The organism is Olsenella porci (assembly GCF_009695875.1).
Taxonomy (GTDB): domain Bacteria; phylum Actinomycetota; class Coriobacteriia; order Coriobacteriales; family Atopobiaceae; genus Olsenella_H; species Olsenella_H porci.
Genome location: NZ_VUNC01000007.1, coordinates 1 through 114,986 on the forward strand (window position 1 = coordinate 1; position 114,986 = coordinate 114,986).

Sequence of the window (114,986 nt, forward strand, 5' to 3'; positions counted from 1 at the left end):
GGACAGGGCCTCGCCGGCAGTGGTCGCCGATTCCGGCGCCCCGCGGTGACGGGACTGGCGAATGTACGTTGGTGCGGATGGGGGCGGTTCGCTGTCTAGTCTGGTGAAATCTATCTTGACTTCAACAACGCCCTGCGCCACGCCGACTCCGGGGCGGGCACCGCCTGCCTGCACGTGGCGGTCGACGACAGGAGCAGGGTGGCCTACGCCGAGCTGCTCGGCGACGAGCGCAAGGAGACCTGCGTCGCGTTCATGGGGCGCGCCCGGGACTTCTACCGGGGCCTCGGCGTCGAGGTCGAGCGCGTGATGACCGACAACGGGCCGGGGTACCGCTCTCGGCTGTTCAACGAGTGGCTCGCGGCGTCCGGCATCGCGCACAGGTACACCAGGCCCTACAGCCCCTGGCAGAACGGGAAGGTGGAGCGAATGAACAGGACGCTCGCGCAGGAGTGGCAGTACGCGCGCGCCTACGCGAGCGAGGGGGAGAGGGCTGCCGCCCTCTCCCCCTTCATCGACCGCTACAATTGGGAGAGGCCCCACAGCGCCTGCGGCGGCCTCCCGCCGATGTCACGCATCGTCGGTGTAAACAACGTCATGGCACACAACACTTAGCGCCCCTAGGCCTCGTGCGCATTTTCGCCGCGCACTTCACATGAGGACTAGGAGGATTAAGCATTTGGCGCTGAAATCCCCACGGGGGCTAGCGACGCTAAGCATCAGGTTCCAAAAACCGCATGAGGGCTAGCGGGGTTAAGCATTGCACCGCGGAATCCATGCGAGAAAGAGTGCTCGCCCTCGTCTCATGTTGATGGGGTGCCCCTCGGTAGTCGAAACCTTGCCCCGTGGGATCTCTTCTTGGCTTCAGAAAGACTAGAAACTTAAGAAGAAGTGGAAGCGATGGAGCACAGGACAATCGATCGTCTCGGCTGGCTGCCCCGACGTGCATACGCGAAGACGGGGGAGAGGCACCTCTGCATGAGGGCTCCATACCGAAGCGTCTGGCGTAAGGTGCGTCTTCCAAGATGAAAAACGCACCCCCGAATCATCGGGAGTGCGCATCAAATTTGGTAGCCCGTAGCAGATTCGAACTGCTGATCTCCGCCTTGAGAGGGCGGCGTCCTAAACCGCTAGACGAACGGGCCAGTATGTGAAGGGCACCTTGGCTGGGACGGAGAGAGTCGAACTCCCGCTGACGGAACCAGAATCCGTTGTCCTACCACTAGACGACGTCCCAAGAGGTGTCTTCGCGTGCCTGAGCACGGGGCATGACTTTATCGGAAAAGTGCCGCCCATGCAACGAGAATTGGAAAAGCGCCCTAATTCACATTTCCTTCGCTTCTTGTCCCCGGTTCGTCCCCGCTCGTCTGCGCCTCCGCGCCGTCTTCCTCAACTGTCCCCTCGGACTGAGCGTGCGTTATATCCCAGGTGTCGAGCAGGAGGTCCCGGGGCACTGCTCCCACCTCCCAGATTTGCGCGATCGAGTCGAGGCAGTCCCTCTCACTCCCGTCCAGTCCATCGCGTGCGATGCGCACCAACTGAGAGACCAGGTCGGTGGCGTCCCTGCCGTACACCTCTGCATCCCAGCCGTCGCGGGCCAGGGCGCTCCGTGCCGACTCGACCGCCTCCGGCGTTGCGGCGCTCACGAGCACGCTTGCGAGCTCAAAAGCCTTGTCGTCGCAGAACAGCCCCTTTGCAAGCGCGGCGTACCCGAGGGCGAGACGCGCCGGCAGGGAGTCGGCACACCGAAGGACGAGCCTCCCGTCCAGGCCCACCTCGGGGCACAGAGCCTTGAGGAGCTGATCGACCTGCTCCTGGGAGAGCTCGTGGCGCATCATTACGGCGCTCAGGGGCTGTTCGCCGCTGGGGAGGTCGTGCCCGTCCGGCCCCATGTACCACGCGGGTGCCTGGCGCTCCAGCCAGGCGACGTACGCGCGGTACCCAAAGGAAGGGCCAAACGCCTCGGGCAGGGGAGAGGTGAGGGCGGGTGCCGCCTGGGACCAGAGCGACCGCCTGAGCATGCGTCCGCAGTCGTGCGGGTCCTCACCGCGGAAGTGGAGGACGTTGTCCGTGAGGAACGAGAGGACAGGGGAGAGGGCCGTGGCCACGCGGTAGGACTCCGCCGCCTCGCGCTGACCGCCATAGTCGACGCAAATGACGGTCTCGGCGGTGGCTCGCATGGCGTCGCGTACCTTTTCGCCGTGACGGGACAGGTGGGCCTCGGTGAGGGTATTGCGCGCAAGCGGGACGAGCGGCAGGTCGGAGGGGGCCTCCACCGTGGGGTTGTAGCCCTGTGCGACGAGGTCGATGTCGCGTCCGACCTCCCGAGACGCCAGGTGTACCCTCCGCTCGAGTACTGCGAGCGCCTCACCCAGCGTGCCTACGTCGTGAGCCGGGCCAACGGTGGTGACGAGCTGGCCGGCCGGGCCGACCCCAACCGCCGCGTTCACGAACGTCTCGCCGATGGGAACCTCCCCCGATGTCGACGTCAGGCCCTTCGCGCCGTCGGCCCCCTCGTCACCCAGGAGTCTCCCCGTCGCGGCGACCAGGGCACCCACGCCCCTCTCGCCCCCAAACGGCACGGTCGTGCCCTCCTGCCGGTCGACCACGAAGCGCCCTAGGGAGAGAAGCAGGCAGCGGCTCTCGTCGCCTCTTCCACCGGCATGCTCTCCTCCCGTCAGGATGGCAAGGAGCCGGTCGTGGTTCCTCCGCTGCCTCGCGAGGTCCGCCGCGGAGGGAAGGCTCGTGGAATCCTGCATGGTGCGCACTCCTTCGACGAGATGCGGCGGGTGACCCCGCCGCCGACAACGTCCTTTTGTGATGTAGGTTAGTATGCCCCTTTGGACCCTTGAGAAATTTTGGGCATACTCCATAGATGCTAATCAACGCCTGGCCGCGTCACCCTCGGCCTCGCAGGTGCGAACGGAGACTGATGTCAGCGGATTCCACGGGACGGGAGGGGGACTCCCCCAAGGTCAGGGCCAAGGTCTCTGCCCCCCGTCCGAAGGTTACGGGGGGCGGCAGCCCAGAGTCTGAGGACAGCAAGGCGGATGCCAGGAAGGGTGCCCTCTTCCTGGCGGTGGTGGTCGGCATCTACGTAGCCTACCTCCTGGTCACCGGCCAGATGGGGCAGTTTCTGGACGCGCTCTCCAAGGTCGACCGAGGCTGGGTCGGCGGAGCCTGCGTCATGTTCCTGCTCTACTTCGTGTTCGGCGTCCTCGCCTACGTTATCGCCGTCTACCTTGACCCCGAGTCCCCCGTGGGTGTGCGCGATCTCATGAGCGTCGAGGCGTCTGGCGTCTTCTTTGGCAACCTCACGCCCATGATGGCGGGGGCGGTGCCAGCGCAGATCTACCGCCTGACCCGCACGGGGCAGGACGTGGGCGAGGCGTCGGCGACCCAGTTCACGCGCTTCATCATGTTCCAGTTTGGCGTGGTGCTCTTCGCTGCGATCATGCTGGCGTCCAAGCTGTCGTACTTCTTCCAGGCGTACGGTGACATCATCATCCTCAACCTGATCGTCTTTGCCGTCCACTTCCTCGAGCTTGCCGGGCTCTTCGTGATCTGCCTGTGCCCTAAGCTCGTGATGCGTGTGGGCAACTGGGCGATCCGCTTTGCAACCCGCCACCACTGGCTCAAGGACCCCAGCAAGTACGACGACCTGGTCAACCGCCAGGTCATGGAGTTCTCCCGCGCCTTCAAGCGGGCTGCGAGGGACCTGCCCTCCATGGGGCTCACGCTGCTCGTGACCATGGCGCAGCTGTTCTGCCTGTATGCAATCCCCTGGTTCGTCCTCAACGCCTTTGGCATCAGGGCCGACTTCGTGGAGTGCCTGGCAGCAGGGTCGATGGTGCAAATGGTCTCGTCCGCAGTTCCCCTCCCCGGCGGAACTGGCGGCGCCGAGGGTGGCTTCTACCTGTTCTACGGCCACATGTTTGGCGGCAGCATCAGTGCGGGCTTCCTGGTGTGGCGAATCATCACGTTCTTTGGCCCCACGCTCCTGGCCGCCCCGCTCCTTGGCCTGCGCTCCAACTCGTCGCAGAGCATCTACTACCGCGTCCAACGTCTTCGCAATCGCATGGCGGGCGCGCTGCCGGGGAAGCGCGGCAAGAGTCACCGTGGCATCACGGTCAGGGTCAAGGGCAAGGTGCCCGCGTACAAGCCAAAGGCAAAGCCCAATGGCAAGGACGGCAACAAGGACTAGGGGAGAGAAGGGGCGAGCGGTTGTTGCCGTCGCCCCTCCCACTGGTCTTTGCTGACTACAGGCAGCGCCTGCACGCCGTGCAGGCAGAGGGTGTCGCAGCGAGGCCACCCAGGGCCGTCTCGCGCAGGCTCGCGGGCAGCGCCTGGCCCACCTGCTTCATGGCGGCGACCACCTCGTCAAAGGGAAGCGGGTCCAGAACGCCCGAAAGGGCGAGCTGGGACGAGACAAGCGCGTTTGCCACGCCGATGGCGTTCCTGTCCTGGCAGGGGTACTCCACGAGCCCCCGCACGGGGTCGCACACCAGCCCCAGCAGGTTGGCGATGGCAGTCGACGCGGCGGAGAGGCACTGCTCCGGGCTCCCACCCAACAGCTCCGTGACGGCGCTCGCTGCCATCGCCGACGCCGTCCCCACCTCGGCCTGGCAGCCGCCCTCAGCGCCTGCGACCGAGGCGTTTCCTGCTACGATGAGCCCCACCGCGCACGCGTTCCACAGCGCCTCGCACAGGGAGTCGTCGTCCGCCCCCGCGGACTCGCCTACCGACAGCACCGCCCCGGGGATGACGCCCGCAGAGCCTGCCGTCGGCGCCGCGACGATCACTCCCATGGTGGCGGAGCGCTCCAGGGTCGCCATCGCGTAGGCGACGGCGTGGGAGAGGGTCTCTCCCATCAGGCTTGCGCTTAGGCTCCTCGCCGATGACCACACCGATGCCGCCTGTCCTCCGATGAGGCCCCCGAGCGAGGGCTGCGGGTCGTGGATGGGGCTGGTCGCCTCGTCCCGCATTACGGAGAGCACGCGCGCCATCTGGGCATCCACGTCCTCCCCGTCGCACAGCTCGCACTCGCGCAGGCGCGTGACCCTGCCGATGCCAAGGCCTTCCCGGTCGCAGGCGTCAAGGAGCTCGGCGCCCGTGGAGAAGGACATGCGCAGGGTCGCGTCGGGCGAGACGCGCGAGGCGCCGGGGATGGCGACCGAGCAGGCGCCCTGGATGTTGGGGGCATGCGAGAGGAACTCGACGAGCTTGTGGTCGATGGGCTCGTCGAGCTCGAACACCGTGTAGGCGCGCCCGCCGGGAGCCTCGCGGAAGGTCCGCATCGTGGCGATGTTGGCCGAGGAGGCGGAGATCCCGCTAGTGAGCGCGGCAAGGACGCCCGGCTTGTCCTGGTGCGTCACGAACAGCGTGGGGTAGTCGCCCGTGATCTCCACGTGGACCCCGTCGATCGAGACGATCCTCACGCGGCCGCCGCCCAGCGACTCTCCTGCAACGCTGACCCTGCCCGTCTCGCCTTCCATCGTCACCGCCACGGTGTTGGGGTGCAGGGCGGGATCGTCTCCCATCTCCTCGAACGAGAACTCAAGGCCGCGCTCCCGTGCCAGGTCAAAGGAGTCGCGCACGCGCGTGTCGTCGGGGGCAAGCCCCAGGATGCCCGCCACGAGGGCGCGATCCGACCCATGGCCGCGGTAGGTGTGGCTGAACGAGTTGTAGAGGGAGAAGGTCACGCGCCTGAGGTCGCGGGGCCCAAGCGAGCGCGCAACGAGTGCGATTCTCAGCGCCCCCGCGGTATGGGAGGACGAGGGGCCAACCATGATGGGGCCAAGGATCTCGAAGGCGGATGTCTGCATGTGCTCTCCTCGCATGTGATGTGAGCTTGTGTTACAAACGTGTTTCCGACACACGATGATAGCCGTGACGGGGGAGCGCTCGCAGCGTATCGGCGAACGGGCGAGAACAGAGGCACCCCTCCGGGGCGTGGATGGCTCCGGAGGGGGTGCCTGGCAACGTCGAGCGGTGTTTGCGGGACTACGCCGTGAGGCTGGCGTCGACGAGGTGCGTGCGGTCGCCGGCGTCGTAGAACAGGCTCGCGACGCGATCGGACCCAACGTGACCGTGCGAGTAGTGCATGATCGGGATGATGGGGAGGTCCTTGCCGACCGTCTTGTTGATCTTGCGGTACTTGGCCTTGCGCTCGTCCTCGTCGGTCGTTGCGCGTGCCTCCGGTCGTCCCGGCACCGCTGTCGCTTGCGGAAGAGGAGCTCGTCTTCTTTCCGCACGCGGCGAGCGTCGCGAGCGCACCCGCGCGAGCCCTCCCTTGATGAACGAACGTCTGGTGACTCCGTTTGCCAAATGATGCCTCTCTGATGCTTCTCGCTTGTGGTGATTTCCCGTCTTGCTGGGTCGTCTTGCCGGTCCGCGTTGCAGTAAATATAGGTAACGTGAAAGCGAGCTGATTGATGTATTCATCACTTGGAAGTAGTCGTGCGAGAACATGCGTCACGACGCCCGCTTTGCGACGGTCCCGGTCAGGTGCATGGTCGCTCGCATTTGCGAGGGCGGCATTCCGGCGTCGGTCTCGTACACCGCGGGGACTTACGTGTGCAACGACATGCTCTACGAGGTCCTGGGTCACCTTGGCACGGGGGAGGGCCGGGCGCTGGGAGGCTTCGTCCATCTCCCCTACCTTCCCTCCCAGGTCATCGGCAAGGGACCATCAACACCCTCGATGTCGCTCGATGACATGGTCCGAGGTGTGACCCTTGGCCTCGAAGAGGTCGTGCGAGCGGTCGAAACACGCTGAGGACGCTGGTCGAGGCAGTGCCTCCTAGGGAATGTCGAGCTGGCCTTTGGCAGAACGTGTTTGTGCACTTGGTGACCGATTAAGTCTCGAATCACGGAAGAACCGCTCTCGCGTGAATGCGCACGGCGTGCCCTCTCGCAATGAGTGAGCCATCGGCATCCAGTTCTCCGGTCGCCCCGGCGACGACAACCACGGCAGGCCATTAGAGATCTGGGAATGAGACGGTTGGTTGCTCGACTGGAATAGCCGACTCATCTGTGTGAGCAGGGTTATTGCAACCCCCTTGCCCCATTTCACGCCGGGAAGAAACGTCACCGCCGCGGGTCGGTCCATTGCTACTCCCACGGGGTCATCCGATGCAAGATAATCCCGAAGTGAGTGCATACGTCGGGTTTTCACTGCCACGATAGGCCAGCGGCGCCACGTTTTCCAGCTGGGTCCCTCTGGCTTCGTGGCTCATGGCAGCGATAGCCGGATATGAGTGCTCACATCGGGAGTTTGCTGCCATCCGGACCCGATGTCTGGAGCGTTTGGATTACTAGTGCTCACCGTTTGCTGCCGGCAGGGGGGCGATGCGCTCGTGCGGACTGCCCGTCCGTGAGGGAGCGGGCGACGGTTGGTGCTGCGGTAGTGTGCCACCCGACAGAGCACCCGTGTGCTCCGCTCTCAGTCGTGGCCTGCCCCTGTCGCCAAAGTGCTCGGCAATGAGGGGGTCAAGTTGTGGACGGATGCCTTTCCCGAAGGCTTGTCCCTCTCCCTCCTTGACTCTTGAGTGCTTTTCTCTCATGTTGGCGCAGCGACCTTGTGCATGCCTGCTGATGGAAGACCCAAGAGGCTGCATGAGGGGTGACATGGATGCGTGCTTAGGAATCTGGGGCCTTGTGAGGGTTATTGCTGACACGCGCTTAAGGAATCTGGTGGGTGCACGGATTCTGGGGCGTATAACACGTCCGTGCCCCGTGGAGGCTAAGAATCTGGCATCGAAATCCGTGCGAACGCCGGCGGGGCTAAGCAGCGGATGGCGCCCAAGCACGCACGCGCCGGGATGGCTAAGCATGCCTTCCTGAATCCGCGCGGGTGGGGGGCGATGCTTAGCCTTCCTAGCTCCCATGCTGATTGTGGGGCGGGATGCTTAGCGTTGCTCGGACTCTTGCGGATTTTTGGGTCCAATGCTTAGGCGTGCTAGCGCTCGTGCGGGTTGGGAGGCGGAAATCGCGCATGAGGGCTAGGGATGTTAAGCAAACTGGGGCCCAATCCGAATGAGGGCTAGGGCGGTTAAGCACGTCGTGGCAGTAACACGCACATGCGCCGACTTATCGCACCTGGTCCCACCGCCCGTCGTATGTCAGAGCCAGGCGGAGCACCCCATCGGGCGAAGAGCGCGCCGTCCCTCTCCCCAGATCCCTTTGCAAGAAAGCCGGGGCGCCCCACCCGTTGGGGATGCCCCGGCACATTACGACCGCATGCCTCGGCGAGAGGCCCGCCTGCCTCCTATGCCTCCGCGGGAACCGCGAGCGGGGCAGCCGCCCTCAGGCGCGCGAGGGTCGTCTGCTTGCCCAGGAGCTGGAGCGACTCGCCCAGGGGAGGCGAGACCTGGTTGCCGCACTCCGCCACGCGCACGGCACCGTAGAATTTGCGCTTGTTGATGCCAAGTCCCTCAGGGAGAGGGTCGAGCGCGGCGTTGATCGAGTCGGCATCCCACTGCTCCTCGCCCAGGGCGGAGAGCGCGTCGGTCGCGGCGTCGAGAGCACCCGCCGCGTAGTCCTTGGCGAGGTTCTTCTTTACGGACTTCTCGTCGAAGGTCACGGAGTCGCCCTCATACAGGAAGCGGGCCTTGTCCACGACCTCGCGCGCGAAGGTGACGCGCGGCTTGAGGATGGAGCTCAGGAGGTCGAACCACTGTGGCCTGCGCTCGTAGGCGGCGTCGGCGGGACCCTCCTCGAGGCCGGCGGAGACAAGCTCGGGAACGAGCATGGTCCGGGAGAAGTCTGCGTCGGTCATCGCCTTGACGTACTCGCCCTGGATCCAGTCGAGCTTCTTGAAGTCGAAGGTCGCGGGGTTCTTGCTCACGTGGTCGAGCGAGAAGCGGCTCGCCAGGACGTCGCGCGGGATGATCGTGGTGTCGCCGTCGAGCGCCCAGCCCAGGAGTGCGAGGTAGTTGACGAAGGCGTCCGGGAGGTAACCCTGGTCGCGATACTCCTCCACGCTCGTGGCGCCGTGACGCTTGCTCAGCTTCTTGCCGTCGGGCCCAAGAATCATCGAGATGTGGGCGAAGGTGGGCACGGGTGCGCCCATGGCCTCGTACACCATGATCTGGCGCGGGGTGTTGGAGAGGTGGTCGTCTCCGCGGATCACGTGCGTGATGCCCATCAGGGCGTCGTCCACCACGGTGGCGAAGTTGTAGGTGGGGGTGCCGTCGGAGCGGAAGATGATGAAGTCGTCCAGCTCCTTGGCGTCAAAGGTCACGTCGCCATGAACCGCGTCGTGCACCACCACGTCGCCGCGGTCCAGGGGGACTTTGATGCGCAACGTGTAGGGTTCCCCGGCGGCGATGCGCGCCTTGGCCTCCTCGGGGTCGATGTCGCGGCACGTGCGCTGGTAGCCCTGGAAGGGGTCGTTGCGCTCCTGCGCCGCCTTCTTGTCTGCGGCGAGCTTCTCGGGCGTGCAGAAACAGGGGTAGGCACGGCCCTCGTCCCACAGGCGCTGGGCGACCTTCTTGTAAATGTCCATGCGGTCGGTCTGGCGGTATGGGCCATATGAGCCACCCACGTCGGGACCCTCGTCCCAGTCGAGTCCAAGCCACCTCATCGCGCGGAGGATCACCTGCGTGTTCTCCTCGGTGGAACGGGTGGGGTCCGTGTCGTCGATGCGCAGGATGAACGTGCCGTGGTTGGCGCGCGCGAACGCCCAGTTGTAGATTGCGGTCCTCGCGCCGCCCACGTGGAGCTTGCCGGTGGGGGAGGGCGCGAAGCGAACGCGCACGGGTCTGCTGTCAGTCAAAGCCATGTCTCCTTGTCCCTCGGTGCGCCTTGCCCCGCACCGCTTGCAAACAACCAAAAGAGTATAGACTCCCTTGCCATCCAGAGCCCGCCTACATGAGCTTGGTGGACTCCAGCTTCTCCTCGATCCAGTGGTTCAGGCGCACGACCGGCTTCCTGAGGAGCAGTCCCAGCAGTAGGGCGGGAAGGAGGAAGCAGGCGAGCTTGGCCATCTCGATGGCGTAGTCGTTGCCATAGATGCCAAACATCGCCGCGCGCATGGCGTTCTCGGAGTGGACGAACGGCAGCCAGGGGTACACGGACTGGAAGGCGTTGGGGAGCATCTGCATGGGGAAGGTGCCGCCCGAGCCCGCCACCTGGATCACCATCAGCACGACCGCGATGGCCTTGCCCACGTCCCCAAACGAGTAGGTGAGGGCATAGATAATGTTGATGAACACGGTCGAGGCGAGCGTCCCCGTGAGCAGGAACAGGATGGGGTGCTCGCACTGGATTCCCAGGAAGAAGAGGTCGCCGAGAAGGGCCACGAGCGTCTGCATGAAGCCGATGGCCAGGAAGAACACCAGCCGGCCAAAGTAGGCGTGGCGCGGCTTGGCCCCCGTCTCCCACATGGCGCGCTCGGAGGGCTCGCATCTCACGAGGGCAGCGAGGACGACCCCGCCCACCCAGAGGCAGAGCGTTGTGTAGAAGGGAGCCATGGCGGAGCCGTTGTTCTCGACCGGAAAGACCGCGGTGCGTTCGACCTGCACGGGAGACGAGATGAACGCCGCGAGCGCGGAGGGGTCGGCGGAGAGGATCGCGCGCAGCGTGTCGAGGTTGCCCGACGCCAGGGCGGCAGAGATCCTCGCCCTGAGGTCGTCGAGCTTGTCGGCGCCCTCCCTGAGCTTGGCGGAGGCGGAGTCGAGTGAGTCCTGTGCCCCCTGGAGGCTCTTGTCGGCGTTGGTGGTCGCGGTGGAGAGGCTCGACACGGCATCCTTGAGCTCGCCCGAGACCTGGTCGGCGGTCGAGGCGGCGTCGTCGATGGAGGAGGCGAGCGTGCCGAGCGATCCCTTGAGGTCGCCCTCGTAGCTGTCGCTCACCTTGGAGACCGCGGACTTGCCGTCCGCCGCCAGGGCCTTGAGCTTGGTGCGGGCCTCCTCGGCGTCGCCCTTGTACGTGGAGAGGTCGTCCCTCGTCTGCTGGATGGAGTCCGAGAGCGCCTGGAGCCTCTGGATGGCATCCTCCACGTCCGACTTGAGGCCGTCGATCTGCAGGATGTACTCGTCGGTGCGCTCGTATGCGACCGACCCTGCCTCCTGCCGGTCGTGCAGGGTCCTGATGATCTGGTCCTGGCTGTTGATCTGGTCGTCCAGCGCCTGGAGCTCTGCTCGCTTGCCGTCTACGACGTCCTTGACCTGCCCCAGGCGGCCCGAGAGGGCGTCGCTCTTGGAACCTGCGGTGTCGAAGGCGTCGTCGAGCGCTGACTCCACGTCGTCAAAGCTCGAGGAGGACTTCTGGAGCGTCGAGTTGACCGCGTCGGTGGCGCCGTTGATGCCGCTGTCGAGGTCGCGGACCCCGGAGGCGGTCTGCCTCAGCGTGCCGCCCGCGTCGAGGACGCTCTGCAGGGACTGGTCGGCGACCCCCGTCGCGCTCGACGAGATGGAGCGCATGGACCCCACGAGTGAGGAGTAGGTGTCGAGCGTCGAGGCGGCGTCGCGCATGGAGCCGGAGCTCCTCTCCGCCGCCTCGCCCAGCTTCGAGGCGAGCGCCTGGAACTCCGCGTCGTTGAGGTAGTCCCCAAACTGCGACAGCGTCGCCGCACCCACTTCGGTCACGGTGGCGGAGAAGGTCTCGTCGATCGTCTCCTTCACCGCGGTCGACGCCTTGCTGGTGACGATCGAGGCGATGGCGTTGCGCTTTGCGTTGTTGTAGTAGATGACCTCGGGCTTCTCGGAATCGTCCGTGAGGACGGTGAGCATCTTCCGGCTGAAGTCCTTGGGGATCACGATCGCCGCGTAGTACTTGCCGCTCTTGACTCCCTCGACGGCGTCCTCCTCGTCGGTGACGACGTAGCCAACCTTCTCGCTCGCGCTGAGCTCGGTGACCGTTCGCTCGCCAATGTTGATCTGGACGGGGAGGAGGCTGCTCTTGTATCCCTCGTCGCTGTTGGCGAGTGCCACCTTGAGGTTGGCGGTGTTCCCGTAGGGGTCCCAGCTGCCGGCGATGTTGAACCAGGCATAGAACGAGGGGATGACGACCATGCCGATGCACACCACGAGGGCGATGACGTTGTGGGTGACGTGGTCAAAGTCGCGCTTTGCGAGCCTGAGGAAGGGTCCCATGCTACTCACCGTCCCTCTCGTCGCGGTCGTCCGTCTGGGTCTCTCCGCCCGCCGTACCGCTTGCAGCGTCCCCTTCGTCGTTCGGTCGGGGCATGGGAACAGTCTTCCCGTCGTCTTCCTCCGGGCGGGACCCGTTGGGACGTGTGACGCCATGGCTCCGGCGGAGTCGGTCCGCCCCATGCCACTCGCCGACTGCACGTGCGCGTTTCCTGAGAGCGATCGTTCGCTTTAGGTGCGTGCGGCCCGCCCTTAGGTCCGCGAGGGTGCCCAGGGGGCCGGAGGGTGCGGCGCCGTCCTCGCTGCGGTAGTCCAGGACCATCTTCTCGATGGGGGCGAACGCGAAGAACTCGCCCCTCAGGGACTCGTCGAGCATGCCGTAGAGCTCCTCCCGCGACATGTCGGCGAGGGAGGTCTTCTCGACCACGCGGTAGTGGAAGTACTCCACCACGATCAGGAAGGTGCAGATGGCGACGAGGGAGACGATCCACAGCACCAGGAAGGTCATCTTGGCGTCGAGGAGGAACAGCATCAGCAGCAGAATGCCCGACACCACGAACAGCGAGAGGATGCCACGCCTCACGAGCAGGGGGTACATGAGCTCGAAGCGTGCGGTCCTCTCCTGGAAGATGCGCTTGTAGTCCTTGGAGTCCATGAGGGCCTTAACAATGGTCGTGAGCTTGAAGTGTGCCTCGTCCATGCCAACGCGCTCGCCGATCATGAGGTCGGTCTGCGTGAGCCGCTTGTCGAAGAGCGAGTTGATGTTGAGCAGGTGCCTGCGCGCCCCAAGTCCGATGAGCAGGGCGGGGATCACGAACACCAGGAGCCGGAGGATGTTGAGGGCGTAGTAGCCGTCGTAGAAGCCGCCTATGGTCTCCCTCATGGCGTCGATGCCGTAGGTGAAGGGCAGCCAGGGGTACAGGGCCTGGAAGAAGTCGGGCATCATCTGGATGGGGTAGGTGCCGCTTGAGCCGGGGATCTGCACGATGATGAGCACGACGGCGATCGCCTTGCCGATGTGCTTGAAGGCGATCGAGAGCGCGTACACTATGTTGACGTACACGAACGACTCCACCAGCCCTGCGATCACGAAGAGGGCGGGGGAGACGCACTGTATCCCCAGCGCCAGGTCGCCCACGCAACAGATGAGGGCCTGCACCTGGCCCAGGGCGTTGAGCAGGAGCCAGCGGCCTAGGTAGCCCTGCCATGGCTTGAAGTCGCCGACTCCCTCGTCGTCGACCTCGAGCTTGTAGATCGCCACCAAGACGAATCCGCCAACCCAGAGGGCCAGGTTGGTGTAGAAGGGCGTCACGCCCGAGCCGTAGTTGCTCACCGAGAACACGTCGCGCTCGGTGAGCGTGGCGGGCGACGACATGAAGTCGGAGACCTTCTCGGTGCTCACGTCGCTCACGCTCTGGAGCTGCTGCCACGCGGCGGCGCCCCTGATTGCCCCGACGTCCGTGGCGAGGTCGCCCAGGGTGCCGTTTGCCTGGTCCACGACCGACTTGGTCTGCGCCAGGGCGCCGTCTGCCTTGTCGAGCGCCGCGTCGAGCTGCGCGAGCGTGCCGTCCGCCTGCGAGATCAGGGGGGAGAGGCCCGCCGTGGTCCCAGCGAGGGAGTATCCCACCTGGGAGAAGGAGTCGAGGGCGGAGGAGAGCTTGGGCATGGTCGAGCCGGAGAGCTCGCTCCCCACGTCGTTGAGGGACTGGATGGAGGTCGAGACGGACCCGTTGAGCCCCTGCGCCAGCGACGCCACATCCTGCGCGTCGTTCGCCGCGGCGTCAGACATCGCCTGGAGCTGGTCGAGGCGCTGCTCCAGGTCCTGGGAGATACCGCCGAGGACGGTGATCTGCGTTCCGATGCTGGAGGTCGCCTGGTCGCGAAGCTGGATGCTCTCGGCATCGGTGAGCTGCAGGGTCAGGAGCGAGTCACGGACGTGGGTGAGCGTGGCGCTGTAGCCCCTGGTCTGGGCCAGGTAGCTCTTGAGGGAGGCGATGTCGCCGTCGAGCGTGCCCGAGGCCCCGCTCACGCGGCCGGAGAATGTCCCCAGGTCGCTGCTGGCCTGCGAGGAGAGCGAGCCGAGGGTCGACGTCCCCGAGGTGAGCCCGGAGCTCAGCTGCGAATAGAGGTCGCTCGCCTTCTTCCTGACGCCCGAGAGCGAGTCGAGGGAGTCGGAGAGGCCCTGCCCCGCGCTCGCGCTCTTGGTCGAGAGGTCCGAGAGGGTCGTCCGGGTGGTGCCCACGATGCCGCGTGCGTCGGAGACGGAGCCCGAGGCGTCGGAGATCTCCTGCGAGAGCTGGGCGAGAAACTCTTGGGCACCCTGGATGTCCGAGAGCGCCGATGCGGATGCGTCGCTGCCGTCTTGGAGGACGCCCGAGGCGGTGACCTTGAGCTTGTCCGTGACGACGTTTGCCACGGTCTTGAGGAAGGTGCTGTTGATCTGGCTCTCGAGCGTCGAGGCCCCCGTGTCGGTGACCTTGGGCGAGACGGCATTGACCTTCTCGTTGACGTAGTAGGCGATGTGCCCCTTGTCCACGTTGCCCTGGAGCACGTCCGAGAGGGACGAGGTGAAGTCGCTGGGAATCACGAAAGTGGCGTAGTACTTGCCCTCCCTCACACCCTCCATCCCTTCGGACTTGTCGACGAACGTCCAGTCCAGCTGAGTGTTCTTCTTGAGCTCCGCCACGATCATGTCGCCAGCGTTGACGGTGCCCATGCCCTCGACCTGGGCGCCCCGGTCCTCGTTGACCACCGCCACAGCCATGCCGCTGGTGTTCTTGTAGGGATCCCAGTTGGCCTCGATGTTGAACCAGGCGTATAGCGAGGGGATGATGCAGACGCCCAGCGTCACGATGATGGCGACGGGGTTTCTGAGGAGCCTCTTAAGGTCCCTTTTGAAAATGGAAAAGACTTTGCGCACCTGTTCTCCTTTGGTGGTACAAGTCAGATTGTTTCCGCAGATAAACGGGAGCCAATTTTACCTGATTCAAAAAAGTACGATTCGATTTGAAAAAAGCTCACATTCTTGAACTAGTATGTGCCATGTTCCGCAAATTGCGCACGAGGCAGACAATTTGCCTCGCGCGGTTTCCCGGGGAGTCGTCCGTGCCGATCATCAACGAGAGCACCGCAACCGAAGTCGCGAACGCCGCGCGCGCCATGCGCAACGTGGCGAAGGACGTTGCCGTCGAGCAGGTCAAGAAGCGCAAGACCCGCCTGAGGTCCTCGTCCAAGACGCGCAAGAGCGTTGCCACCAGGGAGAGGATCATGACCGCGACGAGCGAGCTCATGGTCGAGCGCGGCAACACCGACTTCCAGATGAGCGAGGTCTCGGCTCGATGCCACATGTCGAAGGGCGCCCTCTATTACTACTTCGCCGACAAGGACGAGCTGATTCAGGCGATCTTCGCCTCGTCGAGCGAGGACCTGGTCGCTGCGATCGAGCGCGCGGTGTCAGAGGCGCCAACCGCTCGCGAGGCGCTGGCAAATGTGGGCACGGAGCTGGTCAGGCGCCTGGGCGGCGGGAGTCCCCTCTCACTCGCCCTCGCCAGGGAGGTGGGCGTGAGCAAGGGCTCGGTCCTGCCCGTGGTGAGCGACAACTTCGCGCGGACCATCCGAATCATCGCCGCCCAGCTCGAGCGCGCGAAGACCGAGGGCGTGGTGCGCCCGGACGTCGACAGCCAGCTTGCCGCCATGTTCATGGCGGGCGGCTTCATGGTCTCGTCCCTCGCAGCGGTGCCCTCGCAGGACGCACGCACGGACTGCGGTACCTTCGCCCATGCCCTGATGGACCTTTCCATTAGGGGCGTTGGGGTGGGGGAGACTTGCCCTGCCGCCTCCGAGGGCTAGCCTTCGTCGCGCAGGTCAAAAGAAAAGCATGTGCGTAGCGGCTCGTTCTCCAATCCTTACGGTCCGCATTCAAAATCGTTGTTTACACGCGGGGGACAATGGAATAGGGTATTCCTTGCTCGTCAAGAGGCGTCCCAGTGACGCAAAGGGTGGAGGGACCGAGCCCGGTGAAGCCCCGGCAACCAGCAGCGATGCATGGTGCCAATTCTCGGCAGGCCGCAAGGCTTGGAAGACGGGGGAGCTAGAGTGCAGTCACGAAGGTCCCCTTAGGCAGGGGGCTTTTTTTATCCCCCGGTAACGTGGCGCTCAGCGCCGGGAAGGTACGTGCAACATGGCACACAAGAACTACCTCTTCACCTCCGAGTCGGTGACGGAGGGGCATCCCGACAAGATGTGCGACCAGATCTCCGATGCGATCCTCGACGCCATCCTCTCCAAGGAGGCGGCGCTCCAGAGGGAGGGCTACGTTGGCCCCGACGGCATGGCGGCCAACGTCGACAACGTCCGCACCGCAATCGAGACCTTCACCACCACGGGTACCGTCGTGGTCATGGGCGAGGTCCGCACCGAGGCGTACGTGGACGTGCAGCAGATCGTCCGCGACACGGTCGCAAAGATCGGCTACACCCGCGCAAAGTACGGCTTTGACGCCGAGACCTGCGGCGTCATGAACCTGATTCACGGTCAGTCGCCCGACATCGCCCAGGGTGTCGACGGCACCTTCGCGCGTGCCAACGACGAGGACGAGGTCGACAAGATCGGTGCCGGTGACCAGGGCATGATGTTTGGCTACGCATCGGACGAGACGGATGTCCTCATGCCCATGCCAATCTATCTCGCGCAGCGCCTTGCCCTGAGGCTCGCCGAGGTCCGCAAGCTCGGGACCCTTGCCTACCTGCGCCCGGATGGAAAGACCCAGGTGACGGTCCGCTACGAGGACGACAGGCCGGTGGAGGTCACTGCCATCGTCGTCTCGACCCAGCACGCCGAGGACGTGGAGCTCTCCAAGATTCGCGAGGACGTCATCAATCAGGTTATCCGTCCCGTCCTCGATGAGGTGGGCATCAAGTGGGACGACGCTACCATCTACGTCAACCCCACCGGTCGCTTTGTGGTTGGCGGCCCCATGGGCGACACTGGCCTCACCGGCCGAAAGATCATCGTCGACACCTACGGCGGCATGGGCCGCCACGGCGGCGGCGCGTTCTCGGGCAAGGACCCCACCAAGGTCGACCGCTCTGCCGCGTATGCCGCGCGCTGGGTCGCCAAGAACGTGGTCGCGGCTGGCTTGGCCCACAAGTGCGAGGTCGAGCTTGCCTACGCCATCGGCGTCACCAAGCCCCTGTCCGTCATGATCGACACCTTTGACACCTCCACGGTGGACGAGGAGGTCATCACCAAGGCGGTCGAGAGAGTCTTCGACCTCCGCCCCGGCGCCATCATCCGTGACCTCAGGCTCCGTCGCCCCATCTACGAGAAGACGGCAGCCTACGGCCACTTCGGCCGCAAGGACCCGGAGTTCACGTGGGAGCGCACCGACCGCGTCGACGAGCTGAAGGCCGCCGTCGCGGAGCTATCCCGCTAGTGTGACCGCGGAGTGCGTGCGTTGCCCCCTCGCCGTGGCTGACGTATAATCGCTACTCCATTCGGGGCGTGGCGCAGCTTGGTAGCGCATCTGCTTTGGGAGCAGAGGGTCGCTGGTTCGAATCCAGTCGCCCCGACCAGAGGAATCGAGGCCACCCATGCCAAGTGGGTGGCCTTTTTATATGCTTGGGCAGCCAGTAGTCACCTGACGTCCCAAGCGGGCCCGACAGAAGCGCGCAAGGCTTCCGACCAGGTGACGTCCAACCGAGAGCGGGACGGCGTGAGTTCTCCCCCTTTGGGTCCAGAATGAATGGAGCGCTGCCATTGGTCGCGCATGAGGCCCTCGGACAGGTGAAGAATGTGTGTATCCTCGCTGGGGTCGCGTGGGCGCCCGCCCATCCTAGGTACGCTTACAAAGCTTCGTGACGGGAGCGACTCTCCGTCGCGTCAGCCGCCGACGGCGTCGGCGCACATACTGCGGGCGTAGTCCAATGGTAGGGCCTCAGCCTTCCAAGCTGAAGACGCGGGTTCGATTCCCGTCACCCGCTCCAGGTATGTAGGGGAGAGATGCGCGCGCATCTCTCCTTTTTTCTTGTCGTATTCATCTTGGGACGGCCCTTGCTGCGGGGCGCCAGGGGATCCTGAGCCTGAGCAGGTTGTGGCTCCGTTGCATGCGAGCGTCTGGGCAGGTGCCTGTCTGGCGCTGGGTCTTGTCGTGGGCGCCTCGCCCCTGGGGAACGGTAGCGCGCTTGGGTTTTGCCTCTGGGTGCTTAGGCTCCCTAGCCCTCTTGGGGTTTGGGGCCTCGCCTGCTTAGCGGCGCTAGGCCTCATGGGGATTCGCGGCGAAAAACTCGCACGAGGGCTAGCGGTGCTAAGCATCACGAACCGGAATCGACACGAGGCTTAGCGCGGCTAAGCAGGCGGGTCCATAGGGTACTTTGGGATAGCTGAATACAAGACTTCGGTGTACGGTTATAAAAGAATGGCAAGCGGTACCTATCAATATTTGTGTATTTCCGTATGAGAAACAAACCAAAGCCGTTGGACTTTCTGGCGTATTAATTTGTTGGCAATATTCCATGGTGCGGCGCGTGTTCGGACCGATCGGCGGAAAGGCGTCGCATGCGAGAGGAGCATCCATGAACTATTCCGAGCGTGTGATTGCGGAGCTGGAGGCGCGCTACGCCGACCAGCCGGAGTTCATCCAGGCGGCGAGTGAGGTTCTCTCTACGCTGCAGCCCGCCCTGGACGCCCACCCCGAGTATGAGGCGGCTGGCCTCCTCGAGCGCCTGGTTGAACCCGAGCGCGTTGTGATGTTCCGCGTCCCTTGGGTTGACGACCAGGGCAAGGTGCAAGTCAACCGCGGCTATCGCATCGAGTTCAACTCCGCCATCGGGCCCTACAAGGGTGGCCTGCGCCTGCACCCCAGCGTCAATCTTTCGATCCTCAAGTTCCTGGGCTTTGAACAGGTCTTCAAGAACTCCCTCACCACGCTTCCCATGGGTGGCGGCAAGGGTGGCTCCGACTTTGACCCCAAAGGCAAGTCCGACATGGAAGTCATGCGCTTCTGCCAGTCGTTCATGACCGAGCTGTATCGCCACGTCGGTCCTGACACCGACGTCCCTGCTGGTGACATTGGGACGGGAGCTCGCGAGATCGGCTACCTCTTTGGCCAGTACAAGCGGATCACCAACACCTGGTCGTCGGTTCTCACCGGCAAGGGGCTCTCGTACGGCGGCTCGCTCGCCCGCACCGAGGCAACGGGCTACGGCGCCGTGTACTTCCTCCTCAACATGCTCGCCGACAGGGGAGAGGACATCAAGGGCCAGGTCGTGGCCGTCTCGGGCGCCGGTAACGTCGCGCAGTACGCCGTTCAGAAGGCCGAGCAGCTGGGCGCCAAGGTCATCACCGTGTCTGACTCCTCGGGCTACGTGTACGATCCCGACGGTATCGACTTTGACACGCTCGTCCAGGTCAAGCAGGTCGAGCGTGGCCGCGTGAGTGACTACGCCGAGCGCCGCCCCGGCTCCACCTACCATGAAGGTGAGCGCCCCTGGGGCGAGAGGTGCGACATTGCGATGCCCTGCGCCACCCAGAACGAGCTTCACCTCTCCGACGCCAAGGCACTTGCCTCGAACGGCTGCCGCTACGTCGTCGAGGGCGCCAACATGCCCACCACGCTGGAGGCGACCAAGTACCTCAAGGACAACGACGTGTTCTTTGCCCCCGGGAAGGCCGCCAACGCAGGTGGAGTCGCAACCTCCGGCCTGGAGATGAGCCAGAACCATGAGCACCTCTCGTGGACCTTCGAGGAGGTCGACGATAAGCTCCACTCCATCATGGACGCCATCTACGCCGCTGCCTCGTCTGCGGCCAAGGAGTACGGCCACGAGGGCGACCTCGTCTTCGGCGCCAACATCGCAGGCTTCCTCAAGGTCGCCGACGCGATGATGGCCCAGGGCGTTTGCTAGGCACCAGCCATAGGGACAGGGGAGAGGGGCTTCGCCACGGGGCGGGGCCCCTCTCCCATGGGTTTGCCACATCTCCATGCCACCCACACGAAAATCGACGTTTCAGGTGGGCAAATTGCTCGCGTTTGCTATCATGACAAGGCTGTATGTGCCCTTGCGGGCGTGGCGGAACTGGTAGACGCGCTGGATTTAGGTTCCAGTGGGAGAAATCCCGTGAAGGTTCAAATCCTTTCGCCCGCACCACATACCCATGCCTTGACGGCATTCGAAGGGAATCAGACAGCGGGGCAAGGGGTCTCGCTGGCAAGTACGAGACACTGGAGGAACGTTGAACATCACCGTTACCGCTGAGAAGCCCCAGAGCGACCAGGTAGTCGCAAAGGTCACCGTCCCCGCCGCCGACGTCGACAAGGCCATCGCCCAGACGTACAAGGACATCGCCCGCAAGTACGCCTTCCAGGGTTTCCGCCGTGGGCACGCGCCCCGTCCCGTTATTGACGGCCTCGTCGGTCGCAAGGCAGTCCTTGCCCAGGCAACGAGTGACGTCATCAACGACCTCACGCCCCTTATGATCGAGGAGCTCGACATCGTCCCCGTCGACCGCCCGGACTTTGGCGAGGAGGCCGTGACAGTGGTCGAGGGCCAGGACTTCACCATCGAGGCCAAGGTCAGCGTGCCTCCCACCTGCGAGCTGGACAGCTATGACGCCCCCGCGATCAACATGCCTCCCCAGACCGCGACCGAGGCCGAGATCGACCAGCAGCTCGAGCAGCTCATGAGCTACCACACCACCTACGAGGACGACGACGAGGACCGTGCCGTCAAGGCCGGCGACATCGTGGTCATGGACGTCGAGAACAAGGAGGGTGCTCCCGAGCTCGAGGGCACCGACCGCACCCTCAACCTGAGCAACGGCTACCTCCCCAAGGAGTTTGTCGAGGGCGTCGAGGGCATGAAGAAGGGCGAGACCAAGGACATCTCCTGGTCCGTCGAGCACGAGGGCCACGAGCACAAGTTCGAGGTCGTCGCCACGCTCAAGGGCATCAAGAAGGCCGTCGTCCCCGAGCTCGATGACGAGTTCGCGAAGAAGAACTTTGGCTTTGACACCGTTGCCGAGCTCCGCGACGCCGTCAAGGACGAGATCGAGGAGGACAAGAAGACCAGCCTCCCGACCCTCAAGGAGGACCGCGTCGTCGAGGAGATCGGCAAGCACCTCACGCTCGACGAGATTCCCGAGGCCTACCAGAACCAGGTGTTCTCCGAGCTCGGCAACGAGGTCCTCTCGCAGCTGCAGCGCCAGAACATCTCGCTTGACATGTACCTGCACGCCCGCGGCATCAGCGGCGACGACTTCATGAAGGACCTCCACGAGCAGGCCGAGGAGCGCGCCCGCCAGTCCCTGGCGCTCGACGCCCTCGCCGACAAGCTCGCCCTCGAGGCCACCGAGGAGGACGTGCGCTCCGAGTTCGAGAAGGCCGGCGTCAAGGACGTCGACGCCTCGCTCGAGGAGTTCAAGGCCAACGGCCAGATGCCCGCCATCCGCGAGTCCATCCGCCGCACCAAGGCCGTGAGCTGGCTCGTCGAGAACGCGCCCGTCACCGAGGTCGACGAGGTCGCGGAGGCCCGTGCCAAGAAGGCCGATGAGGCCGATGGCGAGTCCGAGGAGAAGGGTGACGCCGAGTAGTCGGCTCCCCCGCATAGGACTATTCAGTGCGCTCCGGGGGTACCAACTCTCGGAGCGCATTCGATTAGATAGGAGAACGCATGGTAAATCCCACCAACATCCCGCTTATCCCGTACGTGGTCGAGCAGACCCCGCGCGGTGAGCGCAGCTACGACATCTACTCCCGCCTTCTCAATGACCGCATCGTGTTTCTGGGCGAGGAGATCACCCGCGAGTCCGCAAACCTCGTGATCGCGCAGCTCCTGCACCTCGAGAGCCAGGATCCCGACAAGGATATCTCGCTCTACATCGACTCTCCTGGCGGAGAGGTCTATGCCGGCCTCGGCATCCTCGACACCATGAACTTCATCAAGCCCGACGTCTCGACCATCTGCGTGGGTATGGCCGCGTCCATGGCGTCGGTGCTCCTGGCCGCGGGAGCCAAGGGCAAGAGGCTCGCTCTCCCCAACTCCATGATCCTCATCCACCAGCCCAGCTCCGGCGCACAGGGCCAGCAGACCGACATCCAGATTGTGGCAGACGAGACCAAGTGGATTCGCAACCACATGAACGAGCTGCTTTCGCAGTACACTGGTCAGCCAGTCGAGAAGATCAACGCCGACACCGAGCGCGACAACTACATGCGCGCCGAGGAGGCCAGGGAGTACGGCTTGGTCGACAAGGTTATCACCTCTCGCACCGAGCAGACCGACTAGGCCCAAGGAGAGGCTGAATGACGACCATGGACAACACCAACATGCCAGAGATGCGCTGCTCCTTCTGCGGCAAGACCCGCAGTCAGGTTCGCAAGCTCGTCCAGGGACCCAACGGCGTGTTCATCTGCGACGAGTGCGTCGCAGAGTGCGCCGACATCATGGCCGAGGGCGAGCCCGGTCTGCTGGGCGACGAGGACCTTGCCGCGGAGCTCCCCATTCACGACCTCCCCACGCCCCACCAGATCTATGACGAGCTGTCCCAGTACGTCATGGGCCAGGAGGAGGCCAAGCGCGCCATGAGCGTGGCGGTGTACAACCACTACCGCCGCATCCTTGCGGGGGAGGACGCCCCTCAGGACAAGGACGGGGAGAAGGTCGAGCTCTCCAAGAGCAACATCCTCCTCCTGGGACCCACTGGCACGGGCAAGACCCTTCTCGCGCAGACCCTCGCGCGGTTCCTCGAGGTGCCGTTTGCTATCGCGGACGCAACCACCCTTACCGAGGCGGGCTACGTGGGCGAGGACGTGGAGAACATCCTGCTCAAGCTCATCACCGCGGCCGACGGCGACGTCCAGCGCGCCCAGGTTGGCATCGTCTATATCGACGAGATTGACAAGATCGCGCGCAAGGCGGAGAACCTCTCCATCACGCGTGACGTGTCGGGCGAGGGCGTTCAGCAGGCGCTCCTCAAGATCCTCGAGGGCACCGACGCATCGGTTCCCCCGCAGGGCGGCCGCAAGCACCCGCAGCAGGAGCTCATCCACATCAACACCAACAACATCCTCTTCATCTGCGGCGGTGCCTTCGTGGGCCTCGACAAGATCGTCGCGGACCGCATCGGCAAGAAGGGCATTGGCTTTAACGCCGAGCTCGGCAAGAAGGTCGAGGAGAACGAGGACGAGCTGATGGCCCAGGTCATGCCTCAGGACCTCCACAAGTTCGGCATGATCCCCGAGTTCATCGGGCGCATTCCCGTGATCACCTCCACGCACGAGCTGACCGAGGACGACCTGGTCGAGATCCTGACCAAGCCGCGCAACGCCATCGTCAAGCAGTACCGGCGCATGTTCGAGCTCGAGGGCGTGAGCCTGGAATTTGAGCCCGACGCCCTGCGCGAGGTCGCGCGTCAAGCCATCGCGCGTGGAACGGGTGCCCGAGGGCTCCGTGCCATCTGCGAGGCGACCTTGGAGGAGACCATGTTCGACCTCCCGAGCGACCTCGACATCACGGACGTGGTGGTGACCAAGGAGTCCGTGGGCGGCTCCGTCCCGCCACGACTGGTTCGCAAGGGCGCGGGGAAGCACCGCGCCAGCTAAGCGAGACGAACGAGGCGGCAGGGGGCGTGCGCGAGGCCATGTGGCCGGACGCACGCCCCCTCATCATGAGATGGGGGAGAGCAACTGCTCAGAGTTTTGCCCCACAGCGTCGGTGACATCTGTCCCCCTAATCCGCGAGAGCTCCGCGAGAGTCTGGAGAATCGCCCCGTCCACCATGTCTGCCGATAGCCCCGTCTCGTCCTTCGCGGGGAGGTCCGTCTCGGTGAGGAGTCTTTTCAGGGGGAGCTGGCGCGCGTACTCCCGCCCCCGCCTGGTGCGGAGCATGGGGAGCCCGACGCTGAACCAGCAGCCAGCCAGCACCGCCCTGTGGAGCTCGTCCGAGGTTCCCGAAAACCAGTGGAACACGCAGCGACACCGGTCGAGAGCGCCCGTCTCCCCCAGCACGTCCAGGCACTCGCCCGCGGAGCGCACCGAGTGGATGGAGAGCACGGTCGGTGCCTTTGGGTCGCTCCCCTCCGCCGCGGAAGAGCACACGCGTTCGAACGCGGGCCGTTGGGCGTCGTGGGAGCCTTCGGGAACGTGGTGTGGCGAGAGGTCCATTCCCACCTCGCCCACCCAGCGGGTCTTGCGCGCGAGTTCTGCGGCGCGCGCGACGCTCGCCTGCGCGCACCGTCCGTCCGCGACCCACCAGGGGTGGAGCCCCACGGCAACCCGCACGTTCCCCATTCCCGACAGGAGCGGGAGGGCGCGTTCGTACCCCTCGGGCGAGACGGTCGTCGCGAGCAACCAGAGCCCAAGTTCCCCCGCATCCCCCGCGACCTGGCGCGGGTCCCGCATGAGATCCAGGTGCACGTGGGCATCGAGTCTCATGGCTGCCTCCCGTGCCGACGCTCCTCGCCGACGGGCTTCTGGACGTCGAGGTCGTTGTGGAGCCCCGCGATGTCGCAGATCACCCTCCCTGCGATCATCTGCCCCATGATGGGCGGCATGTAGCTCATGGTCCCCAGCGTCACCGCCTTCTCGGGGCGCCCCCCGCCCTCTGGCAGCTCCTCGCCGCGGGGCGTCACGGGGAGTGGGACCTCGCTGGAGTACAGAACCCTGAGGCCCTTGATCCCGCGCTTGCGGCACTCCTTCCTGATGACCTTGCACAGGGGGTCGCTCTTGGTGCGTTCGATGGTGGAGAAGCGCAGTCGCTCGGGGTTGAGCTTGTTCGCGCCGCCCATCGAGGCGATCTCGGGGATCCCCTCGTCCTGACACCACTGAGCAACCAGGAGCTTCTGGCTCACGGTGTCGATTGCGTCCACCACGTAGTCGGGGCGGGGGAGGGACGAGAGGGTTTGCGCGAGGTTCTCCTTCGAGAGGAACCGATGGCAGAGCGTCACGTCGCAATCGGGGTTGATGTCCGCCACGAGGAGCTCCATGACCTCGGTCTTGGGCTGGCCCACCGTGCTGTGGAAGGCGACCGCCTGGCGGTTGATGTTGCTGGGGGCGACCACGTCGCGGTCCACGAGCACGAGGCTGCCGATGCCGCCCCGTGCGAGCGCCTCGGCGCAGTTTGACCCAACGCCGCCCAGCCCGAGCACCATGACGCGGGCTCCCTGCACTCGGCGCAGCGCCTCGTCTCCCATGACCAGGCGCAGCCTGTCCGTTGCCGTCTCGTCCGTCGCCATGGCGCGCACGCTCCAATCCCGTGTGGTTGGTCTCGTCCGCTCCATGGTATTCCATCGGAGCGCGGGGTCGGCGCTCCCTCCGTGCTATGCTCGTGGGCTGTCATGCACACGAGCCCGTGGCGGCGCGCGCTCAAGACACGAGTGCCAACGCTGGTCACCAGGGCGCAACAGAAGGCGGGACAATGGAAGAGATGCCCAAGACCTACGACCCCCAGGAGAGCGAGCCCGAGCTCATCCAGAAGTGGATGGAAGCCGGTTGCTACCAGCGCAGCAAGGGGGTGGGCGACTGCACCGTGGTGATTCCTCCCCCCAACGTGACGGGCATCCTGCACATGGGGCACGCAATGGACGACACCATCCAGGACACCTACATTCGCTACAACCGCATGCGCGGCCGCTCCACGCGCTGGATCCTGGGAACCGACCATGCCGGCATTGCCACCCAGACCAAGGTCGACAAGAAGCTCAAGAGCGAGGGCATCTCTCGCCTTCAGATGGGGCGTGAGAAGTTCGTCGACGCGTGCTGGGACTGGACGCACGAGTACGGCGGGACCATCGTGAGCCAGATCAAGCGCATGGGATGCTCCATCGACTTCGACGACGAGAAGTTCACCATGAGCCCCGAGTACGCCAAGGCAGTGCGCAAGGTCTTCTGCGACTGGTACCACGACGGCCTGATCTATCGCGGCAAGCGCATCGTCAACTGGTGCCCCTCCTGCAAGACCGCCATCTCGGACGACGAGGCGGAGTACAAGGACGAGAAGGGCCACCTCTGGTTCCTCCGCTACCCGCTGACCGAGCCCGTCGACGGGATTGAGTACATCACCGTGGCGACCACCCGACCCGAGACCATGCTGGGCGACACGGGCGTCGCCGTCTCGCCCCAGGACCCCGACAAGCAGCGCTTTGTGGGCAAGACGGTCATGCTCCCGATCGTGGACCGCGAGATCCCCATCTTCTCCGACTGGCACGTGGACGCCAAGTTTGGCACCGGCTTCGTGAAGGTGACCCCCGCACACGACCCCAACGACTACGCAATGGGCCAGGCGCACGACCTTCCTCAGATCAACATCTTCGACGAGACCGCCCACGTGGTGGACGGCTACGGCGAGTACTCGGGCATGTCGCGCGACGAGTGCCGCACCGCCGTGGTCGACTGGTTTGAGGAGCACGGCCTCCTCGACCACATCGAGGACCTGGACCACTCCGTCATGCACTGCTACCGGTGCGGCACCGCCCTTGAGCCCTGGCTCTCCGAGCAGTGGTTCGTGGCGGTGGACAAGCTCAAGGAGCGCGCCACCAAGGTCGTCACCGACGGGGAGGTCACGTTCCACCCCGCCCGCTGGACCCAGACCTACCTCACCTGGATGGAGAACCTCAAGGACTGGTGCATCAGCCGCCAGCTGTGGTGGGGCCACCGCATCCCTGTGTTCTACTGCGAGGACTGCGGCTGGGAGGATGCCCTCATGGAGGACCCCGCCGAGTGTCCCAGGTGCCACGGCCACCACGTGCACCAGGACGAGGACGTCCTCGACACGTGGTTCTCGTCTCAGCTTTGGACCTTCGCCACGCAGGGTTGGCCCGACCACCCCGAGCAGATGGAGGGCCACCACCCCACCAAGGTCCTGGTGACCGCGCGCGACATCATCGCCCTGTGGGTGGCACGCATGATCATGAGCTCCCTCTACTTCACCGACGAGGTGCCGTTCCACGACGTGTACATCTACGCCACCATCCTCGCCAAGGACGGTAGCCGCATGAGCAAGTCCAAGGGCAACGGCGTGAACCCCATGGACCTCATCGACAAGTACGGCGCCGACGCCATGCGCTTCAACCTGCTGACCCTTATCACCACCAACCAGGACGTCAAGTTTGACGCCAACATCAACCGCAAGACCAAGGAGCTCCTGGGCAGCCCGCGCACCGAGCAGGCGCGTGGCTTCGTGACCAAGATCTGGAACGCGAGCCGCTTCGTCCAGATGAACCTTGACGGCTACGTCCCCGGCGACCCCAAGGCGGAGACGCCCGAGGACGCGTGGATGCTCTCCCGTCTCGCCAAGGTCGCCGCCAGCTCCACGCAGGCGCTCGAGTCCTATGACTTTGGTGAGTACGCGCGCAGCATCCAGTCGTTCTTCTGGAATGAGGTCTGCGACTGGTACATCGAGCTCTGCAAGGGGCGCCTGCTCGACGGAACCCCGGAGGAGCGCCTGCAGGTCCAGCGCAACCTGGTGTTCGTCCTCGACACCTCGCTCAGGCTCATGCACCCCGTGATGCCGTTCGTCACCGAGCGGATTTGGGACAGCCTCCCCGCCAGTGGCCTGGACGACCACTCAGCGCAGTTCCTGATGGTCGCGGAGTGGCCCGAGCCCGAGCGCTTCGCCGGCTTCGTCAACGAGCGCGCCGAGCACGAGTTCGAGCTCGCAAAGCGCCTGGTCTCGGTTGTTCGCTCCACCCGCGCGCGCTATCGCCTCTCGCCCAAGGCCAGCCTGGACGTCGCGGTTCGCTGCCCCGAGGAGGACTGCCAGACGCTCGAGGCCCAGCGTGACTTCATCTGCCGCGTGGGTCGTGTTGACCAGCTCGCCCTGGGGGCGCACCAGGACAAGCCCGCAGGGTCGGTGAGCGTGGTCGACGGCCGCCTGGAGGTGTTCGTGGTCGTGGGCGGCCTGGTCGACCTCGACGCCGAGGCAAAGCGCCTGCAGAAGGAGCTTGCCAAGGCCGAGAAGGACCTCGCCTCCGTCACCCGCACCCTCTCCAACGAGGGCTTCGTGGCAAAGGCTGCCCCCGAGGTCATCGAGAAGAAGCGCGCCCAGAAGTCTGAGCTCGAGACCACCATCGAGCAGCTCAGGGCACAGGCGAGCGACTTGGCATAGCCAAACCGCACGGAAACGGGCCTCGTCCCTCGGGACGGGGCCCTTTTTCTGCGGGCGGTGCGTTACGTTCGGCTAATATTGTGGTTACACATTCAAAACAAGTCCGCCGCGAGGCAGGGGAGAGCTGCGCGCGAGCGCGCGAGAGGGAAGACCCTATGAGTCGAGTACGCCACAGGGAGGCAGTCTTCTACGACTACTTCAGGCAGTCCACGAAGATCATCGTGCAGGCAGCGGAGCTGTTTGACCGCATCGTTGGGGAGTGGCCGTCTTCGAAGCCCCTCATCCCGCAGATGAAGGAGCTCGAGACCAGGCACGACGAGCTTACCGGCAGCGTGATCGACGAGCTCAACCGGTCCTTCATCACCCCGTTTGACCGCGGCGACATCTACTCGCTGATTTCTCTCCTCGACGGCATCGTGGATGGCCTGGAGGGGGTCTCCGCGCGCTTCGACATCTATGGGGTGAACGAGATGGTCCAGTCCACCCGGCAGATGTCCGGCCTCATCCTGCAGTGCGCGCACGAGCTCGATACGCTGTTCGAGCACTTCGAGAACTTCAAGCGCGACGGCGTGGTCCTGGAGAAGGTCAAGCGCGTGAGCGACCTTGAGGACGAGGGCGACCTGGTGTACCGCCGCGCCCTGGGTGAGGTCTTCTCGTCGTCTGCCGATCCCGTCCACGTGCTGAAGTGGAAGAGCCTGCTCGACAAGACGGAGGACGCGCTCGACAACTGCAAGCACGTCACCAACGTCGTCCACAGCGTGGTCATGAAGAATGCTTAGCGGCCTGTTCATCGCCGTGCTCGTCGCCGCGTTCGCCTTCGAGTTCATCAACGGCTTCCACGACACGGCGAACGCCATCGCCACCACGGTCTACACGCGCGCTCTCCCACCGCGCGTTGCCGTGATCTGCTCGGCCCTCATGAACTTCCTCGGTGCGCTCACGAGCGACAAGGTCGCCATGACCATCGCGACCGGGCTCGTGGACGTGCAGCTGGGGCTCCACGTGATTCTCGCAGCCCTCCTTGGGGCAATCCTCTGGGACCTCTTCACCTGGTGGCTCTCCATCCCCTCCAGCTCGAGCCACGCCCTCATCGGCAGCCTGGTGGGTGCCACCATGGTTTACACGGGAGGGCCCCAAGACATCAAGTGGGACGGTGTCCTGGACAAGGTCGTCATCCCCCTGTTCACCTCGCCGCTCATCGGCTTTGCCCTGGGCTTCTGCCTCATGCACGTTGTGTTCGAGCTCTTCGCCAACTGGACCTCGCACCACGCCAACGCCTTCTTCCACAAGGCGCAGATCGTCTCGTCCATGTTCATGGCGTACAGCCACGGCAACAACGATGCCCAGAAGACGATGGGCATCATCACCATCGCTCTCATCTCGGCGAACCTTCTTCCCGCTGGGTCCGACGTCCCGCTGTGGGTCAAGGTCTTCTGCGCCGCGACCATGGCGACGGGGACCATGATCGGCGGACAGCGCATCATGAAGACCGTCGGCCAGGGCGTCACCAAGCTCGAGCCCGTGGTGGGCTTTGTGTGCGAGACGTCCTCCGCCATCGCGATTGAGACTATGACCGCACTGGGTGCGCCCGTCTCCACCACGCAGGTGCTGACCACCTCCATCATGGGTGCCGGCAGCGCAAAGGGGATCAAGAACGTGCGCTGGGGCGTCGCCCGATCCATCGTCACCGCCTGGGTGGTCACGCTGCCCGCTGCCATGGCGTTTGGCGCTGGCATTGCCTACGTTGCCGAGATGCTCGTGTAGCCGTTTCAAGCGTCGCGGGCTTGCGCCACAATTGACCCGGGCGGGCGCGTCCGCGCCTATGGCACGCGTGCGAGTCAGGGGGTTGCCTAGCGCGAGCGCTCCCTCCCTCGCTCCGAATTCGGCCCTGTCCGTCCTTCATCTGCTAACGTCTGCCGTGTCTGGAGTCGACCACTCGGAGGCTGGCATGGAAGGAACCAAGGCCATGAAGCGCGCGGAGCGGGAGCGGCTGGTCGCCCTCCGCGACGCCCTTCCCGAGGGCGAGCGCGAGCGGGTGGACGCCGCCATCCTCAGCCGGTGCCAGGGGCTGGACGCCTGGCGCAACGCGGGCGTCATCCTGACCTACCTCAGCATGGGGAGCGAGGTGGACACCCACCCAATCATCCGAGCGGCGTGGGGGCTCGGCAAGACCGTGGCACTGCCATACTGCGTCCCTCACACACGTCGGATGAGGTGGTATGCTGCGGATTCGCTCGACGGTCTCGTCCGCAGCAGGTTTGGCGTGCTGCAGCCCGACCCCGACACGTTTGGGGAGGTCGATCCGTTCGGCCCCGGCCGCCTCGCGCTCGTCCCCGCCCTCTGCTTCGACCGGGCGGGGTACCGCCTTGGATATGGCGGCGGGTTCTACGACACGTTCCTCTCCTCGTTCGAGGGGGTTGCCGTAGGGCTCTGCAGGGGGGCGCAGCTTAGGGGCGACCTCCGTGGGGAGGGGCTCGTGGAGCCCCATGACGTTCCGGTGGGCGTGGTGGTGACCGACGCCGAGACGATCGTCCCTCTCGCCTAGGGCATGCTCGGGCAGCGAAGGCTCGTCTCTCCCGTGTGGTGGAGACGCGACGATTCCAAACGTGCGGCGTAAGCAGGCGGCCGAGTTGCACAATGTAAGGCGGTCAGTTCGTCCCGTGAGACTCGGTAACCATTGGCGTCGACCAGCGCCATAAAGCGAAAGGAAGCCAAGGATGGCAAAGTCGGACATCGAGATCGCGCAGGAAGCGAAGATGCAGGACATCTTCGAGGTCGCCGAGAAGGCCGGCCTCTCTCGCGACATGATAGAGCCCTATGGCTACACCAAGGCCAAGGTCGACATCCACAGCCTGGCGGACAAGCCCCGCAAGGGCAAGCTCGTGCTGGTGACCGCAATCAACCCCACCCCCGCGGGCGAGGGCAAGACCACGACCTCGATCGGGCTCGCCGACGCCATGAACCGCCTGGGCAACAAGACCATGCTCTGCCTTCGTGAGCCCTCGCTGGGGCCCGTCTTTGGCATCAAGGGTGGCGCCGCCGGCGGCGGGTACGCGCAGGTGGTTCCCATGGAGGACATCAACCTGCACTTCACCGGCGACTTCCACGCCATCGGGGCCGCCAACAACCTCTGCGCCGCCATGCTCGACAACCACATCAAGCAGGGCAACGCCCTGGGCATCGATCCGCGCCGCATCGTCTGGAAGCGCTGCGTCGACATGAACGACCGCCAGCTCCGCAACATCGTGGACGGCCTGGGTGGGGTCGCCAACGGGATGCCGCGCGAGGACGGCTTCGACATCACCGTCGCCTCCGAGGTCATGGCGGTGTTCTGCCTGGCGACCGACCTCATGGACCTCAAGGAGCGCCTCTCGCGCATGGTCATCGCCTACACCTACGACCGCAAGCCCGTCACCGTGCACGACATCCACGCAGAGGGTGCGATGACCGCCCTGCTCAAGGATGCCATCAAGCCCAACCTGGTCCAGACGTTGGAGAACAACCCTGCGTTCGTCCACGGCGGCCCGTTCGCCAACATCGCCCACGGCTGCAACTCGGTCGAGGCGACCACGACGGCCCTCAAGCTTGCCGACTACGTGGTGACCGAGGCCGGCTTCGGCGCAGACCTTGGTGCCGAGAAGTTCCTGGACATCAAGTGCCGCTACGCCAGCCTGCACCCCGATGCCGTCGTCCTCGTGGCGACCGTCCGCGCGCTCAAGTACAACGGCGGCGTCCCCAAGGCCGACCTGGGCCAGGAGAACCTCGACGCCCTGGAGAAGGGCATGCCCAACCTGCTGCAGCACGTCTCCAACATCAAGGACGTGTTTGGCCTGCCCGTGGTGGTGGCCATCAACGCGTTCCCCACCGATACCCCGGCTGAGCTTAAGATGGTCGAGGGCAAGTGCCGCGAGCTCGGCGTCAACGTCGCGCTCTCGCAGGTGTGGGCCAAGGGCGGCGAGGGTGGGGAGGACCTCGCCAGGGAGGTCGTGCGCCTGTGCGACCAGCCCAACGACTTCCGCTTTGCCTACGACCTCGACGACACGATCGAGAACAAGCTCAACGCCATTGCGACCAAGATCTATCACGCAGATGGCGTCGACTACACCACCAAGGCGGCAAAGCAGCTGAGGCAGCTTGAGGAGCAGGGCTTTGGTGGGCTTCCCATCTGCGTGGCCAAGACGCAGTACAGCTTTACCGACGACCAGCACAAGCTGGGCGCGCCGCGCGGCTTCCGCATCACGGTGCGCAACCTCAAGGTGTCAGCCGGTGCCGGCTTCATCGTCGCGCTGACGGGGGACATCATGACCATGCCGGGGCTTCCCAAGGTGCCCGCGGCGGAGAAGATAGACGTCACGCCCGACGGCAGGATCGTGGGGCTGTTCTAGGCGCCTTTGCCGCCGGGACCACGTGCCCCGGCGGCTTCCTTCCGGCGGCATCGTGCCGCACACACCAACTAGGAGAGCATTGAGGTGGTTGGCTATGGCACAGACCATGGCTGGTCGTACCGTTGCCGGCTTCTCCCAGGCCCTGGGCTCGTCCGCACCCACACCAGGTGGCGGCGGCGCGTCGGCCGTGGTCGCCGGCATAGGGGTTGCGCTGGGGCAGATGGTGGCGAGTCTGACCCAGGGCAAGGAGCGCTACGCAGACGTGCAGGGGCGCATCGGCGAGATCGCGCCCAGGCTCGAGGAGCTGCGCCTTGAGCTCCTCTCGCTTGCCGACGCCGACGCTGAGGCGTTCGCGCCCCTTGCCCGGGCCTATCGGCTTCCCAGGGGCACGGAGGAAGAGCGCAGACGCAAGGCGGAGGAGATGGAGGTCGCCCTCGCGGGGGCGTGCGTCCCGCCCATCGCGATCATGGAGCGCACCTACGAGGCGATCGCCCTCGTGGACGAGGTGAGCCGGATAGGCTCCACCCTCGCGTTGAGCGACGCGGGGGCGGGCGCTGCGGTCCTCTCCGCCGCGCTGAGGGCGGCGAGCCTGAACGTGTTCGTCAATGCCGGTTCCATGCGGGACCGCGACCGCGCGGAGGAGCTGACCTCGCGCGCCCAGTCGCTGCTAGATGACGGGTGCGCGCGGGCGGACGAGGTGTTCCGTCGCGTAGAGGAGATGGTCAGATGAGTGAGGCCCTAAGGGGTGCCCCAGTTGCCGGCGCGATTACCGAGAGACTCGCGCCTCAGGTTCGGGAGCTCGTCGCGAGGGGGGTCACGCCCACCCTCGCCATCGTGCGCGTGGGGGAGCGTCCGGACGACCTTGCCTACGAGAGGGGCGCCACCAAGCGGGCCCAGAAGGTCGGCCTGGGGCTTCGCAAGGTCGTGCTTCCGGCGGACTGCGGCCAGTCCCGTCTCATGGACGCCATCCGTGCCGTCGACGACGACCCGTCGGTCCACGGCTGCCTGCTGCTGAGGCCGCTTCCCTCTCCGCTGGACGAGGAGGCGGCGTGTGCCGCGCTTGCACCCGGGAAGGACGTGGACTGCGTCACGGAGGGCTCGCTCTACGGCGTGTTCTCCAACGTGCCCAAGGGCTTTCCCCCCTGCACCGCCGAGGCGGTGATCGAGCTCCTGGACCACTACGGGGTGGGGCTCGACGGCGCCCGCGTCACGGTCGTGGGCCGCTCGCTCGTTATCGGCAGACCGCTTGCCATGATGCTCCAGGCGCGCAACGCCACGGTCACCATGTGCCATACGCACACGCGTGACCTCGCCGCCGCCTGCCGGGAGGCGGACATAGTGGTCGCGGCGGCCGGGCACGCCCGCACGGTGGGGGTAGAGTGCGTCCGTCCCGGGCAGGTCGTGGTGGACGTGGGAATCAACTGGGACGAGGCTGCCGGCAGGCTCGTCGGCGACGTCGACTTCGACGGCGTGTCGGCGGTGGTCGACGGCATCACCCCCGTGCCGGGGGGCGTGGGGGCCGTCACCACGGCGGTTCTCGCCAAACACGTGGTCGAGGCAGCGAAGAGGACGGTTGGTGAGTGATGGACGTACGTGACGACGAGGACTACGATGAGGCGTCGCAGACGGAGGGGCCCGGCAGGGTGTCGGAGCTCAGCTACGGGGCTATCGACAAGCCCCGCATCGAGGCCGCGGTGAGGGAGTTCCTCCTCGGCATCGGCGAGGACCCCGACAGGCCGGGGCTCGCAGGCACGCCCGACCGCGTGGCGCGCGCCTGCGAGGAGATATTCGGGGGAACCCAGGAGGACCCTGGCCGTTACCTGCGCAAGCAGTTCCACGAGCCGGGCAACGAGGAGATGGTCGTGGTGCGCGACATCCCCTTCTCCTCCATGTGCGAGCACCACCTCCTGCCGTTCATCGGTAAGGCGAGCGTGTGCTACATCCCGCGCGACGGGCGCATCACCGGTCTGTCAAAGATCGCCCGGTGCGTCACGGGCTATGCCCACCGCCCCCAGCTCCAGGAACGCCTGACCAGCCAGATCGCCGACGCCATGGTCCGCGAGCTCGACCCCCTCGGCGTCCTTGTGGGGATCCAGGCGGAGCACACCTGCATGACTATTAGGGGCGTTCGGGCGCCCGGGGCGCAGACGGTCACCTCGGCGGTGCGGGGAGTCTTCAAGCGCGACATTAAGACCAGGGGCGAGGCGCTCCGCCTGCTCGGGCTCTGACGCCCGCGCCCGGCGGCTGACGCGATACCACGAAAGGCGAGGCTGTTCGATGTACCAGGTTCCGTTCGACGTTCCGCACATGACCTACGGGGAGGCCGTCTTGGCGCTCAAGGGGGCGCTCAGGTTTGGGATCCAGCCCATGCTCGAGAGCGTCCAAGACATGCTCGCCGAGCTCGGCGATCCCGACCTTCGCTTCAGGAGCCTCCAGATTGCCGGCACCAACGGCAAGACCTCCACCTCCCGCTATACCGCGGCGATCCTCGGGGGAGAGGGGCTCCGCACGGCGCTCTACACCTCTCCCGAGCTTGTGAGCTACGCCGAGCGCATGGAGGTCGACGGCCACCCCATCCCCGAGGAGGAGTTCGCCTATGGGGTCTCCGCGGCAATCGTGGCGGGGCGCAGGGTTAACGCCCGTCGCAAGGCGGTGGGGGAGAGGCCCTACGACATCACGGAGTTCGACACGCTCACGGTGGCGGCGATGGTCGCCTACGCCCGCGCGGGGGTGGACGTGGCGGTCCTGGAGTGCGGGATGGGAGGGCGCTGGGACGCGACGTCCGCCTGTAGGTCGATCGAGTCCGTCGCCGTCACCGGCGTGGGACTCGACCACTGCCGCATCCTAGGCGACACCCTGGAGAAGATCTCGGCCGAGAAGGCCGCCATCATCAGGCGAGGAAGGTCCTGCGTCCTGGGTGTTGGCACCGCGACGCCCGACAGCGTGGAGGACGTGTTCCTCGACCGCTGCCGCGAGCAGGGGGTGACCCCCACGCTGCTGCGGCCCGAGGTGCTGTCTGATGCCGAGGGCGAGCTCCATCCCGGCGTCCCGCGCGCCCACGAGGGGCTGCCCCACGCCTCGTACCGCATCACGGCGCGCCCGCCCCGCCTGGGCTTCCCACTGGAGCTGACGGTGACCACCCCGCGTGCCACCTATCCCGAGCTCGCCGCGCTCAAGCCCGCCTACCAGGCGGCAAACGTTGCATGTGCGGTCACGCTCGCAGAGAGCTTCCTCGGCCGCGTCCTGGACGGCGAGGCGCTCTACCAGTCCGTGGTCACGTGCCCCACCCCCGGGCGCTTCCAGCTCCTGCGTCCGCAGCCGCCCCTGCTCATCGATGCCTGCCACAACCCACAGTCGGTCCAGACCTTCCTCACCGCCGTGCGCGACGTGGAGCCTGAGGTCGCGGGCCGCCCGACCCTCCTGGCGGCGGTCCTCGCCGACAAGGACGTGGACGGGATCGTCTCGCTGCTCGCGCATGAGTTTCCGCGGGTCGCCTGCACCCAGACGTCGTCGCCGCGCGCGCTGCAGGCGGAGGCGCTCTCGGAGGCGTTTCGCGCGGCGGGGGCAAACGTCGTGGCAACGTATCCCACGGTTCGCGAGGCGCTCGATGCCTTGTGTGGAGACTCGGTCGTGGCCTGTGGCTCCATCACTCTGGCGGGCGAGGTCGCGGCGGAGGCGGGCTGGTCATCTGCTACAATGTCGCGAGCCATGGATTAACGCTGCCTAGTCGCGGCGTCCGTCCGTCTTACGCAACAAGAAGAAGGAGCGCTTCCCGTCATGTCTGACCTCCTTGACCAGCTCATCACCCCAGAGGTTCGCATGGTGCTCTACCTCATGGTGGCCTGCATCGTCATGCTGTACATCCTCTCCATCGTCTATGTCATCCGCGATGCGCAGCGCCGTGGTGCCGAGCCCTGGTGGCTGTGGGCGATCATCTCGGTCATCCCCATCGTCGGGCTCCTCGCCTACGTCATCCTCCGCCCCTCCAGCTACCTGGTGGACCGCGAGGAGCAGGACCTGGACATCGCCCTTCGCGAGCACCAGCTCTCGCATTACGGCATCTGCCCCAAGTGCGGCGCCCCCATCGACCGCGACTTCGTTGTGTGCCCCATCTGCAACACCCAGGTGCGCAACGTGTGCCCCACGTGCCACCGCCCCCTCAACGCGGATTGGAAGGTGTGCCCCTACTGCCGCACGCGCATCCAGTAGCGTCTTTGCCATAGTCCAAGAGGGAACCCCGTCGTGGTCCGTGTCGCGGCGGGGTTCCTCGTTTGCAGGTGCAGCGGGAGGGCTGGGGGAGAGGAACCTCCTGACTACCCGAGGGCCAACTCCGACTGTGGTACGGCAAGTCCCTCTCCCGCAAGCCAGGAGGCCATGTGGTAGCGCATGCGCGCCATGGCGGCGGAGGTGGCGGGGTGGTCGAAGTGGCGTCCGAGCATGCGGAAGAGGTAGCCCTGAGCCACGGCGAGCTCCGTCGCCCTCCTGCGCGTGAGCCCCCACACCAGGCAGACGTGACCCACGATCATGTCGGCGGGAAGGCTCTTCTCGGCCGTCGGGATGGTGCGGTGGGCGAAGAAGTACGTCTCCACCAAGGGTGACATCCCGCTTTCCACCAGGGCGTCCTCACCAAAGGGGTAGATGTCGCCCACGGGGGTCTCGCAGTTGACCCTGAGGATGTCGACCTTGTCGGCGTCGCGGAGGATCTGGCTCAGCGCGAGCGTCCTGTCGTCGAGCCCCTCGGGGAGCTCGTAGGAGCTGTGGTTGCCCACCGCCTCCAGAATTAAATCGTCGCCGACGTCGTCTGGGGCAAAGCGCCTGAGGAGTGCGCGCCCGTTCCCCAACAGCAGCTCCACCCCCAGGGCCGCGTGGCTCACGGAGTCGGCGTCGCGAAACGTCCCGAAGCGCCTCACCTGCTCAAAGCGTCCGATGTCGTGCAGCATGCCCAGGAGCCACGCCAGGTCGACGTCGTGGTCGTCTAAGCCGTCGGCACGGGCGATGTCCTCGGCGAGCCGTGCCACCCTCACGGTGTGCGCCGCCTTCAGCGCGATCTTGGGGTCCCTCATGTCGTAGGCCCCCACGTAGCCCCTGAACTCCCGGAGTACCCTCTTGCGGTCCACTTCCATCGAACGTCTCCTCCCCACGTTTCTCGCAAGTGTTCGAGCCAAGCTATCGTAGCAGCGAAGATTGTTGTAAGGTTGGTGCGTTACTGGCTATTGCACGTGGAGGTGCCCCGGCATGTACTTGCTCGCAGGGATGGCCCGCGTCCGCCCGTTGGCGAGCGCGACCTTGCTCGCTGCTCCGCCTTCCTCGGCGCGGACGGTGACCGCATAGGCGCCTGTCCTTTCACGGCGGCCCTGGGGCCGTGCGGCAAGCGCCATCATCGCGTGCCCGCTGCGAGGCGCGCGCACCAGCACACCACGCATTAGGAAGAGGTTCCAGCATGAAGGTTCTGTACAACGACGGCCACGTGGACGAGTGCCCCGAGGACGAGGAGCTGCACGTCCTGCGCCACTCCGCGGCGCACATCATGGCCCAGGCAATCAAGAGACTGTACCCCGAGGCGGACTTTGCCTATGGCCCCGCCACGGACAACGGCTTCTACTATGACATCGACCTCGGCGACAGGAAGATCTCGGAGGACGACTTCCCTGCCATCGAGGACGAGATGCGCAAGATCTGCAAGGAGAACCTCAAGTTCCAGGTCTTCGAGAAGCCCCGCGCCGAGGCAATCGCCCTCATGCAGGAGCGTGGCGAGAAGTACAAGGTCGAGCACATTGGCGACCTTCCCGACGATGCGCGCATCACGTTCTACCAGCAGGGCGAGTACGTCGACATGTGCGTTGGCCCCCACATCTGCTACACCAAGGCGCTCAAGGCCTTCAAGCTCACGGGCGTCTCGGGCGCCTACTGGAAGGGCGACAGCAACAACAAGATGCTCACGCGCATCAATGGCGTCGCCTTCCGCAACAAGCAGGAGATGGACGAGCACTTTGCCCTCCTCGCCGAGGCCGAGAAGCGCGACCACCGCAAGATCGGCCAGGAGATGGAGATCTTCATGATGAACGAGGCCGGCCCCGGCTTCCCGTTCTGGCTCCCCAACGGCATGCGCATCCGCAACTCGCTCATGCAGTACTGGCAGGAGATGCAGGACAAGTTTGGGTACGACCAGGTGCAGACCCCGATCATCCTCTCGCGCAAGCTGTGGGAGACCTCCGGCCACTGGGACCACTACAAAGAGAACATGTACACCACCAAGATCGACGACGAGGACTACGCGATCAAGCCGATGAACTGCCCTGGTGCCTGCCTCATCTACAAGAGCAAGCCGCGCAGCTACCGTGACCTCCCGCTCAAGCTCGCCGAGGCCGGCGTCGACCACCGTCACGAGCTCAAGGGCGCCCTCCACGGCCTGTTCCGCGTCCGTGAGTTCCAGCAGGACGACGCGCACCTGTTCATCCGTCCCGACCAGATCACCGAGCAGGTCACCGACGTCGCGCATCTCATCACTGCCTACTATGCGCAGTTTGGCTTCCCGTATCGCGTGGAGCTCTCCACGCGCCCAGACAACTCCATGGGCTCCGACGAGGACTGGGAGCGCGCCGAGGACGGCCTCAAGAAGGCGCTCGAGGCCATGCACGTCGACTACAAGCTCAACCCCGGCGACGGCGCGTTCTATGGTCCAAAGATCGACTTCCATCTGCAGGATTGCCTGGGCCGCGAGTGGCAGTGCGGCACCATCCAGCTCGACTTCCAGCTGCCCCACAATTTCCAGCTGGAGTACACGGACCGCGACGGCTCCAAGAAGCAGCCCATCATGATCCACCGCGCGGGCTTCGGCAGCTTCGAGCGCTTCATCGGCATGCTCATCGAGCAGTACGCCGGCAAGTTCCCCACCTGGCTCTCCCCGTGCCAGGTCAAGGTCCTTCCCGTCTCCGAGAAGACGCGCGACTACGCCAATCAGGTTGCCCAGCGCCTGCGTGACGCCGGCGTGCGCGTCAAGGTGGACGAGCGCGACGAGAAGATTGGCTACAAGATCCGCGAGGCCCGCTCCATCGACCGCGTTCCCTACATGCTCATCCTGGGCGAGAAGGAGGCCGAAGCGGGCAACATCTCGGTTCGCGACCGCTCCAACGAGACGGTCCAGCGCGACCTCGAGGACTTCGTTGCCGACATCACCGAAGAGATTCGCGAGCGCCGGGGGTAGGACCCTGTGAGGGGTGCGGCTCCTGTCGTAGCGTTGCTGCGGGGCGGCCTCCATGGCTGCCTCGCAGCTTTTGTATCGGGACTCAACACGCGAGGCGGCAAGATGGGGGGGCCACATGGCGCAGGGTGATGAGCTTGGTTTGGGAGAGGCGGAGCGGCCACAGGCCCGGAGGCAGAGCCTTCCGGCAGCGCTGTATTCGAGGGTGAAGTCCCTCCCGGCGTCCGCATCTGAGGCGGTCCTCTCCCGCATCTCACCGCCAGACGGTGCATCGGGGATTGGCCACGGGTGCCTCCGCGAGCTTCTCGAGGAGGAGCTCAGGCCAAAGGAGCGGGTCACTCGCGAGGAGTCGCTTTCGTATGGCAAGGCGCTCCGCAAGCAGGTACCGCGTAGCAGCCATGCCGTCTGGAAGGTTGGGGAGGACCGTCAGCGTGCCATGGACCTTCTCCGCAAGCAGGAGGGAGACCGCGTGCAAGACCTCCTGCCAATTCGCCACCAGCGCATAGCGGAGTCCCCCTTCTCCTTCTACCGTGGTGCCGCAGTCATCATGGCAGACGACCTGTCGCATACCCCAACCACGAACATCAGGGTTCAGGCCTGCGGAGACGCGCACCTCGCGAACTTTGGCATCTTCGCTCGCCCGAGCCTATGCCGACCAGAACGAGATCGACTACCGGCTCTTCCTCAAAACCTTTGAGGACGCGCACTAGGACATGGGTGGCATCGTCTGGGGAGGGGGCGTCACATGACGGTTGCACAAAGCGAGGTGGAGCGTGGCTTCTCAAAGCGCATCGGGGCGCAGAGGACGCGCATCGTTCGTTGCGGGGAAACGCGAGAGCTCCTCGATGGGCTCGGGCTCCCCGGGGTCGTGCCCGTGGAGAGCCTGGGCGGCATCCCGGTGACGGTGCCGGACATGAGGGCGCTCGCCTCCGGGTACCGGGCGCGCGGCGAGGTGCTCGTGGTGGACAACACCACGGCGAGCTCGTTCGGGTCTTCCCCGGGGAGGAGGGGCGGGCACGTCGTGCTCGAGCGTCTCGACCACGTTTTTGACGACCGGGGGTGCGGGCTTGTCGCCGTGAGCGTGTCGCGGGACGCCCGTTCCATCCCCGGCCTCCTCGACCGGCTCGACCTCTTGCCTGGTGCCTCGGGGGAAGAGCAGCGTGCCGTGGCGGAGGCGCTCCCAGGCTATAACGAGCGTCGCAAGCGGGCGAACGACCTCGCGCAGGTGGTCGCAACGTTTCTCTCCTGCCACCCTGGCGTGCGAAGGCTCCGTTATCCGGGGCTGCCGACCGACCCCAGCCATGAGGTCGCCGCAAGCCTGCTCTTCGATGGCTTTGGCCCCCTCGTGGACCTCGTCCCCTCCGTCGGGGTCGAGGCAATGCGCCAGGAATGTGAGAGGGACGGTCGCAATGCGTTCCTCGCCCTCCCGTCGGGTGAGGCTGGGGAGGCCTGGCTGCGCCTCGACCTTTGGGAGTGGGGCGGGGGAGACGTTCGCGACGCGCTTCTCGCCCTTGAGTCCTCCTTGCCAGTTCATGATGGATAAACATTCCAGCACTATGCAGAACGTATGTCCTCTCAAACTTTTTCAGCTGGGCGAATGAGGGTCAAACAACCTGACCACTGATATGTGATCAACTTCAAAACCGCAGGTGAACTGCGTTGCGTCTCGTTCATAAAATCGCCATTCAGCCAGCGTGGGAACATTCCCATGCGATATGATATGTGCATGCATTGCGGGAAATCGCAAGCTCATGTCCCAACCGGTCGACTGGAGGCCACATGGACGCACCCGAGCAGGTTTCAGTTATTGACAGCGTCGAGGCGCTGCAGGCTCGCATCAAGGAGATGCGTGCCGCGCAGGCCGAGTTCGCAACCTTCACGCAGGAGCAGGTGGACAAGATCTTCTTCGCTGCCGCGATGGCTGCCGACAAGGCGCGCATTCCCCTCGCCAAGATGGCGGTCGAGGACACGGGGATGGGCCTCGTCGAGGACAAGGTCATCAAGAACCACTTTGCGGCGGAGTATATCTACAACGCCTACCGCAACACCAAGACCTGCGGTGTGATCGAGGAGGACAAGGCCTACGGGTTCAAGAAGATCGCGGAGCCCATCGGCATCGTCGCCGCGGTCATCCCCACGACCAACCCCACCTCCACCTCGATCTTCAAGAGCCTGATCTGCCTCAAGACGCGCAACGCCATCCTCATCAGCCCGCACCCCCGTGCCAAGAAGTGCACCATCGAGGCCGCGCGCATCGTCCGCGATGCCGCCGAGGCAGCGGGCCTGCCCAAGCACATCATCAGCTGGATCGAGGAGCCGTCGCTCGAGCTCACCAACGAGCTCATGCACTCCTGCGACGTGATCCTGGCCACCGGTGGCCCCGGCATGGTTAACGCCGCCTACAGCTCCGGCAAGCCCGCCGTCGGCGTCGGCCCCGGCAACAACCCCGCGATCATCGACGACTCGGCTGACATCCAGCTCTCCGTCAACTCGATCATCCACTCCAAGACCTTCGACTATGGCATGATCTGCGCCACCGAGCAGAACGTGATCGTGCTCGACAAGGTCTACGACGAGGTCAAGGCCGAGTTCGAGCGTCGCGGATGCTACTTCCTCCAGGGCGACCAGATTCCCACGGTCGGCAACCTGGTCATTACCAAGTCCGGTGGCGTCAACCCCAAGGTCGTTGGCCAGCCTGCCGCCAAGATCGCCGAGATGGCGGGCATCGAGGTCCCCAGGGCCACCAAGGTCCTCATCGCCGAGGTGACCTCCGTCGAGCCCAGCGAGCCCTGGGCGCACGAGAAGCTCACCACCGTCCTCGGCATGTATCGCGCCAAAGACTTCGACGACGCCATCGCCAAGGCCTCGCGCCTGGTCAACGATGGCGGCCGCGGCCACACCAGCTCCCTCTTCGTCAACGTCAACGAGAAGGAGAAGCTCGAGAAGCACGAGAATGCGATGAAGACCTGCCGCATCCTCATCAACACCCCTGCCGCCCAGGGTGGCATCGGCGACATCTACAACTTCATGCTCACCCCATCGCTCACGCTTGGCTGCGGCTTCTACGGCGGCAACTCCGTCTGCGGCAACGTCGGCGTCCAGAACCTGCTCAACATCAAGTCCGTGGCGGAGAGGCGTGAGAACATGCTGTGGCTTCGTACCCCAGAGAAGGTCTACTTCAAGAAGGGCTGCCTGCCCGTCGCCCTCAACGAGCTCAAGGACGTCTACCACAAGCAGCGCTGCTTCATCGTCACGGACCAGTTCCTGTACATGCACGGCTTCACCAAGCCCATCGAGGACAAGCTCGACCAGCTGGGAATCGTGCACTCCAGCTTCTGGAACGTCGAGCCTGACCCGTCGCTCCAGTCCGCGCTCGAGGGCCTGCAGCAGATGAATGCCTTCCAGCCCGACTGCATCATCGCCATGGGCGGCGGCTCCGCCATGGACTGCGGCAAGATCATGTGGTCCATGTACGAGAACCCCGACGAGAAGTTCGACGACATGTCCGCCGACTTCATGGACATCCGCAAGCGCGTCTACACCTTCCCCAAGATGGGCAAGAAGGCCTTCTTCGTCGCCATCCCGACCTCCTCGGGCACCGGCTCCGAGGTCACCCCGTTCGCCATCATCACCGACAAGACCACCGGCGTTAAATGGCCCATCACTGACTACGAGCTCATGCCCAACATGGCCATCGTCGACACGGACAACATGATGAGCCAGCCCAGGGGCCTCACCGCCGCCTCCGGCGTCGACGTCCTCACTCACTGCCTTGAGGCCTACGTCTCGATGATGGCGTCCGACTACACGGACTCCTTCGCGCTCCAGGGCATGAAGCTCGTGTTCGAGTACCTGCCCCGCGCCTTCGACAACCCCAACGACGTCGAGGCCCGCGACCACATGGCCAACGCCTCCTGCCTCGGTGGTCTCGCCTTCGCCAACGCGTTCCTCGGCCTCAACCACTCAATGGCCCACAAGCTGGGTGCCTTCCACCACATCCCGCACGGCCTGGCCAACGCTGTCATCCTCACCCGCGTCATGCGCTACAACGCGGCCGAGCGTCCCACCCGCATGGGGACCTTCCCCCAGTACGACCATCCCAAGACGCTGCACCGCTACGCCGATGCCGCGCGCTTCTGCGGGGTCACGGGCAAGGACGACAAGGAGGTCTTCGAGAAGTTCCTGCTCAAGATTCGCGAGCTGTTCGACCACGTGGGCGTCAAGCACACCATTGCCGAGTACAACGTGGACGAGAAGTACTTCCTCGACACGCTCGACGCGATGACCGAGCAGGCCTTCAACGACCAGTGCACTGGCACCAACCCGCGCTACCCGCTCATGAGCGAGATGAAGGAGCTGTACCTCGACGCCTACTACGGCCGTCCCGCAAGCTCCTACGAGGACTAGTTGGTCACAACGTCGAGGCACCAAGACCAAGGAGGCTCAAACAATGAGGCTTTCGGATAGCAAGGTCGAGCTCATCAGCCGTGGAAACAAGGTCGTCTATCAAGACGGCGAGAGGGTCGTCAAGGTCTTCAACACCGAGAAGCCCGCTGCCGACGTGTTCAACGAGGCGCTGAATATCGCCCGCGTCAATGGCTCCGGTGTCCGTTCCTGCGAGGTTCTCGAGGTCTCTCGCGTGGAGGAGGGAGACCACAAGGGCTCCTGGGCAATCGCCAACAGGTACATCCCGGGCACCACGCTCCGCCAGCTCATGGACGACGACAAGGCTAACGAAGACAAGTACCTTGCCATGTTCGTCGATCTGCAGACCGAGATCCACGAGGCAGAGGCACCCCTTCTTAACCGTCAGAAGGACAAGCTCGCGCGCATGATCGGGTCCTGCAAGCAGATCGACCCCACCACGCGCTACGACCTGCAGATGCGTGTCGACGGCATGCACTCCGGCACCAGCATCTGCCATGGTGACTTCGTCCCGTCCAATGTCATCGTCTGCGACGAGGACGACCAGCTCTACCTGGTTGACTGGGCGCACGTCACCGCTGGCATCGCCGAGGTCGACGCTGCCACGACCTACCTGCTTCTCAAGCGTCGCGACGACGACCTCGCCGAGAGGTACCTGGACCTCTACTCCACCAAGACGGACACCCCCAAGCAGCTCATCCACTACTGGCTGCCCGTCGTTGCCGCCGCGGAGCTCGCGCGTGGCCGCAAGGAGAACGAGGAGTTCCTCCTCAGCTGGATCAACGTGGGCGACTACGAGTAGGCGTTCCCACACCAGGGGCATACATGGGGGAGGGGGTCGGAGCGTGCTCCGGCTCCCTCCCTTTCCCATTGGGGAGAGCTTCGTCTGCCGTGCTATTTGGCGAGACGTGCCTCGGCACAATAAGGCGCCACCCCCGGTCAACGGGGGTGGCGCCTGTCGCGGCGATGCCGATGGATGTGGCTTGGGGCCAGGTGCTAGCCCCTCTCACCTGCCCGAGCGTATGTGACGAAGTCGAAGCTGACCCCCGCCGTGGTGGTTCCCGAGCCCTCTGGCTCTCCTGCGACCCAAGCCTGATCCCGGTCAAGATTGGGGAACCAGGCATCTGCGGGAACGACTACGTGGTTGCGGGTCACATAGACGTGCGAGCAGCGGGGGAGGAGCTGACGGTACAGGCTCTCGCCGCCTATGAGCCACACCTTCTCGTCGCCCGAGGTTGCCACGAGCGCCTGATCGACGTTGTTGAACACCTCCGCCCCGGGAATCACGAGATTCGGGTTCCTGGAGAGCACGACGTTCCTCCTGCCCTTGAGGGGACCTCCGGGGAAGCTGAGGAAAGTCGAGTGCCCCATCAGCACGGTGCCTCCCATCGTCAGGCGCACAAAGCGACGCATGTCCTCCCTGTTTCGTACGAGGAGGTTGCCATTGCGGCCAATGCCCCAGTCGTCGGTGACGGAGACGATTGCATCCATCTCTTGTGCCCTTCTAGACGGCGATGGGGATGTCCTTGACCTGCGGTCCGTGCTGGTAGTCCTCAACCACCAGGTCGTCGGTCGTGAAGTCGTAAAAGTCGCGCACGTTGGGATTGAGCCGGACCTTGGGTGCCGGGAAGGTGGGCCGGGAGATGAGCTCCCTCACCACGTCCACGTGGCGGTCGTAGATGTGGGCGTCCGAGATCATGTGCACGAGCTCGCCCGGAACCATGTCGCTCACCTGGGCGACCATCATGAGCAGGATGGCGTACTGGCACACGTTCCAGTTGTTGGCGGCAAGGACGTCCTGGCTGCGCTGGACGAGGAGCATGTTGAGCGTTGGGCGATCGTCACCCGTGGCCTGGGTCACGTTGTAGACCACGTTGTAGGCGCAGGGATACAGGTTCATCTCCGACAGGTCGTCGAAGTTGTACGTGTTGGTCATTATTCTGCGAGAGAAGGGATTGTTCCTGAGGTCGTAGAGCACGCGGTCCATCTGGTCGAACTCACCTTCGGGATAGCTGCTCTTTCGACCGATCTGGTAGCCGTATGCCTTGCCGATGGAACCGTCCTCGTCCGCCCACTCGTCCCAGATGTGGGAGTGGAGGTCGTGGATGTTGCTGGACTTGCGCTGGTAGATCCAGAGGACCTCGTCCATGCAGCTCTTGAGCGCCGTTCGCCTCAGTGTGATGGCGGGGAACTCCTCCCGCAAGTCATAACGGTTGCAGACGCCAAAGCGCTTGATGGTATAGGCGGGGGTCCCGTCCTCCCAGTGCGGCCTCACGCGCTGGCCGGCGTTGGAGGTCCCATTCTCGATGATGTCCCTGCACATTGCGACGAAGATGTCGTCCGCCCTGCTCATTTCGCTCCCTCCGGTGTCACCCTGCAACGACGACGGCCCGTCGCTACATGTACCAGTCGATCCCGTCCTGGATGCCGTCGTGCGCGTCGCCGCCACCCTCCACCAGCCGCTCCAGCTGGTCGCCGCCATTGTCGTCAAGGTAGTAGTAGGGGTCGACCCCACCCTGGATGTCAGGCGAGTTTGAGTACGCGACATAGGCGAGCGAGACGAGGTGTCCGATGCCGTTCGCGATCGACGAGAACACGAGCATTGCCACGAGCAGGCCCGCCACGGCGATGACAATGGGTTTGGAACCCGAGTTTGCGTTGTCTGGCGAGGTCGTTGCCGAGGCCGTCTCTATGGGGCGGGCGGGCGCGTCGAGCGTCGCCAGTGCCCCCTCTGCTGGTGTCTGGTCGTTCATGGGATACCTCCTCGCATGTGTTCACGCTCCCATGATACCCAAGAGCAAGTTTCGCGCTCCCCGGGTGATTGGCGTGTGATGGCCGCGTCGAGGGGGAGACGCGCTACAGGTGACTGGGCTGGAAGATGCTGTCCCACATTGCGCCGACCCTGTCAATCAGGCTCAGGTCGGCGGGGAGCCAGTCCACGTCGCCCAGCTCCGCGCGACCTAGCCACCTGCCTTCGCGGTGCTCGAGCAGCCTGGGCTCCTCTCCGGGGGCGAGCTCGCTCACAAACACGTCCATGCTCAGGTGGAAGTCGGGGTAGTCGTACTCGATGGTGTCCAGGTACCACGTGGTGGAGAGGTCAACGCCCAGCTCCTCGCGAATCTCCCGGGCAACGGCCTGCTCGCTCGTCTCGCCCTCCTCGACCTTGCCGCCGGGGAACTCCCATCCGTCCATGCCATGTCCGCGGCGGGCGGCAAAGACCCTGCCGTCCCTCACCATGATTGCGCATGCCGCCTTGGTAACCTTCACCGAAATCACTCCCGAGCCTCTCGCCTGAGTCACGTTTCGTCTGAGTCCGTCACCGCGAGAGCAGCTGGACCACGGCGTAGTCGTCACCTGTGGGGGACGAGAGCTCCACGGTGTGGCCGCCCTGGACCTCGTGCACCCTTGGCACCACGGTGTCTCCGAGCAGGGCCATGTGGCGGTACTGCACGCAGATCCGCCTGGGGCTCACGGCTTCGCCGAGCTCGGCGAGCGCGTCAAGGGCCAGCATGATGTACTGGGCGTTGTTGACGTGGCGGTTGGTGTCCAGGTGCTGCTCGGAGATGGTCACCTCGGATGCCTGGACGAACGGCCCCTCGACCGGGAGCCTCCTCTGCGTGGGCGGCATGTCCAGGGGCGCGTCGCCCTCGTCGTAGATCCTCTCGGACTCGGGAATCCTGATTGGCCTGCGGCGCTCGGTGTCGAACACGAACCACAGCGAGTCCGCCCTCACGTAGGGACTTCCCGAGGGGTCGCAGATGGTGAAGTTCCTGCCCGCCTGGGTCTTTCCCAGCGTGTGACACCAGGTGCTCACCCTTATTGGGTCGAAGAATCGCGGGAGGGAGTCTATCTCGATCTGCCACGCGGAGATGAACCAGCTGAAGTGATGCTCGCGCATGAACTCGAGCCCCACCCCCAGGTTCTGCGACTGGAAGGTGGAGCAGTCCTGGAGGTAGTTGACCAGCGAGACGAGCGAGAGGTTGGCGTCCTCGTCGCACTCGCTGTAGCGAACGCGAGCGTCGAAGGAGTACATGGGGTACCTCCTAGATCTCTGGGAAGGCGACGGTCTCGGTGCCTCCGAAGCCCTCGGTTCCTCCGTCATCGGGCTCGTAGCGGCTCAGGGGGTCGACAATGAGCTTGTTGGCGGCTGGGATGACTTGGGCGACGTAGCTGCTCACGAGGCCGGGGATTACCTCGCCATCCGTCTGCATGGGGATGGGCTTAGAGCTGTTGACCTCGATCGTCTCGCCCGTGAACTGTTCCAGGTAGGGACGTCCCACGGAGTTTCCCGACTTGTCGACCATACCCGCGAAGATGGGGCGGAGGAGCTGGACGGCGTCTGAGGTCTCGAGGAGGATGACGTCCAGCTTGCCGTCGGTCATCGTGCTATTGGGAACGACTTCGATCTCGCCCTGGATCATCGCGTTGTTGGCTACGATGCAGGCGATGGCGTCCCTCTCGTAGTGCCTGCCGTCGACCGTGATGTCGAAGTGGATGATGTCGGGGTGGATGTTGGAGAGGGCGGCTGCGAAGTAGGCCGCCTCGCCCATGCTCTTCTTGTTGGGGACTGCCGCGCGCATGAGCTGCGCGTCAAAGCCGGTTCCCGCCATGATGCCAAACCCGTGCTCGCGGGGCCTGCCGTCCTCGTCGGTCCAGCGCATGACGCCCAGGTCGGTGTGGACCGAGCGGCCAAGGCGGCAGGCGTGGGCGATTGCGGACGGCTCCGGGGCGCTGCCGAGGTTTGCGAAGAGCAGGTTCGCCGTGCCGGAGGGGAAGATGCAGGTGAGCACGTCGCGGTCCCTCAACTCAAAGAGGAGGTTGGTCACGGTCCCGTCGCCGCCCGAGACCACCACGAGGTCAAAGTCCTCGGCATCGCAAACCGCCTCGCGGGCGCCGCCCTCCTCGGGGAGCGCGCGCAGGGTCACCTCGTCGCCATCGCGCAGCAGGGCCCGCTCGAATTCGAAGACCGCGTTTGACCCAAAGCCCGACTTGAGGTTATGGACGATGAGCGTGCGCACGTTGCCTCCCATGTGGTTCGTTATGATAATGAGGTTGCGCCCAAGGCGCACATAGATGTCATGGTAGCTATTTTTGACCCAGAATCGAGGGCGCGTGTACATAAGTGACGCGGAACAGCTGGCCACCTTCTGCGAAAGAGCGTCGGGGTCCGGCATCCTCGCAGTCGACACCGAGTTCATTCGGGAGCGCACGTATCACCCCCAGCTCTGCCTCATTCAGGTTGCCACGGCGGACGAGTCCGCGGCAATAGACCCCATCCTCATCAAGGACCTGAGCCCACTCGTCGCGCTCCTGGGCGACTCCAGGATCGTGAAGGTCTTCCACGCGTGCGGCCAGGACCTGGAGGTCATCAACGATGCGATGGGGCTCGTCCCCGCCCCGTCGTTTGACACTCAGCTCGCCGCGGCGTTCGTGGGCTATCGCAACCAGATTGGGTACGGTGCGTTGGTCGAGGCCTGCTGCGGCGTTCACCTGCCCAAGGCGGACTCGCTCACGGACTGGTCGCGCAGGCCCCTCGACGCCGAGCAGCTTCGGTACGCGGAGGACGACGTCACGTACCTTCCTGCCGTCTACGAGTCCCTGATGGCGCAGCTGGTGGAGAGGGACCGGCTCTCGTGGCTGCTCCCCGAGATGGAGGATCTCACGCGTCCCGACCGCTACGAGCGCAACCCAAGGGAGGCCTACCTCCATCTCAGGCGGGCGGGGTCACTCACGCGCAAGCAGCTTGCCGTTGCGCGCGAGCTCTGCGCCTGGCGCGAGGGGGTGGCGGAGAGGCGCAACCTCCCCAGGAGGTGGGTCCTCACCGACGAGGTGGTGCTCGAGGCCTGCAAGAGGGCTCCCAGGACCGTCGACCGGCTCCTCCGCATCCGCGGCACGGAGCAGCTCGGGAGGGCCGAAGCGCAGGCTGCCGTCGACGCGATCGCGCGCGGCCTTGAGGCAAATCCCAACTCGCTGCCCGAGCGCCGTCGCCACGAGCGCCCGGGCGCCCAGACCGAGAGCGTGCTCGACCTCATGTACGCGCTGCTCCGCCTGGTTTCCGAGAGGAGCGGCGTCGCGTCTCAGCTCATCGCGACCCGCGACGACCTCCTCGAGTTCCTGAACGACCCCGGCTCGTCGAGCCTCTCCTCGGGGTGGAGATACGACCTACTTGGCTGCGAGCTCGAGCGCCTCCTCGCCGGCGAGACTGGCCTCACCATCAAGGACGGCGGCATAGAGCTGCTCTGAGTCCCCCATCCCACAGGGTGGGGATTTGGTGTCCGGGGTCCGGCGTACCATGGGTGTGAGAAGGGCGTCGCCCCAGTGGGGTACAAGCGGGGCAGGGTTCAGCACAGGAAGGAACGCACCCACATGATTTACTTCTACGGATCCGGGCTCGCCTATTGGGGCATCATCATCGTCTCGCTCGTCCTTGGCGGCGCGACCCAGGCATACATCAACTCCACCTATCGCAAGTGGTCCAAGGTGCCCGCGAGCGCGGGCGGCACGGGGGCTGAGGTCGCGCGCAGGATGCTCGATAGCGAGGGTGCCCCCAACGTCGGGCTCGCGCGCGTCTCCGGCCACCTGAGCGACTACTACGACCCACGCGATAACCGTCTTCACCTCTCGGGCGAGAACTACGAGGGAGCCTCGGTCGCCTCCGTGGCCGTCGCCTGCCACGAGGCGGGGCATGCGGTCCAGACCGCCAAGGGCTACGCCTTCGGCAAGTTCCGCACCGCCCTCGTGCCGGTGGTCAACGTGACCCAGCAGCTGTGGAGCATCCTTCTCATCGTGGGCATCTTCATCAACGCGGTCGGGCTCGTCCGCATCGGCGTGCTGCTCTTTGCGTTCTCGGTCCTGTTCCAGCTGGTGACGCTTCCCGTCGAGATCGACGCTTCGCGGAGGGCAGTCGCCTATCTGGGCCGCGCGGGCGGCAGCATCGACGAGCGCGGTGCCCGCCAGGTCCTCACCGCCGCGGCGCTCACCTACGTCGCCGCCGCGCTGGTCTCGGTGCTCCAGCTCCTGTACCTCCTCGGTCAGACGGACAGGGACTAGCCATGGAGAGGGGCGAATCGGAGGCGCCGCTCTCGGTCTCGCAGGCCGTCGAGCTGGTCAAGGGGACCGTCGACACCATCCCGCAGATCGTCGTGAACGGCGAGGTCTCGGGGTTCAGGGGTCCAAACGCGCGCTCCGGGCACTGTTACTTCACCATCAAGGACGACAGCAGCGCCATGGACGTCATCGTGTGGCGCGGGACCTATGCCAGGTGCGGGTTTCGGCTGAGGGACGGCCTGGAGGTCACCTTCACGGGCAGGTTCGGCGTCTATGCGGGGACCGGTCGCCTCTCGTTCATTGCCTCGAGGCTCGAGGTGGCGGGGGAGGGGCTCCTGCGCCAGCAGGTCGCCGCCCTCGCACGCAAGCTCGAGGCCGAGGGGCTCATGGACCCTGCCCGCAAACGCCACATTCCGCGATTCTGCGTGCGCGTGGCGGTCGTGACGTCGCTCTCGGGCAGCGTCATAGAAGACGTCAAGCGAACCCTCGCCAGGCGCAACCCGCTCGTCCAGATTCAGGTTGTGGGGTGCATGGTCCAGGGGCCAGGTGCGCCGCAGACCATCATCCGCGCGCTCGGGGTCGCCGCCGCCGCGCGGCCCGATGCCATCCTGCTCGTTCGCGGGGGAGGCTCGTTCGAGGATCTCATGACGTTCAACGACGAGGCGCTCGCTCGTGCCGTCGCCGCTTGTCCCGTTCCGGTCATCACCGGCATCGGGCACGAGCCGGACACAAGCATCTGCGACATGGTGGCAGACCGTCGCTGCTCAACGCCTACGGCTGCGGCGGAGTCCGTCGCGCCTGCCTTCGACGAGGTGGAGGGGAAGATCTCCGAGCGCGCGGAGCGCCTTGGCAAGGCCATGGGCAAGCAGCTCTCCGGAGAGGTGCAGCGACTCGACACCCTCGCCCTCCTCGCAACCAACTCGGTGAGGGAGTCGATCAGGCGGCGCGCGGTCGCCGTTGACGCAATGGGGACCAGGCGCTGCCTGTCCGACCCCCGAGGCATGCTGCTTGATCGCGAGGCGCAGCTCGAGCAGACCGGGCAGCGGCTTCACGATGCGATTCCCCGGACCCTACAGCGGAGGGGCGAGATGCTGGCCACCGACGCCTCTCGCCTCTCGACTGCCGCGCGGAGGATGCTGGTTCCCTTCCATGCGGAGGTCACGAGGTCGGCCGCCACGCTCGACGCCCTCTCGCCCCTCAAGGTCCTGGGGAGGGGCTATGCGGTGGCGAGCGACGTCAACGGGCACGTCGTAGACAAGGTGGGCAAGGTCTCGCCAGGCGATGCGATCGGCGTGCTCGTGTCGGATGGCATCATTCAGGCGGAGGTCACGGGCGTCAGCAGGGACGAGAAGACGGGCGCGAGCCCGAGGGAGGCATAGCGATGGAAGAGAAGAAGGACGGGACGGGCGCACAGTTCGCCGACATCGAGGGAATGAGCTTCAAGGAGGCGTCGACCGAGCTGGAGCAGATCGTCCGCAGGCTCGAGAGCGGCGAGCTCGAGCTTGAGGAGTCCATGACCCTCTACGCCAGGGGGGTAGAGCTCCTGAAGAGCCTGAGGGCGCGTCTCGCCAACGCCGAGCAGAAGGTCCAGGTGCTGCTCGACACCACCGAGTCCGCTCAGGTCACGGACACCACCGCCGCGCCGTCGACGGCGTTCATCGACGAGTAGCGGGAACGAGAGGAAGGGGAGAGACCCATGGCAACCAAGGACGACTGCATCTTCTGCAAGATCGCCAACCACCAGATCGAGTCAGACTACGTGTACGAGGACGACCTGGTCTGCGCGTTCAGGGACATGAACCCACAGGCGCCGGTCCACGTCCTGGTGGTCCCCAAGGACCACTACGACAACCTGGTGGACGACGTCCCTGCAGAGACCCTCGCGGCCCTGGCCCACGGTGTGGACGAGGTCGCCAAGAGGACCGGCATCCGCGAGAGCGGGTTCCGCGTCATCGCCAACACAGGTGATGCCGCCGGTCAGACGGTCCACCACCTGCACCTGCACGTCCTGGGCGGGGAGGGGCTCGGCGAGGGCCTCCTCCCCAAGGAGTAGCCATGGGTGCCGCCGAGGAGATGGCCGCACGGGCGACCGAGCGCCACGAGCGCGGGTACAACTGTGCCCAAGCCGTCGCCTGCGCCTTCGCGGAGCGACTGGGCGTCGACGAGGAGACCCTCTTCCGCGCAACCGAGGGCCTTGGCCTTGGCATGGGCGGAATGCAGGGCACCTGCGGGGCGGCGAGTGGAGCGTGCGTGGTGGCGGGTCTCGCCAACAGCACGGGCAACCTCGAGCGTCCCAACAGCAAGGCGTCTACCTACGCGATCTCGCGTCGCATCGTTGACCGCTTTTGCCGCGAGGCGGGGGCCGTGCGCTGCGCCGACCTCAAGGGTGTGGGGGCGGGCAAGGTCCTCTGCCCCTGCCCCCGTTGCGTGGAGCTCGCCGCGACCATCGCGCAGGAGGAGGTCTTCGACGCCCGCTGACATCGACGAACCCTCACGTAGCGGCATATCGCTATGATGAGGTCGCTTGTGTTAGTTGGGTGAGAAGGGATGCGGGCCTTGTGCCCGCGAGAGGAGTCGCATGAACGTCCTAGTAATCAACGCTGGTAGCTCGTCGCTGAAGTACCAGCTCCTCGACACCAAGTCCGGCAAGGTCTTCGCCAAGGGCAACTGTGAGCGCATCGGCATCGATGGCTCCTTCATCGGCCACGAGGAGAACGACGGCGGGAAGCAGAAGACCGAGGTCGCCCTCCCGGATCACAAGACCGCCATCAAGCACGTCTTCGAGATCCTTGACAAGGCCGGCTTTGACACCGACAAGATTGAGGGCATCGGCCACCGCGTGGTTCAGGGTGGCTGGTACTTCCCCGAGTCCAAGGTCGTAACCGACGAGACCCTGGGCTGGGTCCGCGAGGTCGCTCCTCTCGCCCCGCTCCACAACTATGCGGAGGCGGACGTAATCCAGATTTGCCGCGAGATGTTCCCCTCCATCGGCAACGTGATCGTCGCAGACACCTCGTTCCACTACAACATGCCCGAGAAGGCTTGGCGTTACGCTCTCCCGCGCGACGTGGTGGACAAGCTGCACATCCGCAAGTACGGCGCCCACGGCACCTCTCACCGCTACATCTGGAAGACCACCAACGAGTTCCTGAAGGGTGACGTCCACAAGCTTGTGAGCTGCCACCTTGGCTCCGGCGCGTCCCTCTCCGCCATCAAGGACGGGCACGACATGGACACCACCATGGGCCTCACCCCGCTCGATGGCCTGATCATGGGTACCCGCTGCGGCACCATCGACCCCGCCACCGTGTGCTACCTGGTTCGCGAGGGCGGCTACACCATCGACCAGGTCGATACCATGATGAACAAGCAGTCCGGCCTGCTCGCGCTCTCCGCCGTCTCGTCCGACTCCCGCGACATCGAGGCCGGTGCCGAGAAGGGTGACAAGAACTGCCAGATGGCGCTCGAGATGTTCTACTACCGCACCTCTCAGCTCATCGCCGAGATGGCCCAGTCCATGCACGGCTTTGACACGATGGCCTTCTCTGCCGGCATCGGCGAGAACTCCGCCGAGATGCGCCTTGGCGTCGCCAAGGAGCTGGAGTGGCTTGGTGTCAAGATCGACGAGAAGAAGAACGAGGTCCGCTCTGACGAGCCCCGTGTCATCTCGACCGACGACTCCAAGGTGAAGGTCCTCGTGGTTCCCACCAACGAGGAGCTCATGATCGCCCTCGACGTCGAGGCGCTGCTCTCCAAGTAGCACCGTCACAAGGTAAGGAGCGGGGCGTCTCGGCGATGAGTCGAGGCGCCCCGCTTTCGTTACATGACGCCTGGCAAGGGGAGGCGCGGTTTGGCGCGCTACCCCAAGAGTCCTCTTCTCCTCCAGGGGAGCCATGACAGCCAGCTACCGTCGTCTCTCTCACCTTCCACCACGAGCTGGTAGGCCATGCGGGGACTTCCGTCACTCACGTGGATGGTTCCGCAGTGAACGAACCCACGGCTCTTGAGCAGTCGCTGCATGGGCACGTTGTCCCGGTGGGTGTCTGCCCGCAGGCTCGTGGCAGATTGCATCGCCCAGTCCAGGCAGAAGCCTCCCACCCCCTGTCCGGGCTCGCGTACCGCAAGTCGATGGATCACAAAGTAGGGCCCGTCATCGAGCCACTCCCCGTCCTCTATCTTGAGGTAGGCGGGATCGGGTCCGGGCTGCAGGCACAGGCACCCGGCAATCTTTCCCTCGCTCTCGCACACAAAGAGCGTTCCCCGGCGCACGTCTGCGAGGATGTCGCTTTTTGAGGGATATTCCCCCGCCCACTGGGTCGGGTTGCCGTTGCGGTGCATGAAGTCGCGTGCCCCCTCGTACAGGCTGGCCAACGCGTCCAGGTCGTCCCGCACGGCGGGTCTCATCTCCATGTCGACTCCTAGAACGGGCGCACGCGGAACGAGCGCTCAAAGGTCTGGCCGGGGGAGAGGAGCGTCATCCCGCGCTTGTGCTCAAACACGTCGTCCTCGTCCATTGCCGTTGCGCAACCGGTCCACGGCTCGAGCGCGACGAACGGGGCATCCCCCGCGGCGGACCAGACCCCAAGGTAGTCGAAGCCCTCGAACGAGACCTCCACCCCGTGGCCGCCGTCGCCCACCAGGCGCACGAACCTCTCCGGAACGTCCTGGAACACCAGGGTGTCCACGTCGAAGGTGCGGTGGGTCAGGCGCAGCGTGTCGGATCCGTCAAGGAGCGGGAGACGGTCCTCGAAGTCGAGGAGTCCGCTCGACGGGTCGATGCGAGGGGTCGCATAGGTCCATGCGCGCGAAAACTCCAGGCGGTAGGAGTCAAAGCCATCGTTTCCCTGCGGCTGGGGGACGTTGAAGGCGGGGTGTCCCCCCAGGACGAAGGGGAGAGGGACGTCCCCCGTGTTTGTGACATCAAACGCCTGCGTCAGGACGCCGTCTGCCAGCGAGTAGGAGAGCTCGAGGCGGAAGTCGTACGGGTACGTCTCGCGCGTCCGTGCGTCTGAGCACAGCCGGAACCTCGCGGAGCCGTCGTCGCTCGATACCAGCTCGAACTCCCTGTTGCGGGCGAGTCCGTGGCGCTCCAGGCTCACCTCTCCCTGCGAGGATGACGCGCGGTCACCTCGCAGGGAGCCCACGATGGGGAAGAGGACGGGGGCCCTGCGGGGCCACCACCTCTCGTCTCCCTGCCACAGGCACTCCCCGCCGTCACGGGTGAGGCTCATGAGCTGTGCGCCCCGTGAGTCAATGGTTGCCGTCAGGCCGTTTGAGGCAATGCTCGTCATGAAGGGCATGAAGCTCCTTTCCTTGGACAATAATCAGCATTATGGTCTTAATCGCCTTTTGATATCCACGCCCCCTGCCACAAATGTCGGTGGGGGACATCCGGGGATGGGGGAACCAACATGCTCGACCGCAGGCAGTTCGTCAAACTCTCTGGCATCCTCTCCGCCTCGCTCGCCCTTGGGGTGTCCGGGTGCGGATCCAAGCCGGCGGCGGGTGGGTCGTCCTCGTCGGACGGCGACTCCGCCGACAGCTCCGCTTCCTCGTCAAAGCAGATGGTGCGCGTCGGCGCCCTCAAGGGACCGACCTCCATCGGGCTCGCGTACCTCATGGACCAGGCGTCAAGTGGCAAGGCTGCCGAGGACTACGAGTTCACCGTCGCCGCCTCGCCCGATGCGATTCTCCCCTCCATCATCAAGGGTGACCTGGACATCGCCTGCGTGCCGGCGAACGCCGCTGCGGTCCTCTACAACAAGACCAAGGGCAAGGTCTCGGTCATCGACGTCAACACCCTGGGCGTGCTGTCGGTCGTCACCGCCGACACGAGCATCAAGGACTTCACGGACCTCGGCGGGCGCACCGTGTACTCCACGGGCAAGGGTGCCTCCCCCGAGTACGTGATGAGGGACCTCCTCGACAAGGCCGGCATCGCCGATGGTGTCACGCTCGAGTTCAAGAGCGAGGCGACCGAGGTCGTGAGCCTCCTCGCCCAGGACGCGAGCGCCGTCGCCGTGCTTCCCCAGCCTTTCGTAACCGCAGCGCTGGCAAAGAACTCGTCCCTCTCCGCGCCCATCGACCTCAACGACGTGTGGGACAAGTACAACCCCGACTCCAAGTTCGTGATGGGCGTCACCATCGCGCAGAACGAGCTCATTCAGAAGCGCCCCGACGTGGTCAAGACCTTCATGAAGGAGCAGGCCGCCTCGGTCAAGGAGGCAAACGACGACCCCGAGGCCGTTGCGCCGATGGTTGTCAAGGCTGGCATCCTGGACAACGAGAAGATCGTCGCCAAGGCGATTCCCGGCTGCCACGTGGTCTGCATCACCGGGAACGAGATGTCCGATGACCTCTCGGGCTTCCTCTCCGTCCTGTACGACGTAGACTCCTCGAGCGTCGGCGGAGAGCTGCCTCCCGAGAACTTCTACTACCTGGGCTAGGCGGCTGGGGGCCTCACGCGCATGCAGGGCGAGCAGCACAACCTCCGGCGGCACACCCGTTTCGGACGGTGCCAGTGGTGAGGCGGGGCAAGGGGAGCATGGGTCGACGGCTGTCGGCCTGCGTGCTGTGGCTTCTCGTCTGGCAGGTTGCGAGCGTCTGCGTGGGCAGCACGCTCCTCCTCGCCGGGCCGGTCGACACAGCTCGCTCGCTCGCTGCGATCGTCCTCGACGGGAGCCTCCTCGCCATCGCCGGCACCACGTTCTTGCGCATCCTGTGCGGCTTCCTGCTTGCGTTCTTCGCGTCGCTCGTGCTGGGCTCGGTCGCAAGCTCGTACCAACTCGTCTCCGACCTCCTCGAGCCGGGCGTCGCCGTCCTCAAGAGCACGCCCATCGTGTGCGTGATCGTGCTCCTGCTCCTGTGGCTTGGCACGGACGTGGTCCCGGTCGCCGTGGTGTTCCTGGCGACGTTCCCCCCGCTCTACTTCTGCGTGCGCGACTCCCTCCGCCAGGTCGATCACGACCTCACCACATTCCTCCGCGTCATGCGCGTTCCCCGGTGGCGCGTCGCACTCGCGCACGTGTGGCAGCAGATCCTGCCCTACGTGATGGCCACCTGCCGAAACGCCTGCGGGATGGGCTGGAAGGCGGGCGTTGCCGCCGAGCTCATCGGCACCCCCATCCCCAGCGTGGGCGAGCGCGTGTACCAGGCCAAGGTCCTGCTCGAGACCTCCGACCTCTTTGCCTGGACCATCGCGGTCGTGCTCTCGTCCTTCGCATGCGAGAGGTGCTTCCTCGTGCTCCTTCGCGCATCCCGCGGGCTGGCGACGAGACTCGCGCTTCGCCGCTCCGGGACGTCTCCCGCAGTGCGTGACGACGGCTCCTCTCCCATCGCGACCGATTGCCTGGACGTCCGTCTGGGCGAGAGGGACGTGCTCAGTGGCCTGTCGATTCGCATCCCCGCCGGGGGCTCTGCCTGCATGCTCGACCCTTCCGGTGCCGGGAAGACTACGCTTGTTCGGGCGCTGTGCGGGCTCGTCCCGCCTACGTCGGGGGAGGTTGCCCCCCTGGGGCGCGTGAGCCTGGTCGAGCAGTCGCCCCGCCTGGTGGAGGGGCTCGGCGCCCTGGACAACGTGCTGCTGTGCGCCGGCGGGTGGGCGAGCGGGAGAGAGGTGCGCGGCCTTCTCCTCCAGGCGATTCCCGGACTGGATGTGGACCTTCCCGTGTCCAGGCTCTCGGGGGGCCAGCGGCGGCGTGTGGAGCTGGTGAGGGCGCTTCTGACCTGCTCTGACGTCGTCATCCTGGACGAGCCCTTCGCGGGGCTCGACGACGCTGCGATCGAGGCGTGTGCCGCTCTCGTTCGCGACAACCTCAGGGGAAGGACCCTCTTCGTGGCATCCCACGACCCCAGGGCGGCAAGGCTCCTGGGGGCCCAGGTGCTCCCGCCCCTCTCGCCTTCGTCCTCCAGTCGAGAAACCGCGGCCGTCCGCGGGAGGTAATCAGACGGAAACGAACTTTGCCCTCCCCCTTGGGCAAGATGGGTAGGTGCGCACCAAACTCCACGCCCAACGGTGCGCCCAAAGGAGGACACTATGCTTCAAGACCAGCTTGCGGAGGCGGGCATCGCCTCCACCCACGGGGCGGTCCTGGTGGACGGCTCTCCCGCCGTCCTGGTAGAGAAGGCGCTCAAGGCGAACGAGGGGCATCTCACCTCGACCGGCGCCCTTGCCGTCAGGACGGGCAGGTACACCGGCAGGTCCCCTCGAGACCGCTTCATCGTCGACACCCCCGACGTCCACGACCAGATCGCCTGGGGCCCGGTCAACATGCCGTTTCCGCCCGAGGGGTACGAGAGGGTCAAGCGAGCCGTGTGCGACTACCTCTCTACGCGTGACCTCTACGTGGTCCACGCCATCGCGGGAGCCGACCGCCGCTGGTGCCGCAAGTTCCTGGTGGTGTGCGAGCGCGCCAGCCAGGCGCTCTTTGCCCGACAGCTGCTGGTGAGGCCCAGCAAGCGCCAGCTCCAGGAGTTCGAGCCGCAGGACTTCAGCGTGCTCGTGGCCCCCGGACTCAAGCTCGACCCCGAGGAGTACGGCACCAACTCCGAGGCGGTGGTCCTCATCAACTTCCAGGACCGCGAGATACTCATCGCTGGCACCATGTACTCGGGCGAGATCAAGAAGTCCATCTTCTCGGTCATGAACTACCTCATGCCCGTCGAAGAGAACATCCTGCCCATGCACTCGTCCGCAAACATGGACCCGGTTACGGGCGAGACGGCGGTGTTCTTTGGCCTCTCGGGCACGGGCAAGACCACGCTCTCGGCAGACCCGCAGCGCATGCTCATCGGCGATGACGAGCACGGTTGGGCCGAGGGGAGCGTCTTCAACTTCGAGGGCGGCTGCTATGCCAAGGCCATCAGGATCTCGGCCCACACCGAGCCGCAGATCTACAACGCCATCCGATTTGGAGCGCTGTGCGAGAACGTGGTCGTTGACCCCGTCTCGCGCAAGCCCGACTACTTCGACGATTCCCTCACCGAGAACACGCGCGTCTCGTATCCCATCGACTACATTGAGAATGCCCAGGTCATGGGACAGGGCCGCTATCCCAATGTGATCGTGTTCCTGACCTGCGACTCGTTTGGCGTGCTGCCTCCCGTCTCCAGGCTCGACCGTAACGGTGCCATGTACCACTTCCTGAGCGGGTTCACCAGCAAGGTCGCTGGCACGGAGCGCGGCGTCACCGAGCCTCAGCCCACGTTCTCAACGCTCTTTGGCGAGCCGTTCATGCCCCTCTCGCCCCTGCGGTACGCTGACATGTTTGGCGAGAAGATGGAGAAGGCTGGCACGCGCGTGTACCTGATCAACACCGGTTGGACGGGTGGCCCCTACGGTGTGGGAAACAGGATGGACCTCGCGTCCACGCGCATCATGGTGTCCGCTGCGCTGGACGGAAGCATCGAGGAGAGCGAGTTCGAGCGCGACCCCATCTTCAACCTCGACGTGCCCAAGCACGTCGAGGGCGTCGAGGACAGGGTTCTCATGCCGCGCAACGCCTGGGCGGACCGCGACGAGTACGAGCGCTGCGCCCGCAAGGTCGCCCGGATGTTCGAGGAGAACGCCGCCCAGAAGTATCCGGACATGCCCGAGGAGGTTCGCGCCGCGGGTCCGCATGCCTAGCGGACGTGATCCCACGACCGCTCGCGCTCCGGTAACGAACGTTCAGTGAGCTTGGCCCCGCATCCCCGTGATGCGGGGCCTACTGTTTTGAGGTGTCTGCCCCCATGGGGGAGGGGCGGGCCGGCCCATGAGGCCACGGAAAGGAGAGGCTTTCTATGGCACGAATGCACGTAATGGAGAGAAGCGAGGAGCAGGCCATCATGGACGAGCTCCACGCGGCGGTGGGGCGGCGGCTCGCGGTGAGCTCGCTCGCACCGTGCCCCGTGGAGTTCACGATGGCGTTCGTGGACATGTGCTCCACACAGAGCTGCGGCAAGTGCACCCCGTGCAGGGTGGGGCTCAACACGCTGCGTCACCGCCTGAGCGACGTCCTGCGGGGCAGGGCCACCATGGCCACACTCGACGGCATCGAGCGCCTTGCCAGGACCATCTACCTGTCGAGCGACTGCGCGATCGGGTATGAGGCGGGGGCCATGGCGCTCACGGCCATCCAGGGGTTCCGCGACGACTTCGTCCACCACGTGACCTACCACGCCTGCGGCTTCAAGCAGTCCGAGAAGGTCCCGTGCGTCTCTGGCTGTCCTGCCGGGGTGGACATCCCGGGCTACATCTCGCTCGTGAGGGCGGGACGCAACACCGATGCCGTTCGTCTCATCCGCAAGGACAACCCGCTGCCAATGGTGTGCGGGCTGGTGTGCGAGCATCCGTGCGAGATGCACTGCCGGCGCGGCATGGTGGACGATCCCATGAACATCAGGGCCATCAAGCGCTTTGCCTGCGAGAACATGGAGTCCGACTACCGTCCGGTAATGGCGGAGCCCACGGGCAGGCGCGTCGCCGTGGTGGGCGGAGGCCCAGCGGGGCTCTCGTGCGCCTACTACCTGGCGGTCATGGGGCACAAGGTCACCATCCTCGAGGCGCGAAGGCAGCTGGGCGGGATGCTCCGGTACGGCATCCCGAGCTACCGCCTCCCGCGAGAGGAGCTTGACGGCGAGATCCAGTGGATTCTCGACTGTGGCATCGAAGCGAGGACGCAGACGGAGGTCGGGGGAGACGAGCTCCAGGCACTGAGGCGCGACTACGATGCCGTCTATCTGGCCATCGGCGCCCATGGGGACCGCAAGCTGGGGCTTCCTGGCGAGGACAGCGAGGGCGTCGAGAGCGCCGTCGCCATGCTGCGCGCCATCGGGGACGGGGACACCCCCGACTTCACAGGGCAGCGCGTGTGCGTCATCGGCGGAGGCAACGTCGCCATGGACGTGGCACGCTCCAGCGTGAGGTGCGGTGCGAGCAAGGTCAACATCGTCTATCGCCGCCGCGTGCAGGACATGACCGCCCAGGACGAGGAGATCGCCGGGGCGGGCGAGGAGGGCTGCGAGCTGCTTGAGCTCAACGCCCCCGTGCGCATCGAGGCGGACGAGGCGGGCCACGTGTGCGGGCTGGTCGTGCAGCCGCAGATCATCGGCTCGTTCAAGGGGGGACGTCCCTCTCCCCGGCCCGCGGACACGGGGGAGAGGACCATCCCCTGCGACCGCGTGATCGTCGCCATTGGCCAGGCGATCCAGTCCAAGCCCTTCGAGGAGGCTGGCGTTGGCTGCAACCGTGGCCGCATCGTCACCGACACGGACGGTCGCGTCCCCGGGATGGACGGGGTCTTCTGCGGGGGCGACTGCCAGAGCGGTCCCGCCACGGTGATCAGGGCCATCAACGCAGGCAAGGTCGCCGCGGGCAACATCGATAACTACCTGGGCTATGACCACAAGGTCGGCGTTCCCGTGGACATCCCTCCCGTCGAGTTCAGGGACGTGGGCCCGTGCGGCAGGTCCGAGACCAAGTTTCGCGAGGCAAACGAGCGCAGGCACGACTTCTGTCAGATCGAGCACGGTCTTTCGCGCGAGGAGGCGCTGCAGGAGGCCTCTCGCTGCCTGTGCTGCGACCACTTTGGGTTTGGCGCGTTCCGTGGGGGGAGGGAGCTCCAGTGGTAGGAAATGGCGAAGGCCTGAAGGCGGCCGACCAGAGGGCGGTCTCCACCGCGCAGGTCACGCTCACCGTGGACGGCAGGGAGGTCAGCGTTCCCGCCGGCTCCACCATCCTGGACGCGTGTCGGGAGGCGGATGCCGACGTGCCCACGCTGTGCTATCTGCGCGAGCTCAACGAGATCGGCTCCTGCCGCGTGTGCGTGGTCGAGGTCAAGGGCTTTGACCGCCTTGTCGCCTCGTGCAACAACCTCGCAGTTGACGGCATGGAGGTCCTGACCAACAGCCCCAAGGTGAGGATGGCCAGGCGCACCAACATGGAGCTGCTCCTCTCGCAGCACGATGTTGCTTGCACCACCTGCGTGAGGTCGGGCAACTGCTCGCTGCAGGAGGTCGCAAACGACCTGGGCATCGTCGACTTCGAGTACGACACCGACCTGCCGCCCAAGCGCTGGCCGCGCGACTTCCCGCTCATCAGGAACAACCAGAAGTGCATCAAGTGCATGCGCTGCGTGCAGGTGTGCGACAAGGTCCAGGCATCCCACGTGTGGGACATCACCAACCGGGCGACGCACACGCTCGTGGACGTTGCCGGTGGTCGCGACATCCACGACGTGGACTGCACCCTGTGCGGGCAGTGCATCACCCACTGTCCGGTGGGCGCCCTCCGCGAGCGCGACGACGTCATGACCGTCTACGACGCGCTGGCGGATCCCGACGTCACCACCATCGTTCAGATTGCGCCCTCGGTACGCACCGCCTGGGGCGATCACTGGGGCCTCAAGGGGGACGAGGCGACCGTGGGGAGGCTCGTGGCCGCGCTGCGCCCCATGGGCTTCGACTACATCGTGAACACCGACTTCTCCGCTGACCTCACGATCATGGAGGAGGGGAGCGAGCTGCTGCGCCACCTTCCCAAGTCGCAGGCTGGTGGCTACCCCATGTTCACGTCGTGCTGCCCCGGCTGGGTGCGCTTTGTTAAGTCCCATTATCCCGAGCTCGTGGACGACGTATCAACGAGCAAGAGCCCGCAGCAGATGTTCGGCGCCATCGTCAAGAGCTACTACGCCGAGTACCTGGGGCTCGACCCGCACAAGATCTTCTCGCTCTCGATCATGCCCTGCGTCGCCAAGAAGGCCGAGTACGCCTATCCCACCATGCGGGACGCGTGCGGAGACCCCGACGTCGACTGCGTGCTCACCGTCCGCGAGGTCGAGCGCATGCTCAGGGCCGACCACGTGGACGTGCGTGCCCTGGGGGAGGAGCCCTTTGACGAGCCCCTGGGCATCGGCACCGGCGCCGGCGTCATCTTTGGTGCCACCGGCGGCGTCATGGAGGCCGCGCTCAGGACCGCCCACTACCTGGTGACGGGGAAGGCTCCCGCCGCAGACATGTTCTCGGACGTCCGCGGCCTCAGGGGTTGGAAGGAGGCCACGTTCGACCTGGCGGGGACCAAGCTGCGCGTTGCCGTCGCAAGCGGGCTCGCCAATGCGGATGCGCTGTGCAAGGCGGTCGTCGCAGGCGAGGTGTCCTACGATTTCGTGGAGGTCATGGCCTGTCCCGGCGGCTGCGTGGGGGGCGGCGGCCAGCCCATCCACGACGGGGAGGAGCTCGCGGGCGCGCGAGGCAAGGCGCTCTACGGGCTCGACCGGGTCTCCAAGTACCGCAACTCCTACGAGAACCCCGACATCGTGAGGTGCTACCAGGAGTACTTGGGCGAGCCCCTCTCCGAGAGGGCGGAGGAGCTCCTGCACACCGACCAGCACGGTTGGTTGATGCCATCCGAGTGGATTGCGGCGGCGGAGGCAGCACCCCAGGCGTAGCGGAGCGGAACCAAAGGGAGGGCCCGCGCGATCGTCGCGCGGGCCCTCCCGTGTGTCTCGCCTTCGAGGCTCTCTTGGAGCGTCGACAGTCCTAGGCCTGCTTTGCTGCCATCTGCGCCTGGACCGCGGTGATGGCGACCACGCCCACGATGTCATCCGCGGAGCAGCCGCGCGACAGGTCGTTGACCGGCTTCGCGATGCCCTGGAGCAGGGGGCCGTAGGCCTCGGCCTTGCCAAGGCGCTGGACCAGCTTGTAGCCGATGTTGCCCGCGGCGAGGTCGGGGAACACCAGGACGTTTGCGTGGCCCGCGACCTTGGAGCCGGGGGCCTTGAGCGAGGCGACCTCGGGGACCAGGGCGGCGTCGAGCTGCAGCTCGCCGTCGCAGGCGAGGTCGGGGGCCTTCTCGGCTACCAGGGCTGCCGCCTGGCGCACGCGCTCTGCGGAGTCACCGCCGGCGGAACCCTTGGTGGAGTAGGAGAGGAGCGCGACCTCGGGTTCGGTTCCCATGAACGACTTCCAGGACGCTGCGGAGGCGATGGCGATCTCGGACAGCTGGTCGGCATCCGGTGCGATGTTGAGGCCGATGTCGGAGAAGATGAAGGTGCCGTCCTGGCCAAACTCGCAGTCGGGGACGATGACCATCATGAACCCGGACACGAGCTTGGTCCCGGGCGCAGTCTTGAGTATCTGGAGTGCGGGGCGCAGCGTGTTGGCAGTGGAGTGGCATGCGCCGGACACCAGGCCGTCGGCATCGCCCATCTTCACCATCATGGTGCCAAAGTAGGTGTTGTCGTTCATCTGCTCGCGGGCCTGCTCGATGGTGACGCCCTTCTTCTTGCGGAGCTCGGCGAAGGCCTGGGCGTACTCCTCGTGCTTGTCGGACGACTTGGGGTCGACCACGCGGGCGCCCTCGACCTTGACCTCGGCGGGGTCACCCAGGATTACCAGGTTGGCGAGACCCTCCGCCACGATCTTCTGGGCCGCCGCGATGGTGCGCGGGTCCTCCCCCTCTGGCAGCACGATCGTCTTGCGGTCGGCCTTGGCGCTCTCTTTCATCCTCTTGAGAAAATCACTCATAGAACCTCTCCTTCATGACGCCTCCAACTGCGTGTGGACGTGCCGACCGACCACAAAATATGCATGTCGGCTGCGTATTTGACGGCACTCTGAAACATTATAGGGCGGCGTGTTAGAATCGACTCCGTAATCGAGCCGGGGGAGCGTGTGCGCCTGCCCTCAACTCGATTTATTTATGTCCGCGTCCAGGGCCGCCCCGGGCGGTAGCCTGCATCGAAGGGAATCCACATGAGCATCGCCAAAGGGTTGCCCGAGGGCTTCAACCCCTCCGCATACGACGCAATCGTCGTTGGGGCAGGCTACGCCGGAGCGGTGTGCGCCAGGCGGCTTGCCGAGGCGTGCGGGTACAAGGTCGCCGTCCTCGAGCGTCGCGACCACATTGCTGGTAACGCGTACGACTACTACGACGAGGCGGGCATCCTGGTCCACAAGTACGGCCCGCACATCTATCACACTTACAACGAGCGCGTGAACCAGTACCTCTCGCGCTTCACCGATTGGGTGGACTACCAGCACAAGGTCCTGGCAAACATCCACGGCACCCTGATGCCGGTCCCCTTCAACCACACGTCCCTCAAGCTGGCCTTTGGCGAGGAGAAGGGCGAGCACCTGTACCAGAAGCTCGTCGCCGCCTTCGGGCAGGACAAGAAGGTTCCCATCATGGAGCTGAGGGCCAAGAACGACCCCGAGCTCGCCGAGGTGGCGGACTACGTCTACGAGAACGTATTCCTCCACTACACCATGAAGCAGTGGGGCAAGACGCCCGACCAGATTGACCCCGCAGTCATGGGCCGCGTCCCCGTGTTCGTGGGCGATGACGACCGCTACTTCCCGCAGGCGCCCTTCCAGGGGATGCCCAAGGACGGCTACACGGCCATGTTCGACCGCATGCTCAACCACGACCTCATCTCGGTGTTCACGGGTGTTGACGCCCGTGACATCCTGCAGATGGGCGGCACGTCGGTCAAGGTCTGCGGTCAGCCGTTTGGCGGAGAGGTGATCTACACCGGTGCCCTGGACGAGCTCTTTGGCATGGACCTCGGCGCCCTCCCGTACCGTACGGTCGACATGGTGTTCGAGACCCTCCCGGTCGACCAGTTCCAGCCCGTGGGGACCGTCAACTACACCGTGTCGGAGAACTTCACCCGCATCACGGAGTTCAAGAACATGACCGGCCAGGTCGTGCCCGGCAAGACCACCATCATGCGCGAGTACTCCCGCACCTACCTGCCGGGGATGGGCGAGACGCCCTACTACGTCATCAACGAGCCGCAGAACATCGAGCTGTACCGCAGGTACCTCGAGCGCGTCTCGGGCGTTCTCAACTTCCACGTTGTCGGTCGCCTCGCCGAGTATCGCTACTACGACATGGATGGCGTCGTTGCCTCCGCGCTCGAGCTCTCGGACGAGATCATCGGAAACCACTAGGCACAACCGAGTACAGAGGCTCCAGGTCAACAAATGCAGAAGACCATCACGTTCGGCATCCCATGCTACAACTCCTCCGAGTACATGGACCATTGCATCAAGTCCATCCTGGAGGGGTCGGGTTACGCGGACGACGTGCAGATCGTCATCGTGGACGACGGTTCCACCAAGGACGACACGCTTCAGAAGGCCCTCGATTGGCAGGCGCGCTACCCCGGCATCATCCAGGCGGTGCACCAGGAGAACGGCGGTCACGGGATCGCGGTTCTCAAGGCGCTCGAGTACGCGGAGGGGTCCTACTTCAAGATCGTCGACTCCGACGACTGGGTTGACGGGGACGCCCTGCGGGTCCTTCTCGAGCGCCTGAGGATGTTCGTCGACTACGAGACGCGGGTTGACCTCGTCGTCACCAACTACGTGTACGAGCATGTTTCTGAGGGCAAGCAGAAGGTCGTCGACTACGGGTTTGCGCTCCCCAAGGGCAAGATCATCACCTGGAAGAGCATCGGGCACTTCAACATGGCTCAGAACCTGCTGATGCACGCTCTGTGCTATCGCACCGAGGTCCTGCGCGATGGCGGACTGCCCATGCCCGCCCACACGTTCTACGTGGACAACATCTACGCCTACGTGCCCCTGCCCCGTTGCCAGACCCTTTACTACCTGGATGTCGACCTGTATCGCTACTTCATCGGGCGAGATGACCAGAGCGTCAACGAGGACCTGCTCGTTTCGCGAGTGGATCAGCAGCTCAGGGTCACGCGCGTCATGATGCATGCGTACCACCTGTACGACGACATCGACACGCGGGAGCTGCGCGACTACATGATCGGCCACTTCACCCTCATGATGGCCGCGTGTTCCATCTTCTCCAAGCTGTCCAAGGACCCGCAGGCGGAGCCTCGACTGGAGGAGCTGTGGGAGGAGCTGAGGCAGTACGACCGTCGCATGTATCGCCGTGCGCGCCACGGCCTTGTGGGGACCGCGATGAACTTCACCGGCGAGGGTGGCAAGAAGGCCACGATTATCATCTATCGCGTTGCCCAGAAGCTCGTCAAGTTCAATTAGTCGATGCCGACGCTGCGGCTATCACGCGGTGTCAAATGTAGAGTGCTGGCAGCGGGGGTTCCGTGTATCAGCAATCGAACCATGGCAACGTGGGCCCGATGTGAGCGCTCATATCGGGCCCACGTTGCCATCGATGGGAGGGTTCAGGGACTGACTGCCGCGTCACCTGCGCAAACGCCAGGATGCCTCAGTCGGAGGCCTACGGGCCAGCCCCTCAGACTTTCAGATTGGGCATCCGCTGCCACTCCGTCTGCCGTTCCCGGCGCGCGAGCGCTGGCTGTCCGCCGGTTCGGATTGGGAGGGATGCCCCTTGCCCTCGCCTGCTCCCCGATCTTGAGGGATTTCCTCCCTGTTGGGGGTAGAGCTCCGCGTGTAAACCTAGGGGCTGTCTGCCGGCGGGATGGATGGGGAGAGCATTCGGTCGCCCCTCTCCCCACCTTTGCGCTAGCCGGCCAGGTCGCAAGCCGCCTTGAGGCCATAGGCTCCCCGGGCGTGCAGCGCCGCCGACACGATGGCATCTTCGAGCGCGCGCGTCGACGTGACGCCCACAAGGTCCACGGGGGCCTCCACCTCCCCTGTTGCCATCACGAAGATGGTGTCGCCGTCGTTGGTGGTGTGGGTCGGACGGATTGCGTGCGCGTAGGCGTCGGCCGACATCTGGGCAACCTTCGTTGCCTGTGCCTTGGTCAGGCGTGCGTTGGTCACAACGCACGAGATGGTCGTGTTGGTCCGAAGGGGCATGGACGCGGATGCGTCATCCCATGCCTCCTCTGGTGTCATGATGCTGTCCAAGGTGGGGGAGAGGACCCCTGCGATCTGGTCTCCCGTCCTGGGGTCCACCACGTTGCCACAGGCGTTTACGGCGGCGACCGCCCCGCATACAAGCCCCCCGTGCGTGGCGATTGACTCTCCCAGGCCCGACTTCATGCAGCGCGCCGGACCACAGAGCTTGCCCACGGTGCAGCCTGCGCCCGCGCCAACGTTTCCAAGCGAGAGGGTCGTCTCCTCTCGCCCCAGGGCGCGCCTGACGGCGTCCGCGCCCATTCTGCCGTCGGGCCGCACGTCAGCGCTCCCGCACGCGAGGTCGAACACGCACGCGGACGAGACGATCGGCACCACGCCAACGCCCACGTTCAGGCCGATCCCGTTCCGCTCCAGCTCCTCTGCCGCTCCGCAGGAGGCGGCGAGGCCATAGGCGCTCCCGCCGGAGAGGACCACGCAGTTGAGCGTCTGCACCGTCTCCTCCGGCCTGAGGAGGTCGGTCTCGCGCGTCGCCGGGGCGCCGCCGCGAACGTCCACGGCTCCGGTCGCACCTGTCGGGCACACGACGACCGTGCACCCCGTGCCCGCTTCCGCGTTGGTGGCGCTCGCCGCGTATACGCCAGGGATGTCCACGATGCTGTGGATGCTCATTCGGTCTCCCCTCCGTCGTCCGTGGTGCCGCCCGCGCCTCCTAAGAGCGCGGCCTGGAGGAGACCCTGCCCCTCCGGGAAGGATTCGTCGAGCTCGCGCACCAGGCGCGAGACGGGGAGGCCAACCACGTTGCTGTAGTCGCCCATTATCGCGCGGACGAGCAGGCGGCCCCTGCCCTGGATGCCGTAGGCGCCGGCCTTATCCATGGGCTCGCCGCTCCGCACGTAGGCGTCAATCTCGTTGTCCGTGAGGTCCCAGAACAGCACCCTGGTCGTCTCGACGAACGAGCGACGCGTCACGTCTCCGCCGCCATCGACGCGAGCGAGGCACACGCCCGTGGAGACGCGGCTCTCCCTTCCCGAGAGCGCCCGAAGCATGCGGTGTGCCTCCTCAGCGTCTCGCGGCTTGCCCAGCACGTCCCCGTCGGAATCCCACACGATGGTGTCCGCCGCCAGCACGGTCTGCCTGCCGTCGCGTACGGCGGGGTCCCCAGGCACGAGTCTGCCTTCAAGCGTGCGAGACGCTCCACCAGCCGCTCTGGTGGCTCCCCCTCACGGCGGGTCTCGTCCACGTCCTGCGGCATCACATGAACCTCGATGCCCAGCTCCTCCAGGAGCCTCCTCCTGCGAGGAGAGCCCGATGCCAGGATCATCGCCTCACCCCCATAAAAAATGGGAACCACCAAGGTGGCTCCCATGCAACGACATGTCGTCTCGTCCGACCAGCGGGCTACTCGACAGTGATGGCAGAGACGGGGCAGTTGTCGGCAGCCTCCTGCGCGCTGTCCTCATTCTCCTCGGGGACCTCGTCGACGATGACCTCCGCGGTGCCCTCGTCGCCGATGGAGAAGACCTCGGGGCAGGTGGACTCGCACAGACCGCAACCGATGCAATCCTCGCTGACAGTAGCCTTCATGATGATTTCCTCTCACTCCGATGGGCCGGGCCCCTTACCCGTGCCCTTCCTGATTCTTTTTACTATTACTCGCGCACGGATGCTAGCCCCTTTTCTCGGAGCGGCCAAAAGGATTCCACGCCATGCCGAAGCCCCTTTGCCGGGGGAGAGGGACGGCGCCTCTCACCTGCGCAAACGCATCAGGGATGCAGATGCCCAAAATCGGTGGCCCCTGGCGTGCGTCCCAAGCCCCTCGTCCCTAGCGACGGACCCTCTGCAGCAGCGTCACGGTCTCCACGTGGAAGGTCTGGGGGAACAGGTCAACGGGAGTGACCCAGACGGGGGAGAAGGTTCCCTCCTCCGCAAAGCGCGCGAGGTCGCGCGCCAGGGTCGCCGGGTCGCACGAGACGTAGGCGATCGCCCTAGCTGGTTGTGCCGAAAGCTTTTGCACCACGCCGGCGGCAAGCCCGGCCCTCGGCGGGTCGACCACGATCACGTCGGCGTCCGCGTCGGGGAACTCCAGGTCTGCGTCGCCCCCCACGGGGTCGACGTTGTCCAACCCAGTGCGCTCGAGGTTCCTCCTGAGGTCGCGCACGGCCGGCCCGTACGACTCCACGGCGTCGACCCAGTCGCAGCGGCGGGCGAGCGGCAGGGTGAAGGTCCCCGCGCCGCTGTAGAGGTCCATCGCACACTCGTCCTCGGCGGGGTCCAGCCCCTCCATCACCAGGCGCACCAGCTCCTCCGCCCCGCGGGTGTTCACCTGGAAGAACGAGGGTGCCGAGAGGAGCATGGACTCGCTGCCCACGCGCTCCTCCCAGCTGCCGTAGCCACCCAGCTTCTCCAGGCCCGACACCTTGCGCGCCTTCTGAGGTCCCTTGGTGAGGACCCTCACGACGGAGGTGGCGCCGGTCGCCTCGCGCAGGATCTTCGCGGCCTGCGCGCGCGGAAAGCCTCCGGTCTGGGTCCAGAGCGCGACCTCGACCTGGCGGGTCCTCCGGGAGGCGCGAACGCCCACGCGGTCAATCTGGAGGGATCGCGAGTTGGAGAGGTACGAGAGCGCGCCCGAGACTGACTTGGTCACCTTCTCGAAGCCGCGTTGCAGCAGGGGGCAGCGGTCCACCTTGACCACGCGATCTCCCGTGACGTCGTGCATGCCGATGACGCTGCGACGTCCCTGCGCCTGAAACGCGAGCTCGACCTTGTTGCGGTACCCCCAGGGGTCCCCGGGATCCGAGCACGGACGCACGAGCCCATCTGCTTCCTCCTGGGGCATGTGGCCTATCCGCACGAGGGAGTCGACCACGTTGTCGCGCTTCGAGCGAAGCTGGGCCTCGCGTGACAGGTGCGCCCACGGGCACCCGCCGCACACGTCCACAAAGGGGCAGGGGGCGGTTGAGACGCGCTCGGGGGATGCCTCCAGCACCTCCTCCAGCACGGCGTTGGAGTACGTGGGCTGCTCGCGCGTCACGCGTGCCCTCACGAGGTCTCCGGGTACGGCGCCCCGCACGAACACCGCCTTGCCGTCGTCGGTGCGGGCGATGGCGTCGGGGCCGTACGTCATGCGGCCAACGCGCAGGGTAAGGGCTTGCTCGCTGCCGGCGGTTTCGCTCATGTGGGTCCTCCTCGCCTCTAGATTTGGGCGGCCCCACCCCGCTTGGGGGAGGGGCCGCCCGCTGCGAGTCCCATCATACGGTCAACGTGCGTCCGAGCGGACGGCGAGGGTGCTATCTACCAGAGAAGAGCATCCTGAAGCCCTCGCCGATGAGCCGGAGGCCACGGGAGAGACGACCCTCTCCCTCGCCTTCGGGCTCCGACGGTTGCGGTGCGGCTGCGGTCGCGGTGGACGGCTTTGGGGCACGATGCCCGGGAGCCGCGGGCTCAGCGGGGGTTGCTGGCTCCGACTTCGCGAATGCGGCCTTCTCGGGCTCCTCCTTCGCGGGCTTGGCCATCGCGACGACGTCCATGTCACCCGCCGAGTAGGTCCCGATGTTGGGGAGGCTCAGGAGCTGCCTCTTCATCTCAGGGGTGATCCTGGGCATGATGGATGTCGCTGGAGTGACCTCCTCGACCACCCTGTCGTCACCCTCGTGGGCGCGCAGGTACGCCAACTGCAGCAGAACCTCCTGGCTGTTGATGCGGGGCGTGTCCTCCTCAACGGGAATGCGCTCCCACGTGCCCTCGCTGGTCAGGCGGCGCGCCTTGACGTTGTCGGCAAGCTGCAGGCTCATGTATTCGATCACGAGCTCGCGGCACGTGGGGTCGAGCACGGGGTAGGCGATCTCGACGCGGCGCTCGGTGTTTCGGGTCATCATGTCTGCCGAGGAGAGGTACACGGTGTCCGCGTTGACGCCAAACGCGTAGACGCGCGCGTGCTCCAGGAAGCGGCCCACGATCTGGCGGACCACCAGGTTGTCGGTCTTGCCCGGGATGTTCGCCTTGATGCAGGCGATGCCGCGCACGATCATGATCACGCGCACGCCCGCCTCGCAGGACTCCGAGATCTTGTCAATCACGTCGCGGTCGGTGAGGGAGTTCATCTTGAGGAACACCTGCGCGGGCTTGCCCGCCCTCGCGCGCTCGATCTCGCGGTCCAGCCCGCGCATCACGAGCGGCTTGAGTCCCGCGGGCGCGACACCCAGGTAGCGGTAGTTGCCCAACAGATTGCCGATCGAGAGGTTGCGGAAGAACAGGTTGCCGTCCTCGCCGATGCCATGATGGGCGGTCAGGAGCATGAAGTCGGAGTACAGGCGCGCCGTCTTCTCGTTGAAGTTGCCCGTGCCCAGGCAGGTGATGCGACTGATGGTGCCCTTGTCGTGGTAGGTGATCTGGCAGATCTTGGAGTGGCACTTAAAGCCCTCGGAGCCATAGATGACAGTGCAGCCGGCAGACTCGAGCCTCTCCGCCCAGGCGATGTTGTTCGCCTCGTCAAAGCGCGCGCGGAGCTCCATCAGCACCGTGACGTCCTTCCCGTTCTCCGCGGCGGCTATGAGGCTCTCGCAGAGGTGTGACTGCTTTGCCACTCGGTAGAGCGTGATCTTGATCGAGATGCAGTCGTCGTCCGATGACGCCTCGCGCAGCAGGGTCAGCAGGGGGGACATCGATTCGTAGGGATAGAAGAGCAGGACGTCGTGGTCCTCGATCTGCGGGCGCATGGGCTCGTTCATGTTGACCATGGGGGAGATCTGCGGATCAAAGGGCTGGAACACCAGCTCGTCGTGGTGCTGGGTGGGGATGTGGGACTCCAGGCCGTAGACAAAGCCGAGGTCGAGCGGGATGTTCACCCGAGAGAGACGGTCGGGGCGCAGTCCCAGCTCGTCCATCACCAGGCTTTCCAGCTCATCGTCGAGCGAGCCCCTTATCTCAAGGCGGATGGGCTGCAGCCGCTGGCGCTTCTTGAGCACCTTCTTCATGTGCTGGCGGTAGTCCTCTTCCTCCTCCACGCCCTCGCCGTCGGGGTCGATGTCGGCGTTGCGGGTGACCCTGATGGTCGCCGCTCGGGTGGGCTCGTAGTCGCCGAAGCAGCTGCCCAGGTAGGTGTAGATGACGTCCTCCAGGAGGGTGTAGCGATACTCCTCCGGCGAGGAGGGGAGCGCGATGACGCGGGGGAGCGACGGGGGGACCTCAACCTGGCCCAGGACGCCCCTCTCGGTCGGGCCGTCAAGGGAGCACAGCACGTACAGCAGGCCGTTCCTCAGGTTGGGGAAGGGATGGCGTGGGTCGATGATCAGGGGGGAGATGATCGGGGCCACGTTGCGCGTGAACTCCCTCTCGGTGGCCTCGCGGTCCGCCTGGGTGTACTCCAGGGGAGGGACGTAGGTCAGCCCGTGGCGGGAGAGCTCGTCCGTCACGGTGGTCCAGGCCTCCTCCTGGCGGGCAAGGAGGGCGGGGAGCATCTTGAAGACCGATGCGAGCTGCTCGGAGGGGGTCTCGTTGGACTTGTTGTCGGTGGGCTGGTGCTTGAGCCGCGCAAGGTCGGAAAGACCTCCCACGCGAATCATGAACCACTCGTCGAGGTTGGAGCCAAAGATCTCGACGAACTTGAGCCTCTCGAAGAGCGGAACGCTCTCGTCAAAGGCCTCGTCGAGCACGCGGTCGTCAAAGTGGAGCCAGCTCACCTCGCGATTCTGCGTGTACGAGAAGTCACGCTCGTGGGGTCGCGGCTCCTTCCCTGCGGGCGATTCCTGCACGAACTCCCCCTTGTTTCCCATCTGTTCCTCCAAGGGTCATCAGCGGATGCCAGTGCGGCAATTCTACTGCTTGGCACCAAATGGGAGATTTTGCCCCAACTGCCAGAAGAATTGAATAATGATGGATATTAATAAAAAAGAATAGAATATTAACGGCTTGTTACACCGCTTTTATGACTCTAGCGGAATAAGTGAACCGGTTCTTGCGGCCTCTTCGGCGAGTAAGCATATGGTAAGGAATAAGCAGCTCAATGGCCTTGATAATTGTGCAGCTACGTGCAAGTAGACCGTTCGTCCTCGTAAAGCTACCGTTCCCACTTATTAACGAAAACGAGGGTGACGTAACGCCGAGTATTGGATATAGTGTTTTTCGGCGTTAAGGCACGCGATGCGGGCCGGGCAGCGAAATCGCAGCATTTCAGGCCTGGCGAGCTCGCGGGTAACGTATTCGTAAAGTGTTGGTAAGGTGCCAGCACGAAAGGAGAAGGAGGAACCATGGCTAACGGGCTTTACGTCCACAGCGAAATTGGCCCCCTGAAGAAGGTCTTGCTCCACAGGCCTGGCGAGGAGCTCCTCAACCTCACGCCTGATGACCTCGAGCGCCTTCTGTTCGACGACATCCCCTTCCTGGAGGTCGCACAGGCGGAGCACGACCGCTTTGCGGAGATCCTGCGCGAGCAGGGCGTCGAGGTCCTGTACCTCGAGAAGCTGACGGCCGAGGCCCTGGACGCCGTTCCCGGCGCCCGCGAGGAGTTCACCAACCAGTGGCTCGACGAGTCCGGCCTCAAGGGCAAGGCAGCCCGCGCCGCCGTCAAGGAGTACATGGACTCCATCAAGGACACCAAGACCTTCGTCGACAAGACGATCGCCGGCCTCCGCAAGGAGGAGATCGACCTTCCCGCCAACAGCTCCAGCCTGCTCGCCGACCTCGTCGGCTCTGACCAGGACGGCGAGACCGACCTCCTGATTGACCCCATGCCCAACACGTACTTCACGCGCGACCCGTTTGCCGTCGTGGGCAAGGGCGTCAACCTCAACCGCATGTTCTCGGTCACCCGCAACCGCGAGACCCTGTACGGCAAGTTCATCTTCAAGTATCACCCCGACTACAAGGACGCTCCCCTGTGGTACCGCCGCGACAGCGCATATCACACCGAGGGTGGCGACGTCCTCAACCTCAACGCCCACACCCTGGCCATCGGCATCTCCCAGCGCACCCAGGCTGGCGCCATCGACCAGCTCGCCCAGAACATGTTCTGGGAGAAGGGCGACCAGTGCGAGATCGACACCATCTATGCGTTCAACATCCCCGTGTCCCGTGCCTTCATGCACCTCGACACCGTGTTCACGCAGATTGACGTCGACAAGTTCACCATCCACCCGGGCATCATGGGGACCCTGCAGGTCTTCAAGCTCACCAAGGGCGCTCAGCAGGGCGAGGTCAAGATCGAGGAGATGAACGACACCCTCGAGCACGTCCTCGAGAAGGCCCTTGGCCTCGACCAGGTCAAGCTCATCAAGTGCGGTGGCGGCGACCCCGTTGCGGCTGCCCGCGAGCAGTGGAACGACGGCTCCAACACCCTGTGCGTCGCGCCGGGCAAGATTTGCGTCTACCAGCGCAACTCCGTCACCAACGACGTGCTCTACAAGGAGGGCCTCGACCTCCTCGTGGTTCCCTCGGCCGAGCTCTCCCGTGGCCGTGGCGGCCCCCGCTGCATGAGCATGCCCTTCGCTCGTGAGGACCTCTAGTCTCTCGAATAGCCTGAAGTCCGAGGGTGCCCAGTGGCACCCTCGGGCTACTGCTGTCGAGTCAATATCAGTGTTCTAACCGATGGTATAGGGCCGTCGGTGGAAAACGAAAGGAAAGTACATGGGCGTCAATCTTAGCGGTCGCAGCTTCCTGAAGCTTCTGGACTTCTCCACCGAGGAGATTAACTACCTCCTGGACCTCTCCCGTGACTTCAAGAACATGAAGCGCGCTGGCGTGCCCCACCGCTACCTCGAGGGCAAGAACGTCGCCCTCCTCTTCGAGAAGACCTCGACCCGTACCCGTTGCTCCTTCGAGGTCGGCGCCTATGACCTCGGCATGGGCTGCACCTACCTTGACCCCAGCGGCTCCCAGATGGGCCATAAGGAGTCCATCGCCGACACCGCTCGCGTCCTCGGCCGCATGTTTGACGGCATCGAGTACCGTGGCTTCGAGCAGGAGAAGGTTGAGGAGCTCGCCAAGTACGCTGGCGTCCCCGTTTGGAACGGCCTCACCAACGAGTTCCACCCCACCCAGATGCTCGCCGACATCCTCACGATGAAGGAGAACTTCAACAACGACATCAAGGGTCGTCAGCTCACCTTCATGGGTGACGCGGGCAACAACGTCGGCAACTCCCTCATGGTCGTCTGCGCCAAGCTCGGCGTCAACTTCGTGGCCTGTGGCCCCAAGGACAACATGCCCGAGGACGAGCTCGTCAAGACCTGCCAGGAGATCGCTGCCCAGAACGGCTCCACGGTCAAGCTGACCGAGGACGTCCACGAGGGCGTCAAGGATGCCGACGCCATCTACACCGACATCTGGGTGTCGATGGGCCAGCCCGACGAGCTCTACAAGACCCGCATCCCCCTCATGGAGCCCTATCGCGTCACCTCTGACGTCATGTCCCAGGCTCACGACGACTGCATCTTCCTGCACTGCCTGCCTTCCTTCCACGACACCAAGACCACCAAGGGTGCCGAGGTTGCGAAGAAGTTCGGCATCACCGAGATGGAGGTCACCGACGAGGTCTTCGAGTCCCGTGCCTCCAAGGTCTTCGACGAGGCCGAGAACCGCATGCACACCATCAAGGCTGTCATGTACGCTACCCTCAAGTAAGTAGCTCTCTGCGAGTTGAAAAAGGCCTCCCCGACATGTCGGGGAGGCCTTTTTCCTGTCTAATTATCATCCAAATATTGGATAGGTGAAATTTGTTTGCACACATGGTGTGAACTATATATACAATCATTGAGGTTCTATTGGCTTCATCGTTCCTGAGGAGGAAAACGATGGCAAACAATGAGAAGGTGGACAACCCCGACGGCGTTGGCTTCTTCGGCCTCGTCGGCCTGGTCGTCTCATCCTGCATCGGATCCGGCGTCTTCGCCCTAACTGGGCAGCTCGCCAACGTGGCGTCGCCCGGTGCCGCTCTGGTGGCATGGGTCATCTGCGGACTGGGCTTCCTGTTCCTGGCCCTCTCGCTTGCCAACCTGGGTGCAAAGCGTCCCGACGCTGACGGCGTCGTCGCCTACGCCGAGGAGGGCTTTGGCAAGTTCGCCGGCTTCATCTCCGGCTGGGGCTACTGGCTGTCCGCGTGGCTGGGCAACGTCGGGTTCGCGACCATGGTGGCGCAGACCCTTGGTTCCGAGTACTGCCTTGGCAACATCCTTCCTGGCGTGTTCTCCGACCCCAACACGGGCAACCCTGCGATCGTGGGTGTCATCGTGATCTCCCTGCTGCTCTGGGCGCTGACCTACCTGGTCATTCGTGGCGTCGAGAGCGCCGCGTTCCTCAACGCCATCGTCATGGTCGTCAAGGTCGCCTCCATCCTGCTCTTCATTGTCTTCACCTTCTTCAGCTTCAAGGCCGGCGTCTTCACCGCCGACTTCTGGGGCACCGCTGCCCGTAACGCCACCGTGCTCGCCGCGAACGGCGACGGCCTTGGTAGCGTCGGAACCCAGGTCACCAACTGCATCCTCGTCATGATGTGGGTGTTCATTGGCATCGAGGGCGCCTCGGTCATGAGCAAGCGTGCGCGCAAGAAGTCCGAGATCGGCTCTGCCACCATCCTCGGCCTCGTGGTGCTGCTCGTGCTCTACATCTGCGCCTCCGTGCTCCCGTACGGCGTCCTTCCCTACAAGGACCTCGTCGCGGCTCCCAAGCCTGCAACGATCACCGTCTTCGAGGCGATGGCTCCCGGCTGGGGCGGCGCCTTCATCTCCTGGGCAATCATCATCTCCGTCTGCGGGTCTTGGCTCTCCTTCACCATGCTGCCCGCCGAGTGCACCTCGATGATGGCGGACCATGGCCTTCTCCCCAAGTCCTGGGACGAGCGCAACAAGGCCAACGCTCCTCAGATGTCGCTCCTCATCGTTGCCGTGCTGACCGAGATCTTCATCATCATCGCTACGTTCGCCGCTGACGCATATACCTTCGCGATCTCGATGTGCACCGTCACCATCGTCATCACCTGGGCCTTCGCTGCCGCCTATCAGGTCAAGTACAGCGTTGAGAACCACGAGGGCCTTCAGGCGTTCTTCGGCGTCCTCGCCCTTCTCTTCCAGGTCGTCGGCGTCATGTTCACCGGCTGGGGCTTCCTGCTCCTCGCCTGCCTGGGCTACATCCCCGGCATGTTCTTCTACAAGAAGGCGCGCGAGGAGAACGGTGGCTCCGTCACCAAGGCGGAGTGGGCCGTGTTCGCGGTGATCGCCGTTCTCGGCATCATCTCGATCCCCCTCACCGCGGTGGGCATCATTCCAGTCTTCTAAGGTATCGGGACATAGTTCTTGTGGGGGAGGGTCGCCTTTTGCGGCCCTCCCCCTTGTTTGTGGCACTGCATTGGCACCCTTTTGTTCGGAAGGGCAAATGTATGTATAAACACTTGAGAAATTGCAACATTATGAGCAATGGGTTTGCTTGCATGCGCAAATGAGGGCGGCGGCTCAGGCGGGGGCACTTCGTGCCCTAATTCCAAGGAAAATGGTTCCAGAATGCAGAATCGGAACCCCTGAGATATTGGGCAAGGTCAATCGGGTCCGCCTTACATACCCGTATGGAGGCTGATTCGTCTTGCAGCTCACCAAAACAGGATATTCATCGAATATTGGATACCGTTCACGGCAACGCTTGACGTAGGGGCTTGAGGCTTGTGTAAGATTTGTTCCGAAGTTGCGTAGGTTCTGTCTACGTTGTGTTACGCAGGAGTTTCAGTTCCCTAACGTATGGCGCATGTGCGCCGAAAGGAGTTGCGACCATGTCCGATAAGACAGCGCAGCCAAAGAAGAAGAGGGAGATGCTGACGTCATTCTCCATCATCTTCATCCTCCTGGCGATCGTCGCAATCATCACGATCTGCCTCAATGGTGCGACCTACACGGTCAATGGCACCGAGGGCACAGTGACGGGTGCGACGTTGGCAGACTTCCTGATGGCCCCCGTCCATGGCTTTGCGGACGCCATCGACGTCTGCCTGTTCGTCATGGTCCTCGGCGGCTTCCTGGGAATCGTCAACAAGACCGAGGCCCTCACCACCGGCATTGACGTGCTCGTGCAGAAGATGAACGGCAACGAGCTCAAGCTGATCCCCATCCTCATGGCCATCTTCGCCTTTGGCGGCACCACCTACGGCATGTGCGAGGAGACCGTCGGCTTCTATGCACTGCTCTCCGCGACCATGATGGCAGCTGGCTATGACTCCATGAGCGGCTCCATGATCGTCCTGCTCGGCGCTGGCATCGGCTGCCTGGGCTCCACGGTCAACCCCTTCGCGACCGGCATTGCCGCCGACGCCCTCACCTCGCTCGGCATCAACGTCAACCAGGCAGTCATCATCAGCCTGGGCATCATCCTGCTCCTGGTCTCGTATGTCATCGCCGTCTTCTTCGTCCTTCAGTACGCCAAGCGCGTCAAGGCCGACCCCTCCAAGTCGCTCATGAGCGCGGAGGAGAAGGCTGCCGCCGAGGCCGCCTACGGCACCGAGAAGTCCAACGAGAAGGCCTCCCTCTCCGGCAAGCAGAAGGCCGTCCTCTGGATCTTCGCCGCTGCCTTCATCATCATGGTCATCTCGTTCGTGCCCTGGGAGGATTTGGGCGTCAACTTCTTCGTCTCTGATGCCCAGAGCCACGAGGAGACCACCGAGATCACCGCTGACGACATCATCCAGCAGTACAGCGACGATAAGCTGGGCGACCTCACCCTCACCCCCTCCAACGTCAAGGGCGAGCTGAAGTCCTCGGTCACCGACTATGCTGGCTGGTCCTCCTTCCTCACCGGAACCCCGCTCGGCCAGTGGTACTTCGCCGAGTCCACCACCTGGTTCCTGCTCCTCGCCATCATCATCGGCATCGTGGGTGGCCTCTCCGAGCACCAGATCGTCGACGAGTTCATGGCTGGCGCCGGCGACATGATGTCCGTCGTCATGATCATCGCAGTCTCGCGTGGCGTCTCCGTCCTCATGAGCAGCACCGGCCTGGCCAACCTGGTCCTGAGCTCTGCCTCCAACGCGCTGCGCGGCACCTCCGGCATCGTGTTCGCCATCGGTTCCTACCTGCTGTACTTCCTGCTCTCCTTCCTCATCCCCTCGACCTCTGGCATGGCAACCGTCTCCATGCCCATCATGGGGCCCCTGGCCGCTCAGCTTGGCTTCAACCCCGCGGTCATGGTCATGATCTTCTCCGCCGCCTCCGGCGCGGTGAACCTCATCACCCCCACCTCCGGTGCCATCATGGGTGGTCTGGCCCTCTCCCGTGTTGAGTACGCAACCTGGGTCAAGTTCGCCCTCAAGGTCGTCATCTCCATCGCGGTCGCCTCGATGGTCATCCTGTCCATCGCCATGATTGCCATCCCCGCGTAAGCTTCGGCGCATATGCAGGGAGGGGAGGCCCCACCAAGCGTGGGGCCTCCCCTTTTTTCATCTTGAGCCGCGGAATTTAGCTGTGGGCTCTATATATGAGGAAAGCCAGGGCGGGGGAGATGCCCCAACCCCGGCTACTCGACAGTGCGCCTCTCAGGCAGTCCGGCGCTAGTAAACCATGCCCATCGCCTCGCGCACCTCGTCGAGCGTCTGCCTTGCGACCTCGTTGGCGCGCGCGTTGCCGTCGTGCAAAACATCCTTCACGTAGTCGAGGTCGTCCTCGTACTGGTGCCTCCGCTCTCGGATGGGTGCGAAGTAGTCGTTCACTGCCTGTGTCACGTACTTCTTGAGCTGGCCGGAGCCACCCATGCCAATCTCTTCCGCGATCTCCCGCTCGTCTCGACCGGTGCAGATTGCCGCGGTGGTGAGAAGCGCCGACACCCCGGGTCGACTCTCGGGGTCAAAGGTGATGTTTCGCTCGGAGTCTGTCTTGGACTTCTTGATGAGCTTTGCCGTCTCCTCGGCCGTCATGCTCAGGCTGATGGCGTTGCCGTAGCTCTTGCTCATCTTTCGGCCGTCAAGCCCGGGAATGAGCGGGGTGGACGTCAGGAGCCCCGCGACGTCCGGGAAGACCTTTCCGTAGCGCTCGTTGAAGCGGCGCGCAATCTTTGCCGTGATCTCGATGTGGGGGAGCTGGTCGCGGCCAACGGGGACGATGTTGCCCTTGCAGAACAGGATGTCGCACGCCTGGTGCACCGGGTAGGTGAGGAGAAGGCCGGTGAGCGCGTGCCCAGAGGCCTCCTGCTCGGCCTTGACGGTGGGGTTGCGCTCCATCTCTGCCTCGGTCACGAGCGAGAGGAACGGGAGCATGAGCTGGTTCTCGAAGGGCACCGCCGAGTGGGTGAAGATCATGGTCTTGGCAGGGTCGATGCCGCAGGCGAGGTAGTCCATGACCATGTTGTACACGTTGTCGCGGATGTGCTCCGTGGTGTCGCGGTCGGTGATCACCTGGTAGTCGGCGATTACGATGTTGGTCCTCACGCCAAGCTCCTGGAGCCTCACGCGCTCCTTGATGGTGCCAAAGTAGTGGCCCATGTGCAGGCGCCCGGTGGGGCGGTCGCCCGTGAGCATGGTGTACTTTTTAGGGTTGACCTTGAGGTCCTCCTGAATCCGGTCGCTTCGCCTCAAAGCGGCCTCGTAGCTTCCTTCGTTGGGCATGAAGACTCCTCGGTTTTCGAGCGTGCAGACCGTTCCATGGTACGCCAATCCCAGGCCCCAAGGACCTTGGGTGCGTGTCTGACGGCCACTCTCAGCCTTGGGGGAGGGTGGCGTTGAGGATGTTCCGCGCCTCTCGCCAGGAAGGGTAGGCCGAATCGAGGAGTTCGTGGAACCGCTGGTTATGGCTCGGCTCCAAGAGGTGGCACAGCTCGTGGGCGACCACGGAGTCAAGGCAGGTCGAAGGGAGCGAGGCAAGCTCGGCGTTGATGGTGACGACGCTGGTCCGCACGTTGCACGAGCCCCAGCGAGACCGCATGTAGCGAACGCGCCAGCCGTTGCACGCAACACCCAACCGCTCCTCGAAGGGTGGGAAGCGAGAGGGGAGCTCGGTGGAGAGCGCCCGTGCGAGCCATCGCCGCCCAAGGTCGCGCGCCAGCTCGGTATGGTTATCCGAGGACGGGAGGGATAGCAGCAGCTCGTCACCCGTGCGCCGCGCACCTGTCGCTGCCGTATCCAGCACGAGCCTGACTGTCAGTACCTCGTCGAGGAACCGGACCTTCCCTCCGTCCTGCCAACGGGAGGCCTCGCGATCGCGCGCTGCGGATTGTCTCCCCTGCTGCATGCGAATCCAGCTTTCCTTGGAGGAGACGAACGCGTCCACGTCCGAAAGCCTCGCTCGGGTGGGTGCACTGACGACCACGCTCCCGTCTGCCCTCACGCGAAGGTTGACGCGTCTGACCCCTCCGCGGCGCAGGGTGTACCGTATGTGGCCCCCCTGGCGTTCCGAAACAACGATATCAGCACGTCGCATGGCTTTCACATCGCTTCCTGCCACCTTTTGCCTTGCCGTTTGGCCTCAAGTTGCAGCGCTGCCGTCGCGGGTGGCCGACAAACGAGGATAATGTATCTTGCAGTTTGAAGGAGGGGGGGACGATGGCGAGCTCATACGGCGAGGATGCGAGCAAGAGCGCGCTTCGGGAGCGTTACCTCAGTGCGGGTGCATCGCTCTCCCCGCGGCAGCGCGCGAGGTTTGACGTGCAAGTGTGCCGCAACCTCAGGGCGGTCCCCGCCTATCGCTCCTGCCCCCTGCTTCTGGCATACGTCCCCTTTAGGGACGAGCTCGACACGACCTCCATCATTCGGCGCGCCTGGGACGAGGGGAAGGATGTTGCCCTCCCGAGGTGCGTGGGGGGCGAGAGGTCCTTGGAGTTCGTGGTCGTGCATGCCCTTGATGGGCTCGTGCGCGGGGCGAGTGGCGTCCTTGAGCCGGCTGAGGGGGCGGGGGAGCACATTGACCCCGCGCGTCTCCCCAAATCCGTGTGCCTGGTCCCGGGGCTCGTGTTCGACTCCCGCGGGTATCGCATCGGCTACGGGGCAGGATACTACGACAACTTTCTTGCCACGTACCCCGGAACCAAGGTGGGTCTTGCCAGGAGCCTGCAGGTGAGTGGCAACCCGCTTCCCGTTGACGACCACGACGTTGCCGTGGATGTACTGGTGAGCGACGGGGCGGTGTGGATGTGCCGCTAGCTGGACGGTGACCTCTCCGTCCAGCCTACTGCTCGTCTTCCTTGGCCAAATGTGCCGCCAGGTCCGCGATCGCCTTGGCGTAGCCCTTTATCCCCAGTCCCATGACCGTCTCGAAGCAGGCCGCCCTGACGTACGAGACCTGCCTGAACCCCTCGCGCTCGTCCACCTTAGAGATGTGGACCTCAACCGCGGGGATGCTCACCGCCTTGAGGGCGTCGAGGATGGCGACGGAGGTGTGGGTGTAGGCGCCGGGGTTGATCACGATGCCATCAAAGCGCCCGTAGGCGTCCTGTATGGCATCGACGAGGTCACCCTCGTGGTTTGACTGGTAGCACCTGCAGACGGAGAAGCCCTCTTCCTCCGCCGCCTCGTGGCAGAGCTCCAGCAGGCTGGCAAAGTCCTCGGTCCCGTACAGGTCGGGCTCCCGAATCCCCAGCATGTTGATGTTGGGCCCGTTGAGCACGAGGAGACGGGGTCCGTCCGCGGAGTCGTCCGTCTCCTCGCTGGCCTCGTCGGCAAAGTCGTCGTCCGGATCATTCTCCGCGTCGGCGAGCATCCGCTCGAGCTCACGCGCCTCGGAGTCGTGGTCCTCCAGCTCCTGCGCAATGGCGCCAGGGGTGGGCCGGGCGGGTGTCGTGGATCCGGTTACGCGGACATTGAGCGAGTTCCCCCCATGGCTGAGGTCTGCGAAGCTCGAGCGGTCCGTCTGACCCTGGCTGGTGAGACCCGAGAACGCGTCGTAGATGCCCCCGATGGACTTGGGGCCAAACACGACCTCGATTCCATAGGGGCCACGCCCCACCGTGCCCAGGACGCCGGGAATCTGCGAGAGCCCCTCCTCGTCGACGAGCGTGGGGTTTGCGATGGTGATGCGGAGCCTCGTCATGCAGAGGGTGTTGGAGGTGACGTTGACGCTCCCGCCGACGCAGCTCAGTACGCGCGATGCAATTTCCTGGTCGTTCATGAGAACAGCCTTCTTCCGTCGCAAGACGGGCCCTGGTTACTCGGATACTTTCGAAACGAAAACGAGTATAGAAGCGCCTGCGGGCGGATGGTCCGTCCGTTCCGTGAAATGCCGGGATGGAGTCGCATGCGGGGTTGCGGGGGAATCACAGCCCCAGGATGTTCCTCACCCGCGCCGCATCGCCCTGCGGGCTGCCCGTACAGTCTATCTTGATGTCGGACCAGGAGTGATACGCCTCGGACCTCTCGCGTGCCAGCTCCCTCACGCCCCGCTCCTGAGAGATGGGCCTGCCCGCAAGGGAGAGCTGTCCCAGCGGCCGCTCCAGGAGGACGATGGTACCGTTCTGGTGGAGGAGAGGGTAGTTCTCCGGTCTGGTGACGATGCCGCCGCCGCAGGCTATCACAAGGCCGCTGCGAGCGCAGTAGCGCGATGCGACCCTCGTCTCCTGCCCCCTAAAGTCGTCGGTCCCGTTCTGGCGGATGTAGGTCTCCACCGGCATGTCGAGGTCAAGGGCGAGCGCCTCGTCCAGGTCAACGAACGGCCTGCCGAGGAGATGCGCCAGGGCCCTGCCTGCCGTCGTCTTGCCGGCACCGGGCATGCCAATGAAGACGACGTTCCTGGTTTGGTTGCGGATCCTCTCCTCCAGGCGGGGGAGAAGCGCCTTATCCAGCTCGCGGCCCTGGAACAGCTGGCTCGAGTAGAACGCCTGGGCCACGAGCATGGAAAGCCCGCTTTGGAACGGGAGCCCCAGGCGCTCCGCCTGGAGGCAGATGCCCGTGCGCTCGGGGTTGTAGACCACGTCCAACACGCCGCGAAGGTGGGGGAGGGACCCGAGCACCCCATCGGCGAGCGGGCTCGCCGGGCAGGAGGGGAACATCCCCACGGGGGTGGTGTTTACGACGAGGCTTGCGTCCGCATGCCGGTCAAGCAGGTTCGCGTAGGTGTCATCCCCCGAGCGAGATATCACGACGGGCCTCGCGCCCGCCGCCTCGAGCGCGAGGACGACGGCCCTGCTCGCACCGCCAGAGCCTAGGACGAGGGCCTTCTCGCCCGCAAGCGCCTTGGTGGCGGCCCTTCCCAGGTGCTCCTCGCAGAATCGGTCGAGGAGCCAGGAGAAGCCCAGCACGTCGGTGTTCTCGGCAAAGACGGAGCCGTCCGGCCTTCTCACCAGGGTGTTAGCGGCGCCGCATGCCTCTACGCGCGGGCTCCTCTCGTCCGCAAGCCTGGCCGCCTCGACCTTGTAGGGGATGGTTACGTTGAGGCCGCGCCAGGAGCCCTCCCTCACAAAGGGGCCGACCTCCTCGGGCTCGAGCTCGATGAGGTCGTAGGGGCATGAGCCGAGCGACTGGTGGATCTGGGGAGACCAGCTGTGCCCGAGCGTCCTGCCCAGCAGGCCGAATGGCGCCATCGCCTCTCCGTCGAGCTGCATGCTAGACCACCTCCGAGTAGCTGCCCAGGTAGCGCATGTCCTCGCAGGCGTCGCCGATGGTTGCGATGAGCTCCTTGAACTGTGGTGCGGCGACGGGGCAGTCCACGTCGAAGTAGAACATGAACTCGAAGTCGCGGTCGGGGATCGGTCGGCTCTCGAGCTTGAAGATGTTGATGTCGAGGGCATAGAACTTCTCCAGGACGTGGAACAGTGCGCCCGGGCGGTGGCTCACCACCAGCATGAGGGAGGTGCGGTCGGCCCCGGGGAACACCTGGAGGTCCTTCGAGATGCAGGCAAAGCGCGTGTAGTTGTTGCCCTTGTCCTGGATGTCGCGCGCGAGGGGGTCGAGCCCGTACAGCTCGGCGCAGGAGCTCGACGCGATGGCCGCGACGCCTGGGCGCTCGCTCCGGGCAACCATCTGCGAGGCGATCGCGGTGTTCTCGACCACGTGGACCGTGACCCCATGGAGGGCGGAGAGGAACTGGTGACACTGGTTGATGGCCTGCTCGTGGCTGTACACGTCGGTGATCTCCTCCAGGCCCACGCCGGGCTTGGCGAGGAGGTTGTGGTCGATCTTGAGGCGGCAGGTTCTCACGATGCTGAAGTTGTGGCGCATCATGAGGTCGTAGACCTGGTTGACCGAGCCCGCCGTGCTGTTCTCCACGGGGAGCACGCCGTACTGGCAAAAGCCCTCCTCGACGGCGCGGAAGACCCCGTCGAAGGTGTCGAAGAAGCTGATGTCGGCATGGTGGAAGATCCTGTCGCAGGCGATCTGCGAGTAGGCACCCTCCACCCCCTGGCATGCCACGAAGGCGTCCTGGGGGAAGAGGTTGGGCGTGGCGGAGACGGCCGACTCGATCCGCCTGACGACGTTGTTGCCCTCGGGGTCGAGCAGCCCGTGCTGCCTGTTGCGCGACGCCTCCATGAGGAGCTGCATCAGGACCTGGGCGTAGCTGCGGAGCTCGGGGGGAACCTTTGCCGCGCTGTCCTCGATGACCCTTCGCTCCCTCGAGCGGTCAAGGACCGGGAGCCCGTGAGCCGCCTTGTATGCCGCGACCTTGTCTGCGCACTCCATGCGCCTCTGAAACAGGGAGAGGATCCTGTCGTCAATCTGGTCGATCTCTTCCCTCACCTGGCTGAGGTCCTCCAACGTATCCTCCTTGCTAGTTCGTGCCGAGCGTGAACTGTTCGCCCTCGGGCGGGAACGAGAGCCATGCGTCGAGGAGCGAGAGGGCGCAGACCGCCTCGGCCACGGGGACCGCCCGCGGGGCGATGCAGGGGTCGTGACGACCGTGGACCTCCAGGACCTCGGGCTTGCCCGTGGCAAGGTTGACCGAGTCCTGGGGGCGCGAGATGCTCGAGGTCGGTTTGACGGCCATCCTGAACAGGATGGGGGCGCCGGTGGTGATGCCGCCCAGGATCCCTCCCGCATTGTTCGTTCGTGGTGCCGGCCCGTCGGGAGTGGCGTCGAAGGGGTCGTTGTTCTCGCTTCCCCTGACGTCGGCGGCGGCGAAGCCGCTTCCAAACTCGATTCCCTTCACGGCTGGGATGCCAAAGGCTGCGCGGGCGACGAGGTTCTCGATCCCGTCGAACATGGGGGAGCCCACGCCGGCGGGAAGGCCGCACGCCACGCACTCCACGACTCCGCCGACGCTGTCGAGGTCCCGTCGGGCCGCGTCGATTGCGTCGAGCATGCGCTCGCCGGCATCGGGGTCGATGGTGGGAAGGCCGTCCCTCTCCTCCAGAGCATCGATCTGTTGGGAGAGAAGCTCCGCATCGGTGCGCAGGCCCGCTCGGAAGGGTTCGTCCTCGACGCCTGCCACCCGCAGGAGGTGTGCCCTCACGCGGACGCCTCGCGTCTTGAGCATCTGGATGACGATGCCGCCCGCCACGCAGAGCGGTGCGGTGAGCCTGCCAGAGAAGTGTCCGCCGCCCGGGACGTCCTGGTTGCCGTGCCACTTCTCCCATGCGGTGAAGTCGGCGTGCCCCGGACGCGGGACCGAGAGCAGGTTGTCGTAGTCGCGGGAGCGCGTGTTGGTGTTGCGGATGACTGCCGCGAGCGGGGCCCCGCAGGTCCTCCCGTCGTGGTTGATGCCACTCACGAACTCGGGCTCGTCAGCCTCCCTGCGGGGGGTCGACCAGCTGCCCTGCCCGGGTGCCCTCCTTGCCATGAAGGCGGACAGTCGCTCCCGGTCGATCGCGAAGCCGCTGGGGAGCCCCTCGACCACGCAGCCTATCGCCTCCGAGTGCGACTGGCCAAACACGGTGACCCTGAGGGCGTTGCCAAAAGTGGAGGGCATCTTACTACTCCCAACCTTCCGTGACGTTGCCCCCCAGCGCCGCGAAGTCGGCGAAGAAGGCGGGATACGACTTTGAGACGCAGCCGGAGTCGTGGATGGTGGTGGGGCCTGCGGCGCCGGCGGCCGCGACCGCCGCCATCATCGCGATCCTGTGGTCGTTGCGGGCGTCCACCTCGCCTCCGGTTAGACGGGAAACGCCTTCCACGACAAGCTCGTCGCCATCTATGGACACGTTGGCGCCTAGGGCGTTGAGCCCGTCGCGAACGGTCACCAGGCGGTCTGACTCCTTCAGGCGCAGCCTCCCCGCGTTTATGAACCGCGTGGTGCCCTTGGCGGTCGCGGCGACCGCGGCGAGGGGAGGGACGAGGTCGGGGATGTCCGCGACGTCGATGGTGCGGCCCCGAAGGGCGTCGTGGGTGCAACGCGCGCTGTCCCCGCCCCGGGTGACGTGCGCGCCAAACGAGGCGAGGGCGCCGAGCACCGCCCTGTCACCCTGCGAGCTCGAGAGGTCCAGCCCCGTCACCGTGACCCCCTCCCCGCAGGATGCGCCGGCCGCGAGCCAGAAGGCAGCGTTTGACCAGTCACCCTCCACCGAGGCGACGCCGGGCGAGACGAGCTCCGAGCCGGCGGGGACCGAATAGCGCGTGACGGCGGCGTTACCGTGCACCTCGCGCTCGACGGATACGTGCACGCCAAACTTCGCAAGGGAGCTCACGGTGATCGCTACGTAGGAGCGCGACTGCATGGGTTCGGCGACCTCGACGTCGAGACCACCCAAAACGAGCGGGGCGGCCATGAGGAGTCCGCTCACAAACTGGGATGACACGTCGCCGGGGAGGCGGTAGGTGCCGCCCGAGATGGGACCCTGCACCCGAAGCGGGAACGTCCCCTGCGGGGAAAGCCTTGCCCCGTGTGCCACGAGCTCCTCGAAGAGGGGGGAGAGCGGGCGCTGGGCGAGACGACCGTGACCGGTGAGGGAGCAGGCTCCGCCCAGGGCGGCAACGACCGGGAGGAGGAATCGGATCGTCGAACCGGACTCCCCGCAGTCGAGGGTCGCGCCCTCGGTCGGGCGCGGTGTGCCGCCGTCCCTGGGAAGGGGGTTCACCCTGAACCCGCGCGAGGTCCTCGCGACGCGCGCGCCGAGGGCGCGCATGCAGTCGGCGGTCGCCTCGATGTCGCGCGACGTGGTCTCGCAGTCCAAGTCGAGCCGTCCCTCGCAGAGCGCGGAGAGGATGAGCATGCGGTGCGCCACCGACTTGGACGCGATGGCGGGAATCGTTCCCGCCAGCGGGGCGGGCTGGATGACGGCGTACCTCTTCTCTCCCATTACGCTCCCACCCCGCAACCCAGGTCGACGAGCCTGCCGAACTCCGCGAGGGAGACGTGCCTCACCTCGACGGAGCCGATCGCAAGGGGGACCACGACGTTGACACCGTCGCCGTGGCGCTTCTTGTCGTGCGTGGCGTACGAGACGATGAGGTCGTGGGGGAGGTCGGTGTCGGTGGGGAGCCCGTGCGCACGCACCAGCGCCTCGATCCTTTGGGGCACCTCCTGGCCGCACCAGCCCATCCCGTAGGCGGCGCGCGCGATGCAGCACATGCCCAGCGCCACGCAGCTGCCGTGACCAAGGGAGAAGTCGCCCGCCGCCTCGACCGCGTGCCCTATTGTGTGGCCAAAGTTGAGAATCTGGCGCAGGCCGTGCTCGCGCTCGTCGCTGGCCACCACGTCGCGCTTGATCTGCACGTTCCTCGCGACGACCCGTGCCAGCTCGTCCTCGGAGACCTCGCCGGTGAGGGGGTTTGCCTCGAGCCAGGAGAAGAGCTCGGGGTCGCGTATGACGCCATGCTTGATTACCTCGCCGCAGGAGTCCCTGAACAGCTCCGGCGTGAGCGTGTCGAGACAGTCCACGTCGGCGACCACCAGCCACGGCTGCCAGAAGGCACCGCACAGGTTCTTCCCCGCCTCAAGATCCACTGCGGTCTTGCCGCCTACCGACGAGTCGACCATCGCAAGGAGCGAGGTGGGGACCTGCACCAGGCTGATGCCCCTCAGGTACAGCGCCGCGGCGAGCCCGGCCATGTCGCCCGTCACGCCGCCGCCCACTGCCACGACCACGTCGTCGCGCGTGAGGCCGGCCTGCGCCAGGCCGCCAAGGAGCTCCTCCACGGTCGAGAGGCGCTTGTTCCTCTCGCCCGCCTCGAATATCTGGATGCAGGCGTCGTAGCCTGCGGCAACTAGGGACTGGGCAACGGCGTCTGCGTAGAGCGGTGCCACGTTGGAGTCCGACACCACGCAGGCTCGGCCGCCCCCGCACGCCTGGCGCGCGAGCTGGCCGACCTCGTCGATCACGCCCTCGCCCACCACCACGTCGTAGTCGCGCTGGCTCGTGGGGACGCGCACCACGATGGGCTTCCCCTCGACGCCGACAGTCGTCTGGCTCATCGGTCCTCGACCTCCCTCTTCCTGCGATCGCCGTCCGCGAGCAGACCCTGGAGCCGCTCCGCGTCACGGTCGTCTATCGCGTCCTTGTACTCTTGGAGGTGCCCTATCAGGTTTCCTATCTCAAAGCTCAGGTTGTCCGCGTTGTCAAGGAACAGCTCGGTCCACATGCGTGCGTTGAGGCGTGCCACCCTGGTGAGGTCCCGGTACGAGCCGGCGGAGAAGCCCTTGTGCACGGTGCAGGAGGGGCTCTTGACGTAGGCGTTGGACACCACGTGGGCAAGCTGCGAGGTGAAGGCGATCACCTCGTCGTGGTGCTCGGGGGTCGACAGGGTCATGCTGCCAAAGCCGCAGGGCTCCAGCAGCTGCTCCAGGCGCTCGAGCATGTCCGCCCGCTCGAAGTCGTCCATCTTGGGTGGCACCACGACCATGGGCGCGTTGTGGAACATGTTCGCCCTGCTGTGGGCAAAGCCCGAGTACTGGGTTCCCGCCATGGGATGGCAACCCACGAAGGTCCAAGGCCTCCCCTCGGCGATCTTGAAGCAGCGCTCGCAGATTACCCGCTTGACGCCCACGGTGTCGATCACGATCGCTCCGGGGGAGAGGATGTCCGCCATCTGGACGAGCCAGTCGATGGACACCTGGGGGTATCCCGCCAGGATTATCAGTTCGCAGGTGGGGACCACGTCGTCCGTGAGCTCCCCGTCGATGGTCTCGATCTCGGCGAGCTCGGTCACCGAGTGCGTCCTGTTCCAGCCGTACACCTCGCGGCCTCCCGCGTGGAGCGCCTTGGCAAACGACCCGCCCATCAGGCCGAGCCCCACGATGCCAACGCGACCGGGCACGAGCGCCGTCTTCTTCTCTTCTCCCATGGCACCTAGTCCAAATCTGCCTCGACGGCGGAGCGGATGAGCGAGATGCGCCTCATGGCGTCCGAAAACTGCGTGGGCGTGAGCGCCTGCGCGCCGTCGGAGAGGGCGTTCTGCGGGTCGTCGTGGACCTCCATCTCAAGGCCGTCTGCACCCGCGGCGGTAGCGGCATACGCGATGGGGCGCACGTAGCGGGTGTAGCCGGTGGCATGGCTGGGGTCAGCAATGATGGGGAGGTGCGACAGGTGGTGGACCACCGGGATCGCGTTAGCGTCAAAGGTGTTGCGGGTGCGGGTCTCGAAGGTCCTGATGCCCCGCTCGCACAGGATCACGTTGGGGTTGCCCTCGCTCATCACGTACTCGGCGGACATCAGGAACTCGTCGATGGTGCAGCCCATCCCCCTCTTGAGGAGCACGGGGGCGTTCGTCCTGCCAAGCTCCCTCAGCAGGGGAAAGTTCTGGGCGTTCCTCGTGCCCACCTGCAGAACGTCAACGCCCCTGTCGAGGAAGCCCTCCACGTCGCGCGGGTCCATGACCTCGCTCACCACGGGCATGTCGAGCGAGTGGCCAACCTCGCAGAGGAGCTCCAGGCCCCTCTCGCCCATGCCCTGGTAGGAGTAGGGGCTGGTGCGGGGCTTGTAGGCGCCGCCGCGAAGCATCGTCGCCCCCGCCTCGTGCACGCCTCTGGCAATGTCCCAGAGGTTGTCCCCCTCCACGGAGCAGGGGCCGGCTATCACCTGGAAGTTGCCCCCGCCCAGCAGGACGCCGTGCCCGCAGTCGACGACCGTGTCCTCGGGATGAAACTTTCTGTTTGCCTTCTTGAAGGGCTCGGAGACGCGCCTGACCTGGTCCACGATGTCCATGGACTCGAGCAGGAAGGGGTCGATCTTGGTCGTGTCCCCAATTATCCCCACGATGGTTTCGTTCTCGCCCCGCGAGACGTTTGTCTTGAACCCTCGTCCCTCGATCCAAGAGACGAAGTGGTCAAGCTGGTCAGGCGTGGCGCTGTCCTTGACGATTGCAATCATGAGCTGTGGTCTCCCTGCGGCCTTTTCGACCCCGTGTTTATGGCATATATCCTCGGGATGCTACTACAACCCCCATCGTAACTTTGGATGGGTCAACAGGAGGAAACAATGGTGGCCGGGGGAGAAACAACAAAACCCGCCCCCATTGGTGGGGACGGGTTTCTCGCGAGCCATGGTGACCCCAGTGGGGCTCGAACCCACGACCTTTCGCTCCGGAGGCGAACGCTCTAATCCACTGAGCTATGGGGCCGATAGGAGATTATAGCGAAAACGGGTGCCCTGGGAAGGGCGTTGGGTATGCTGTTCTGGTGACGGCACGCCACCTCGGCGGGCTTGGGATTCCGACGGTGGTCGGGGAGGGGAGACGCATGGAACGGGACTCTCGGGCCGCCCAAGGCGAGCGTGATGGCCTCACGTCTGCCGAGGTGGAGGAGCGACGTCGTGCCGGGCTCGTCAACGTCGACGTCCTCGCGCGCACCAAGTCGGTCCCGCAGATCCTCGCCGATCACATCCTCACCCTCTTCAACGCCGTCAACCTCGCCCTGGCGGTCCTTGTGTGGACGACGGGGCAGTATCGCAACATGCTCTTTGTGGGAGTAGTGCTCTCCAACCTGGTGGTGGGGACGTTTCAGGAGATACGGGCCAAGCGGCTCGTCGACGCCCTGAGCATCGTCACCGCGAGCCGTGTCCGCGTGAGGCGCGACGGGCGCGAGCGCGAGGTCGCTCTCGACGAGCTCGTGAGGGACGACCTTGTGCTGGTGTCGCGGGGCGACCAGGTCCCCGCGGACGGGACGGTCGTGTTTGGCATCGCCACCGCAAACGAGGACCTCCTCACGGGAGAGAGCGCCCCGGTGGAGAAGGTCGCTGGCTCCGAGCTCCTTTCTGGCTCCTACCTCGACTCCGGAAGCGTCGAGTACCGGGTCACCCGGGTTGGCGCGGAGGGCTATGCCGCCAGGATCAGCTCCGAGGCCAAGCGGTGGAGGCCCCCGACCTCAGAGATCAGCGACACCCTCTCCTCGATCATCCGCCTCGCCACCTACGCCCTCATCCCCCTTGGGCTCGGGCTCTTCCTCCGCCTCCTGCTCTCGGGGCGCTACGACTACGACGGCGCGGTGCTCCAGGCAGTCGCCGCGGTCGTCGGGATGATCCCGCAGGGGCTCGTCCTCCTCACCTCGGGCGTCATGGCTATCGCCACCACGCGCCTCGCCCGTCGCAAGGTCCTCGTGCAGCAGAGCTACTGCGTCGAGACGCTCGCCCGCGTCGACGTGCTGTGCCTCGACAAGACCGGCACGCTCACGTCGGGGAGGATGGAGGTCTCGTCCGTAGTGCCCTGCGAAGGCGTCGAAGCGGAGGACCTCGAGGCGGCGTGCGAGACGGTCATGGAGGCAAACCGCTCCGATGCCAACGAGACGGCGCGTGCCCTCCTCGCCCACGCCGACTCCGAGGGCGTGCGGCCCCTCTCCTTCGTTAGGGGCATACCCTTCTCGTCTGCCACCAAGCTCTCTGCGGCGGTACTTCCCGATGGCGGATGCCTCGTGGTCGGTGCCCCACAGTTCGTCCTGCGCGACCAGCTCGAGGCCATTCGCGGGGAGGTCGACGCGTTCGAGGCGGTCGAGCGCGTGCTGTGCGTCGCCCGCGCGGATGGGCTCGACGCCATGGGCGTCCCCGAGGGTGTGGTCGTCCCCCTCGGCTTCGTCGCCCTCCGCGACCAGATGAGGGAGAACGTGCGCGAGACTGTCGCGTTCTTCTCCTCCCAGGCGGTTTCGCTCAGGGTCATATCTGGCGACGATCCCCGCACCGTCTCCGCCATAGCGGCGCGTGCCGGCATCCCGGGGGCGGACAGGGCGGTCGACGCCTCGCGGCTCGACCCCGGCGCGCTCCCAAACGAGGTCGACGATGCCGTGGTGTTCGGGCGCGTCACGCCGCAGGTGAAGAGGGCCCTCGTGGCGAGGCTTCGGGCGCGCGGCCACGTGGTTGCCATGACCGGCGACGGCGTCAACGACGTCCTTGCCCTCAGGGAGTCAGACTGCGCCATCGCCATGGCGTCGGGCTCCGCCGCCACGCGCAACGTTGCCGACATCGTGCTTGCCGACAACGACTTTGCACGCATGCCCGAGGTGGTCGCAGAGGGCAGGAGGTCCATCAACAACCTGCAGCGCTCCGCCGCCCTCTTCCTCACAAAGACCGTCTACTCGGCGGTCCTCGCGCTCATCAGCATCCTCATTCCACCCTACCCGTTCATCCCCATACAGATGTCGCTCATCTCGTCCGCCGTCATCGGGGTCCCCTCGTTCGTACTCGCCCTCGAGCCCAACCACGACAGGCTCCGCGGAACCTTCCTGGGCAACGTCCTCTCCCGGTCGATGCCCGCCTCTGCCGCCATCGCCTGCGGCCTCCTCGCCGCCATGGTCATGGCGAGGGCGTTCGACTGGAGCGACGCGCTCCTCTCCACTGTGAGCATGATCGTCATGGCGGCGGTCGGCATTGCCCTCATTGAGCGCCTCTCTCGTCCCCTCACCCCGCTCAGGGTCGTCCTCCTCGCGTTCTCCACGTCCTACGTCCTCCTGGGAGTCACCGTGTTTCGCGACTTCTTCCGCGTTGCCCCGATGGATTACATCACGGGAATAGTTTGTGCGGTCACGGTAGCCTGCGCCATAATCCTGTTCGAGTTTCTGTACGCGAAGCGCGAACTTTGGTCTGAGGAGTCGCCCTTTGGCAGGGCGCTCTCTCGGGGAATGGAGATGCTCGATGGCAGCAGAGGAAACGCGGGGGGAGTTCGCGGCCGCCGTTCGTGAGGCAAGGACGCCGAGGCGGCTTGAGGCGGGCGGCATCACGAGGCTTGCCTACGACGTGTCCGGCATCCCGGGCGCCTCCAGGCTTCCGAGGGCCCTCGTCGTGCTCCTCGAGAACTGCGTCCGCCGTGCGTCGAGCGACGAGGAGGCCGTGCGCCTCGCGCGCCGGGTCGTGGATGCGGGGCTCGCGGGCACGCAGGGCGAGGAGATCGACTACATGCCGTCCCGCGTCCTGTTCCAGGACTTCACGGGCGTTCCCGTGTTCGTTGACTTTGCCTCCATGCGCGACGCCATGGAGAAGAGGGGTGGGGATGCCTCGAAGGTGAGTCCCAAGGTCCCCTGCACCCTCGTGGTGGACCACTCCGTCATAGCCGACGTCGCGGGCACCCCGGACGCCGCCGAGAGGAACCTCTCCATCGAGGCGACGCGCAACCGCGAGCGCTTCTCGTTCCTCAAGTGGGCCGCCCACTCCTTCGACAACGTCAGGATCGTCCCTCCCGGAGAGGGCATCTGCCATCAGCTCAACATCGAGCGGTTCTGCAAGGTCGTCGCGACCGACACGCTTGCCGACGAGGGCCAGGACGTCGCTTGCTTCGACACGCTGGTGGGAACCGACTCCCACACCACGACGGCAAACGGCCTTGGCGTGCTCGCCTGGGGCGTGGGCGGCATCGAGGCCGAGGCGGCGGCGCTCGGCCAGCCCATCTCGATGCTCGTGCCCCCCGTCGTGGAGCTGAGGCTCACCGGACGGTTGCGCGACGGTGTGAGCGGCATGGACCTTGCCCTCACCGTGGCCCAGGCCCTGAGGGCCGCGGAAGTTGTCGGCTGCCTCGTGGAGGTGACGGGCGATGGCGTCGCCACCCTGAGCGCCACCCAGCGCGCCTGCGTTGCCAACATGACCCCCGAGTACGGTGCGACCACGACCCTCTTCCCTGTCGACGGCCAGGCGGTGAGCTACCTCACCCTAACCGGGAGGGATGCCGGCGAGGTCGAGTTTGCCCAGGCCTACCTGCGCATGGAGGGCGTCCTTGGCGCTGGCTCCGGGCGGGTCTACTCCCGAACGATCGAGCTCGACCTGTCCGAGGTCGAGACGAGCCTTGCGGGACCGTCCAGGCCCCACGCCCGCGTCACCCCCGCGGGGCTGGGGGAGCGCTTCCGCTCCTCGCTCGCCGAGCATGGCAGGGCCATGTCTGACGAGGCGGTCACGCTTCGCTTTGGGGACGACGAGGTCGCGCTGCGCCATGGCGCCATCGCAATTGCCGCGATCACCAGCTGCACCACCGCCACCGACCCGGCCATGATGGTCGCGGCGGGGCTTCTCGCCCGCAACGCCGTGGAGCGTGGGCTCAAGCCCCTGCCCTGGGTCAAGAAGGTCCTCGCCCCCGGCAGTCACGCCACCTCGCTCATGCTCGCGAGGGCGGGCCTCCTCGAGCCGCTTGCCAAGCTGGGCTTCCACATCTGCGGGTTTGGCTGCATGAGCTGCATCGGCAACTCCGGCAGCATCGCGCCCCAGCTCCATGAGGTCGCAGACCGCCTCGAGCTCACGAGCGTTCTCTCGGGCAACAGAAACTTCGACGGGCGCATCTCGCCCGACGTCAGCCAGAACTACCTCTGCGAGCCTGCGCTCGTTGTGGCATATTCGCTCGCCGGGACCATGGACTGCGACCTCACGAGCGAGCCCGTGGGGGAGGGGGCCAACGGTCCCGTGAGCCTTTCCGACCTCATGCCGAGCGACGCGGAGGTGCGCCAGGTTCTCGACAGGGTCCTCACTCCCGAGCTCTTCGACGAGGGAGGGAGGGGACTGTGGACCGGTTCTAGCGCGTGGGCGGGCATCGACGCCCCATCGTCCCAGACGTTCCGCTGGGACGAGGAGTCCACGTATGTCAGACGCGCCCCCTACTTCGACGATGCGATTGCCTCTCCCGTCATCCGGGTCAGTGGCGCGAGGGCGCTCGCCATGCTGGGCGACTTCGTGACCACTGACCACATCTCTCCCGCCGGCGCAATCGCCGCCGACTCGCCCGCGGCGCGCTACCTCCGCGAGCATGGCGTGGAGGACAAGGACTTCAACACCTATGGCAGCCGCAGGGGCAACCACGAGGTCATGGTCAGGGGGACCTTTGCCAACGTCAAGCTCCAGAACGCCCTCGCGGATGGCAGAAGCGGAGGCTGGACCCGCGACTTCGTGGACGGCGAGGTCAAGAGCATCTTCGACGCCGCCGAGGACTACCGCGGGAACGGCGTTCCCCTCGTGGTCGTGGCGGGCAAGATGTACGGCTCGGGCTCCAGCCGCGATTGGGCGGGCAAGGGGCCGGCGCTGCTGGGCGTCCGCGCCGTCATCGCCCAGAGCTTCGAGCGCATCCACCGCTCCAACCTCGTCCAGATGGGCATCCTGCCCCTCCAGTTCCTCGAGGGACAGAGCGCCCAATCCCTGGGGCTGGATGGGTCCGAGACGTTCGACATCTCGGCGGTTGACGTCTCCGGCGGGCTCCCCGCTAGCCGCGAGTGCGAGGTCATCGCGCGCAAGGGTGACGGGCGAGAGGTGAGGTTCCGCTGCGTCGTGAGGGTCGATACGCCCATGGAGGGCAGCTACGTGGTCGCCGGCGGCATTCTCCCCTTCGTCCTCGACGAGCTCGTCGAAGCCTAGTGGGATGCCGAGGGGAGGAGAAGCTTGATCTGTCCCAACTGTGGGTCCAACGTTCCCGACGACTCGCGCCGTTGCCCGGCGTGCCATGCCGACCTCACGCGTGAGGTGGTGTCGTCGCGTCCCCAGGGCACGTGGTGCCCTAGGTGCGGTGCCCTCGTGCCCGACGGGGAGGAGGCGTGCCCCAACTGCGGCACCCCCATCCTCGACGCCGATGCCGCTGCGGAGCCCGAGGGCGAGGGGCTCACTGGCGTGCCCCCCGTTCCCCAGGGGGACGATGGCGTGGAGGGCCCCTCCGATGCGGAGGAGACCCACGCCATGCCTCGCATAGAGAGCGCGATCCCCTCCGAGGGCGAGGACGACGAGGTGGGAAGGCGCGACCGCTTCCCGCGCGCCCGGGTTCTCACCGTCGCCCTCGGCGCCGCGGTGGCGATGATCGTGGGCCTCACCCTCGTCATCACGCACCCCTGGAACCCGGATGCCCTCGACGACCGTGCCAAGACCGACGCGGATACATCGATGGCGGGGTACCCGGGTTATGTGAGCGCCCTGCAGGGGCAGGACAATGCCTCGGACGGGTCTGACAGCGCCATCCAGAGCGGTGATGACGCCTCCCTCTCCAAGCTGCATGACATCTGGGAGCAGCTGGGGGAGCTTGAGAAAAAGGCAGACGCCAGCCAGGAGGACTACGACAAGTATTATCTGACCGGCACCGCAGACCAGAGGTCGCAGGGCAAGGTGACGGCAGAGCAGCTCTCCTATGACATCAGCAACCTCATCTCGTCCATCGACGACGTGGACGTGACCTCGGGCACCTATGCGGACACCGCCGACAACCTGAGGACGCTCGGCAACTGGCTCAGGAACAGGATCGACTTCCTCAAGGCGGGATGGCAGAAGGATGCGAGCTACGACCAGCCGCAGGACCACGAGGACGAGCTCTCGTCGTACAGCACGTCCTCTGGGACCACGCTGGGGGAGTCCTACAAGCAGAACTTCGAGGACAAGTACTCCGACTGGGAGCCAAAGCAGGCATCATAGGGCCCAGGCAGCTACTGTCGGTGTCCCTGACGCTTCCCAAATGGGTTGCCTCCTGCCGAATGTGTGAAACCCACGGGCTACTGTTAGAATTAGCGAGCTAGGCAGTGAGAAGTCCATACGTGCCGCGCACGTTCCGGGAGGAGAAGCAATGGGATTCTTCGGTGAGCCCCTCTATACGCCTGACTACAAGCCGCAGGGCGATGAGGTCGCCGTGTTCGACACGAGCAAGGGGACCATCAAGGTCAGGCTCGATGCCAAGGGCGCGCCGATTCACGTCGCCAACTTCTGCGAGCTCGCCTCCGCCGGGTTCTACGACGGGCTCAAGTTTCACCGCTACGTCCCTGGCTTCGTGATCCAGGGCGGGTGTCCCAACACTCGGGACATGGCCCCCGAGGACGTTGCAGCGGGCAAGCCCGGTCCCGACGGCATGCCCGGGACGGGCGGTCCCGGCTACCGCATCAGGGAGGAGTTCTCGACCAACCCCAACAACAGCCACGTGGACGGCGCGCTCGCCATGGCGCGTGCGCAGGACCCCAACTCCGCGGGGTCGCAGTTCTACTTCTGCCTTGGCCCGCAGCACATGCTCGACTCGGGTTATACCGTGTTCGGCACCACCATCGAGGGCCTCGACGTCATCTCAAGCCTCAGGGCGGGCGACGTCATCAACAGCGTGAGGATCGCCCACGAGGCGTAGTTTCGACAGCACAGACGCAATAGAGGAGCAACCGTGAATCAGCAGGCATTCGAGGCGGGTAGGAACGCATACAGGCAGGGCGACCTCATGGGTGCCGTCGCACAGCTATCGGCGGCAAAGGGCCCGGGCGAGGTCTCCGGCGCCGTCGACCACCTCCTGGGGAACTGCCTCATGAAGCTTGGCCGCTATGCCGAGGCGGCAGACTCCTACGGGGACGCGCTGCGGGATGGCTCCTACGGGCACAAGGGAGCGCTCGCCTGCAACCGCGGCCGTGCCCTCCTCGCAGCCGGCAAGGTGCAGGAGGCCATCGCCTCTCTCACGCTTGCGACCAAGGACAGCGAGTATCCAACGCCCTACAAGGCCTACGTCGCCCTCGGCAACGCGTACAAGAAGATGGGCAACGTGCGCGAGGCGGGCGTTGCCTTCCGCAACGCGGCCATCGACGAGACCAACCCTGACCCCGCCAGCGCCCTCAGGGAGCTCGGGGGCTGCTTCATGCAGATGGGCCGTGCGGTCGACGCCGTTGAGGCGTATCGCACGGCGCTCGACTTCTCGACTCCGCTCCAGAACCAGAACGCCATCTACGGCGACCTCGGCCTTGCGTACGTGGCCGCCAACAGGATGTCCGAGGCCGTCGACGCCTTCAATCACGCGACCTCCGACGGAAGCTACACACTTCAGCCCGAGGCTCAGGCGGCCTTCGACGCGGCCAAGAAGGCCGTGGCCGCCATTGCGGGCGACGGCCCGTCCGAGACCGATGCCTTCCTCGCTGCGGCGGGCTACGGAACCGGCACCTACGATCCCCTGGACCCCACGGGTGCCACGGGCGATATCATGCCCTCCCCGGAGGACACGGGCTTCTTCTCGGTGAGCGAGGAGGACCTCGAGCGCAAGGACAAGTCCGAGCGCAAGGTTCGCCGCAAGCGCAAGCACCGTGGCCTCAAGGTGTTCCTGGTCATCCTGCTCATCCTCGTACTCCTCGGCGGCGCTGGCGCATTCGCCTACACGCGCGGATACGGATGGCCCATGCAGGACGAGGTCGTGCAGCAGATGTTCTCAGCCAACGCCTCGGGTGATGACATCAGCCAGTTCCTGAGCCCCTCGCTCTCCAGCGACCAGTCCGCCGAGATCAAGTCGCTCCTTCCCACCGGGGATACCACCGTGACCATCGACGGCGTCGACCGCTCCATGACAGAATCCACCGTTCTCGCCACAGCCAAGCTCGCTGCGGGTGGTACCCAGACCTACACCATCAAGCTCGTTCGCGATGGCATTGGCTGGAAGGTGAGCGACGTCTCCGCAACCTATGCCTCGCAGTCGGATGGCAGCGCATCTCTCACCTCCTCCAGCGCGGACACCGCGGATTCCAGCGTCGCCTCCGCCAGCTCAGCCACTGCTGACAGCTCCTCCTCGACCAGCGGGACCACCACCTCCGGAACCATCTCGGGGGAGTAGCGATACACTATTCACGCGTCCGCCGCGGATGCGTCATGCGATAGGAACAGGGAGAAATGTCGTTTCTTGACTCACTCTTCGGGGAATACGACGGTGACCTGGCGATTGACCTCGGCACCGCGAACACCCTCGTCGCCGTTCGAGGCCAGGGAATCGTCCTGAACGAGCCCTCAGTCGTGGCCATCGACCAGAGCGCCGACAGGGTGCTCGCCGTTGGCGCAGACGCCAAGCGCATGATTGGCCGCACCCCTGGTTCCATCATCGCCGAGCGTCCGCTCAAGGACGGCGTCATCGCCGACTTCGACGTCACTGAGGTCATGCTCCGCTACTTCATCGAGAAGGCGCGCGGCACCAGGCGCTACCCTTGGTCCCCGCGTCCCCGCGTTGTCGTCTGCGTCCCGTCTGGCGTCACCTCAGTCGAGAAGCGCGCCGTCTTCGAGGCCACCATCTCCGCCGGCGCCAGGCAGGCCTATCTCATCGAGGAGCCCATGGCGGCCGCCATCGGAGCCGACCTCCCGATCGAGGACCCCACGGGCTCCATGGTCGTCGACATTGGTGGTGGTACCACCGAGGTCGCGGTTATCGCCATGGGGGGCATCGTCGTGTCGCAATCAATCAGGACGGCGGGCGACGAGTTTGACCAGACCATCCTCGAGCACGTGCGCGACGCCTACAACCTCTCCATCGGAGAGAGGACGGCAGAGGACATCAAGATCAAGGTCGGCTCCGCCGCACCATTGGCAGAGGAGCTCGACGTCGAGGTCAATGGCCGCGACGTCATGAGCGGCCTGCCCAAGACGGTCCGCATCGAGAGCGAAGAGATCCGGCGGGCGCTCGACAAGCCCCTCGACGAGGTCACCAAGGCGGTCAAGGACGCCCTAGACGTCACCCCGCCTGACCTTGCCAGCGACCTCATGTACTACGGCGTGCTTCTCACGGGCGGCGGCGGACTCCTTCGCGGCCTTGATCAGCGGCTCAGGGACGAGACGGGTGTCCCCGTGAACGTCAGCCCCACCGCGCTGGAGAACGTAGTCAACGGGTGTGCGAAGGTCCTCGAGGCCAATGCGCTCTCGGGCGGCTTCGTCCAGAGCGCGGGTCTGTAGGGTACTCGTATGCCTTTGGGTGGAAACGGACTCAAGGGCGCACCCGGAGTGAGGAGGAACGAGCCAAACTCCGGAATGCGCCTCATGATCGTCCTCACTGCGGTCTCCGTCGTGCTGTTCACCTTTGGTGCCCGCGAGTCAAGCAGCGGCGGGGTCTTCACGACGATACGCGGCGCCGTCTCGGTGGTCACCACCCCGGTGCGCTACCTTGGCGTTGCCATCACCGCCCCGTTCCAGGGCCTGGGGAACGTCTTCTCCAACCTCACCGCAAACCAGGAGACGCTCTCCGACCTCAAGGCGGAGAACGAGAAGCTGAAAGCCGAGAACAGCAAGCTCCAGGAGTCTCAGAAGACCGCCGAGAGGCTCGAGAGCCTCCTCGCGCTCCAAAGCACCTACAACCTGACGTCGGTTGCCGCCCGCGTGATCTCTGGGCCAACGGATTCCTGGAGCCAGTCGGTGACCATAGACAAGGGCACGACCTCCGGCCTTGCCGTGGGCATGGCCGTCACCGACTCCAACGGAGTCCTGGGCCAGATCACCGAGTGCGGGGCGACCTCGGCGACCGTCCGTCTCATCACCGACGAGAACTCAGGCGTTTCTTGCATGATCCAGTCCACCAGGGCGCAGGGCATGCTCCAGGGCTCAGCGGACGGGTCGCTCCAGCTCACGCTCGTCTCCGTTGACCAGACCGTGAAGGTTGGGGACAACGTCGTCACTAGTGGGCTGGGAGGGGTATATCCCAAGGGGCTCCCCGTCGGAAAGGTCACCAGCGTGAGCAAGAGCGACGGGGCGCTGTACTACGACATCGACGTCCAGCCACTCGCCTCGACCTCCACTGCCGAAGAGGTCCTTGTCATTACCTCGCTCGACGAGGACCAGAAGGCGAGCTCCGAGGACATTTCCTCCGCCGACGCCCAGGACACCACGACCTCCGCGTCATCGGCATCCTCGGACAGCTCCGCAGACTCCAGCGCGAGCACTGGCGAGTAGGGGGGTACCGTGCAGGTAAACGACAGCAACAGGAGGAGAAGGAGCATCGGGAGGCTCGGGCTAGCCTGCCTTGTGCTCCAACTCGCCCTTGCCCCAAACATCGGCATCGCCGACGGCCGCATCAACTTTGCGCTGGTGTTTGCCGCCTACGTCGCCCTCACCACCGGCGGGAGGACGGGGGTCCTCTGCGGCTTCCTCGGGGGCCTCGCGTTCGACCTCTGCACCACGGGTCCCTTCGGGCTCATGACGCTCCTGCTCACGGTGGGGTCGTTCGTGCTGGGCATGGAGGACCGCAACCGCATCGCCGAGGACCTCTCGGGCTCAATCACGATCTTCATGATCGTCTCGTTCATCGTGACGCTCGTCTACCATCTCGCCATGTTCCTGGTTGGCCAGGCAAGCTCGTTCTACGACGTCTTTGTGCTCAGGACGCTGCCCACCTTTGGACTTACGGCCGTCGCCTTCCTTCCGTTTGCCCTCGTCGGGTCACACGGCAGTGGGGCGCCCCTCTCCTCCATCAGGGGTGGTGCCGGCCCCGTGCGAAGGCGGCCCGGCAAGTTCGACCTCGGCAACCTCTAAGGTCGCTTCGTGAACCCAGTCCTCATCGTCATAGTCATCCTCGCGGTCATCCTGGCCGTGCTGCTCGTGGTCTTCTTCCTCGTGGGCAGGGGAGAGGCGCGCTTTACCTTCGATATCGGGGGAAACGCCCCCAAGGCATCTGGTGGCTCGGACACCTCGTCAGAGACCGGATTCAAGACTCGCCTCAACGGCCTTGGGGTCTTCTCCGGTTCCATCATCGCGGTGATTCTCGCTCGGCTCTGGTCGATGCAGCTCATCTCCTCTGACGACTATGCCGCGCAGGCCGAGTCCAACAGGACCCGCACCATCTCGGTGGATGCGCCCCGCGGTCGCATCCTCGACCGCAACGGCGTGGAGCTCGTGACCAATCGCTCGTCCCTCGCCGTGATGGCAAAGAGCGACGTAGCGGACGACGAGATCGAGGTCAAGCTCCTCGCAAACCTCATCGGCATGCCCGAGATGGCCGTCAAGCGCAAGGTGGAGGACGCCACGACCGGAGCACAGAACCTGAGGACCGTCGCCGTTGACGTCTCTCGCCGCGTCGTCGCCTATGTGGAGGAGCACCCATCCCTCTTCACCGGCGTGTCCATAGAGCAGAAGACGCAACGCCTCTACCCCAACGGTACCCTCTGCGCCCACGTCCTGGGCTACACGGGATCCATCACCCAGGAGCAGGTGGACAAGCTCGACTCGGACGAGTCCGAATCGTCCATCGACTACGAGCTGGGTGACACCGTCGGTCAGGCTGGCGTGGAGTACGAGTACGAGAGCGTGCTCCAGGGCGTGAAGGGCGAGCAGGTCGTCTACGTGGACGCCAACGGGTCCGTGCTGTCCCAGTCCAGTTCCGTCGACCCACAGAGCGGGTCCGACGTCACGCTCACCATTGACGCCACCATCCAGAAGGCGGCGGAGGAGTCCCTTTCCAGTCACATCGAGTCGCTCAGGGCGGCGGGCAAGACCGAGTGCTACGAGGGCTGCGCCATCGCCATGGACGTCACCAACGGCGAGATCATCTGCATGGCAAGCGAGCCGACCTTCTCGCCCAGCGTGTTCATAGGCGGCATCTCGTCCGACGACTGGTCGGCGCTTTCGTCCGACGATTCCCACACGCCCATGGTCAACCGCGCCATATCTGGCCAATATCCCTCTGCCTCCACCATCAAGCCACTCTCCACCTTTGCTGCCCTCAACTACGGCATAGCGAACGTCAACTCGACCTATGACTGCACGGGGTACTGGACCGGCTTTGGCTCCGCGTACGGAAAGTATTGCTGGAACCATTCCGGGCACGGCGTCCTGGGGCTAGTGGGCGGCATCACGTACTCGTGCGACGTCGTCTTCTACGAGATAGGCAAGGGCTTCTACTACTCGGACAACAAGGAGGGGCTGCAGGATACCTACAAGAAGTGGGGGCTCGGCAGCAAGGAGGGCATCGACCTCCCGGGTGAGGCGGAGGGTCGCGTTCCGGACGCGGAGTGGAAGTGGAACTACTACAGCTCCTCTGACAACGATGCGAGGCAGTGGCAGGGCGGCGACGATGCCAACCTCGTCATCGGCCAAGGTGACCTTCTGGTGACGCCGCTCCAGATGCTGTGCGTGTATTCGGGCATCGCCCTCGACGGAGTCACCTGGAAGCCTCACGTGCTCAAGTCCGTCAACTCCAACGTCGGCAGTGGTTCTGTCGTGGAATACAAGGACAGCAAGCTCAGGACCGTGGACGAGCAGTCCGAGTACATGGACCTCGTCCACGAGGGCCTCTCGGGCGTCATCTACAAGGAGTCCGAGGCCCAGGCCTCGCACTTCACCAACCTGTCCGTTCAGGTTGCGGGCAAGACGGGCACCGCGGAGACGTCGCACACCGACCCAACGGGCTGGTTCATTGCCTACGCTCCCTCGGACAACCCCAAGTACGTGGTCGCGTCCGTTATCGAAAACGGCGGCTTTGGCAGCGATGGTGCCATGTACGTGGTCCGCGACATCCTTGGCGCTATCTATAACGAGCCGGACACCTCCACCGAGGTCGACTCCTCGGGCGTGAGGTAGGGAGGGGAGAGATGCCGGGAAAGCCCACGCTTCCAACGGAGAGGCGCCAGGGGGGTCCGCTGGGAGGGCTCCTCTTGCGATTTGGCTCCACCCATGGCCACGGCAGGGTCAGGTCGGGCAGGGGAGTGATGTTCTTCCTTCCGCAGCTCATTCCCGCCATAGGCCTGATCGTCTACGGCGCCGTTGTGATCTGGTCCGCCTCCCTCACCATCTCGGACGCGTCGTTCCCGCGCCACATCTTCGGCATCTCGCTGGGCATGGTGGCAGCCTACCTGCTGTGGCGCTACGACTACCGCGCCCTTGCCAACATGTCGAAGGCCCTGCTCGCCATAGACGTGGTTCTCATGCTCCTGCCGAGCGTCCCTGGCCTCAGCCACTCCGCGCTGGGCATGACGGGGTGGATCAGAATCCCCATCATCGGCTTCACGTTCCAGCCGTCCGAGGTGGCCAAGCTCGTGACAATCTACCTCATGGCATCGCTCGGCGCGGAGTACAACGGCAAGATCGAGCACCTCAGGGACTACCTCAAGCTGTGCGGGATGCTCGCGATCCCCTTCATCCTCATCCTCACGCAGCCGGACCTGGGAACCGGCCTCATCATCCTCGTGACGGGCGCCGCCATCATCATCTGCTCGGGCGCAAAGAAGACCTGGGTCATCGCGACCATCGCCGGCATCGTGGCGCTTGCCGCCCTCGTCGTGGCGACGTCCATGACGCCTGGGCTCCCACACCTGCTCAAGACCTATCAGCTCAAGCGTCTCATCGTTTTTGTCGACCCCTCCGTCGACCCGTCGGGTGACGGCTACAACCTGGCGCAGGCCAAGATCGCCGTCGGTTCCGGCGGGCTGCTGGGCAAGGGCATCGGCAACGCCACGCAGGCAGGCAGCGGCTTTCTTCCCGAGGCCCACACCGACTTCGTGTTCGCGCTCCTCGCCGAGGAGTTCGGCTTCGTGGGGTCGGTCCTCCTCCTCGCGCTGTTCGGCGCAATGATCTTCGCCACCATCTCGCTCGCCCAGCGCGTCGAGTCCCCGTTTGGCAAGCTCGTCCTCGTCGGCTGCGTTGCCATGTGGTCCTTCCAGCTCCTCGAGAACGTGGGCATGTGCATCGGCATCATGCCCATCACCGGCATCCCCCTGCCATTCATCAGCTTCGGCTCGTCGTCGATGCTCGCCCAATGCGCCTCCATCGGGATGGTGCAGTCGGTGTGGCGGCACAGGCCTAAGGCGGCATAGCAACCGTTGGCCTTTCCCCATGGCGGGGGAGAGGGGCGCGGACACTTTGTCGCCCCTGCCTCCCGTGGGTAGAATGGCTTAGTCGCAAGCTTGTTTTGGTTCATTCGGTTTTGCAGGAGGGCGCTATGGCGAGAAGGCATTCCCTCACGCTGGGTGATGTCGCTAGGGTCGTGGGATCGGGGCGGGAGTCTCAGCGCCGTCGGTCGGAGGGGGTTTCGCTTGCCGTGATGGTCGGCGAGGGCGCATCCGCCACCATCGCTCGGGCGGTCAGGGAGGCGCTTCTCCCGCAGAACGAGACCACCTTCGTCTCGGCGCTCCCCCTTGGGTCACAGGTTCCTGCCGGGCTAGACGCACTGGTCGTCCTCCCCGGCAGCCCCGAGGTCGCCGCTGACCGCGCGGTGGAGGCGGCACGCATGGGCACCCCTGCAGCCATCCTCGTCTGCTCGCAGGTGGAGGAGCGTCCAATCCTGGCGAGCGAGCAGGTCGCAAGCCTGGTCACCTATCTCTCGGCTGCCGACGAGCGCGTTGCGGTCGACAAGCTCTGCGAGTGGCTCGTGGGTGCTTGTCCCTCCAAGTCCATCGCGTTGGCAGCGGGGATTCCCGCCTGCCGCCAAGGCGTGGTGCGATCGCTCGTCAGGTCAAGCGCCCTCGCGAACGTGGGAGTGGGCGTCGTCGACCTCCTTCCCGGGGCGGACCTCCCCGTCATGGCGGCAAGCCAGGCGCGTCTCGCCTTCGATGTCGCTGCAGCCTATGACCGCAGGCTCTCGGTCTCCGACTTTGGCCTGATCGCCGGCGGCGTCGTGCTCGCTGGGTTGGGGTATCGCTCCGTCTCGCGCTCCGTCTCGCGTGCGCTCCCGCCGCTCGCCTGGGCGGTGAGGGGCGGCGTCGCCTTTGCCGGGACCGTCGTCACGGGGGCCGTCGCCAGCGCCTGCGCCTCGGGGATGACTCCCCAGGGGGTCGCCGAGGCCGCCGTCGGGGGCATCGGGAAGGGCGTCGAGGAGCTGTCCGCGCGTCTCTCCCAGATTCTTCGCCAGCGGGGGAGAGAGGGGCACCGCCCCGCAGGTTCCGTCTACATCTCGTTGGGTGGTGATGGCGAGTGAGGCTTCCCAGGCAGGACTGGTACCCCAGGCTCGAGCCGCTCCTTGGCAGGGTCGAGAAGCCCTCGCGGTACCTTGATCACGAGTGGGGCGCCGTCGAGAGCCAGGACGGGCCCTTCCACGCGTGCATGATCTATCCCGACGTCTACGACGTGGGGCAGCCAAACCTGGGTATTGCGATTCTTTACCAGGCCATCAACCGCCAGGAGGGCATGTCGTGCGAGAGGGGCTTCCTTCCCTGGGTTGACATGGCAGACCTCATGCGGGAGGAGGGGATCCCTCTCCTCTCGCTCGAGACGTCGTCTCCCGTCGCCTCGTTCGACGTCGTGGGGTTCACCCTCGCGCACGAGATGGCATGCACCAACATCGTCGAGGCCCTCGACCTCGCGGGCATCCCCCTGCGCGCCGAGGAGCGGTCCGAGGACGACCCGGTCGTCTTTGCCGGGGGCCCCTCGGTGTGGAACTCCGAGCCGGTCAGCCCCATGTTCGACGCGATACTCCTCGGGGACGGCGAGGAGGGGCTCGTCGAGATGTGCTCCCTCGTCCGGGACCTCAGGGGCAGGGGTGCATCGCGTTCCGAAATCCTTGCGGCGCTTGCGCGTCTCGATGGGGTTTACGTTCCCTCGCTGTACCAGGTCGAGGTCGGCCCGACCACCACGCGGTGGGGCAAGGCCGTCCCCAAGCCGGGAAGCGGCGCCCCCAGGGTCGTGAGGAAGAGGTGCATCCCCGACCTCTCCGCGACCGATCCCCTTCCGCAGAAGATCGTCCCCTACGTTGGCCTGGTTCAAGACAGGCTCGCGGTGGAGGTCCTGCGCGGGTGTGCCCGGGGGTGCCGGTTCTGCCAGGCGGGGATCACCTACCGACCGGTGAGGGAGCGCCCTGCCGAGCAAGTCGTGAGGGCTGCAGAGGAGGGGCTGGCGCGGATGGGGTACGACGAGGTCTCGCTCACCTCGCTCTCGACGACAGACCACTCCCAGTGCGCGGGCATGCTGCACCGGCTCAACGCGGACCTCTCCCTTCAAGGCGTGAGAGTCTCCATTCCCTCGCAACGACTCGACTCGTTTGGGGTCCAGATGGCCCAGGAGGTCGGCGGCTCCAAGAAGGGTGGTCTCACGTTTGCTCCCGAGGCGGGCACGCAGCGCCTTCGCGACGTGATCAACAAGAACGTTACCGAGGACGACATCGAGGCTGCGGCACGTAACGCCTTCGAGCGCGGTTGGAGGCGCATGAAGCTCTACTTCATGATTGGCCTCCCCACCGAGACGGACGAGGATATCGTCGCGATTCCCGAGGTCGCGCAGCGCGTGCTGGACATCGGGCGCGAGGTCGTTGGCCGTGGCCGCAAGAGCGGCGTCTCGGTCTCGATCTCGGTCGCCGTGTTCGTGCCCAAGGCGCACACGCCGTTCCAGTGGGCCCCTCAGCTGGAACTTTCCGAGGTGCGCAGGCGGCAGGCCCTGCTCCTCTCGTCCACGCACGACCGAGACATCCGGGTGAGCTACCACGACGCCGAGGTCTCCCTGGTCGAGGCGGTGCTCTCGAAGGTCGGGCGCGGTGGCTTCGACCTGATTCTGGAGGCATGGCGGCATGGGTGCCGCTTCGATGCCTGGACGGACCAGTTCGACTTCTCGCGCTGGGAGGAGGCGGCTCGTGCTGTCGGCATCGACATGGTGGATGTTGCGAGCGCACCTCTCTCCCTCGACGTCGAGCTTCCGTGGGAGCACACGAGCCCGGGGGTCTCCAAGGGCTTCCTCCAGCGGGAGTGGAGGCGAGCTGCTCAGGGAGTGACCACCCCTGACTGCACCATGACCAGCTGCACGGGGTGCGGGGTGTGTCCCACGCTGGGGGTCGACAACGTGATCTGGGGTGATCGCCATGCCAGGTAGGGAGCAGCTCCACAGGCTTCGCGTCGAGTACGGCAAGGACGGGCGCTTGGCCTACCTGGGCCACCTCGAGGTGATAAACACCATGGGCCGCTGCATCCGCCGGTCCGGGCTCCCGTTCTCGGTGGGCAACGGGTTCGCGCGCCGCATCAGGCTCCAGTTCTCCCAGGCGCTCCCCGTTGGCGCCTCGTCCCGCTGCGAGTATTACGACCTGCTTCTGACCGAACGCGTTGGCGAGAAAGATGCGCTCTGCAGGCTTGGGGATGCCACGCCCGGCGGACTTGCTCCCCTGAGGTGCGGTTACGTCCCCAGGGAGCTTCCCGCGCTCGAGGCATGGCTCACCCGCTCTGCCTGGGAGGTCTCCTTCTCCCAGGGGGTCGACCGTGCCGCCCTCGACGACGCCCTGCGGCAGCTTCTCAACCGCGGCTCCCTCGAGTACTTAAGGGGAGAGAAGAGAAAGGTCGTGGACCTGACCCAGACCCTCGTCGGGTGGGGTTGGGGTGAGCCGGGGGTGCTCACGCTCCAGACGCGGGCCACGAACCAGGCGTCGCTCAGGCCGGCAGTTCTCCTCTCGGCGGCTCAGGGGGTCCTTGGGCGAGAGGTGCCGTCCTACTCCGTGTGCCGTGTCGGCCTGTGGCACGAGGGGGTTGATGGTTCTCTTGTGGAGGGGCTTGGGACGAGGTCAGAGTAGGCGTCTGCCCGCTATTCTGTGCAAGGCGTGGTCTGTTCGCGAACTGTGGCGTTCTGTTGACCGGGCGGCCCATCGCTAGTATGATAGTTGGCTGTTGCACTACAACCAGTAATGAAGGGCTCACACATGTACGCAATCGTTACCACTGGTGGCAAGCAGTATAAGGTTGCCAAGGGCGACATCATTGATGTCGAGAAGCTCAACGCGCAGCCTGGCGACTCCGTCGAGCTTGACGTTCTCCTTCTGAACGACGGCAAGCAGACCATCGTTGACGCTGCCACGCTCGAGGGCAAGAAGGTCACCGCCCAGGTCCTGGACCAGTTCAAGGGCGAGAAGCAGCTCGTCTTCAAGTTCCACAAGCGCAAGCGCTATCACCGCACCAAGGGTCACCGTCAGAACCTCACCAAGCTCCAGATCTCCGAGCTTCCCCTGGAGGGCGCTGCGGCGAAGTCCGCCAGCACCGAGGAGTAGCGTTCCCGGCTTTGTAACATCTTCAGATAGGCAGGTATCACAATGGCACACAAGAAGGGTCTGGGCTCCTCTCGCAACGGGCGCGACTCCAACGCCCAGCGTCTCGGCACCAAGATCTATGGCGGGCAGTCCATCAAGACTGGTCAGATCATCGTCCGTCAGCGCGGCACCCACATTACCCCGGGCGAGAACGTTGGCCGCGGCAAGGACGACACCCTGTTCGCCCTCGCGGACGGCACGGTCGAGTTCACCAAGGGTGCGAAGCACTACGTTCACGTTCGTACTGCGTAGCCCTATCGCATAGAATGTTTGGCGCCCCAATGTTCCCATTGGGGCGCCTTTTTTGCATCTAGAGCGGGGATTCCCCGCTGGTAGCACCAAGTGGGGAGGCCATCATGCCAACCAGCACGTTTACCGACCTATGCAGGATCAATGTCAAGGGGGGCGACGGAGGGGCGGGGTGCATGTCGTTCCGCCGCGAGGCGTTCGTTCCCAAGGGCGGTCCCGACGGCGGGGACGGTGGCCGGGGAGGAGACGTCGTCCTCGCCACCGACCCACAGCTCTCGTCCCTCATCGACTTCAGGTACAAGCATCACTTCAGGGCGGAGCGCGGCACACACGGCAAGGGTGCCCGCAGGCACGGGAGTGACGGCGAGGACCTCGTCCTGCGCGTTCCCCTCGGCACGGTCGTGAGGGAGCTTGACCCCATTACCATGAAGCCCCTGTACCAGATCGCCGACCTCACAAAGCCCGGACAGAGGGTCATCGTTGCCCCGGGCGGCATGGGTGGTAGGGGCAACATCCACTTCGTCACGTCGGTGAGAAGGGCCCCCGCCTTCGCCGAGAAGGGTGAGCCTGCCCTCGAGCATTGGATCGAGCTCGAGATGAAGCTCATGGCCGATGCCGCGCTCGTGGGCATGCCGTCGGTGGGTAAGAGCTCCATCATCGCCAGGATTTCCGCGGCGCGCCCCAAGATCGCCGACTATCCCTTCACCACGCTCACGCCCAACCTCGGTGTCGCGCGGTCCAAGCTTGGCGACTCTTTCGTCGTTGCCGACGTCCCCGGCCTGATCGAGGGCGCCAGCGAGGGCAAGGGGCTGGGTCACCAGTTCCTTCGCCACATCGAGAGGACCGCCCTCATCATCCACGTAGTTGACGTCACGGGCGGCTACGAGGGGCGCGACCCCGCGGAGGACTACCACACCATCAACGCAGAGCTCTCCGCCTACGCCAGCGAGCTTGCCGAGAGGCCCCAGATCGTCGTTGCCAACAAGTGCGACATCCCCGGGTACGAGGAGGCGGTGGAGCGCGTTCGCAGGGAGGCGGAGGCCGACGGCCACAAGTTCTTTGCCGTCTCCGCCGCAACCGGCGAGGGGCTGGAGGACTTCGTGACCGAGTGCGCCCTCATGGTGAAGGACCTCAGGGCGCAGGCCGTCGTCGAGGAGGAGGACGGGCTCACCAACCAGGAGATGGAGTGGGAGCGCCAGAGGAGGGACCGCGCCATCCACATTGCCCAGGAGTCCAGGGGCATATGGAGGGTCTCGGGTGGTGCGATCGAGCGCATGGTGGTCCAGACCGACTGGAACAACGACGAGGCGGTCTCGTACCTCCAGCATCGCTTCGACCGCGCCGGCCTCGACGAGAAGCTCACCCGTGCCGGGGTCAAACCGGGCGACGAGGTCCGCATACTGGGCTTCTCCTTCGAGTTTGAGGGCGAGGGGGCGCAGGACGACTACTCGGAGCTCGACGACACCGACGACGCCCTCGTCGAAGAGATCGTCGATGGCCAAGCTGGGGAGGAGTCCTGATGGAGGGCAGGCGCGTCATCGTCTGCAAGCTCGGCTCCTCGATCCTGGTGGGACCGGACGGCAGGCCGGACCGTGCGTTCATCTCGTCCCTCTGTGGCCAGGTCTCGACCCTCGTGGGCGAGGGGTACGGTGTGGTCGTCGTCTCCTCCGGAGCGGTCGCGGCGGGGCTCGAGCGCCTCTCCCTCGACGAGCGGCCCTCGGACATGGCCACGCTCCAGGCATGCGCCTCGGCCGGCCAGGCATCGCTCACAGAGGCCTATGCAGAGGAGCTCGCCAGGCGTGGGATCCCCTGCGGGCAGGTGCTTCTCACCCGTCGTGACGTCGCGGACCGCGAGGGCTACCTCAACGCCCGCACCACGCTCACGCGCCTCCTAGAACTCGGTGCCGTACCTGTGGTCAACGAGAACGACACCGTCTCGGTGGCCGAGTTCGCCTTTGGCGACAACGACACCCTGGGCGCCATCGTAGCGTCCCTCGTGGGGGCCGACCTCTACGTGATCCTCTCCGACGTGGACGGCCTCTACACCGCCGACCCGCAGCGCGACCCCACGGCGCGCCTCATCCCGGTCGTGGACGAGATCACCCCGCAGATCGCCGCAATGGCTGGTGGGGCCGGCTCCTCGGTTGGGACGGGGGGCATGGCCACCAAGCTCCGTGCCGCCCGCGCCTCCCTTGCGGCGGGGATTCCCATGGCGATCTGCCGTGGCAGGGAGGACGGGGTGCTCGTTAGGACCGTGCATGGCGAGGGTACCGGCACCGTCTTTAGGCCCAGCCCGTCCAACCCGCGCGAGAGCGGGAGAAAGCTCTGGATCGGGCTCGCGGAGGTCGTCCATGGTGCCATCGTCCTGGACCAGGGCGCCACGCGCGCCGTTACCCAGAACGGCGCCTCCATCCTTCCCGTCGGCATCGCGGAGGTCCGAGGCCCCTTCGAGGAGGGAGACGTGGTCAACGTCCTCTCTCCCGACGGGTTCCTTCTGGGGCGAGGCGTAACGCGCTTCTCCTCAGATGACATGGTTCGGGTGCGTGGCCTCAGGCTCGACGTGATAGCGCGCTTCCTCCCCGAGAAGGCCGGGCAGCCCGCGATTCACCGCGACGAGCTGCTGGTGCTGTAGGGGGCGACTATGGCACTCGAGGAGCAAGAGATCGAGCGGCTTGCGGAGGGCGTCGTCCGAAAGGGCGACCTACCGCTCCTGGGTCGCGACCCCAAGGTGACGTACCGCCTGGGGATCATGGGCGGGACCTTCGACCCCATCCACAACGGACACCTGGTTGCTGCCGAGCAGGCGTTCGACGACCTGGGGCTGGACGTCGTGGTGTTCATGCCTGCCGGGCGGCCGGCCTTCAAGCT

At 65.3% G+C, this 114,986-nt stretch carries 95 protein-coding genes, 6 tRNA genes, 1 pseudogene and 1 riboswitch (1 of these 103 running past the window's edge); of the genes and pseudogenes, 64 read left to right on the forward strand and 38 right to left on the reverse strand.

What is annotated here, in order from left to right:
- Window positions 1-132: 132 nt before the first annotated feature.
- Complete coding sequence (locus tag FYJ68_RS08350) at window positions 133-612, forward strand: integrase core domain-containing protein (RefSeq protein ID WP_154435766.1); 480 nt, start codon at window positions 133-135, stop codon at window positions 610-612.
- Between the two features lie 453 nt (window positions 613-1,065).
- Here the strand turns inward: FYJ68_RS08350 and FYJ68_RS08355 are convergent.
- From FYJ68_RS08355 to FYJ68_RS08365, 3 genes are all read right to left on the reverse strand, one after another.
- A tRNA-Glu gene (locus FYJ68_RS08355) sits at window positions 1,066-1,142 on the reverse strand.
- Window positions 1,143-1,160: 18 nt separating this feature from the next.
- Window positions 1,161-1,234: transfer RNA gene (locus FYJ68_RS08360), tRNA-Gln, on the reverse strand.
- An 82-nt stretch (window positions 1,235-1,316) separates the two neighbouring features.
- Window positions 1,317-2,756 (reverse strand): hypothetical protein, encoded by a 1,440-nt coding sequence (locus FYJ68_RS08365; RefSeq protein WP_154435767.1) that lies wholly within the window; start codon window positions 2,754-2,756, stop codon window positions 1,317-1,319.
- 173 nt (window positions 2,757-2,929) lie between these two features.
- Between FYJ68_RS08365 and FYJ68_RS08370 the strand changes: the two genes are divergently transcribed.
- A complete protein-coding gene (locus tag FYJ68_RS08370; RefSeq protein ID WP_154435768.1) occupies window positions 2,930-4,201 on the forward strand; it encodes a lysylphosphatidylglycerol synthase transmembrane domain-containing protein in 1,272 nt (423 codons plus the stop codon).
- Between the two features lie 55 nt (window positions 4,202-4,256).
- On the opposite strand, the gene sdaAA is transcribed toward FYJ68_RS08370, so the two are convergent.
- Both sdaAA and FYJ68_RS08380 read right to left on the reverse strand, forming a co-directional pair.
- Window positions 4,257-5,822, reverse strand: coding sequence for an L-serine ammonia-lyase, iron-sulfur-dependent, subunit alpha (sdaAA, locus tag FYJ68_RS08375; protein ID WP_154435769.1), 1,566 nt, complete (start codon window positions 5,820-5,822; stop codon window positions 4,257-4,259).
- Window positions 5,823-6,000: 178 nt separating this feature from the next.
- Window positions 6,001-6,210 (reverse strand): hypothetical protein, encoded by a 210-nt coding sequence (locus tag FYJ68_RS08380; protein WP_154435770.1) that lies wholly within the window; start codon window positions 6,208-6,210, stop codon window positions 6,001-6,003.
- A gap of 256 nt (window positions 6,211-6,466) precedes the next feature.
- On the opposite strand from FYJ68_RS08380, the gene FYJ68_RS08385 reads away from it, so the two are divergent.
- Window positions 6,467-6,775, forward strand: coding sequence for a pyroglutamyl-peptidase I family protein (locus tag FYJ68_RS08385; RefSeq protein WP_154435771.1), 309 nt, complete (start codon window positions 6,467-6,469; stop codon window positions 6,773-6,775).
- A 1,491-nt stretch (window positions 6,776-8,266) separates the two neighbouring features.
- On the opposite strand, the gene gltX is transcribed toward FYJ68_RS08385, so the two are convergent.
- The 3 genes from gltX to FYJ68_RS08400 form a co-directional block, all read right to left on the reverse strand.
- Window positions 8,267-9,781, reverse strand: coding sequence for a glutamate--tRNA ligase (gene gltX, locus FYJ68_RS08390; protein WP_154435772.1), 1,515 nt, complete (start codon window positions 9,779-9,781; stop codon window positions 8,267-8,269).
- A gap of 85 nt (window positions 9,782-9,866) precedes the next feature.
- A complete protein-coding gene (locus tag FYJ68_RS08395) occupies window positions 9,867-12,095 on the reverse strand; it encodes a YhgE/Pip domain-containing protein (protein WP_154435896.1) in 2,229 nt (742 codons plus the stop codon).
- A gap of 1 nt (window position 12,096) precedes the next feature.
- On the reverse strand, window positions 12,097-15,012 hold the full coding sequence (locus tag FYJ68_RS08400) for a YhgE/Pip domain-containing protein (RefSeq protein ID WP_326832288.1): 2,916 nt from the start codon (window positions 15,010-15,012) through the stop codon (window positions 12,097-12,099).
- A gap of 185 nt (window positions 15,013-15,197) precedes the next feature.
- On the opposite strand from FYJ68_RS08400, the gene FYJ68_RS08405 reads away from it, so the two are divergent.
- From FYJ68_RS08405 to clpX, 9 genes are all read left to right on the forward strand, one after another.
- Complete coding sequence (locus FYJ68_RS08405) at window positions 15,198-15,941, forward strand: TetR/AcrR family transcriptional regulator (RefSeq protein ID WP_326832289.1); 744 nt, start codon at window positions 15,198-15,200, stop codon at window positions 15,939-15,941.
- A 132-nt stretch (window positions 15,942-16,073) separates the two neighbouring features.
- Window positions 16,074-16,180: riboswitch (SAM riboswitch) on the forward strand.
- 92 nt (window positions 16,181-16,272) lie between these two features.
- A complete protein-coding gene (gene metK, locus FYJ68_RS08410) occupies window positions 16,273-17,526 on the forward strand; it encodes a methionine adenosyltransferase (protein ID WP_154435775.1) in 1,254 nt (417 codons plus the stop codon).
- A gap of 62 nt (window positions 17,527-17,588) precedes the next feature.
- Window positions 17,589-17,665: transfer RNA gene (locus FYJ68_RS08415), tRNA-Pro, on the forward strand.
- A gap of 337 nt (window positions 17,666-18,002) precedes the next feature.
- Window positions 18,003-18,076: transfer RNA gene (locus tag FYJ68_RS08420), tRNA-Gly, on the forward strand.
- Window positions 18,077-18,664: 588 nt separating this feature from the next.
- The gene (gene gdhA, locus FYJ68_RS08425) at window positions 18,665-19,996 is read left to right on the forward strand and encodes an NADP-specific glutamate dehydrogenase (RefSeq protein WP_154435776.1); all 1,332 of its coding nucleotides are present in this window, start codon (window positions 18,665-18,667) and stop codon (window positions 19,994-19,996) included.
- Window positions 19,997-20,152: 156 nt separating this feature from the next.
- A tRNA-Leu gene (locus FYJ68_RS08430) sits at window positions 20,153-20,239 on the forward strand.
- Between the two features lie 85 nt (window positions 20,240-20,324).
- Window positions 20,325-21,680: a trigger factor gene (tig, locus tag FYJ68_RS08435; protein ID WP_154435777.1), complete on the forward strand. Its 1,356-nt coding sequence runs from the start codon at window positions 20,325-20,327 to the stop codon at window positions 21,678-21,680.
- An 80-nt stretch (window positions 21,681-21,760) separates the two neighbouring features.
- A complete protein-coding gene (locus tag FYJ68_RS08440; RefSeq protein ID WP_154435778.1) occupies window positions 21,761-22,375 on the forward strand; it encodes an ATP-dependent Clp protease proteolytic subunit in 615 nt (204 codons plus the stop codon).
- Between the two features lie 17 nt (window positions 22,376-22,392).
- Window positions 22,393-23,691 (forward strand): ATP-dependent Clp protease ATP-binding subunit ClpX, encoded by a 1,299-nt coding sequence (gene clpX, locus FYJ68_RS08445; RefSeq protein WP_195837777.1) that lies wholly within the window; start codon window positions 22,393-22,395, stop codon window positions 23,689-23,691.
- Between the two features lie 63 nt (window positions 23,692-23,754).
- On the opposite strand, the gene FYJ68_RS08450 is transcribed toward clpX, so the two are convergent.
- Window positions 23,755-24,522: a TatD family hydrolase gene (locus FYJ68_RS08450; protein ID WP_154435779.1), complete on the reverse strand. Its 768-nt coding sequence runs from the start codon at window positions 24,520-24,522 to the stop codon at window positions 23,755-23,757.
- Window positions 24,519-25,322 carry a tRNA threonylcarbamoyladenosine dehydratase gene (locus FYJ68_RS08455; RefSeq protein WP_154435780.1) on the reverse strand — a complete coding sequence of 268 codons (804 nt, stop codon included), beginning with the start codon at window positions 25,320-25,322 and terminating at the stop codon, window positions 24,519-24,521. The genes FYJ68_RS08450 and FYJ68_RS08455 overlap by 4 nt, the downstream gene beginning before the upstream one ends.
- A gap of 182 nt (window positions 25,323-25,504) precedes the next feature.
- Here FYJ68_RS08455 and FYJ68_RS08460 point away from each other — a divergent pair, with 182 nt between their 5' ends.
- The 10 genes from FYJ68_RS08460 (at window position 25,505) to FYJ68_RS08505 (ending at window position 36,786) form a co-directional block, all read left to right on the forward strand.
- Window positions 25,505-28,192, forward strand: coding sequence for a valine--tRNA ligase (locus FYJ68_RS08460; protein WP_154435781.1), 2,688 nt, complete (start codon window positions 25,505-25,507; stop codon window positions 28,190-28,192).
- A 155-nt stretch (window positions 28,193-28,347) separates the two neighbouring features.
- Window positions 28,348-28,971, forward strand: coding sequence for a DUF47 domain-containing protein (locus tag FYJ68_RS08465; RefSeq protein WP_154435782.1), 624 nt, complete (start codon window positions 28,348-28,350; stop codon window positions 28,969-28,971).
- A complete protein-coding gene (locus tag FYJ68_RS08470) occupies window positions 28,964-29,956 on the forward strand; it encodes an inorganic phosphate transporter (protein ID WP_154435783.1) in 993 nt (330 codons plus the stop codon). Before FYJ68_RS08465 ends, FYJ68_RS08470 begins: the two co-directional genes overlap by 8 nt.
- Before the next feature lie 184 nt (window positions 29,957-30,140).
- On the forward strand, window positions 30,141-30,737 hold the full coding sequence (locus FYJ68_RS08475; RefSeq protein ID WP_195837778.1) for a 5-formyltetrahydrofolate cyclo-ligase: 597 nt from the start codon (window positions 30,141-30,143) through the stop codon (window positions 30,735-30,737).
- Between the two features lie 172 nt (window positions 30,738-30,909).
- On the forward strand, window positions 30,910-32,577 hold the full coding sequence (locus FYJ68_RS08480; protein WP_154435785.1) for a formate--tetrahydrofolate ligase: 1,668 nt from the start codon (window positions 30,910-30,912) through the stop codon (window positions 32,575-32,577).
- Window positions 32,578-32,671: 94 nt separating this feature from the next.
- Entirely contained in the window at window positions 32,672-33,307 is a 636-nt protein-coding gene (locus tag FYJ68_RS08485; RefSeq protein ID WP_229772150.1) for a cyclodeaminase/cyclohydrolase family protein, read from the forward strand.
- Window positions 33,304-34,161 (forward strand): bifunctional 5,10-methylenetetrahydrofolate dehydrogenase/5,10-methenyltetrahydrofolate cyclohydrolase, encoded by an 858-nt coding sequence (locus FYJ68_RS08490; protein WP_154435786.1) that lies wholly within the window; start codon window positions 33,304-33,306, stop codon window positions 34,159-34,161. Before FYJ68_RS08485 ends, FYJ68_RS08490 begins: the two co-directional genes overlap by 4 nt.
- Window positions 34,161-34,805, forward strand: coding sequence for a GTP cyclohydrolase I FolE (folE, locus tag FYJ68_RS08495; RefSeq protein WP_154435787.1), 645 nt, complete (start codon window positions 34,161-34,163; stop codon window positions 34,803-34,805). The genes FYJ68_RS08490 and folE overlap by 1 nt, the downstream gene beginning before the upstream one ends.
- A 49-nt stretch (window positions 34,806-34,854) precedes the next feature.
- Window positions 34,855-36,294, forward strand: coding sequence for a bifunctional folylpolyglutamate synthase/dihydrofolate synthase (locus FYJ68_RS08500; protein WP_154435788.1), 1,440 nt, complete (start codon window positions 34,855-34,857; stop codon window positions 36,292-36,294).
- A 60-nt stretch (window positions 36,295-36,354) separates the two neighbouring features.
- Window positions 36,355-36,786, forward strand: coding sequence for a double zinc ribbon domain-containing protein (locus FYJ68_RS08505; RefSeq protein ID WP_154435789.1), 432 nt, complete (start codon window positions 36,355-36,357; stop codon window positions 36,784-36,786).
- Between the two features lie 104 nt (window positions 36,787-36,890).
- On the opposite strand, the gene FYJ68_RS08510 is transcribed toward FYJ68_RS08505, so the two are convergent.
- Window positions 36,891-37,700, reverse strand: a complete 810-nt coding sequence (locus tag FYJ68_RS08510; RefSeq protein ID WP_154435790.1) for an HD domain-containing protein — start codon at window positions 37,698-37,700, stop codon at window positions 36,891-36,893.
- Window positions 37,701-38,017: 317 nt separating this feature from the next.
- Here FYJ68_RS08510 and thrS point away from each other — a divergent pair, with 317 nt between their 5' ends.
- Window positions 38,018-39,781, forward strand: coding sequence for a threonine--tRNA ligase (thrS, locus tag FYJ68_RS08515; RefSeq protein ID WP_154435791.1), 1,764 nt, complete (start codon window positions 38,018-38,020; stop codon window positions 39,779-39,781).
- Window positions 39,782-40,031: 250 nt separating this feature from the next.
- Here the strand turns inward: thrS and FYJ68_RS10245 are convergent, their stop codons facing one another.
- Window positions 40,032-40,274 (reverse strand): hypothetical protein, encoded by a 243-nt coding sequence (locus FYJ68_RS10245; protein ID WP_229772151.1) that lies wholly within the window; start codon window positions 40,272-40,274, stop codon window positions 40,032-40,034.
- On the opposite strand from FYJ68_RS10245, the gene FYJ68_RS10555 reads away from it, so the two are divergent.
- From FYJ68_RS10555 to FYJ68_RS08535, 4 genes are all read left to right on the forward strand, one after another.
- Window positions 40,215-40,475, forward strand: a complete 261-nt coding sequence (locus FYJ68_RS10555) for a DUF2252 family protein (RefSeq protein WP_407670321.1) — start codon at window positions 40,215-40,217, stop codon at window positions 40,473-40,475. The two genes, FYJ68_RS10245 and FYJ68_RS10555, sit on opposite strands and share 60 nt — an antisense overlap.
- A gap of 48 nt (window positions 40,476-40,523) precedes the next feature.
- Window positions 40,524-41,321, forward strand: a complete 798-nt coding sequence (locus tag FYJ68_RS08525; RefSeq protein ID WP_154435793.1) for a PLP-dependent transferase — start codon at window positions 40,524-40,526, stop codon at window positions 41,319-41,321.
- A 236-nt stretch (window positions 41,322-41,557) separates the two neighbouring features.
- Window positions 41,558-44,185, forward strand: a complete 2,628-nt coding sequence (gene adhE, locus FYJ68_RS08530; protein ID WP_154435794.1) for a bifunctional acetaldehyde-CoA/alcohol dehydrogenase — start codon at window positions 41,558-41,560, stop codon at window positions 44,183-44,185.
- A 43-nt stretch (window positions 44,186-44,228) separates the two neighbouring features.
- Window positions 44,229-45,005: a phosphotransferase family protein gene (locus tag FYJ68_RS08535; RefSeq protein ID WP_154435795.1), complete on the forward strand. Its 777-nt coding sequence runs from the start codon at window positions 44,229-44,231 to the stop codon at window positions 45,003-45,005.
- A gap of 194 nt (window positions 45,006-45,199) precedes the next feature.
- On the opposite strand, the gene FYJ68_RS08540 is transcribed toward FYJ68_RS08535, so the two are convergent.
- From FYJ68_RS08540 to FYJ68_RS08565, 6 genes are all read right to left on the reverse strand, one after another.
- Window positions 45,200-45,694, reverse strand: coding sequence for a dihydrofolate reductase (locus FYJ68_RS08540; protein WP_154435796.1), 495 nt, complete (start codon window positions 45,692-45,694; stop codon window positions 45,200-45,202).
- A gap of 13 nt (window positions 45,695-45,707) precedes the next feature.
- Window positions 45,708-46,556 (reverse strand): thymidylate synthase, encoded by an 849-nt coding sequence (gene thyA / locus FYJ68_RS08545; RefSeq protein ID WP_154435797.1) that lies wholly within the window; start codon window positions 46,554-46,556, stop codon window positions 45,708-45,710.
- Between the two features lie 43 nt (window positions 46,557-46,599).
- Window positions 46,600-46,956 carry a hypothetical protein gene (locus tag FYJ68_RS08550; RefSeq protein WP_154435798.1) on the reverse strand — a complete coding sequence of 119 codons (357 nt, stop codon included), beginning with the start codon at window positions 46,954-46,956 and terminating at the stop codon, window positions 46,600-46,602.
- A gap of 103 nt (window positions 46,957-47,059) precedes the next feature.
- The gene (locus FYJ68_RS08555) at window positions 47,060-47,470 is read right to left on the reverse strand and encodes a (deoxy)nucleoside triphosphate pyrophosphohydrolase (RefSeq protein WP_326832290.1); all 411 of its coding nucleotides are present in this window, start codon (window positions 47,468-47,470) and stop codon (window positions 47,060-47,062) included.
- Between the two features lie 49 nt (window positions 47,471-47,519).
- A complete protein-coding gene (locus FYJ68_RS08560; protein ID WP_154435799.1) occupies window positions 47,520-48,236 on the reverse strand; it encodes an acyl-[acyl-carrier-protein] thioesterase in 717 nt (238 codons plus the stop codon).
- A gap of 10 nt (window positions 48,237-48,246) precedes the next feature.
- Window positions 48,247-49,221 (reverse strand): diacylglycerol/lipid kinase family protein, encoded by a 975-nt coding sequence (locus FYJ68_RS08565; protein WP_326832291.1) that lies wholly within the window; start codon window positions 49,219-49,221, stop codon window positions 48,247-48,249.
- A gap of 94 nt (window positions 49,222-49,315) precedes the next feature.
- On the opposite strand from FYJ68_RS08565, the gene rnd reads away from it, so the two are divergent.
- The 7 genes from rnd to FYJ68_RS08600 all read left to right on the forward strand — a co-directional run bounded on the left by rnd (window position 49,316) and on the right by FYJ68_RS08600 (window position 55,010).
- Window positions 49,316-50,446 (forward strand): ribonuclease D, encoded by a 1,131-nt coding sequence (gene rnd / locus FYJ68_RS08570; RefSeq protein ID WP_326832292.1) that lies wholly within the window; start codon window positions 49,316-49,318, stop codon window positions 50,444-50,446.
- 123 nt (window positions 50,447-50,569) lie between these two features.
- The gene (locus tag FYJ68_RS08575; RefSeq protein WP_154435802.1) at window positions 50,570-51,253 is read left to right on the forward strand and encodes a zinc metallopeptidase; all 684 of its coding nucleotides are present in this window, start codon (window positions 50,570-50,572) and stop codon (window positions 51,251-51,253) included.
- Between the two features lie 2 nt (window positions 51,254-51,255).
- Complete coding sequence (gene xseA / locus FYJ68_RS08580; protein WP_154435803.1) at window positions 51,256-52,629, forward strand: exodeoxyribonuclease VII large subunit; 1,374 nt, start codon at window positions 51,256-51,258, stop codon at window positions 52,627-52,629.
- A gap of 2 nt (window positions 52,630-52,631) precedes the next feature.
- Window positions 52,632-52,919, forward strand: coding sequence for an exodeoxyribonuclease VII small subunit (xseB, locus tag FYJ68_RS08585; protein ID WP_154435804.1), 288 nt, complete (start codon window positions 52,632-52,634; stop codon window positions 52,917-52,919).
- A gap of 27 nt (window positions 52,920-52,946) precedes the next feature.
- On the forward strand, window positions 52,947-53,303 hold the full coding sequence (locus FYJ68_RS08590; protein ID WP_154435805.1) for an HIT domain-containing protein: 357 nt from the start codon (window positions 52,947-52,949) through the stop codon (window positions 53,301-53,303).
- A gap of 2 nt (window positions 53,304-53,305) precedes the next feature.
- Window positions 53,306-53,728 carry a C-GCAxxG-C-C family protein gene (locus FYJ68_RS08595; RefSeq protein WP_154435806.1) on the forward strand — a complete coding sequence of 141 codons (423 nt, stop codon included), beginning with the start codon at window positions 53,306-53,308 and terminating at the stop codon, window positions 53,726-53,728.
- 100 nt (window positions 53,729-53,828) lie between these two features.
- On the forward strand, window positions 53,829-55,010 hold the full coding sequence (locus tag FYJ68_RS08600; protein ID WP_154435807.1) for an acetate/propionate family kinase: 1,182 nt from the start codon (window positions 53,829-53,831) through the stop codon (window positions 55,008-55,010).
- 98 nt (window positions 55,011-55,108) lie between these two features.
- Here FYJ68_RS08600 and FYJ68_RS08605 read toward each other — a convergent pair whose 3' ends face one another.
- A complete protein-coding gene (locus FYJ68_RS08605; protein ID WP_154435808.1) occupies window positions 55,109-55,660 on the reverse strand; it encodes a GNAT family N-acetyltransferase in 552 nt (183 codons plus the stop codon).
- Between the two features lie 8 nt (window positions 55,661-55,668).
- Window positions 55,669-56,550 (reverse strand): aldose 1-epimerase family protein, encoded by an 882-nt coding sequence (locus FYJ68_RS08610; protein WP_154435809.1) that lies wholly within the window; start codon window positions 56,548-56,550, stop codon window positions 55,669-55,671.
- A 111-nt stretch (window positions 56,551-56,661) separates the two neighbouring features.
- Between FYJ68_RS08610 and FYJ68_RS08615 the strand changes: the two genes are divergently transcribed.
- The 5 genes from FYJ68_RS08615 to FYJ68_RS08635 all read left to right on the forward strand — a co-directional run bounded on the left by FYJ68_RS08615 (window position 56,662) and on the right by FYJ68_RS08635 (window position 64,674).
- The gene (locus FYJ68_RS08615) at window positions 56,662-57,696 is read left to right on the forward strand and encodes an ABC transporter substrate-binding protein (RefSeq protein WP_154435810.1); all 1,035 of its coding nucleotides are present in this window, start codon (window positions 56,662-56,664) and stop codon (window positions 57,694-57,696) included.
- Window positions 57,697-57,794: 98 nt separating this feature from the next.
- A complete protein-coding gene (locus FYJ68_RS08620) occupies window positions 57,795-59,192 on the forward strand; it encodes an ATP-binding cassette domain-containing protein (protein ID WP_154435811.1) in 1,398 nt (465 codons plus the stop codon).
- Between the two features lie 93 nt (window positions 59,193-59,285).
- A complete protein-coding gene (gene pckA / locus FYJ68_RS08625) occupies window positions 59,286-60,875 on the forward strand; it encodes a phosphoenolpyruvate carboxykinase (ATP) (RefSeq protein ID WP_154435812.1) in 1,590 nt (529 codons plus the stop codon).
- Window positions 60,876-61,048: 173 nt separating this feature from the next.
- The gene (locus tag FYJ68_RS08630) at window positions 61,049-62,860 is read left to right on the forward strand and encodes an NAD(P)-binding protein (RefSeq protein ID WP_229772152.1); all 1,812 of its coding nucleotides are present in this window, start codon (window positions 61,049-61,051) and stop codon (window positions 62,858-62,860) included.
- On the forward strand, window positions 62,854-64,674 hold the full coding sequence (locus tag FYJ68_RS08635) for a [FeFe] hydrogenase, group A (RefSeq protein ID WP_326832295.1): 1,821 nt from the start codon (window positions 62,854-62,856) through the stop codon (window positions 64,672-64,674). Before FYJ68_RS08630 ends, FYJ68_RS08635 begins: the two co-directional genes overlap by 7 nt.
- Window positions 64,675-64,765: 91 nt before the next feature.
- On the opposite strand, the gene pta is transcribed toward FYJ68_RS08635, so the two are convergent.
- Window positions 64,766-65,752 carry a phosphate acetyltransferase gene (gene pta, locus FYJ68_RS08640; protein WP_154435814.1) on the reverse strand — a complete coding sequence of 329 codons (987 nt, stop codon included), beginning with the start codon at window positions 65,750-65,752 and terminating at the stop codon, window positions 64,766-64,768.
- Window positions 65,753-65,980: 228 nt separating this feature from the next.
- Between pta and glf the strand changes: the two genes are divergently transcribed.
- Together glf and FYJ68_RS08650 are read left to right on the forward strand one after the other, a co-directional pair.
- Window positions 65,981-67,180, forward strand: a complete 1,200-nt coding sequence (gene glf, locus FYJ68_RS08645; RefSeq protein ID WP_154435815.1) for a UDP-galactopyranose mutase — start codon at window positions 65,981-65,983, stop codon at window positions 67,178-67,180.
- Window positions 67,181-67,213: 33 nt separating this feature from the next.
- Window positions 67,214-68,248: a glycosyltransferase family 2 protein gene (locus tag FYJ68_RS08650; RefSeq protein ID WP_154435816.1), complete on the forward strand. Its 1,035-nt coding sequence runs from the start codon at window positions 67,214-67,216 to the stop codon at window positions 68,246-68,248.
- Window positions 68,249-68,692: 444 nt separating this feature from the next.
- Here FYJ68_RS08650 and FYJ68_RS08655 read toward each other — a convergent pair whose 3' ends face one another.
- The 6 genes and pseudogenes from FYJ68_RS08655 to ppk1 form a co-directional block, all read right to left on the reverse strand.
- Window positions 68,693-69,661, reverse strand: a complete 969-nt coding sequence (locus FYJ68_RS08655; protein WP_154435817.1) for a P1 family peptidase — start codon at window positions 69,659-69,661, stop codon at window positions 68,693-68,695.
- Window positions 69,658-70,158 (reverse strand): Maf family protein, encoded by a 501-nt coding sequence (locus tag FYJ68_RS08660; RefSeq protein WP_326832296.1) that lies wholly within the window; start codon window positions 70,156-70,158, stop codon window positions 69,658-69,660. Before FYJ68_RS08660 ends, FYJ68_RS08655 begins: the two co-directional genes overlap by 4 nt.
- 53 nt (window positions 70,159-70,211) lie before the next feature.
- Window positions 70,212-70,358 (reverse strand): annotated as a pseudogene (locus tag FYJ68_RS10510) (Maf family protein); the annotation flags it as partial.
- A 32-nt stretch (window positions 70,359-70,390) separates the two neighbouring features.
- A complete protein-coding gene (locus FYJ68_RS08665; RefSeq protein ID WP_154435818.1) occupies window positions 70,391-70,576 on the reverse strand; it encodes a ferredoxin in 186 nt (61 codons plus the stop codon).
- Window positions 70,577-70,814: 238 nt separating this feature from the next.
- Window positions 70,815-72,167 carry a 23S rRNA (uracil(1939)-C(5))-methyltransferase RlmD gene (gene rlmD, locus FYJ68_RS08670; RefSeq protein WP_154435819.1) on the reverse strand — a complete coding sequence of 451 codons (1,353 nt, stop codon included), beginning with the start codon at window positions 72,165-72,167 and terminating at the stop codon, window positions 70,815-70,817.
- Between the two features lie 112 nt (window positions 72,168-72,279).
- Window positions 72,280-74,763: a polyphosphate kinase 1 gene (gene ppk1 / locus FYJ68_RS08675; protein ID WP_154435820.1), complete on the reverse strand. Its 2,484-nt coding sequence runs from the start codon at window positions 74,761-74,763 to the stop codon at window positions 72,280-72,282.
- Window positions 74,764-75,237: 474 nt separating this feature from the next.
- Here ppk1 and arcA point away from each other — a divergent pair, with 474 nt between their 5' ends.
- From arcA to FYJ68_RS08695, 4 genes are all read left to right on the forward strand, one after another.
- Window positions 75,238-76,491 (forward strand): arginine deiminase, encoded by a 1,254-nt coding sequence (gene arcA / locus FYJ68_RS08680; protein ID WP_154435821.1) that lies wholly within the window; start codon window positions 75,238-75,240, stop codon window positions 76,489-76,491.
- Between the two features lie 121 nt (window positions 76,492-76,612).
- The gene (gene argF, locus FYJ68_RS08685) at window positions 76,613-77,608 is read left to right on the forward strand and encodes an ornithine carbamoyltransferase (RefSeq protein WP_154435822.1); all 996 of its coding nucleotides are present in this window, start codon (window positions 76,613-76,615) and stop codon (window positions 77,606-77,608) included.
- A gap of 170 nt (window positions 77,609-77,778) precedes the next feature.
- Entirely contained in the window at window positions 77,779-79,257 is a 1,479-nt protein-coding gene (locus FYJ68_RS08690) for a basic amino acid/polyamine antiporter (RefSeq protein ID WP_154435823.1), read from the forward strand.
- A 485-nt stretch (window positions 79,258-79,742) separates the two neighbouring features.
- The gene (locus tag FYJ68_RS08695; protein ID WP_154435824.1) at window positions 79,743-81,341 is read left to right on the forward strand and encodes a YfcC family protein; all 1,599 of its coding nucleotides are present in this window, start codon (window positions 79,743-79,745) and stop codon (window positions 81,339-81,341) included.
- A 168-nt stretch (window positions 81,342-81,509) separates the two neighbouring features.
- Here the strand turns inward: FYJ68_RS08695 and trpS are convergent, their stop codons facing one another.
- Together trpS and FYJ68_RS08705 are read right to left on the reverse strand one after the other, a co-directional pair.
- Window positions 81,510-82,559 carry a tryptophan--tRNA ligase gene (gene trpS / locus FYJ68_RS08700; protein ID WP_154435825.1) on the reverse strand — a complete coding sequence of 350 codons (1,050 nt, stop codon included), beginning with the start codon at window positions 82,557-82,559 and terminating at the stop codon, window positions 81,510-81,512.
- Window positions 82,560-82,650: 91 nt separating this feature from the next.
- A complete protein-coding gene (locus FYJ68_RS08705) occupies window positions 82,651-83,370 on the reverse strand; it encodes a M48 family metallopeptidase (RefSeq protein ID WP_154435826.1) in 720 nt (239 codons plus the stop codon).
- 122 nt (window positions 83,371-83,492) lie between these two features.
- Here FYJ68_RS08705 and FYJ68_RS08710 point away from each other — a divergent pair, with 122 nt between their 5' ends.
- Window positions 83,493-84,089, forward strand: coding sequence for a 5-formyltetrahydrofolate cyclo-ligase (locus FYJ68_RS08710; protein ID WP_154435827.1), 597 nt, complete (start codon window positions 83,493-83,495; stop codon window positions 84,087-84,089).
- A 25-nt stretch (window positions 84,090-84,114) separates the two neighbouring features.
- Here the strand turns inward: FYJ68_RS08710 and FYJ68_RS08715 are convergent, their stop codons facing one another.
- The 9 genes from FYJ68_RS08715 to FYJ68_RS08755 all read right to left on the reverse strand — a co-directional run bounded on the left by FYJ68_RS08715 (window position 84,115) and on the right by FYJ68_RS08755 (window position 93,368).
- Window positions 84,115-85,053, reverse strand: coding sequence for a type II 3-dehydroquinate dehydratase (locus tag FYJ68_RS08715; RefSeq protein WP_154435828.1), 939 nt, complete (start codon window positions 85,051-85,053; stop codon window positions 84,115-84,117).
- A gap of 145 nt (window positions 85,054-85,198) precedes the next feature.
- A complete protein-coding gene (locus FYJ68_RS08720) occupies window positions 85,199-86,482 on the reverse strand; it encodes a shikimate kinase (RefSeq protein WP_229772153.1) in 1,284 nt (427 codons plus the stop codon).
- Window position 86,483: 1 nt separating this feature from the next.
- Window positions 86,484-87,632, reverse strand: coding sequence for a bifunctional chorismate mutase/prephenate dehydratase (locus FYJ68_RS08725; RefSeq protein ID WP_154435829.1), 1,149 nt, complete (start codon window positions 87,630-87,632; stop codon window positions 86,484-86,486).
- A 13-nt stretch (window positions 87,633-87,645) separates the two neighbouring features.
- Window positions 87,646-88,782, reverse strand: a complete 1,137-nt coding sequence (gene aroC, locus FYJ68_RS08730; RefSeq protein WP_154435830.1) for a chorismate synthase — start codon at window positions 88,780-88,782, stop codon at window positions 87,646-87,648.
- Between the two features lie 4 nt (window positions 88,783-88,786).
- Window positions 88,787-90,109: a 3-phosphoshikimate 1-carboxyvinyltransferase gene (gene aroA / locus FYJ68_RS08735; protein ID WP_154435831.1), complete on the reverse strand. Its 1,323-nt coding sequence runs from the start codon at window positions 90,107-90,109 to the stop codon at window positions 88,787-88,789.
- Complete coding sequence (gene aroB / locus FYJ68_RS08740; RefSeq protein WP_154435832.1) at window positions 90,109-91,224, reverse strand: 3-dehydroquinate synthase; 1,116 nt, start codon at window positions 91,222-91,224, stop codon at window positions 90,109-90,111. Before aroB ends, aroA begins: the two co-directional genes overlap by 1 nt.
- Window positions 91,221-92,093, reverse strand: a complete 873-nt coding sequence (locus FYJ68_RS08745; RefSeq protein WP_154435833.1) for a prephenate dehydrogenase — start codon at window positions 92,091-92,093, stop codon at window positions 91,221-91,223. The genes aroB and FYJ68_RS08745 overlap by 4 nt, the downstream gene beginning before the upstream one ends.
- A 5-nt stretch (window positions 92,094-92,098) precedes the next feature.
- The gene (aroF, locus tag FYJ68_RS08750; RefSeq protein ID WP_154435834.1) at window positions 92,099-93,118 is read right to left on the reverse strand and encodes a 3-deoxy-7-phosphoheptulonate synthase; all 1,020 of its coding nucleotides are present in this window, start codon (window positions 93,116-93,118) and stop codon (window positions 92,099-92,101) included.
- Window positions 93,119-93,291: 173 nt separating this feature from the next.
- Window positions 93,292-93,368, reverse strand: a tRNA-Arg gene (locus tag FYJ68_RS08755).
- A gap of 118 nt (window positions 93,369-93,486) precedes the next feature.
- Here FYJ68_RS08755 and FYJ68_RS08760 point away from each other — a divergent pair.
- The 18 genes from FYJ68_RS08760 to nadD form a co-directional block, all read left to right on the forward strand.
- Window positions 93,487-95,913, forward strand: a complete 2,427-nt coding sequence (locus FYJ68_RS08760; protein WP_154435835.1) for an HAD-IC family P-type ATPase — start codon at window positions 93,487-93,489, stop codon at window positions 95,911-95,913.
- On the forward strand, window positions 95,867-98,557 hold the full coding sequence (acnA, locus tag FYJ68_RS08765; protein WP_154435836.1) for an aconitate hydratase AcnA: 2,691 nt from the start codon (window positions 95,867-95,869) through the stop codon (window positions 98,555-98,557). Before FYJ68_RS08760 ends, acnA begins: the two co-directional genes overlap by 47 nt.
- A 24-nt stretch (window positions 98,558-98,581) precedes the next feature.
- Window positions 98,582-99,595 carry a zinc ribbon domain-containing protein gene (locus FYJ68_RS08770; RefSeq protein ID WP_154435837.1) on the forward strand — a complete coding sequence of 338 codons (1,014 nt, stop codon included), beginning with the start codon at window positions 98,582-98,584 and terminating at the stop codon, window positions 99,593-99,595.
- Between the two features lie 148 nt (window positions 99,596-99,743).
- Window positions 99,744-100,289 carry a peptidylprolyl isomerase gene (locus tag FYJ68_RS08775; RefSeq protein WP_154435838.1) on the forward strand — a complete coding sequence of 182 codons (546 nt, stop codon included), beginning with the start codon at window positions 99,744-99,746 and terminating at the stop codon, window positions 100,287-100,289.
- A 33-nt stretch (window positions 100,290-100,322) separates the two neighbouring features.
- Window positions 100,323-101,744, forward strand: a complete 1,422-nt coding sequence (locus tag FYJ68_RS08780) for a tetratricopeptide repeat protein (RefSeq protein WP_326832297.1) — start codon at window positions 100,323-100,325, stop codon at window positions 101,742-101,744.
- A 56-nt stretch (window positions 101,745-101,800) separates the two neighbouring features.
- On the forward strand, window positions 101,801-102,847 hold the full coding sequence (mreB, locus tag FYJ68_RS08785; protein ID WP_154435839.1) for a rod shape-determining protein: 1,047 nt from the start codon (window positions 101,801-101,803) through the stop codon (window positions 102,845-102,847).
- A gap of 48 nt (window positions 102,848-102,895) precedes the next feature.
- A complete protein-coding gene (gene mreC / locus FYJ68_RS08790; protein WP_326832298.1) occupies window positions 102,896-103,837 on the forward strand; it encodes a rod shape-determining protein MreC in 942 nt (313 codons plus the stop codon).
- Window positions 103,838-103,846: 9 nt separating this feature from the next.
- Complete coding sequence (gene mreD / locus FYJ68_RS08795; RefSeq protein WP_326832299.1) at window positions 103,847-104,416, forward strand: rod shape-determining protein MreD; 570 nt, start codon at window positions 103,847-103,849, stop codon at window positions 104,414-104,416.
- A 9-nt stretch (window positions 104,417-104,425) separates the two neighbouring features.
- Window positions 104,426-106,459, forward strand: coding sequence for a penicillin-binding protein 2 (gene mrdA, locus FYJ68_RS08800; RefSeq protein WP_326832300.1), 2,034 nt, complete (start codon window positions 104,426-104,428; stop codon window positions 106,457-106,459).
- A gap of 11 nt (window positions 106,460-106,470) precedes the next feature.
- Window positions 106,471-107,691 carry an FtsW/RodA/SpoVE family cell cycle protein gene (locus FYJ68_RS08805; RefSeq protein WP_154435841.1) on the forward strand — a complete coding sequence of 407 codons (1,221 nt, stop codon included), beginning with the start codon at window positions 106,471-106,473 and terminating at the stop codon, window positions 107,689-107,691.
- A gap of 125 nt (window positions 107,692-107,816) precedes the next feature.
- Complete coding sequence (locus tag FYJ68_RS08810; protein WP_154435842.1) at window positions 107,817-108,791, forward strand: hypothetical protein; 975 nt, start codon at window positions 107,817-107,819, stop codon at window positions 108,789-108,791.
- Window positions 108,788-110,671: a TIGR03960 family B12-binding radical SAM protein gene (locus tag FYJ68_RS08815; RefSeq protein ID WP_326832301.1), complete on the forward strand. Its 1,884-nt coding sequence runs from the start codon at window positions 108,788-108,790 to the stop codon at window positions 110,669-110,671. Before FYJ68_RS08810 ends, FYJ68_RS08815 begins: the two co-directional genes overlap by 4 nt.
- Window positions 110,661-111,359, forward strand: coding sequence for a TIGR03936 family radical SAM-associated protein (locus FYJ68_RS08820; RefSeq protein ID WP_154435843.1), 699 nt, complete (start codon window positions 110,661-110,663; stop codon window positions 111,357-111,359). The genes FYJ68_RS08815 and FYJ68_RS08820 overlap by 11 nt, the downstream gene beginning before the upstream one ends.
- A 126-nt stretch (window positions 111,360-111,485) precedes the next feature.
- On the forward strand, window positions 111,486-111,830 hold the full coding sequence (rplU, locus tag FYJ68_RS08825; protein WP_154435844.1) for a 50S ribosomal protein L21: 345 nt from the start codon (window positions 111,486-111,488) through the stop codon (window positions 111,828-111,830).
- Between the two features lie 42 nt (window positions 111,831-111,872).
- Window positions 111,873-112,121 (forward strand): 50S ribosomal protein L27, encoded by a 249-nt coding sequence (gene rpmA, locus FYJ68_RS08830; protein WP_154435845.1) that lies wholly within the window; start codon window positions 111,873-111,875, stop codon window positions 112,119-112,121.
- A gap of 104 nt (window positions 112,122-112,225) precedes the next feature.
- The gene (gene obgE / locus FYJ68_RS08835) at window positions 112,226-113,638 is read left to right on the forward strand and encodes a GTPase ObgE (RefSeq protein WP_154435846.1); all 1,413 of its coding nucleotides are present in this window, start codon (window positions 112,226-112,228) and stop codon (window positions 113,636-113,638) included.
- Window positions 113,638-114,750, forward strand: a complete 1,113-nt coding sequence (gene proB, locus FYJ68_RS08840; protein WP_154435847.1) for a glutamate 5-kinase — start codon at window positions 113,638-113,640, stop codon at window positions 114,748-114,750. Before obgE ends, proB begins: the two co-directional genes overlap by 1 nt.
- Window positions 114,751-114,759: 9 nt before the next feature.
- Window positions 114,760-114,986: the start of a nicotinate-nucleotide adenylyltransferase gene (nadD, locus tag FYJ68_RS08845; protein WP_154435848.1), read on the forward strand. 517 nt of this gene lie beyond the right edge of the window; 227 of the gene's 744 nt are visible here — the first part of the coding sequence; the start codon lies at window positions 114,760-114,762; its stop codon lies off the right edge, out of view.

What these genes read in the sequence shown, in the direction of transcription:
- FYJ68_RS08455 (WP_154435780.1), bottom strand. Translation starts at nt 25,322, where the DNA reads ATGGCGACGGACGAGACGGCAACGGACAGGCTGCGCCTGGTCATGGGA.
- FYJ68_RS08365 (WP_154435767.1), bottom strand. Translation starts at nt 2,756, where the DNA reads ATGCAGGATTCCACGAGCCTTCCCTCCGCGGCGGACCTCGCGAGGCAG.
- FYJ68_RS08475 (WP_195837778.1), top strand. Translation starts at nt 30,141, where the DNA reads ATGGAAGGAACCAAGGCCATGAAGCGCGCGGAGCGGGAGCGGCTGGTC.
- FYJ68_RS08575 (WP_154435802.1), top strand. Translation starts at nt 50,570, where the DNA reads ATGATTTACTTCTACGGATCCGGGCTCGCCTATTGGGGCATCATCATC.
- FYJ68_RS08480 (WP_154435785.1), top strand. Translation starts at nt 30,910, where the DNA reads ATGGCAAAGTCGGACATCGAGATCGCGCAGGAAGCGAAGATGCAGGAC.
- gdhA (WP_154435776.1), top strand. Translation starts at nt 18,665, where the DNA reads ATGAACTATTCCGAGCGTGTGATTGCGGAGCTGGAGGCGCGCTACGCC.
- FYJ68_RS08450 (WP_154435779.1), bottom strand. Translation starts at nt 24,522, where the DNA reads ATGAGACTCGATGCCCACGTGCACCTGGATCTCATGCGGGACCCGCGC.
- FYJ68_RS08510 (WP_154435790.1), bottom strand. Translation starts at nt 37,700, where the DNA reads ATGGAAGTGGACCGCAAGAGGGTACTCCGGGAGTTCAGGGGCTACGTG.
- ppk1 (WP_154435820.1), bottom strand. Translation starts at nt 74,763, where the DNA reads ATGGGAAACAAGGGGGAGTTCGTGCAGGAATCGCCCGCAGGGAAGGAG.
- mreB (WP_154435839.1), top strand. Translation starts at nt 101,801, where the DNA reads ATGTCGTTTCTTGACTCACTCTTCGGGGAATACGACGGTGACCTGGCG.
- metK (WP_154435775.1), top strand. Translation starts at nt 16,273, where the DNA reads ATGGCACACAAGAACTACCTCTTCACCTCCGAGTCGGTGACGGAGGGG.
- FYJ68_RS08505 (WP_154435789.1), top strand. Translation starts at nt 36,355, where the DNA reads ATGTCTGACCTCCTTGACCAGCTCATCACCCCAGAGGTTCGCATGGTG.
- adhE (WP_154435794.1), top strand. Translation starts at nt 41,558, where the DNA reads ATGGACGCACCCGAGCAGGTTTCAGTTATTGACAGCGTCGAGGCGCTG.
- FYJ68_RS08610 (WP_154435809.1), bottom strand. Translation starts at nt 56,550, where the DNA reads ATGCCCTTCATGACGAGCATTGCCTCAAACGGCCTGACGGCAACCATT.
- FYJ68_RS08525 (WP_154435793.1), top strand. Translation starts at nt 40,524, where the DNA reads ATGACGGTTGCACAAAGCGAGGTGGAGCGTGGCTTCTCAAAGCGCATC.
- FYJ68_RS08665 (WP_154435818.1), bottom strand. Translation starts at nt 70,576, where the DNA reads ATGAAGGCTACTGTCAGCGAGGATTGCATCGGTTGCGGTCTGTGCGAG.
- aroC (WP_154435830.1), bottom strand. Translation starts at nt 88,782, where the DNA reads ATGCCCTCCACTTTTGGCAACGCCCTCAGGGTCACCGTGTTTGGCCAG.
- proB (WP_154435847.1), top strand. Translation starts at nt 113,638, where the DNA reads ATGGAGGGCAGGCGCGTCATCGTCTGCAAGCTCGGCTCCTCGATCCTG.
- aroF (WP_154435834.1), bottom strand. Translation starts at nt 93,118, where the DNA reads ATGATTGCAATCGTCAAGGACAGCGCCACGCCTGACCAGCTTGACCAC.
- FYJ68_RS08590 (WP_154435805.1), top strand. Translation starts at nt 52,947, where the DNA reads ATGGCAACCAAGGACGACTGCATCTTCTGCAAGATCGCCAACCACCAG.
- gltX (WP_154435772.1), bottom strand. Translation starts at nt 9,781, where the DNA reads ATGGCTTTGACTGACAGCAGACCCGTGCGCGTTCGCTTCGCGCCCTCC.
- FYJ68_RS08370 (WP_154435768.1), top strand. Translation starts at nt 2,930, where the DNA reads ATGTCAGCGGATTCCACGGGACGGGAGGGGGACTCCCCCAAGGTCAGG.
- FYJ68_RS08820 (WP_154435843.1), top strand. Translation starts at nt 110,661, where the DNA reads ATGCCAGGTAGGGAGCAGCTCCACAGGCTTCGCGTCGAGTACGGCAAG.
- FYJ68_RS08630 (WP_229772152.1), top strand. Translation starts at nt 61,049, where the DNA reads ATGGAGAGAAGCGAGGAGCAGGCCATCATGGACGAGCTCCACGCGGCG.
- clpX (WP_195837777.1), top strand. Translation starts at nt 22,393, where the DNA reads ATGACGACCATGGACAACACCAACATGCCAGAGATGCGCTGCTCCTTC.
- FYJ68_RS08385 (WP_154435771.1), top strand. Translation starts at nt 6,467, where the DNA reads ATGCGTCACGACGCCCGCTTTGCGACGGTCCCGGTCAGGTGCATGGTC.
- FYJ68_RS08620 (WP_154435811.1), top strand. Translation starts at nt 57,795, where the DNA reads ATGGGTCGACGGCTGTCGGCCTGCGTGCTGTGGCTTCTCGTCTGGCAG.
- FYJ68_RS08600 (WP_154435807.1), top strand. Translation starts at nt 53,829, where the DNA reads ATGAACGTCCTAGTAATCAACGCTGGTAGCTCGTCGCTGAAGTACCAG.
- FYJ68_RS08605 (WP_154435808.1), bottom strand. Translation starts at nt 55,660, where the DNA reads ATGGAGATGAGACCCGCCGTGCGGGACGACCTGGACGCGTTGGCCAGC.
- FYJ68_RS10555 (WP_407670321.1), top strand. Translation starts at nt 40,215, where the DNA reads ATGGACCTTCTCCGCAAGCAGGAGGGAGACCGCGTGCAAGACCTCCTG.
- thyA (WP_154435797.1), bottom strand. Translation starts at nt 46,556, where the DNA reads ATGAGCAGGGCGGACGACATCTTCGTCGCAATGTGCAGGGACATCATC.
- aroB (WP_154435832.1), bottom strand. Translation starts at nt 91,224, where the DNA reads ATGAGCCAGACGACTGTCGGCGTCGAGGGGAAGCCCATCGTGGTGCGC.
- trpS (WP_154435825.1), bottom strand. Translation starts at nt 82,559, where the DNA reads ATGCCCAACGAAGGAAGCTACGAGGCCGCTTTGAGGCGAAGCGACCGG.
- thrS (WP_154435791.1), top strand. Translation starts at nt 38,018, where the DNA reads ATGAAGGTTCTGTACAACGACGGCCACGTGGACGAGTGCCCCGAGGAC.
- FYJ68_RS08705 (WP_154435826.1), bottom strand. Translation starts at nt 83,370, where the DNA reads ATGCGACGTGCTGATATCGTTGTTTCGGAACGCCAGGGGGGCCACATA.
- FYJ68_RS08710 (WP_154435827.1), top strand. Translation starts at nt 83,493, where the DNA reads ATGGCGAGCTCATACGGCGAGGATGCGAGCAAGAGCGCGCTTCGGGAG.
- FYJ68_RS08550 (WP_154435798.1), bottom strand. Translation starts at nt 46,956, where the DNA reads ATGAACGACCAGACACCAGCAGAGGGGGCACTGGCGACGCTCGACGCG.
- argF (WP_154435822.1), top strand. Translation starts at nt 76,613, where the DNA reads ATGGGCGTCAATCTTAGCGGTCGCAGCTTCCTGAAGCTTCTGGACTTC.
- FYJ68_RS08760 (WP_154435835.1), top strand. Translation starts at nt 93,487, where the DNA reads ATGGAACGGGACTCTCGGGCCGCCCAAGGCGAGCGTGATGGCCTCACG.
- folE (WP_154435787.1), top strand. Translation starts at nt 34,161, where the DNA reads ATGGACGTACGTGACGACGAGGACTACGATGAGGCGTCGCAGACGGAG.
- xseA (WP_154435803.1), top strand. Translation starts at nt 51,256, where the DNA reads ATGGAGAGGGGCGAATCGGAGGCGCCGCTCTCGGTCTCGCAGGCCGTC.
- FYJ68_RS08560 (WP_154435799.1), bottom strand. Translation starts at nt 48,236, where the DNA reads ATGTACTCCTTCGACGCTCGCGTTCGCTACAGCGAGTGCGACGAGGAC.
- FYJ68_RS08465 (WP_154435782.1), top strand. Translation starts at nt 28,348, where the DNA reads ATGAGTCGAGTACGCCACAGGGAGGCAGTCTTCTACGACTACTTCAGG.
- sdaAA (WP_154435769.1), bottom strand. Translation starts at nt 5,822, where the DNA reads ATGCAGACATCCGCCTTCGAGATCCTTGGCCCCATCATGGTTGGCCCC.
- pta (WP_154435814.1), bottom strand. Translation starts at nt 65,752, where the DNA reads ATGAGTGATTTTCTCAAGAGGATGAAAGAGAGCGCCAAGGCCGACCGC.
- FYJ68_RS08395 (WP_154435896.1), bottom strand. Translation starts at nt 12,095, where the DNA reads ATGGGACCCTTCCTCAGGCTCGCAAAGCGCGACTTTGACCACGTCACC.
- FYJ68_RS08745 (WP_154435833.1), bottom strand. Translation starts at nt 92,093, where the DNA reads ATGGGAGAAGAGAAGAAGACGGCGCTCGTGCCCGGTCGCGTTGGCATC.
- FYJ68_RS08650 (WP_154435816.1), top strand. Translation starts at nt 67,214, where the DNA reads ATGCAGAAGACCATCACGTTCGGCATCCCATGCTACAACTCCTCCGAG.
- rpmA (WP_154435845.1), top strand. Translation starts at nt 111,873, where the DNA reads ATGGCACACAAGAAGGGTCTGGGCTCCTCTCGCAACGGGCGCGACTCC.
- FYJ68_RS08615 (WP_154435810.1), top strand. Translation starts at nt 56,662, where the DNA reads ATGCTCGACCGCAGGCAGTTCGTCAAACTCTCTGGCATCCTCTCCGCC.
- FYJ68_RS08805 (WP_154435841.1), top strand. Translation starts at nt 106,471, where the DNA reads ATGCCGGGAAAGCCCACGCTTCCAACGGAGAGGCGCCAGGGGGGTCCG.
- FYJ68_RS08500 (WP_154435788.1), top strand. Translation starts at nt 34,855, where the DNA reads ATGTACCAGGTTCCGTTCGACGTTCCGCACATGACCTACGGGGAGGCC.
- FYJ68_RS08695 (WP_154435824.1), top strand. Translation starts at nt 79,743, where the DNA reads ATGTCCGATAAGACAGCGCAGCCAAAGAAGAAGAGGGAGATGCTGACG.
- FYJ68_RS08440 (WP_154435778.1), top strand. Translation starts at nt 21,761, where the DNA reads ATGGTAAATCCCACCAACATCCCGCTTATCCCGTACGTGGTCGAGCAG.
- FYJ68_RS08690 (WP_154435823.1), top strand. Translation starts at nt 77,779, where the DNA reads ATGGCAAACAATGAGAAGGTGGACAACCCCGACGGCGTTGGCTTCTTC.
- pckA (WP_154435812.1), top strand. Translation starts at nt 59,286, where the DNA reads ATGCTTCAAGACCAGCTTGCGGAGGCGGGCATCGCCTCCACCCACGGG.
- arcA (WP_154435821.1), top strand. Translation starts at nt 75,238, where the DNA reads ATGGCTAACGGGCTTTACGTCCACAGCGAAATTGGCCCCCTGAAGAAG.
- acnA (WP_154435836.1), top strand. Translation starts at nt 95,867, where the DNA reads ATGGCAGCAGAGGAAACGCGGGGGGAGTTCGCGGCCGCCGTTCGTGAG.
- FYJ68_RS08485 (WP_229772150.1), top strand. Translation starts at nt 32,672, where the DNA reads ATGGCACAGACCATGGCTGGTCGTACCGTTGCCGGCTTCTCCCAGGCC.
- glf (WP_154435815.1), top strand. Translation starts at nt 65,981, where the DNA reads ATGAGCATCGCCAAAGGGTTGCCCGAGGGCTTCAACCCCTCCGCATAC.
- rlmD (WP_154435819.1), bottom strand. Translation starts at nt 72,167, where the DNA reads ATGAGCGAAACCGCCGGCAGCGAGCAAGCCCTTACCCTGCGCGTTGGC.
- FYJ68_RS08470 (WP_154435783.1), top strand. Translation starts at nt 28,964, where the DNA reads ATGCTTAGCGGCCTGTTCATCGCCGTGCTCGTCGCCGCGTTCGCCTTC.
- rplU (WP_154435844.1), top strand. Translation starts at nt 111,486, where the DNA reads ATGTACGCAATCGTTACCACTGGTGGCAAGCAGTATAAGGTTGCCAAG.
- FYJ68_RS08535 (WP_154435795.1), top strand. Translation starts at nt 44,229, where the DNA reads ATGAGGCTTTCGGATAGCAAGGTCGAGCTCATCAGCCGTGGAAACAAG.
- obgE (WP_154435846.1), top strand. Translation starts at nt 112,226, where the DNA reads ATGCCAACCAGCACGTTTACCGACCTATGCAGGATCAATGTCAAGGGG.
- aroA (WP_154435831.1), bottom strand. Translation starts at nt 90,109, where the DNA reads ATGGGAGAGAAGAGGTACGCCGTCATCCAGCCCGCCCCGCTGGCGGGA.
- FYJ68_RS08655 (WP_154435817.1), bottom strand. Translation starts at nt 69,661, where the DNA reads ATGAGCATCCACAGCATCGTGGACATCCCTGGCGTATACGCGGCGAGC.
- FYJ68_RS08810 (WP_154435842.1), top strand. Translation starts at nt 107,817, where the DNA reads ATGGCGAGAAGGCATTCCCTCACGCTGGGTGATGTCGCTAGGGTCGTG.
- xseB (WP_154435804.1), top strand. Translation starts at nt 52,632, where the DNA reads ATGGAAGAGAAGAAGGACGGGACGGGCGCACAGTTCGCCGACATCGAG.
- FYJ68_RS08490 (WP_154435786.1), top strand. Translation starts at nt 33,304, where the DNA reads ATGAGTGAGGCCCTAAGGGGTGCCCCAGTTGCCGGCGCGATTACCGAG.
- FYJ68_RS08460 (WP_154435781.1), top strand. Translation starts at nt 25,505, where the DNA reads ATGGAAGAGATGCCCAAGACCTACGACCCCCAGGAGAGCGAGCCCGAG.
- FYJ68_RS08715 (WP_154435828.1), bottom strand. Translation starts at nt 85,053, where the DNA reads ATGAACGACCAGGAAATTGCATCGCGCGTACTGAGCTGCGTCGGCGGG.
- FYJ68_RS08720 (WP_229772153.1), bottom strand. Translation starts at nt 86,482, where the DNA reads ATGCAGCTCGACGGAGAGGCGATGGCGCCATTCGGCCTGCTGGGCAGG.
- FYJ68_RS08595 (WP_154435806.1), top strand. Translation starts at nt 53,306, where the DNA reads ATGGGTGCCGCCGAGGAGATGGCCGCACGGGCGACCGAGCGCCACGAG.
- FYJ68_RS08775 (WP_154435838.1), top strand. Translation starts at nt 99,744, where the DNA reads ATGGGATTCTTCGGTGAGCCCCTCTATACGCCTGACTACAAGCCGCAG.
- FYJ68_RS08540 (WP_154435796.1), bottom strand. Translation starts at nt 45,694, where the DNA reads ATGGATGCAATCGTCTCCGTCACCGACGACTGGGGCATTGGCCGCAAT.